Below are 115343 nucleotides of genomic sequence, written 5' to 3' on the forward strand. Positions count from 1 at the left end.
ACCCGGCAGTCTGCGCACCCGACGACGAAACGCAGGGTGGAATGATGACTATATGAGCCAGCTTTTAACCTGCGTCCGCGAAAACTGCCGGATGGCAGTCCTCTAAATTTGATGCGTACGCCCTGTAATGCAGCTCCCCCTTGGGTCTGCGCTCCACCCATCCTGCTGTCACCATTGGGCCGGGCGGTTGCCCTGAGCCAGCAGATACTCGAGGACCGGGCGCAAGTGGTCGGTGCGCGGCTCTTTTCCCTTTCGTTTCTTGAATCGAATTGAACATAATGTCCATTTAAGACAACATATCCTATTCATTTTCAATAATTTATTTTACAAGTTCTTGGCGGTAGCGTTTGACACTAGCGCGGCTGATGCCAGTGAGCGTTACAATCTCCGCTCTAAAGCCGTGGATGCCTTGGCCAGCTTTTCGGCATCGCGCCCGGCCGGCCGGCCCAAGTGCTTGCCCTGCAGCTTGGCCGGCATCGAACTGGCCAAGCTGCAGGGCAAGCACTTGGGCCGGTTGTTCTCGCGCTCATATTGGTTGAAGGCGCTGAATACGCCAATGATCATCTTGCTGGCCGGCGTGCGCGAATCAATGCCTAGGTCAAGCGCGTGGAAGTGCACGCCGCGCCGGTTGAATTCCTCTACCAGTTGAATGGTGTGCACCGTGTTGCGGCCGCGCCTCAGTGTGAGAAGGCTTCGTGTTTGCTTTGTCTGTTTTTTGTTGTTTGGCAGCACCAAATTATCCACACTCTAAAAGCTTTTTTCCTCGCGCGAATCACAACTTGTGTATTTTCTATTTGTAATCTATTTGCTATTTGACAAAGCTGCAATCAACTTACTTTCAAATATATACAACACATAATCATAACCTTTGATAAGCGAACTATAAAGAAAGCAACTGCTAGCGGACCACTGTTTGACAAGCCTGCTAAAGCCCGCTAACCCAACATTTTCACCCTTAAGCCTTGCCTGATGAAATTCCCCCAACCCGTCCTGAAAGTACTGCTACTGGCCGGCGTGGTGCTGGCCGTGGTCAGCTGGAGTTCTAGACCGGTGGCTCCAAAACCGCACAAAGTCCGGCTAGCCCGCCTTGTAATCGATCCCACGCAACTCGCTCACTACAAAGTGTTACTAAGAGAAGGAGTCGAAACGGCCATGCAGAAAGAACCGGGGGTGCTCGCGTTGTACGCCGTGTTTGAAAAAAAGCGACCGAACCACCTGACCATTCTCGAAATGTATGCGGACGAAGCTGCGTATCAGGCACACATGGGTGTTGTTAAACAAATAGGGGAAAACCGCCGACTTAGAGAATCCCTTTACTGGCTCAACAGCTACAATTAGGCTCAGGAGCGAAAGAGAGGTTATCCGGCTGAGCCGAACTTTGAGAAGAAGAGCCCCAACCACGCCCCACGCCCATAAATCAATTGATTTTCCAGCGTACCAGTGCTTGCTTCAACCACTCAGGAGCACCTTCTAGGGGCGGCATTTTTCCGTTGTTCTCCGCCGTTAATCGAACAGCGCGAGCCTCCATTTCAGCTAGGGAAGGAACAGCCCACTGGGTCCGCTCCTGGTCGGTCGTGCTGGCATCGACGTCCCACAACCGGTAGCGGGTTCCATCGGGCACCAGCTGGGTACCATATTTTTGCGGCTGCCCTTGGTACATATGCCACCGGTCCAACGCAGCGGCGGCCAGCCATTTGCCCGCCGGGAGCCCCAATGCTACGCTTTTCAATGCCCACTGGTGCGCAGACCATATCTCCTCTACCGTCTCCCCGTGCTGAAAAATCAAGGCGGCATGGTAGTAATCGTGGGCGGTAGCGACCTGGTGGAGGTCCAGCATTTGTTGCACCTGTTGGCGGCGCGTGTGGTCCCGGCTGCGCAACGCAACGTAGTCGGGGGTGCCGACTTCCGGATGGTTTTCTCGCTCTTGTTGGTCAGCGACAAAAAGCTGATGTAGCTCGTCATTCATCTTGTTCTCTGCTTGGAGGCGTACTATCAAGAAACGACAAGTAGGGCTGGCATAGTACCGCACAAAACGTTCGTTTTCGCTCGTCTTTTCCGATTGGGTTAAGGAGCGTGTAAAACTATCATCCCTCGCTACTCTTACGGCGCATTTGAACCTTATCACTAGCAGTCAAGCTAATTGGCATCCGAGTCGGAGGTTTTCCCCTATTTGTTTAACAACACCCAGCTTTCCGCGACCAAGGTGGTGCAGGCAGGACGTGCATTGCCTCAACGCTACGGATCAGGGGGTACACCAGCTGCTGGCCCCCGCAATTGTGACGAAAGCGTCATAATCTATTCAGCTAAATTCGAACGCTCCGGGAGCAGGAGCATGTCGGTTAGGGACTAGTTCGGCCTTCTGCCCTTAATGAGTCAACCAACTACGACCGCCTGATTTATTTCTTTATAACCAATCGAAAATGCTTGCTTTTTTCGCGGTGCCCCGGCCCCGGGTCCTGGCATTTGGCCTCGGCCTGCTGGTCGGCTGTCAGAATGAGGGCGAGATAAGTGGCCAGTACGTACCGTTAATTCAGGAACCGGGCGTAACGGAATCATTACGCGTAACGGGTAACCATCAGTTTCGTTACCATTACCGGCGAGGCCTCACGGTTTTCAACCACTCCGGAACCTGGGAGCTGGAAACCCGGCAGGGCTACGAGTACTTGGTCCTGCGCTATTGGCAGCAGCCCTACTCCCGCTGTGGGCTGAGCCGGTCTACCATTGCCAGCTTCGAACGGGAGAGCGACCAGTTGTGGCTGATCAAGGATTTACCCGACTGCGCCTGGCAAAAGCAGTTGGATGATTAAGCACGAGCTGTTGCGGGTAGCATGACGCTGAATTTAAATGCCGGCCTGCCTTGGATTGCATGGAGTTATTTAGTTTGCTACGCTTCCTGCTGCCCCGGGCCGGAGAAGTCAGAGCCGGGACTACGTTCTTCAGCACCCTGCTTTTGACGAGTATTGACTATAACCTTTGGGAGGAACCCTTGCCACCTAGTTAAGCATGATAAAAATAACAGCAAAATTGTACTTTACTGTTTATTACGTAATTAAGAATCTGCGCGTGAAGCTTATGCCCGGGAATATGATTGGGGTTTCCAAAGCTATAGATGCCCTTTTTTATCTGTCACTATTACAGATGCTGAATGTGAAATTTTTACTAAAGCATGTGATATATACGGACGCCAGGCATTGTCCAGCGTGCAATGACTTTACCCGGCGAGGCATATTGGTAGTGGCTAGCGTATTCATCCTGCTGTGTAATACGATTATTTTCTGGAATGAGGGAGAAAATCGTGTCCCCCTACAGAATCATAAATCAGCTAACGTGTATGTAGCTTGCTACGCGGTCTTATCCGTCATTCTTTTCTTTGTTTAGCAACGGCCATCGGCAGTAAACCACTTAGTAGGCTCGCACAACAGCTCCTGCGTGCACTGGTTCACTGCACAACCAGTGCGCTTGGGTTACCAGATCTACTAAAAGGGTGCCCTCTTGGAAGGCGCTCTGGTAGATACCGGGAATTAGGTAGAGGTACGACTGCTTATCTGGTGCAGCTCATTCTCTCTACCCGTCTCGTAAGCGTTGGGTTGGAGCATCCCCCTGGGCAACTGTTACGGCAAGACTGGCATCTGCTTTCCAAACGGGGCAATAACTTGGTGCCCTTCTCCTGTTATCCCGTGATTCATCTGCCTTCCCCGCCATCATGAAAGCTGCGCTCTCCTGCCTCTGCCTACTTTTTTATTGCCTGGTTATGCCGGCGCCAAGCCAGGCCCAAACCTTAACCTCGGGCCTGGATTCGCTCCTGCATGGCCCGCAGGGGCTGCAGGCGCGCTACCCAAACCTGGGCTTGAGCGTGGGAGTCGTGCGCGGCAAGGCCGTAGCCTACTATGCCCTGGGTACTACTGAGCGTACCACAGGCGCGCCGATCGACAGCACCACGCTGTTTGAAATCGGCTCCATCACCAAAACATTCACGGCCCTGCTGCTGGCCTGGGAACAGGAAAAAGGTACCCTGCCCGCGCAGGCCCACCTGGAAGCGGCCCTGCCTTCCACCGTCCGGCTGCGGCCGGGCTTGCGGGGCCAGGTAAAGCTGACGGCCCTAACTGCGCATTCCTCCGGCCTGCCCAACCTGAGCAACGACCGCTACATCCAGGCCCTGTTCGACCAGGACCCGGTACAGCCGTTTCATTTGGTGACGCAACCGTACCTCTACCGCGTGCTCCAGGAAACGGACTCGCTGCAGGCTCCCGGCACCTATCACTACAACAATTTCGCCTTTTCGCTGCTGGGCACGCTGCTGGCGCAACGCGCCGGCCTGACCTATGGCCATCTGGTGCAGCAGCGCATCATTCAGCCCCTGGGACTGCGCACGACCGGTCTTACCTACCACACGGCCCGCATCGCGGGCCGCTATACCAGCAAGGGAGAAGCCAAGCCGGCCATTGTCATCAATGCCGTGGCGCCCGCCGGGGGGCTGAAGTCCAATGCGGTGGACTTGGTGCGCTATGTGCAGGCCCAGCTCACCCCTCCCGTCGGCACTCTGGGCCGCGCCATTGTTCGCACCCACCAGCCCGCGTACCAGGATAGCGCCATCACCATGGGCATGGGCTGGGAAATCCAGCAGCGCGCGGGTCACCGGGTCTACCAGAAAGATGGCGACACCTTCGGCAACTCCTCCCTCGTGTGGTTTGATCCCCAGCGGCAGGTGGGCTTCGTTATTCTGTGCAATCACCAGGATGCCAAGCTCGTGGCGGAAATTGGCCGGCAGGTGGAGCAGTTTGTGCGCGGCAACCAGCCGCTATAGGCTTCTTCCCTACCGGTAACACAGCTTGCCAGCTGTCGGACGCGCGTGCCTGTGTACTGCTGGCCACGTACCAGCAGTAACTCGTTGCTGAGTGTCCAATTTCTTCTCCTCTCCATGTATGCGTCGGCCCTTGCTAGTGAGGTTGCCAGCGGATAGCCTGCGGGCGGCCTGGCACCAGAGGGGTCGGCGAAGTACGTCCATGTATACTCAGGTAGTTAGCTAACAACAGAGCGTATCTTGCGCGACAAAGTTTGGTCTAACGTATGTAATAGCTCTATTTTTATGATCCTTTCTACCGCTGCACTTCGTTGCAGCCTGGCTGTAGTTGTCGGTATCCACTGCGCTGGCAGCGCTTTCTGCCAATCGTCTCCCCCCAGCTGGCTTAGCGCCCGGGCAATAGGAGTTGGCTCTTCCTTACAAGGTGGCACCGCCGTGGATGCGGCCGGCAATGTTTATGAAGCGGGCAGTTTTGCAGGCAGTACGACCGTCGCGGGCACTACCCTTACCAGCCAGGGCGACTACGACGCGTACCTAGCCAAGTATACGCCGACGGGCGCGCTGGCCTGGGTGCGCCAGATTGGCGCCGCCGGGCGCGACAACGCCTTGGATGTGGCGCTGGATGCGGCCGGCAATGCCTATGTCACGGGGGGCTTCACCGCTACCATTTCGTTAGGTAATGGCCTAACGTTGAATAGTTCCACCTCGGCCGGCAAGCGGGTATTTGTGGTCCGCTACTCCCCACAGGGTACGCCCGAATGGGCCACCCAAAGTACGCCCGCTAACGGCTCCCTGCTGGATGGCAGCGGTATTGCCACCGATGCGGCCGGCCGGGTGTACGTTACGGGCACCATCAGCGGAGGCATCACCATCGGCACCACCAGCGTTGTCATCACCGGCCCGGAGGGAGGCACCTTTTTGGCCCGGTTGGACAGCGCTACGGGCGCGCTGCAGTCCCTGACCGAAGCATATCACTACACCAACAACGCGGCAGCGCAGGGCGCTTTCTATTCGCCCCGCATGGCGGTAACGCCCAGTGGAGATATTTACGTGGCCAATACCTTTTACCAAAGTCCGGTGCTCGGTGCCGCGACCCTCATCACCCGGGGCAGCCGGGACATAGTGGTGGCCAAGTACAGCTCACAAGGGACGCTGCTCTGGGCCCAGCAGGCCGGCGGCCCGGCCGATGACTTCTGCAGTGATCTGGCCGTTGATGCGGCGGGCAATCTGTACCTGAGTACGCTGTTTGCCGGTACTACCCAGTTTGGGACCAGCACGACCCGAACCAGCGCCGGCGGCACGGATGGGGCCGTGGCCAAATACTCGTCCCAAGGTGCGGTAGAATGGGTGCAGACCGGTGGGGGCAGCGGCACCGATGCCTTCGGCGGCTTGGCCCTGGACGCGGCGGGCAACGCCTACGTAACTGGCTATTTCAGTGCTACCGCCACGTTTGCCAGTGTGTCCCTCCCCAGCACCGGCCTGCGCGACTTGTTTCTCACCTCGTACTCGCCCAGCGGCCAGCTGCGCTGGGTGCAGCAGGCCGGTGGTCCCGCCAATGAGAGCGGCAACTACGTTGGCCTGAATGCCAGCGGTGACGTGTTCGTGCTGGGCTCCTCCACGGGCACGGCGACTTTCGGCCCGCTTACCGTGGCCACGAGCAACGGGGGCGAAGGAATCCTGGCGCGCCTGGGTAGCTCCGTGTTAGCGGCCCAGCCAGCCCGACTGCAGCCCATGAGTTGCTATCCCAATCCCGCCGTCGACGTGGTGCAGGTGCCGGCGCTGGCCGTCGGCACCCGCGTTCAGCTGCTCGACGGCGTGGGCCGCATGGTGCGCGAAATGCCAGTGTCCGCGACAGGAGACGTATCGGTAAAGGGCCTGAGGCCGGGCTGGTATGTCGTGCGGGGCACGGATGGGCAGGGGCGCACGTACGCCAGTCGTCTGGCAGTGGAGTAGCGTCTGAAGTCCGACGGAGTGGTATCCACTACGCGTGTATCGGCTGGCAAGCCCGCAGTGGCCCAGGCTGACTAAGTACCCCGACCAGCCGGGCCAGTATGGTAGGCGGCGGACACGTCGCCCCAGCAGATACGCCCCCGTTTATTGATTTGCTCTTATTCTCTGTTGCTCCTATTTCTTCATGGCTCGATTCTTCTCTACTGGCCTCGTCATCTGCGGCATTCTGGTGTCCTTCCGGGGCCAAGCCCAGGCGCCGGTGCCAGCCGCTGACTCTATCCGCGATGCCGCGCAAGTGCCTGATTTTGCCGCCCGCAACAACGAGATGCTGCGCCGCCACTTCCACCGGCCGGGCAGTTACGGCTGGCCCCTGGAAGCCTGGGCCCGTCGCATCGAAGGCACTGTGTACGTCAGTGCAGTTATCGGCGCGGATGGGAAGGTGCGGGAGGCCCGCGCCCTGAACTACTTGGCGGCGGGCTGCGTCGACACGGCCCTCGCGCTGGTGCGCCGCCTACCCTGGCAGCCCGCCCAACTTCAAGGACAACCGGTAGCGGTCCGCCTGCTGCTGCCGGTGCCCTTTGCGCCCCGGGGCTGGTCGGCCAACGCCGAAGCTATTCGCTACAACAACGAGGCCGCCGAGCGGGTCCGGGCGGAAACCAACCCTACGCTGCCCGCCGGCACCACGGCTCCCCGGTTTCCGGTGCAGGTGCGCCACTTCCGCATGGACCCGTACTTCTCCTCGACCGTTCAACCGGCTGGGGGCCAGTACCACGATGCGTCGGGCCTGATGCGGGTGGGCTTCACGGTGGAAGCTGATGGGCGGACCACGCACCCCCGCGTCCTGGCGGGCGTGTGCCCACCGTGCGACTCCGCCGTGTTGACCGCGCTCCGCCAGCAGCCCCGGTGGGAGCCGGCCCGCCGGGGCAAGCAGGCCATCGCCCAGCCCGTGCGCGTTTACGTCAACTACGGCTCGGCCGACCGCGCGGCCCGCTCCGACCGGCACCTGCCGGCCCCCCCGGCAGATGTACCGCGAACCGCCGAGGACTTACCGCGCTACCCCGGGGGGGCCGCCGCCTTGTATGCCCTGGCCCGGCGTACCTATGCGATCGACGACGACCCGGGCAGGGCCACGATAGCCGTAGCCGGAATCGTGCAGTCCGATGGACGGTTTACCGATGCCCAGGTAGCACCGGGTATGCCCGCCCTCTTTCGCGAGCCAGTGCTGGCGGCGGCCACGGCGATGGCCACTTGGCAGCCTGGCCGGCAAGGGGGACGGGCGGTGCCGGTGTACACCGTCCTGCTCTTCCCTCTGCCCACTACCCGGGAAATGCAGGCCGCCACGACCAAGCAGCGCCAGGCGACCGCCGCTGCCCTGGCTACCCCGGATACCCGGATCTATGAGTACGCGGAACAAATGCCGGCCCTACCCGACGGTGGTACGGACCTGAATGTGGCCGTCCAACGCGCCTTGGTACTGCCCTCCGACGAGCCGGCCGGCATGGCGTCGGTCACGTTTATCGTGTCCGCGACCGGCACCACGCAGGAAGTGCAGGTAACCAAGACCACCAGCCCTACCCTGGGCCAGGCGGCGGTGGCCGCCGTGCGCAGCCTGCCCAGGCTGGTACCCGGCCGCCAGAACGGCCGCCCGGTGGCCGTGCGCTATACGCTCATCGTCCGAGCTCCCCACCCCGCCCCCAACCGGTAGCGTGCTCCGCCGGTCAACAACTTCTTGTTTTAACAGGTAATAGCTAACTGCCGCCCTGCCCGAGGAAGTCGAAAATGGGGATGTATGGGTCGATCTAGTAAGTACCCTTCTCTATTGTTTACCACTCTACATGTATCCTTTCGCTCTTCCTCAACCCGCCAGTTGGCTGACTTTGTTTATTCTGCTCATGACTACGCTGCCAACGACAGCCCAAATAGGTACTGAGCCCGCCAATGCCGGCCGGATGAGCACGCTGGCCGGTATGCCCCCGAACGGTAGCCCCGGTAGCACCGATGGGCCCGCCCTGCAGGCGCGGTTTAACTGGCCCCGGGGATTGGCTCTGGGGGCCGACGGCACCCTTTACGTGGCCGACACGAAGAATGAAACCATCCGTGCCATCAGCCCGGCGGGCCTCGTCCGCACTTTGGCGGGGCAGGCCGGCCGGCCGGGATTTGCGCAGGGCAGCGGACCACAGGCCCGCTTTAACCAGCCCGTGGGGGTGGTCGTGGATGCGACTGGCACGCTGTACGTGGTGGATCAGGGCAACCAGGCGGTGCGCAAGATCACCCCCGACGGCACGGTGAGCACCGTGGTAGGCCACCCAACCAGCCCGGCTTCTTCCATACAGAGCTCTGCTTCCCTGCAGCTGGTCAAGCCAACGGCCATTGCGTGGGGACCGGGCGGCGACCTGTACGTGAGCGATGAAAACCAGGGCAGCATTTATCGCATTAACCCGGCAACGGGGGCGGTACGCACGTGGCTCAGCCGTGAGCAGTACCTGGCCGTGGCCAGCCAGGCACCCCGGTTCCGGGGCATGGAGCTGGTGAGCCTGGTATTCGACCCCACCGGCACGGGCTACGTGGGCGATGGGCAGGGCGTCATCCGCAAAATCTCCCCGCAAGGGGAGCTACGCGACTGGGTGGGCACTGCGGGCGTAGGCGGCTTCGAGGATGGTACTGGCCCCGACGGTCAGCTCGGCAACCCCACCGGCCTGGCCCTGGGCCCGGACGGGACACTCTACGTGGCCGATGAGCGCTTCGCCGTAATCCGGCGGGTGTCGCCGGCCGGGCGGGTAAGCACCCTGGCCGGTCAGGGCGACCAGACCGGCTCCCGGAACGGGCCGGTGGCAACGGCGCGCTTCCTGCTGCCGCGCGGCCTGGCGCGGGCAGCCGACGGCACCCTCTTTGTTGCCGACGAGCTGGGCAGCTGCATTCGGCGGATTTCGCCCCAGGGGCAAGTGAGCACCTGGGCCGGGGCACCCGTACGCCTGGGCGGCGACGATGGGCCCGGCGCCACGGCGCAGTTTCAAGCCCCCGAGGCCGTGGCCGTCGATGCGGGTGGAACGGTGTACGTGGCCGAAGGCGGCGGTATGGCCGTGCGCAAGATTGCCCCCGATGGGGAGGTGAGTACTTTGTACGGGGGGCAGGAGCGCCCCAGCGCCCCGGCCCGGTCTGTGTACCTGCACCATCCTACGGGAGTGGCCGTAGCGCCTTCCGGCATTGTGTATGTCTCGGAGGCCGGCAGTAATGTCATCTACCAGATTTCGCCCCAGGGCAGCATCAGCTTGCTGGCGGGCCGCCCCGGCAGCGACGGGGATGCCGTGGACGGGAAAGCGGCCGAAGCCCGGTTCAGCCACCCCTCCCACTTGGCAGTCGGCCCCGGCGGTACGCTCTACGTACTAGACGAATACAACGCGCTGGTGCGTACCATCAGCCCCCAGGGCCAGGTGAGTACCCTGGTTGGGAAGCTGCCCACCTACATGGGGCCGCGGGATCCGCTACTGGGAACGCCCACGGGCCTGGCCGTCGATGCAGCCGGCACCGTGTACGTGAGTGATGGCCCGGGCCACGTGATTCGCCGCATTACTCCGGCCGGCATGGTGAGCGTCTGGGCGGGGCAGCCCGGGCAGGCGGGCCACGCGGACGGGACGGGCCACAGTGCACGCTTTCAGCAGCCGGCCGGCCTGAGCCTGGACCGCCAAGGCAATCTGTACGTGGCCGACCTGCTTAATAGCACGGTGCGGCGGGTGTCACCTGCCGGGGTGGTCACCACGCTGGTGGGCGAGGCGGGCCAGCCGGGCAGCACGGACGGCCGAGGGGCCGCCGGCCGCTTGAGTCAACCCCGGAGCGTTGCCATCGGACCGGATGGAGCCGTCTACATTGCCGATTCTGGTAACGCAACGATTCGCGTGGTGCGCTGAAGCCGCTACTTGTCTGCTTTTCTGCAGCATCAGGGTTGGGGCGGGCAGCTGCTAACCCGTTGCGCAGCCTTCGGCTATTCCATCGGCCCCGGCACTGCGTGAGTGCCGAGCACTGGCTCTTCCGGAATGACAAGTGGCAAGTGGAGGGAGCGTTGGCTGTTGTCAGCCAGCAACTGGATGTGTACCTTCGAAGTACTCCTCACTTACCTATTTGCCGTATCCAGCGCCTTCATCTTCTATAAGGTAGGCCGGCGCAGTATCGTTTATGCCCTATTGCCAACGTACCCTGCTGCTTATCTTACTCAGCGGCGTATTCATTTCATCACTGCGCCCCTGTGCCCGGGCGCAGGGGCGCAGGCCGGTTAGCTACGAGCAGCGGGTCACGGCCCCAAGCATTCCCTTCCGGCGCGGGGCCGCCTGGGGCCTGATGAGCCCGCAGGGCAAGATAGTGGTTGAGCCCCGCTACCCCAACCCCATCAAGCGTTACTTCCACGCGCCCTACCTCTGGTATACCACCCAGGCGGGCCCGTTGCCCGTAGTCCTGCTCAACGAGCAGGGTCAGGAACTCGGCCACTTTAAAACCTTCACGCAGGCCCCCAATGGGATGGTGCTCGCCACCGGCCAGCGCACCATTACCCTCTTTGACTCCGTAGGCCACCTGTTGCGCGCGACGCCTTATGCCTCCATCCAGGAAGAGTGGCATCAGGGCCTAGCCGTTGTGAAGCTGCCGGACTCGGTGCTGACCACCAAACCAGCAACCGGCTCCTACGCCATTCGGAACTCCGAATACGTGATCCCGGGCCTGCTGGGGCTGGTCGATGCGCAGCTGCGGGAAGTGGTGCCCCCTTCCTTCCACCACATCGGCATGTACTGGCAGGGCTACACGCCCGTCTCCCTGATCGACCGGCGCAAGGGCGCCATCGATCGGGCAGGCCGGGTGACCTGGCTTAGCCGGGCCCACGCCGACACAATTGCCCGCGCGTATTTCGGTGGGTTTTGGGCGGGCTGGTCGAATGAGCGGCAGAGTGCGGCGGCCGTGGACGTGCACGACCAAGTGGTCGTGCCCTTTGGTAAGTACAAAGAGATTACGCGCGGCCAGTCGGACCCCTACATCGCCGTCATGCAGCGCGTCCGGCTGGGGGCGGCGCCCAACGGGAAATGGGTGGAGCGCTGGGGCCTGCTCGATACCACGTTCCGCGAAATTACGCCCCCGCTCTACGAACGGCTCGCGCAACACGGACGCTGGACGGTGGTAGAGGACGCTCCAGTAGGGCCCTATCAGATTCCGCAGCGCGGCGCCCTCTACCAGGGCCGGCTGGTTATTCCGGCGCGTAGCCCGCAGGTATACCCCACTGGGGACCAGCGCTACGCCCTGGCGCTGGAGTCTAGCCGCGACTCGGCCACGCATACGACCGTCTCTCGTTACGTCTGCTACGGGCCGCAGGGCCCTACCGGCATGGCCGTGGTGTCCCTGCAAGCCCCCGTCTACCTGGGGCACGATATCTTCTCCTACCAAAGCTCCTACGAAACCCGGCCTCAGCTGATTCTGGCCAGTGGCCAGAAACCCTTCGATGAGGAGATTACCGGGGTGTCCACGGCCTACGGGGGGCGCTACTACCAGGTGCGCACGGCCACCAAAGCCGGTTTATTGGACACGACCGGCCGCTGGGCCGTACCGCTCAGCGCCGCCTATGACGAGGTGTTGCCCCACCAGCCTGATTCGTTGTTTACGGTCCGAAAGAACAAGCTTGAGGGCCTTGTTACAGCTACGGGCCAGGTAGTAGTGCCACTAGAATACACCTGGGTTACTCACGGGCCGGGCCGCACCTTCGTGGGCAGAAAGCCGGATGGTCAGTTCATGCTGGGCCGCACTGGTCGCGTACGAATGACCCTACCTGATTACAAGGCGCAGGGCAAAAAGGTGTTTAAGCTCGAAATCCTGGCGCCGGGCCTGGCACTGCTGCACTGGCTTCGTGAGCCAGCGACCTTGCCTTCTTCTGCTGGTTCGGCGATGGGCTACGAGCGGGGGGTGCTGCTCGTTAATGAGCAAGGGCGGCAGATTTTGCCGGCCGAGGTAACGCAGGTAGGGCCCGCCAGCAACGGGGTCATCTGGGTGTCCAACGGCTCGGCCTATGCGGTGCTCGACTACCAGGGCAAGCTGCTCACGCCCTTCAAGTATACCAACGTGCAGCCTTTTTCCCAGGGCATTACCCTGGCCACCACCGGGGGGCATGAGGTATGGCTGGACTGCTTCGGGAAGGAATATGCGCAGTAAACAGCCGGTTTTCTCCAGCAGGTGGGTAACCCGAGTTCTTTTTCTGCTGCTCGTAGGGTTACTGGCCTGCAACCGCTCCCAGACGGAAAAGCGCCCCCCCACTACCCGTGCCGCCCGGCTCGGCGCAGCCAGTCCTATCCCCCGCCAGCGCTGCCTTGCCGGCCCGGTTTGTTTCGTTTACTCCGGTCATCGACCGGCGCATTGAGGCTGCATCCGAGCGGGCCCAGCCCATCATCGATTCGTTAGCCCGTTTACAGTCCGACTACGAGGGCGCGCGGTACTGCGACTTTGGGGAAACCTTCCATGAGCTGCTCGGCGCGGATACCGAGCGGGTAGACCAGGTAAGGCCGTACGTGTTCAACCAGTGGAGTCCCTGGCTGACAAATTACTGCCTGCTGCACGCGTTTCTGGCCGACTCCGCCTCCGTTCTGTCGACCACATCCGCGGGAGAGCAGCCGCGCGGGTATCCGCGGCCGGTACACTTGCCCACCCGCAGCGCCCGGAAACTGTATCTGGTCGGGGAGCAGCAGGTAGCGCTGCTGGAATTCCGGCCCGATGGTGCGTTTCGGGGTATGATGCTGGGCCACGCCAATCCGTTCGGGGGCGTCGAACACCAGCTGTATGCCCACGCCGACGCCGAACTGCTGGTGCTCACCACCGTGCACGGTAACATGGGCACCGGTCGCTGCGCCAGCGGCGAATCGGCCACCTACCTGCAGGTGTACGACCTGCTCCACGACCAATGGCTGCTCAACGAGCGGGTGGGGCGCAGCGAAACCATGCTAGGTGGCTGCGAAGACGAAAACGGCGTGGAAGTCGGCAGCCAGGAACTGGACGTAACCCGCAGCTACCGTGTGCGCGACCAGGGACGCACCCTGCATTTGGGCGGCTATACCGTAAGTGGTGACGCCACCGATACCGATACCACGTCGACGGAACTGGCGGAAGGCACCTACCGCCTACGTCAAGGCCGCTACCAGCGCGTGGGCAAGTAAGGGCGACAACTCGCCTATTTGCTCGCTGCTCACAAACCATCTACTAAGCACAAATTCTATGGCCACGATGCCGATGCCCTACGCCCTTCTGCTCCTCGATGAAGGCTCTGCTATCACGCTGGCCGTGGGATTGCTGAAAGCCGTGCCCGTGGTCGTGCTCTACGGCGCTTCTTTCTACTTTCTGCTGCACAACCGGCGCACGTCCGAGCAGAAGCCATTAGGTCTGCTGCTCGCCTTGGTGCTAGCCGCAATAGGGCTGTATAGGTGGCCGGAGCGCATGCTCTATGAGGAGTATAGCTACTCCACCCTCTTCATGGCGTGCCTCTTGTTTCTACCGCTGCTCGTGGCCGCATTTGTGTTTACTTGTGCCGCCCAAGAACGCGAAGAGTAATTGTTCTCTTTTTATAGCGGAGTATAGCGTTCTGTTTTATCAGGAAGAACCCCGGCCAAAAAAAGCCCCGAACTTGCCTTCCGATCACGAATCTCATACCCATTTGCAAAAATGCTGTTGACCCTATTCCTATCAGAAACCACCGCCATTAGTATGGCTTTTTCACTGCTGTTGGTATTGTTTGCCCTGGCTCTGCTGCTTCCCGTCTTTTTCCTCTCGCGGCCGACTGCCTCTGCTACCGCAAAGGTCGTGGCCGTGGCGCTAGCGGTGCTGCCAGCTTGGCTTGGCCACGGGATCAACGCGGATTTTGCCTACATGTCGTATGCCTGGCTGATACCATTCTGCTCGTATCTGCCCCTTGCTGGGGTCTTGTTGAATCTGGCCCGTAGTACTATCAAAGCATAAGACCAAAATCATGGCACCGGGCTGAAACGCACCCAGTAGCCAAGAGAGGTGAACGGTAGGCAGCTCGGTCCGTTATTGTCAGCTTGTAACGGGCGGGCAACCGGGACTGATCAAGTACTTACCCGGCGGCCAACACCTTTCCCCGCGCAACCCGCTACCTAGCTTAGCAACGCCACTTCTTAACGCTTAGCCAACTTCTGCTTCCCTCCGATATCTAAAGCCTGAATTACTGGCTGGTAGTTCTGATTATGTAGATACCCTAACTATCAGGGGTGGGCGTTGCGATGCTAGTACTGGTGGGAATCGTGCGTGGCATGCGCCGCTTCTGGATCCGTAAGGTCCTTATGTGATTACCCCACTTATTAGCAGACTGAGCAATAGAGAATGCCGTGAGTATGGAGCGAAGCTACCATGAATTCGATAACCTTTTCAGCTTACTTGCCCACGCCACGACGTTTCAAACCCTGTGGGTTTCCTTTCTGCTAGCAGTGCCGTGTTTACCAGTACTGCGTGTCTGCTAGGTGGGTAGGCACAGCGTAAAGGCCGGGCAGCCTAGCCCGGCCAGCGCTCTGAGGCAAGGTCCGCCAAATCGTCAATGACTACCTTGCGACTTTGCTGGATAATAGCTATACCTGATGAGTACCTCGTATTGCTACCTTTATCCCACAGCATAATTACTTTTTTATAAGCAGCCTATCGTGCTCTCCGTTTTCGGCTCCCTGTTGCTGTCTTCTACCTCTGCAAGCTGGGTAACCTGGCTCGTGGTACTTCTGTGGTGGATCCTACTGTTAAAACTGATTGTTCCCGCAGTAGCGCTGCTTGTTGGATTGGTTTGGGGTACAATACGTTATCGGATACTCTGGGCATTCATCTGGGTGCCTTACTACATGATTGGAAACGGTATTTATGAAATATCGAAGCACGCTGATTGGAATTCAGAGGCCTTGTTATCACTTTCCGATGAGCCAGGGTTGCTGGTACAGTATGCTCCTTTATTCTTAACAATGCCGTTTTTGATATGCCTACACATATGGCTGTATAAGCGTTTCACTAAAAAACCGAATAGTTCGGCGCACAGGTTTGAGAAGGATGGCACGAGCTAAAGCTTGCTGCGGGAATATGTACTGCGCGACGACTACTCTTCGGTTAAGATGAGGTGTTTTTGCCTTCATGCTAGCACGTAAGGCCATAATGCCCCGTCCCCGTGGGCTGATCATGAGCCCACCGTACCGGCACGGCAAGCTATAAGTAGACTCCGCTCCGGAAATTTTTCTCGCTTACAACCGAAAGCCGGTCTTTCACCTACCGACATGCAGGGAAGGAATAGCATCTAGTCAGTTCAGGGCCTGTGCCACCAGGTAAGTGTCCGCGTTCTGCCCAATAGGGGCCGTGCAATACTTGTAGGATACGTTGCCGGAGGTGAGAAACATCGGACCAAAGTTCTTTTTAACTTCAGTTGCGATGAATGCCTCGGCTTGCGCGAGCCCATTGGCCGGGATATGGGTCATTACGGTCGAGCATTCGCCCTGCTCGAAGAGGTAGCCATATCTTTCATCGGTTTATATCCCCACAGCCTGCGCCGCCACTAGGTCGGCTGGAGCAGTAATCAATAGGCGTATCCCCCATCATGTCTTTACCCCTATCCGGCCGGTATGTTGGCCTGTTGCTGCTGCCGCTGCTGGTGGCCTGTCAGCCTGATAAGCCAACCCAACAACCGTCCGCATCACCAACCGCCCGGCAACTCCCCGCGGAAAAGCCGGCTTCTGCTCCTTTCCGCGGGTGGCGGCGCTACACCGGGCAGGTAGGGTCTTATCCGGTGGTAGTTGAGCTGACCTTCGAGGATACCGCCACGGTCGGCTCCTACTACTATGCGCGCTATGGTGAGCTGGTGCCGTTGCGGGCGCAGCCGCCGGGGCCGGGGCAGGCACTGCGGCTGCGCGAAGGAACCGCTGCAACCAGCAGCGGCACCTGGGAGGCGGTGCAACCCGCCGGCCCGGTGCTCAGCGGCACCTGGCGCAGCCCCGATGGCCGGCGACAACTGCCGTTCTCGCTGCGGGAGGAGTATGCCGGGGCCGTGCGCTACGAGCAGGTCGGGTTCAGCCGCGAAGGCCAACTGCCCGCCGACTCGGCCGTGTGCGGTATTCCGGGCCGTACCGTGAAATTTTCGCTGCAAGGAGTGCAGTTGCTCGATGCCGGGAGCCGCCCCGCCCTCCAACGGATCCAGCAGCAGCTGTTGCCCGTGCCCCCCGCACAGCTGGAAGCCTACGTGGCCCGGCAGGTGGCCGACAACGTGGGCGACTGCACCGAAACCGAGAAATCGGCCTGGGTAAGCTACAATGCCGACCACCTGCTGTCCGTGACTTTCCTGGAAGTGGTGTTTGCCTTCGGTGCCCCGCACCCGACCCACCACTTTACGACTATGACCTTTAACCTGCAAACGGGTAACCGGCTGGGCTTGGCCGATTTGCTGCGCCCCGGCTACGAGCAGCCGCTGCGGCAGCTGCTAACAAAACGGCTATTGGCCGATCCCAGCTACGGCGACTTTTACCGGGGGGAGCAGGCCGAAGGCCAGCAGCGGTGGCTGGACCAGGCCGGCCGGCCGCAACAACTGGTGCCGTTACCGGCAGGGGGGGTGGCGCTGACTCCCGCCGGGCTGGAGTTCACCTGGAACGAATACACCATAGCCCCGTACGTGATGGGCCCGCAATCGGTGGAGCTCAGCTACGCCGACCTGCGCCGGCTGGTTCGGCCCTCGGGGCCGCTGGCAGCGGTAGTTGCGCGGCACAAGTGATAAGAAAAAACCAGCAGGTTGACTGATATCAGTCGTCGTCACACATGTACTCCCCATTCTGATGCCTTAGTAAAAAGCAGAGAACCGTGGGTATCGAGAAGGCAATACCCACATTTACAAAAGCTTGAAGGAGGCCAGAAACTTATCGGCTTCCCGTCTATTGTGCGTGCGTTTGGTGGCCGTCACCATCACCACCACATAAAGCTCCCGGTAGTAGTAAGCCCTGAAGTAAGCTACATTACCCTGGCGGTCTTTCCACAACAGGTCTTCACCTCTGCCCTGATGGGGACCGGAGGCCGGCAGCGCTAACGGGCGAGCATACAGTACTTGTCCATTTTGCCCGTAGACCGCATCCATGCGCCGATCCAAGCGCTCGGCGGCTTCTTGCAGGGAAACTGAAGCCGGGAGTGCCTGCGACCGATCATCAGCCGCTGCATACAGCACCCTATATAGGTCATTAGCTTTTGCGGCGGGCGGCATGTCCAGTGCCGTGCTTCTAATGTAGGCCAGTCCCCAAGGAGTACGACGGGTTTCGGTGGGTAGGATCGCCGGTTCCGCTGGGTAAATTATAGAGTAGACGTCGGGCTGGGTAACAAGCTTGGGCCGGGAAGCCGGCGCGTTGCCACCGCTGGCTATCCAGCCGGAAAGTAACGTAGCCCAGATACTATGTAGCATGATCTAAAGGTAAACATTGAACAGATGCTGGCCCTGGTGTTCCCAGCGTATTGGGTGTTGCTCTTACTAATCATCAGATTATGGATACGTCACCTGGATGTGGAAATTGCCCCCCCTCAGCCGACAAACCAGAGCACCAACGACCCCAGGACGTACAGGCCCACGCCTCGCTGTAGCCAGGCCGCCCGTGGGCCCAGCGGCACCAGCCGGCCGCCCTCGACTTCCGCCACCACCATATTAAAACCAAGCAACACGAGGGCGGCCAATACCAGGAACCCGTCATAATCCGCTAGATGACCCGGCCGGCAGTGGTAGAGCACGGCGCGCAGGTTGCCTACCTGGCAACCGGTCAACACTAAGCCCGCGTCGCCAGCGGCGGTACTACCGAGTTGGTTACCGATGTGGGTGATCCGCCAATTTTTAAGGACGGAAAACACAACGATGTAATACGAGAACTAACGTTTAAACTGCCGGTTAGAAGACATAGGGTCAGTTAGGGGAACCAGAAGAATGCTTCAGCAGGGGGCGGCGCCAAGCAGCCCATCAATTCTGGGCGGAAAGCACCACGACTACGCACAACACGAAGAGCACGCCCCCTGCCACTAGCAGCATAGCCAAGATACCCGGCAGGCTGTTCCAGCGGGGCCAGACTATTAAGCGGGTGGCCAAAGCCAGACCCAGCAAGAGCAGCAGTAGAGCCACCAGAAGCAGGAAGGCCTGCAGCAGCCAGGCACTCGCCGCCGTGGCATCCGACCCGCCTGCGCAGCTGACCAGCGGCCAGCTCCAGCAGAGCAGCCCGAGTAGAATGCGGGGAACAAAGGAAGCTTTCGCAAACATGGCAGCAAGATAGGGCACTGCATATACCCACCCAACACGATGCTGTTCCCGTTATCTTTGCATAACCTTCACCCATAGTTCTTTCTTGTCCATCGTTTCGGAATGTTATGCGCCTAGAAAATCAGCAGGCGACCAGTGTGTGGCGAGTAGCGGGGCTGCTACTGTGCTTATTGGCCGTGGGCATAAGTATAGTGACTGGGGGAGTTGCACTCGTCCCGGCTATGCTCTTGCTGGCGCTGGGGGCGTACTATGCCGGGCGGAACCAGGTGGAGGCCATCGTCCTTTCCGAATACCTGCGCACTGTCTCCGTAACGCATAGTCACGGATTCACTTCCTCCGTGCGAACTTTCCCCGTGCAGCAGCTTACCGCCCGCTACCAGGCAAACGGGGGGTTGCGGAGTGGGAAGTATTACACCTTGGAACTACATTACCAGGGAAACCTGGTGGCTGTTCTGGACCCCAAGGCCGGCTATTACAGCAGGGAAATCGAATTGTTGTATTCCGCCATGCTCGCCCTGCACGCGGCTGGCCAGGAGACAAAAGCGCGTAGCTAACTCCGCCCCTTCGTGGCAGGGACATGCCTCCCGTTGCAGAAGAGGCAGCCGGCGCTTAGTTTCCCCAACCGGGGCCGAACACAGGCACTTTCCCGACTTTCGTATCCCGCCCAACGCGCTCCTTATTTTGGCGCCCCAGCGCGTAGTCCCCGAGGAAGGGGTCGGCCCAGTCGAAATAGTCTACCTGGACTCACCTGCCCGCGTATCTCGGCATAGGTGATCTAGGGCCACGCGCTGGCAAGCCTAACAAGCTTTATCAGTTCATCCTTATGGACTATTATTACTTCGCTTATCCCTCGCTACGTTGTCCATGGTATTGAGCTTACTTCTATCGGAATCTACTTCCATCTCGCTCGCTGGCCTCGTGCTGTTGGCCCCCCCTGGTACTAGCGCTGGGTTACCCGCTCTTCTGGCTAGCACGATCGGAATCGTCCCAAATTGCTAAAATCACGGCCTTGGTTCTAGCCGCGCTCCTCGTGTGGCTAGGCAGCAAATTAAGTGATGACCTGGGAGCAGGGGTCCTGTTGTTTTCAGGTATTCCGTTTGGGTTAGTCGTGTTCAATTTATCGCGCAGCCCAGCCGAAAAGTAGGGGCTGCCCGGGAAGCGAAGCGTGCAAGCCCTTTCGCTGCACACCAGTTCTTGGTCTTTCCTGAACGGACCGGACAAACGGCCCCGAAAATCTGCCATTCGGAGCCGTTTTAGCATGTACCCAAAGCCTCCCGTAAATGGCCGGTTATGGAAGCATCCATTGCGTAGAAGCAAGTCTAAATCACCATCAGTGGCCCCTATGCCTGTTCATCTCTCCCGGAACATTCTGCTACTGCTGATACTCTTCCGGTTGGGTAGCTTTTTCGGCCAAGCGTAGAACTGGGATGCCCTCCCAAAAACGCGGCGCCCGGAAAGAGCTCCCTTCCCTCTCTCTTTCCGTGCGCCGCCAAGGACGAAGATATTTTCCGCGAACCATCCCGAACAGGACATAAGGTAAGCCAAGGGCTGGTTGACCTACTGGATACCATTGGCTACTGGTTGTTGGGCATGGGGTGGCTATTCGCGGCGGGGCTGCTGTATCTGATTATCAAATGGCTGAAAACCAGTTTTTGTTGTGTGGGTTTTCCAGTGGCTGCCCCTTTGTCTGGTCGCGCTGGTCGCGTATTCTCCGCTGCAAGCGTATTGAGCCCGGTTACAGGACCTAGCGGTATTTCAACGGGAATGCCGTCCGTTTCAACCACCCAGCGCGGCTTTCAGGCAGTATCAAATGCGGCGATTGGGCGATGCACTTCCCTACCTCGGCCTGCTCACGGCGATCACCCTGCTCTATATTCCGGCCATCAACCAGGTGGTGAAGGCTCAACGAAACAAGGGCTTCCAAGCAAGTGCATGAAAGATACCTACTAGGTCAAAGGGTCGCCCCAGAACCACGGCCAGGATCCTGAAAACTAACTCTGCGGGCTGCGTGACGTTGCGGAGAATAAAAACACCGTAGCAACGTACCCGCAATAGGCAGATAGGCCCTCCAGCACACCAAGAGGATAGGCGGATTGCGTAACAAAACAGCGTCCGCTAATAAGTCAGCGGACGCTGTTTGTCAGAAGGATTGGCTGGTGACAGCCGGGGAAAGTCGAGATAGTTTCCTTATTGCACGACCACTTCCACCTCGTCCACTACGTGGGTCAAACTGGCGTTCTCTTGAAAGTACAGGGCTTGATTGTCAAAGCTACTGGCATCAAGGGCTGCTACTGCCGTAACCTTGCCATCCAGTAGTAGCTCGCATTTTATAGACTGACCAGCCGTTGGCTTGACGTAATTCGGCCGGTTCACATACTCATACAGCACGTGGAGAAACAGATGCTTCCCTTTCGGGTAGGTGCCGACTTTATATTTCCCGGTGGTGCGGTTCCCCCCCCATAACAGCTTGCCGGATCCGGGGTTCTTGAGGGAGGTTTCGCGCAGCGCGACGATAGGAAGCGAGCCAGGCGAGCCCACCGCCGTAACCTGAGCTTCGACAACTACTGAGTTAGATGGAGTGGGTTGCGGCTGCTCCCTCTTGTCACCACAGCCGGCTAGCAATAAGCTGAAACCAAGCGCTAAAGAGGTAAATCGATTCTTCATGGAAGGGTATAAAATAATGAAGGCGCAAGATAGTAGATCGCAACAAACGGCTCGCAGGCTAAGCATTACAAGCTTTCTGGCTCATTGCTGTTCGTGCCCGAAGCCTAGTAGGGCCAGGGGAGGCATCTGAAACGCCTGATAGATGCACAGGGACGTTCGCGGCACCTTGCTCAACTTTACAAATAGACTCCTTTTTGTATCATTGCGTGGGTATAAATCGCATACTCTTCGTGCTCGCTCTGCCACTAGTGGTGCCGCGGTTTGGGCGTTGTGGCTACGGCTCTCATTGTCGCGATAGCCAGCATCTACACCCCGTCGGCCGACACGGGACCATCTGTCTACTTGTATAGCCTTCTGGTTTTTACGTTTACTTCTATCTATTTGAAACATATTGTATCGCTAGTTGGTGTTTGCCTGTATTTCGCTACCACTGCCTGCGGACAGGAAAAATTGCCTTCCCCCAAAGACTACTCGCAGGTGCTGGCGGGGCGCTACGACGTGCGCGAAGCCAAACGGCTTCTGCAGCAGACCGTCGTCTATCCCCGATGCGTGGAAGAGCAAAAAGCCCAGGGCAAGACGGACCATAGTGTCAGCGTCTTCTCGCTGACGGTTGACAAGGAAGGCCGGGCCGGCCAAGTTGATTTCACGGTCACCAAGCAGATCAGTCGGGCGTGCGCCCCGGAGATTGAGGCCGCCATTCGGGCGGCCGTCCAGCGGTTGCCCCGCTTTCGTCCGGCCCAGGAACATGGCGTGCCCGTATCCATAGAGCTCCGGATGGCGATGGAGTTTCCACCACCGGACCCGGAGGACTATGGAAAGCGAGAGCCCGAGGTGAGGGCTAAATACCCAGGAGGCTACGCTGCGCTGGACAAAGCGCTGGGCTTCCCCAAAACCCCGCTCACGAAGGCCGACTCCGTAAACGTTGTCTATATCCAGCTGAGCGTACGCCCGGATGGGCGGGTGGGGCACACCCGGGTGGCGAGTTTCAGTGAGCCAAAGCCAGAGCCCGGGTATTATCAGGGGATCTATGCGCAAACGATGGTTCGCCGCTTAGCGCCTTTCAAGCCGGCCAAGACGAAGGGCAAGCCGGTCGGGTCTGATTTTATCCTCTGCGTGTACTGTCCCCCGGAGGAAGAACTGGAGGAGCTGGCCTTTCTGGGGCAGTTGCCCGTGGCGCCGGTGCTGCCGCCCCTGCCCCTGGAACTCTTACCCGCCCCCGAAAGCTTCCCGACAGCAGCTAGTGCCCCCAACGACTACACCCTGCGCCCTGGCCCCGCCCCCAGTGCCAGCCGGAGCAATTCCGATGCCCCCCCCACGCTGGACGGCAGCCCTGTGTACGGGTACGTGCAGCAGATGCCTACCCTGGCCCCGCCCTACGAGCAGGCCACGGTGTCCGCCGCCATCTCGGAAACCCTGGTGGTGCCGGACGACGTGCGCCGCGGCAACTTTAACGGGGAGGTGCGGGTCGCGTTTACGGTGGATGCCCAGGGCACCGTGCGCGACCCCAAGATGGTGCGGGGTCTGTGCGGGCCGTGCGATGAGGCCGTGCTGGCCGCCGCGCGCCACCTGAAGTTTGTGCCCGGCCGGCAAAACGGCCAGCCCGTGCCGGTGTTCATGCGCGTGGACGTACCCTTCCATTCCAGCCCATCAGCCCCGGCCAAGGTTAGGTAATTGCCCGGATGGCTGCGGTTGCTCTCGGCCGCTCAACTACTCCGGCCAAGCGCCGATCCACTATTGCCGCTGCTCCTACCACGAGCTTTATGAAGGCCAGTGCTAATTACCTTTCGCCAAACAATGTGCCCGGGGTCGCCGGGGGCCTCTACTTTGTCTTTATACGCAAGGCCATCCTGGCCCGAACAAAGTTTTAAGCAATGGATATCGCAATTATTGGCGGTGGAATAGGCGGGCTGACTACGGCCCTGGCCCTGCACCGGAAGGGGATAAAAAGCACGGTGTACGAAGCCAGCCCGGAGCTAAAACCCGTGGGCGCGGGGATCATTCTGGCCAGCAATGCCACGCAGGTGTTGCAGCGGCTGGGGGTGTTATCCGCCCTGCAGACCGCTGGGCAGCCCCTGACCGAGTTACGGATAACGGATGAGCAGCTACGCCCCCTATCCCGCAGTGATTTGCAAGACATGGAGCAGCGAACCGGGGGCGGGTGCCTGGCCATTCACCGGGCGGAACTGCAACGCATTCTGCTGGAGCACCTACCCAGTGAATGCGTGCAACTCAACCACCAGATGACAGACCTAGAGGTACTTCCGGGGGGAGGAGCGATGCTACATTTTGCCAATGGTCTTGCCCGCCAGGTGGAGGGCATCGTGGCGGCGGATGGCCTGCACTCCCTCGCCCGGAGCTGGGTAGCTCCGGGCAGCGTGGTGCGGGAAGCCCATCAAATCTGCTGGCGGGGCGTGGCCGAGTACCAGCTACCGCCGGAGCAGGCCGGGTGGTTGCAGGAAGCCTGGGGCAGCGGCCGCCGCTTTGGATTCGCCCCGATTTCTCCCGGTAAGGTTTACTGGTATGCCTTACGTGACGGACAAACGCCTCATCAACAGACGCCGGCCGAATTGCAGGCCACCTTTCAGCCGTTTGCCCCTCTCGTGCACGCGCTGCTGGCCCACACCCCCGCCAAGCACATGCTGGTTCATGCCATTAAAGACCATGCCCCGCTGGCTGGCTGGGCCCGGGGACCGGTTTGCCTGCTCGGTGATGCGGCGCACGCGACCACGCCAAACATGGGACAGGGAGCCTGCCAAGCCATCGTGGACGCCTATACCTTGGCGGAGCTGCTGGGCAGGGGCCTGGAGTTGCGCGCTGCCTTTGCCCAGCTCTACGCCCTGCGCCAGGCTACTACGGCGCACGTGACCACGACCAGTTGGCGGGTAGGTAAACTAGCCCACGTACGTAATCCGGTGGGGTGCTACTTGCGCAATACGTTCCTGCGGTTAACCCCCGCAAGAGTAACTCGTCGGCAAAATGAGCGACTGTTTCAGCTGGAAATCGACTTGCCGGATCTAGTGCCATCAGATGAGGTAGCCTAACTGCCACCAGGCCGTAGCCATGCAGTATAGTCCGCTTAAAATTCCTCGCCCGAAGCCTTGTGCGATCTGATAGAATACTTCGTTTCTTTCCGTATGTCCCCCTTCTCGTCTGTGTTCCGTGTGCCTCGCCGTTCTTTCGAACTCCTGTTTTTGGCGGTGCTCTTGCCCGCTGGAGCCTCGGCGGGTCCGGGGAACGCGGCGCGCAATGACGCGGTGTGGGCCGCGGTATTTTGGACTCCGCAACTGCTCTGGGTGGTGCTGTCCGCGGGGCTGCTGGTGGCCGTGCTCGTCGGATTCTGGCGCCGGCGGGCGGTGTGGTGGCTTATGTGGCTGCCGTATGCGATGGTTTTGGCCGCGCTGGGCGTGCTAATCACGGCCTTCAGTACCGGGCGCGGGGAGTACGGCTCCACAGCCCAGGTTATCCAAGACCCCCTGTTTGTGGAAACGGCCACGCCCAGTTTATGGGCCTTGCCGGCGTTGGGCTTGTTGCACACCGTTGTGGTACTGCTGCTGCTGGCCACCCGGTACCGCCAGCCCCCCGAGCCCTGGGATGCATGAGTTGAAGCGAGGCGCCGGTAGGCGGGCCACGCACCGCTCGTTGCTCAGGCTCAAACGTTTACTAAATTCCTCCATTTGGTGAACCACTCGCAGCTGCTTGGCACTAGGTGCCAGTAGGTAACGGCAGCACATGGTGAATTTACGAAACCTGTCTACGATTTAACGTGTACAAAACGCACCAAGGGGATGAGTTGCGTAAATATCCTAGGTTGAGTTATACCCCCACCTCGCAATAGTAGTAGTTTTTGCTCTGCTACGTCAGGTGCTGCCGATATGGTACTTTTCAACTGAGGCCGCTAGGTGCATCCTTACAGAGGCGGCCGCGCTAATCATCTCCTAAATGCCGGAGCAGCAGGAGCAGGAGGCCTAGGAAAAATTGGCCGAACATAATAATCACACCAGCGACGGCGCCAAAAATCGAGCTAAAGACGAAAACAGCAGCCACCGCGACGACGAAGCTTTTGACCACAAAGCCTTCTCTATGTTTTGGCGTGCGCATATAACCGCGGACGGCCAAAGCAAGCAAATACCCAAGCGGATAAAACCACAGAATGAGCAAGAGAAGGGCAAGAGTAAACAGCATGTGCTACCCCGCCAAAGTAAAAGACCAAGTTATCTTAGCGGGAACCTAAGCAAGGTAGGGTATTTACTTACCTAGTGCACAGCCGTAGCAGTGCCTGTTGCCTGACCTAACGGATACGCTACTGGACCACCTGGCGCTGCGCCTGCTGCTCCAGCGGCGGGTTGAGTTCCTACACCAGCCCGTAGAAGCGATTCACGTCTTGCTGCTGGGCTGAGTTCCCCTGTACCCCGCGCTGCTGCCTCGGATAAGGACTGATAAGCCGATAGTAGTAGGCCCTATCGTCCCTACACTTAGTCCTGATAAGCAGGGACCATCAGTACTAACTTTAGCTCAAGCATAAGGCTTTTCTACTACGATGATCATTCACAACACGTATACCAGAAACGCGAGTGATACTGCTAAGACCAAAAACCTAATAACATTCTAAGGGCAGCTATTCTTTGATCACTCACACGTAACGGGGGGGCTTGAATTCTGCCATTTAATGCCAGACCAGAGCCTCAGGATCGCTAGCACTACGCCTATACTTCCCAAAAAGGCCAGAGACCCCGTGATATCACCAAGTAGAAGCAAAGGACGCATTCGCTACGATGTTTAGAGAGTTGGTTTTGCAAGATATGCCGATACATACAGGGCCTTCAGCTCCCTTTTACCCCTGCATTAAACGGGGATAAAAAACGACCCTGAAAAGCCGCCTTTCTGGAGCTGTTGAAGCGGTGGCGATAAGACCCGCTGGGACTACTTCTTCCAGAAAGCCTGGGGAGAAGTCAATACCATGATTGAGCTGGAAACCCACAAAGCCTACTACCGTCGCCGGGTGCACCTAAAGCAGGAGCAGCTACAGAAACGATAAGGCTAGCGCCTTCGCAACTACTGGAATTGCTTTGTCAACCACACCCCTAGATTCCAGAGGCATGCTACGATCAGCAAAAGCAACAGGGGCAACCAAATTATTGCCCCAAACCAGAAGAAAGCCAGCACCACGGCTATTGGCCCGTCCCATTTGAAGACCTCATGTACACCGTAGGACAGGCCTGCTAGCAGCAAAAGGAGAGAAAACAGGACTAATAACACACGCATGAGGATGACCATGCGCCAAGATAGCAAGCCGATGCAGTACCCCATTCCCACCCTGCGCGCCTGCTAATTCAACCCAAGAACAATTTTTTGGTTTTCCGGTCAGGTAGTTAAGCGGCACACGCCTTACGCTGCGCCTGCTTTCGCAGCAGGATGACGTGCACCACCGGTAGAAACGGCACCGCCAGAACGCTACTATTAGCCCCTATGTAATTAACTAGCTGTCGTGGTCGAATTAGAGTTGTGGTTGTTGCAAAACGCTTGAAAGGGCAACGACCGGACGAGTTTACGATTCACGTGCGCGGGGCCGTGGCCGAGAAAGAAGCGAAAGCTATTTCCACGCGCACCAAGGATGCCTTGGCGGCCATGACGGCCCGGGGCTTTCAACTCGGTACGCCGGCCAACCTGACCGACGAGGCTCGAGCCAAGGGCCAGCAGCAACGGCAGCTCAACGCCCAGGCGAGTCTGGCCAACTGCCAAGCGGCCGAGCTGGCGCGGCTCTATCGCCGCCTGCAGTGGGACTACCGCCGCATGGCGGCCCAGCTCACGGCCTCCGGCTACCGTACCCGTCGTGGGTATCACTTCACCGCTGCCGGCGTGCGCCGCCTCGTGCTAAGACCGGAGTCACCGTCCCAGCAGGAGTAAGGGGCGCACAAAGTCCTACCTAGATAGCAATCAGATTCCTGCACTACTCCTGTGGCTATCCTCCTCGCACCTGCTTTACCGTCTTTCATTCGGGGCCTAGTTTTCCGGTGCTAGGCGGTAGCTGGTGCTGCGCCCCCCCGCCCCTTCTTTCATGAGGATCCTTTTGTCCAACAAGTCTGCAATGTCGCGGCCAGCCGTGTCCTGGGAGCACTTGGCCATGCGCGCCCATTTCGAGGTAGTGAGCTTGCCTTCAAAGCCATCAAGCAGCCGTCCCACCAGTCGTCGTTGCCGCTCCGTCAGCGGTGTTAGCCGATGCCGCTCCCAAAACCGGGCCTTGGCTAAGACTTGTGCCAGCGTCTGTTCGGCACTCGACAGCGCTCGACCCAGGCACTGCAGAAACCAGGTGAGCCAGGGCGTCAGATCCAGCCCCCCCCGCTGGCTGTTTTCCAGCAAATCGTAATAGGTCTGCCGCTCGGCCTGAATCTGCGCCGACATGCTGTAGCAGCGCTGGGCCGTACCGTCGGCCCGGGTCAACTGCAGGTCAGCCAGGGCCCGGGCGATGCGCCCGTTGCCATCGTCAAAAGGATGGATGGTAACAAACCAGAAGTGGGCGATCGCCGCTTTCAGCACGGGATCCAACTCCAGCGGCGCATTAAACCAAGCCAGGAACTGCGCCATCTGCGCGTCCATTTCCTCGGCGGGCGGGGCGTTGTAGTGCACCCGCTCCCGGCCCATTGGGCCAGAAACGACCTGCATGGGCCCTAAGCGCCAGGCTCCTACGCGCACCGGATACAAGCCGCTGTAGCCCGTGGGGAACAACGCGTGGTGCCAGCTAAACAGCCGCTCGGCCGTCAGGGGCGCTGTCGCCTGTTGGGTGGCATCCAGCATCAAGGCGACAATGCCTTCCACCCGCCGATCCACCGGCGGCAGGCCGGCTTGTTCCAAGCCCAAGCGATAGGCCAGCGAGGAGCGCACCGACGCGGGGGGCAGCAACTCCCCCTCAATTTCACTGGATTTAAGTACGTCCAACGTCAGCGTTTGCAAGGTAGCCTCCGCTCGTAACTCCAAGCCCAGGCTCTCGAGCCGACCCAACAGGCGTCCCTGCTGGTGGCGAACGGCACCCAGTAAGTTTTCTAGCGCGGACGGCTGCCAGGTAAACTGTGGCCACCCCGATAGTTGATGAATATAAGGCTGTATTCTCCGCATAAGATGCGGTAAATATACACGCTATTCTCCGCACCAAGCGGTGCTAGCCCAAGCAGCTGCATCACTTAAAACGGTAGTACGCCCGCATCCGTCACTGCTAGCAAACGACCGTTCAACGAATGTGACAGCGGTCATGAGGTGGTCTAGGGAGGACGGACAGAAAAAGGAGAGCATCAAAAAGTGTGGGGCAGTAGGGGGGCAACCATTCTCTGGCTTAACTTCGGAGCCCCTCTCTGTCGGTGACCGCCATGCTCCCTCCCGTTACCCCGCCTTCTGTCGGCGATGACCGCCTGGCGGCGGTCTACCAGCTCAAGATTCATCTGCTGGGTATTAGCCCTCAGATTTGCCGGCGCGTACTCGTACGGGGCGATACGACGTTGGCGGAGCTGCATCACGTCTTCCAGGTGGTGATGGGCTGGGAGAATTGGCACCTGCACCGTTTCAAGCTCTGGGGCAAGGAATACGGGATGCCGTACGCCGGCGGCATCTACTTTGCCGACGATGCCCGCCGGGTCCACCTGGGTGATTTCCCGTGGCAAGCCAACGACAAGTTCACCTATACTTACGACTTCGGCGACTACTGGCAGCACCAGGTGCGGGTCGAAAAGGTACTGCCCCCAACAGCGCTGGTCGCCCACCCGGTGTGCGTGAGTGGCCGCCGGGCCTGCCCCCCGGAGGAAGTCGGCGGTCCCCGCGGCTACGACCAGCGCACGCTGGACCAGTTCTCGTGGAGCTACGAAGCCGTGGAGCAGCTGCTGGCCGGCGAAAACATCTTCGCCGACGACGTGCCGACCTGGTTCTGGACTTACCGCCCGGAGCACTTCGACCGGCAGCAAGTCAACGACCGCTTGGCGAAAGTGTATCAACTTAAGGGTAACCCCGATTTTCTGTATTCGCAGGGTGGCTACGACTACTTTTTCGCGGCTGAGCGGCCGTGACATCTGTATTAGGAAAACCAAGTGGTTTTTATGATACAGCCCAGATAGTTTTGCGCCATGCAACAGGCCGTCATTTTCGTGCGCGTCTCCAAAAAGGAGCAGGACTACCAGCGGCAGGTGGAAGACCTGCGCGCTGTGGCCCAGAGTCAGGCCGTCCAGGTCGTGGCCGAGATTGCGGAGAAGATTAGTGGTGCGAAAAGGAATCAGGACCGGGAAGGAATTCAGCAGCTGTTGGCGCTGAGCCGCCGGGGCGCCATTCAGAAAGTATTGGTGAGCGAAGTCTCGCGCCTGGGCCGCTCCACGGTGGAAGTCTTGCAGATTGTTGAGGAACTGACCCAGCTGGGCGTCAGCATCTACGTCCAAAACTTTGGGATCGAAACGCTCAAAAACGGCAAGCGGAATCCGGTTGCGCAATTCCTGTTCACGCTGCTGGCCGAATTTGCCCGCCTGGAGCGCGAGACCCTGCGCGAACGCATTCTCTCCGGCATGGACGAAGCGCGGCGGCAAGGCGTCACGATTGGCCGCCCGGTAGGCGCAACGGAAGACAAAGCTGTCTTTCTGAAAAAGTATGCGGCCGTCGCCCGGCAGCTGCGGGCGGGCCTGAGCGTACGTAACACAGCCAAGCTGTGCGACGTGGCCATCAACACGGTTCGTAAAGTGAAAGCCTTGCTCTAATTCTAACTCCCCAATGCCATGGAATTCAAACTACAACTGGTCGCATGCCTCTCGGAAGGCAACGAGCCCCTGCTCGAAGACGTGTTCACCTGGAGCCGGGAAGACCTGAGCTTAGCCAGCGTGGGCCTGACGCTGGCCGAATCGAAAGAGCTGCTGCAATGCATTCAGCAAACGATGATAGGGCAGCAGATAGCGACGCACCTGCAGCTACATCAGCCCGTCGGCTTACGGAAGAAAGGCAGCTACTCGCTCCAGCTGAAAACCTTGTTCGGCAACGTCACGGTCGACAGCCCGCGCTACTATCGGCCACCCACCGAGGCGGGACCGAAGACCTTCAGCCCCCTCCAGCACCTGTTTCCGCAGCACGTGACGCCGGAGCGGCTGTACCTGGAAACCAAGTGGGCCAGCCTGATTCCCTACCAGAAAACAGCCGATTTGCTCCACGATGTGCTGCCCCTGGGTGCGAAACTATCGGGCACGACCATTCAGCAGCACCTGCACGCCGTGGTCGAGGCGCAGGAACAGCTGCTGCCGCAGGAAGTGGCTCCTTTTCACGGCGTTTGCCAACTCGAGCGCGAGGCCTTGCCGTGCCCGGCCCGCCCGCTGGTGGTCGGCCTCGACGGCGGCTACGTCCGGCACTGGCATAAAAAAGGCTGTTTCGAGGTGATTGCGGGCAAAAGCATTCCCGCCGAAGGGGGCGCCAAATGCTTCGGCTTCGTGCAGGAAGTGGACGCCAAGCCGCGCCGACGTGTTTTTGAGGTGTTGCGCGCGCAGGGCTTACAGGCGAATCAGTCGGTAGAATTCTTCACGGACGGCGCCGCGGTGCTGCGCTCGCTGACCAGCTACCTGAGCGCGGAGTCCACCCACATCCTGGACTGGTTTCACCTGACCATGCGCCTGACGGTGCTGCAGCAGTACGCACTGGGATTTGCTCAGGTCGATGCGGCCGGTGGCAAAGCGTTTCAGGACCGCTTGCACAGCATCAAGTGGCACCTCTGGCACGGCAACGCCGAGCGGGCCTTGGACAAGATACTGGACTTGGACGACCTGCTGGCCGTGCACCAAGACGACACGCTCATGGCCCGTAAATACAGCAAGTTGAAGCCCTTGACCCGACTAATTGCTGATTTTCACACCTACGTGGAGCAGAACAGCGGCTTCATCGTGGACTACTCGGAGCGCCAGCGATACGGCGAACGCGTCTCGACTGGGTTTGTCGAGTCGGCGGTGAACCAGGTGCTGGCCAAGCGCATGGTCAAACGCCAGCAGATGCAGTGGACTAGGAAAGGGGCGCATTTGCTCGTACAGGCCCGCACGAAGGTGCTCAACGAAGAGTGGGAAGACTGTTTCCGGCAGCAGTACCCTGGCTTTCGGCCATTGTCAGCGGAGCCCCTGGCAATGGCTGCTTAAGTAGCCATACAGAAGTAAGCGTATAGTGCGCAATTGGTAGCTTGCGGCATGCGACGACCTGCCACCGAGTTGAGTTCGGAAGAAGTGACGTGTTTGGAAGCGTGCAGTCAGCACGGACCGCACCCGCGCATGCGGCGGCGGGCGCTGGCCGTGCTGGGCCACCACCGGGGCCAGACGTTGCCGCAACTGGCCGCGCTGTTTGCCGTGCGTTACGCGACGGTACACGGGTGGGTGCAGGCCTGGCACCGGGCCGGCCTGGCGGGGCTAGCCGAGGGCCGGCGCGCCGGACGGCCGCCCAAACTGGCCCCGGCGGCGCAAAAAAAATAGTCGCCTGGCTCGGGTCGGCCACCCAGCAGCTACGCCGGCTCGTGCCCCGCGTGGCAGCCGACCTGCAGGTGCGCGTAAGCGTGGGCACGCTGCGCCGGCTGGCGCGGCGGGCGGGCTATAGCTGGAAGCGCACCCGGCGTAGTCTCAAGGCGCGGCGCGACGCGGTGCTGTTCGGTTTTTTTCAGCAGGAGGTCCAGGCCCTGCACGCGCTGGAAGCGGCCGGCGCGCTGCGGGTCGTGTACGTAGACGAGTGCCGCTTCTCACGCCTGGCGCCGGTGCCCTATGCCTGGCAGGTGCGCGGGCAGGCGCCGGTCGCGCTGCCGGCCGAGCGCGGCGGCGGGGGCCACACCGTGCTGGGCTTGTGGCAGGCCAAGGCCCCGGGCCAGCCGCTGACCAGCTACGTGCTGCCCGGCGCGCTGACGGCCGACCTATTCGTGGCCGCGCTGGACGAGTACAGCCAAGCGCTGTCCGGTCCGACCGTGCTCGTGCTCGACAACGCCTCGGTGCACCGCGCCGCCTGCGTGCAGGCCCGCCACGGAGTGTGGGCCGCGCGCGGCTTGCGCTTACAATTCCTGCCTGCCTACTGCCCCGAGCTGAACCTGATCGAAATCCTCTGGCACCGCTGCAAGCACTACTGGCTCACCCCGGACGACTATCGCACCGAGCAAACCCTACGCGACAAGCTCGACTACCTCATGCCCAGAGTCGGAACTGAGTATACGGTTACTTTTAGCTGACCACTTAATCGACGCTTACCGCATTTCCGCTCGGCGCGCCTGCCGAGTCATTGGTTTGCAGCGCGCGAGCTTCGCCTATCAAGCACGTGGACGCGATGATACCGTTTTGCGCCAGCGCTTGCGGGAGTTGGCGCAAGTGCGAGTGCGCTACGGCAGTCAGCGCCTCTATATCCTGCTACGCCGGGAAGGCTGGCTAGACAATCATAAGCGCGTGCATCGTCTTTACTGCTTGGAAGGCTTGAACTTGCGTAGCAAGCGCCCACGGCGCAATCGGGCCGCGGCCCACCGGCTAGAACGTCTCCCACTGGGCCGCCTGCATCAGAGCTGGAGCATGGATTTTGTGGCCGATAACCTCTTCGATGGCCGCAAAATCCGCGCCTTAACGATAGTCGATAATTTTAGTCGCCAGTGCCTGGCCATTCACGTGGGGCAGTCGCTGAAAGGTGAAGATGTCGTGGCCGTGATGCAGCGCTTACAGCAGCAGTTAGGCGTAGTACCTGAGCGCATCCAAGTCGACAATGGCAGCGAGTTTATCAGCAAGGCCCTCGACCGCTGGGCCTACGACCAGCACGTGACGCTGGACTTCTCTCGGCCGGGCAAACCGACCGATAATCCGTACATTGAGTCGTTTAACGGCAGCTTCCGCGATGAATGCCTGAACGTGCATTGGTTTCTATCGCTGACCGATGCGCAAGATAAAATTGAGCAGTGGCGCCAAGAATACAATGGCTTCCGACCGCACAGCTCGCTACAGAATTTAACGCCCGATGAGGTAGTGGCTGCGGCTACTACTGTCGAGCTTCAGAATGCCTGATGCTCCACTTTCAACCGGCCCAGTAAATGGGAGCAGGTCAGTTGCCGAAGCGATACGCAACAGACTGCGTCGCCACCCGCGAACTGGAATGCGCTCGAGAATGCTCCTCATGACTGACATGTATTGACCGGGCCTTGTCACGCCGGTGATGCTCAGCACGAACTGGCCAGCCCGTTTAGCTTTTGTGCCAACCTTTTACCCAAGGCCAAGTTTCGGACGCGGTGCTCGATGCGCCGGGCTCACTTATCATTCAGGAAGCGCGCAACCGGACGTTCTCGATGCAGACCGCGCTGCACGAGCTGCTAAAATAGCCAGCCTACCTACTATATTAAAGCGCCTGTCAGGCTGAGCTGGCGCAGCATTTTTTCGCGTGAGAAATCATATTTCTAACGGAAGATGCTGCGCCAGCTCAACCTGACAGGCGCTTTGAGCTACCAGATATGGACGACGTGCTTAAAACTCCTGCACCGTGGGGCGTAGCACAATTTCGTTGATATCTACCTCGGCGGGCTGCTCGATGGCGAACGCAATGGCCCGGGCCACTGACGACGCTGGAATAGCCTGTTTGTAGAACTCTACCACGCCCTTGGCACTTTCCTCGTGCGAGCTGCCGTGCTGTAGCTCCGACTCTACCGCGCCGGGCTCGATGCTGGTGACGCGAATGCTGCCGCCTACTTCGTGGCGCAGCCCGTCGGATATGGCCCGCACGGCGTATTTGGTGCCGCTGTACACGGTGCCGCCGGGGCTGAACACTTTGATGCCCGCCACCGACGAGATATTGATAAAGTGCCCGGACTTTTGCTGCTCGAACACGGGCAAGGCGGCCGCGATACCGTAGAGCACGCCTTTGATGTTGATGTCAATCATGCTGTTCCACTCGTCCACCTTGGTGGCACTCATGGGCGCAATGGCCATCAGGCCGGCGTTGTTGATGATAACGTCGAGGCGACCAAACGCTTCTACAGCCTTATCAACCAAGGCTTTTACTTCTTCGGCTTTGGTTACGTCGGTTTGCAGAATCTCTACCTTTCCGCCTGCGGCGCGAATATCGGCAGCAATTTTTTCCAGGTTTTCGAGGCGGCGCGCGCCTAGCACTACGGCGGCACCTTTGCTGGCCAAATGGCGAGCCGTAGTTTCGCCCAGCCCGCTGCTAGCGCCCGTGATGACGACTACTTTATTTTCGATATTCTCCATGATGTTCCTCGTTTGGCCTCGCTTTGCTTAAGGTGATGTGGGGAGAACCGGTAGCTACAGCAGTTGTTTCTTGGGTGGTGGTTTAATTTAAGGTGAGAGTGTAGTTATCGATAACGATTTTAATGCGGGCAGTATGGATTGCCAAACTTTTGCTAAAGGAGCAGGATTTGCGCACCAGCATACCGCACCGCTGCCGTAAGGAGCAATTACTAGCTTCGACAATACTGGTTTGCCCTTCGCCTTTCAGATACGGGCAGTGTCGCCAGCGGGGCAGCACGTTTGTATAGGCATTCCAGCGGTCGGTAAAATACCAGCAGTGGCGGCGGTAGCGACGCGGCAAGGCTTGCTACAGCCGCTGCGCCGTTTGAGCACTGCGGTTGCCCAAAACCCACGCCACGATGCGCCGACTGGCGCGTTCGACCGCAAGCAAGAGCCAGACCTTATGCGCTTTACAGCGTTTTTTCTAAAACTTCTTCCGCCGCAGTCGGGGCAGCGGGGGCGAAGCTGCCCGCGCTTTTTTTAGCAGCTTAGCCACCGTCACGCGCGCCACGCCCGTGGCGTGCACAATGCTACGTTGGGAGTTGCGTTCTACGTAACAGTTTTTCCACCTGGGCATATTGGGCGGCTTTGGCGACAGCAGCGGGCGTAAAACGCGCTTGGTAGCCACAGGCTTTACACTGATATTCGGCATGCCCTTGGCTCGGAACATTGCGCCGAATAGGTTCGCTGCCACATTGGGCACATAGATGTTGCGTGTAAACCATAATCCCTCCTACGCTTTTCACCTCTTAATGGGGTTCTTTTGCCAAAAGGGCGGATTTACACGCTAAGCCCGGTTAGCAAAAAGGGTTATAGTACTGCCTGAGAAAGACTGATTCTACGCTGTAGAGCGGGTGCGTGCTGCCTATCAACAAGGAACTCCTTTTTGATAACCTCCGATGCCCGCCAACCCGACCGACCAGCCCACCCGCGTGGCGCTCTATGCCCGCGTCTCCACCCTCAACAAAGGGCAGGCCCCGGAAACGCAGCTGCAGCCGCTGCGCGAGTACGCCCAGCGCCGCGGCTTTGCCGTTGTCGATGAATACGTGGACCAGGCCTCGGGTACCAGCGAGGAATGAACTCAGTACAAACGGATGATGGTGGCGGCCAAGAACCGGTAGCTCGACGCGGTGCTGGTCCGGCGCTACGACCGCTTTGCCCGCTCGACCCAGGCGCTGGTCAACGCGCCGAAGGAATTCCAGAGCCTAGGGGTGGACTTCGTCTCCTACCAGGAAAATATCGACACCACCACGCCCACGGGCGAGTTGGTGTTCCACGTCATGGCCTCGCTGGCCCTGCTTGAGAGCACGCTCATCAGCCAGCGCGTGCGCGCCGGCATGGCCCGGGCCAAAGCCCAGGGCAAACACGTGGCCCGCCCCCCGCTGGCGCAGGTTAGGCAGGAGGCCATTGCGCAGCTTCTGCGCGAAGGCTTATCTATGAATCAAGTCATCAAGCAGTTAGACCTGGCCTATGGCACCGTCTACAATTACGCCCAGAAGCTAAAAAGTGCTTAGCGTGTAGATCCGCCCTTTGGGAAGAAGAACCCCTGTTAGCCATAGACTCGGAGGTTTTACCCTATTTGTTTAACAACACCCCACTTTCAAAGGAAGTGGCTCTTGTCGTTAACGGCAGTAAGTAACTCGGTGAATTAATTAAGCGTCCTGCATAGCAAATGCTTGCATCCGCTTCAAATGCGATTTTTGGACCAAACTTTTAAGACAGGCCACTGTTCCGGCCGGCGGGCATGGATCCTTGTACCAACCGGCTGGAGACAGTGCCTTACACACAATGCTTAGACAATTTATAGCTCGGCCTTAGACTCGGTGTCATATCAGCTTGAATAGTTGCCGGATTTAGTGATCTAACACATCAAAACGTGTCATGTGCGATTTATAGCAGCCGCATTTAATTTAGGAGAGTGTATATGGACTGAAATGTATAGTTCACTTCTTGTAATTTATAATGGCCGCTTATTTGAAAATCGGGAATAAGTAGAGGTAGCACTCTAGAATACGTTACAGCTTTTCGTTGTGCTTGACAAGCCATTGCTCCCCTTCTCGATCTTCTATTCTGAAGCCATCGCGAAAATATACTTGCTGTAAATGTTGTTCGAACGTGTCTGCCTGCTTCTGTCGCTGGGCATAAGGCCCGGGATTTTCGAACATTTCTCGTACCTCGCTTAGACGAAAGGATACTTCCGAGGCAATAGAGGGCGCTGGAGTTTCTACCTTCCTTTTTGTGTTAACGGCTGTCTTTGCCTGCTGGTAATCCGCCAACAGATATTTTTCAATTAAAGCCTTGTAGATAGCACCTGCGGGCTTCTTGATTTTGCCCTTGCGGAACTGACTCGCTACAATGCGTACTACATAGGCAATATAGTCCACCTCGTATTCACCAGATTCCAGTTGCTGGCGGACCACGGCCAAGCTTTTTTCGCCGACCCCTATTTCTGCCAAAGTTTGAGCCCAAGCGGGCACTTCGGCTGAGGGCGATTTTGTAGGCATAACCTTTCCCTCAGCTGGAGCAGCCAGTAGAAATTTTACCTCCGAGACGACTTTGCCTTGCTTCTGCAGCTCGTAAGTGAACGGCATATCCGTCGATTGCATCTCAGTCTGGGCTTTGTCCAAAATGCGGGTGCGCAGGTTATTAAAGCGCGGATACTCTCCCTCCTGCAGATCTAGTAAGAAACGGAGTTGAGCAATTGTAATTGTCCGCTCTTTGAAGGTGGCATACTCTTTCAGCAGCCAATAGATGCGGTAGGAGTAAAAGCTCTTCAGCTTATTGAGCTGCTCAAGTTGCGCAAGAGTGAAGTTACCACTCTCCCGCAACTGTAGTAGATAAGGCATAATCAGGGGGTTAAACGAGGCTACCACCCCTCCCCTATCGCTTTCGTAAGCGGCCTTCGCCATCAAGGGGATAAACTCGAAGTCAGGCTTTTTGCTCCGCTTCCGAGTACCCTGTTGCGTGTCAATCAGCTTTTCAATATACAGCCGCCGGGAGGTAATGTTATTGCACATTTGCTTTACCTCATCATACGCTGAGCCTCCCGTGCGTTCATGAATTATCTCAGCCATCGGTACAAAGTGTTCCCGAAATTGCTCGTCTCCCGGTTCAATACGCGTGAGTAAAGAAATAAACAATCGCATCTCCAGAGGTACAAAACTGAACCTTGCGTTAATGAGCGCATTGTGCTGGGCAACCGTTTTGTCAACAATCGGAACCAAGGGCGATTTTGTAGGCATAAGGAAGGCAGCAAGGCGGTTTTGTAGGCGTCAAAGGGCGATTTTGTAGGCGCTAATCGTCGATTTTGTAGGCATGAAAGGGCGATTTTGTAGGCTTATTCCATTCCATGATACATATAATCAGGCCGTTACGGCTCCTGTAATTACTAATATAGTATAGGTAATCAGCTAGCTTGTTTAGGGCGATTTTGTAGGCATGAAAAGACGGTCGCGGTAAAAGCAAAAAAAAGTAATAAGCGAAAATTTTTGCGGCGCTTTTTATGCTTTTTTATACTGTAACTATTTGAGTTTCTTGCCATTCAGTCGATACTGTTCGTCTTCTGGCAGCGGCCGATCAGCTCCTTCCATCGTGTCTAGAAAAGCACAAAGTGCTGAATCAACTGCTTTCTTCAGCACCAGTCGGTCCCAGTACTCACTTTGCTTTAAGCGAACGTAGGTGCTGCGTCGCAGAAAGCTGCTGAATTTCAACCATTCTTCTTCCGTCGAAGTGGAAGCAGTAGTTTCCGGTTCGGACGAAGCAGCAGGGGTTGGGGCTACCTGCGGTAAGATGCTCCGGTTTACCCCGTATAGGAGCGCGTCATTCGTTAGCGATGGCGCCGAGGCATCCAAGTCATCCCCAAAATTTGGTTTCTTGCTCTGCTTGCTCATACTCGGGCAATGATTTCTTGGGTAAGCGATTCGTAATCAGTGGCGCCATTGCTCTCGGGCGCCCACCGGTAGATGCTCTGCTTCTTTATCTGAGCTTCCGCCAGCGAAACGTTTTCACGAATAGTGGTTTCCATGAGCAGCTTGGCCTCAGAATACTTGGAGTCAATCAGGGCCACAATGTCATGATGAAGCTTTTTACGGTAGCGGCTACTGTACTTGGTAAAGAAAATACCTCCTATAGTCAGATTGGGGTTATAGAGGTCTTTCACCCGCTCGCAGGCTTGCATGAGCTTATTGAGCCCTTCGTACCCAAAGTATTCCGGTTGACACGGAATAAATACCGCGTTACAAGCTACCAGCGCCATGTACGTAAGGGCAGATAATGAAGGCGGGGTATCAATCAGACAGTAGTCATACTGGTCCTGCAGAGGTGCCAACCCCTTCCGCAGGATACTCTCGTAGCCTAATTGCTGGCCAACCATTTTTTCCAGATAGTCCAGATCCGGGGTAGCGGCCACTAAGTGCAAGTGTTCCTCTATCGCCAGGACAACGTCGGTCAACTGAGCTTTTTTCTCTAAAACCAATCCTAGATCCGGATAGCCTGCCGGCAAGCGGAAGGCAAGGGAAAGATTACGCTGGGCGTCGCAATCAATTAAGAGCACGCGGTAGCCGTCACGTGCCAAGGTTTGAGCCACGCTAAGCGTAGACGTAGTCTTTCCGACTCCCCCCTTGTGGTTAGCAAATACAATAATCTTCATGGTGCAGCACACGCTTGATCTGACAGCAATAATAAAGAATTAAAACTTCCTCGACTTCTGTCACCTGCCAAGCTTCCTGAGGAAGTTAAAGAAGTCTGACATGTTTAGCTTCTTAAAGAAGTCTAACATGTTTAGCAAGTCAAAGAAGTTAAAGAATCAAGTGTTCTTAGGCTTCTTAAAATTCCTCAAGAAGTTCAGGAAGTTAATATACTAGACTCAGTCGCTCACCAGATTAAATATTCATCTGTTTTACAGTGGGTTACTAACAGGACCGGGCTGACCTGTTGCTATTGTTGATGAATAACGAAAGAGCCGCTGAACCGTCATAGCAGCATATTTTTTTCCGGCGGCTGTACGAAACATGGCTGCGTTTAAATGCGCTGCGATTTGACGAAACGTCAATCCTTGGGCGCGTAGCAGAACCACGAGGCTGGTTGCCTGTTGATTCTGCGGCGTGCGCTGGCGCTGCTGCCGGCGAGCGGCAGCCCCTTTCAGCCGGGCTTCCTGCGTTAGGTTCTGGGGGCTGCCTAGCTGTTGGCCCCGCGCCTTCTTCGCCTGCAGCGCGTCCTTCGTGCGCTTGCTGATGGTTTCCCGCTCGTGCTGGGCTATCACGGCAAAGATGCCAACCGTGAGCGTATTGGCATCGGGCATGTCGCAGGCAAGAAAGTCGACTCCGGAATCACGCAACGCGAAGATGAAGCCAGCGTTGCGGCTCAGGCGATCCAACTTGGCGATGAGCAACGTGGCGCCTTGCTGCTTAGCAGCCGCCAGTGCGGCCTTGAGCTGGGGCCGGTTGTTCTTCTTGCCGGACTCTACCTCGATGAACTCCTGCAGCAGTCGCCCTCCGGCTGGCACATAGGATTGCACCAGGTACTGCTGTGATTCCAGGCCGAGGCCACTGGCGCCCTGGCGGGCCGTGCTTACCCGGTAGTAGGCAATGTAGGTACGCATGGCTTACTCCGATTCGTCACCATGTAAAGTCTCCATCTCGATCTTATCTAGGCGCTGAATTGGTTCGGGCTTGCCTGCTTCCGCGACGCTAGTGGCTTGCTCAGGTCCGTACAGCGTATGTAATTCACGAGTGGCACTGGTAATGCGGTAAGCGGTCTTGTCCTTGCCTCTTCGCTTATACCGTGCCTGCTTTAGCACATGCGCTGCCTCGTACTCGATGCGGAGCTTCCAGCCCAGCAGCGTATAAGTCGTATCTAGCTGCTGGTGGACAACAACATCCTGGTCCTGAGATTCAGGGAGTTGAGAAGGATCTTCTACCACAGCATCGACGTACCCTTTAAACGCCTTGGATACCCGCGTTTTCATCTGCAAGATATAGCTCAGTTCCGCCGCTGTGTCTATGTCGTCGCCTGTGAGCTTGAACCGTCGAAATCGGATGTTGAACCCCTTCTCCACTACCTGAAGGGTCTGCATGTTCCTCTCTAAGCTTTCTCCTTGTTTGATAAAAGGAAGGCCCCGAGGTGTTTCCTCCTTGCTCCAGATACGCTCTCCATCTTCATACAAAGCGATTCCTTCCCCCCTGCCTAATGACTGTAGAATTCTGGCATGTAGCAGGCCACTATCAACTGAATCAGTATAGCGATGCCGACGAGAAACTGTAGCCGAGTACTTAAAGCCTTTCGCGTGAATGTTCTTCTTGGGTACACGGATCTGAACCTTGTGCAGATCCGTGTACACCAAAAAGTCTACCTGCTCAGGGCTGGAGTAGATGCGTAAGGTGGCATCGCGGATGCAGAGCCCTCCGGTAAACTCAATATCAACTGTTTTCTCAATGGTATGGGAGCGTACAAACACCAATGAGCCCATTTCCAAGCCCAGGTTTACGCCCCCTACCCGCCATTCAAAATCAACCAGTTGGGAAGGACCTATATGATACGCCAGGCCCGACAACCCTTGTTGAAATTGAGTAAGCGATGCGCGCCCGTCCTCGCGAACGGTTAGGGTCACTTGCCCCGCTACCTCTCCCTGTACTCCAGTAAGCTGCGAGATATGATACCCGTTCTCGCTGGTCTTAATCGTTGGGTTAAGCCCGAGATTACGCAGGAACTGCGTCGTTGGCCCCAGTTCAATCCCTCCCTTTTTTAAGGCGGGTACCGCAGTATCCTTCAGGTCCTGCAGCAGGTCGGCAATTAACTGTTCCCCGGTAGATTGAATGTAGGTGACGTTGTGGCGCTTGAGCCAGTCGATGCGGAGCTGACTCAAATTGGGGGAAACTAGGTAGGCCCCGCGCATATTGCCTTTTACCGCATCCAGGATGCGCTCAAATAAGACCAGTACATTCGGGTCTTCCAGGCCGTAGCCAACGAAGAGCAGAGTTTTACTCGCCATAAGCGCCTGGATGGCACCCCACAGCAGGTGGTCGGCCTTGGAGTAAAATGCCCGGTAGTCTTCCTCCGTGATCAGCAGACGGTTCAAGTCCTCCAGGCTGCCATGCACCTTATACAGAGTAGGTTTATTTGGTTCCTGATACGGTATCTGCTCACCGTTGGTAACAATGTGAAGTTTATCCTGGCCGTACGCCTGCTCAAAGAGCGAGTCGTAGTTCGTGGTAACGATATGCTCGAAGAAAGGAATGGTAGCCACCTGCTGATGAGTCTTTAGTGACTTGGGCCGCGCAGAATATACGGCCTTTACCTCTTTGCGCAACTCGTGCAGGCGCCCGTTAAACAGGTTGACGAACAGACTGGCAAAAGCAGGTAGCGGCATGTTAGGATAACCGTCTGCATCCAGCGAGGGGGCATACTCCCGGGCCTGCTGCTGCTGGGCTTTGCTGAGCGTATCAAACAGGTGACGTACCAAGCCGCCGCCCATGGGGTAGCCGGCATACTTTGAAAACCCGGCTCCAGCCCACAGGACAACCTCCCGGTTGCGTATAGTCTTAAATAAGGTTTCCTGATCCATACATACTGGGGGTGTTTGGGGATAGGTATTATTTCTGGTTGTTGTCGTGTACCATAAGGGTGACCTCGCCGACTACCTGGGCCGGGTGGTTGGGATAAGCGTTCAGTTCAGGATTAAGAATGTAGAGGGCATTTACCCACTGATTAATCGAACCGCTCTCCTTGGCCTGGGCGCGCATCTGCTGGGCAATGTTCTGCTGCATGGCAGCGGAATACTCGCGAAAGTGTTTCATGGGGTAGTTTACGTGCTGGTAGGTGAAGGTAGCGGGTTTGTAACAGATCACAAACGGGCGTTTATGATCTGTTACAAGAAGCTTCCGTTGAGTGGACTCGAGTAGACCGAGCCAATTACCAGAGTATTTTTCTAGTGCTGCGCGATGAGCTCATCCACCACTACGGCTTGTTGCGTTGCGTCTCAGTGCACCCGCCCAACTGCTACTCTCGCCGAAGAGAAACGGCTCGTGCTGTACGGCCCCTCTTTGCCGCTGTCAAGTCATCCTCCTCAACGCGCCGTCATCGGCAGGCATAGGAAAATAATCGTGACCGGAAATAGCCTGGTTCTGAAAGGGTACCCCATCCTGCTTTCGCTGCTACTGCTGGGCGCCTGCCAATCAGAGAGTGTCAACAAGTTTGCCATCAAGGCCGAAGTGCTTATGGCGGCTGAGGGAATGACTTTGATAAATGCGGACAGCTTTCCTTACAAGAAAGCCACGCTGATGTTGCGCCAACAAGGTCACACGGCCGGGTACTTAGCCGTCGTGTTAAGTGAACTTGAAGCTCGAACGTGGCCGACTCAAGGAGCTACTTTGCTAGGGAAAAACGTAAGATGAATTACCTATCCCAATAGACAAGGTGCCGTCTGCGTAGCTTACAGAAAATCTAAATGGCCCCTATATGGGGTGCACCCTACCTCTGCTCAACGGGGTCCAGCGCCGCACGCTTGACTCTCCACCTTCCTTCGCAGCTCGTGCTGTCCACACGCTCTAAAAAGGTGGAAACCAATCTCTGTCCTACCGAAAGTCAACGAATAAGCCCCACCGACTGGGGCCGGCGGGGCTTTTTTAGTCAAACTTCTAACGCAGTACTATACAAACGGTCTATCAGAAAGAATGGGTTCAACCATATCCGTTGCGCACGGCCATCTATACGTACGCTGGGTACATTGAGCACATCACTTCTAGTGTTCAGAAGGCTTCTGCTGGCAGTTTAGTTGAAGAGCCTATGCTTCCGGGTCGGGTGGTAAGTGCGCGAGTTGTTGTTGCAGGGCATGCATGCCTTGCTGAATGGCGTGCCGCCCAGCGGCTGAGAGCGTGGGAACGGCGGCCAGTTGCTCAAGGGTCGTTAGCGACTCCAAGATGCGGGCGCGGGACAGGGGGGCAGCGGGCGGATCGGCTTGGCCGGCTGGAAATTTTGGCGTCGCATATTTTGCCTGCTGGTTGATGTGCGCGTTGGCTTGCAGGAATGCGTCGATGATCCGTTTATCGGGAACGTCGATGTAATGCAGCGTGGTTCGCATCGACTTGTGGTTCATCCATTTCATTATATCCAATACGCTCATTTTACCGCTGTTATACAGGCTTGTAATTAGCGTCGTGCGAGCCCGGTGGCTGGTAATCGGGCCATGCGCATCATGCGTGGGAATGCCCGCCTTGCGGCAGAGTAAGGGAATCAAGCAGTGATTAAGGTACGTGCGCCCGATGGTGCCGCCCCGCCGCGTAAACAAAAAGTCGGTTAGCTCCCCGGTTTTCGGGTCCGGCTGGGCTGGGGTGGCCGGCCGCACATGCTGCCACGCAAGCACCGCGTCGCCCACTGCTTGCGGAACTGGTTTCTCAAAGGCTCGTCCGGACTTGTGCCTCGGTACGCGCAGGTAACAGGCCCCAAGCACCTCATCCTGGGGTAACCAAGCTGCGTAGCCGGTGACCTTGGGCTGGCGCCGCACGCAGCCTACTGCTAGCCGTCCGAGCTCGTCGCTTCGCAGGCCGGTCAGCAGCCAGGTAATAGCGATGGCGCGTACCAGTTCGAACGGGTAATGGGCCCGGCGCTCGCAGGTGCTGCCGTCCGGGCGGGTTAAGGGCGCGTAGGCCAGGTCCTGGGCCGTCAGGGTTGCACTGGCCTCCCGCAATTTCATCCAAACGTGGTGTTCCAGGACACGGGGCTTGATGTTGCATTGGTCCCGGATGGCGCGCGGCGCGGCCAGCAGGCGTTGCGGGCTGAACTGCACCGGAAGCCAGCCCCACTCCTGACAATCGGCAAAAAAGCGGCGCAGGCAGCTCAGCAGCTGGGCGCGGGAAGCCGGTTTCATTTCCCGGTCAGCGCGGCTATAGCGCCCGGCATGGGCCGGGTGCAACCACTGGCCCATGCGCATAGTTTTCACGGCCGCAACGAATTGCAAGGCAATGGGCGCTGTCCACTGCTCGGGCGTGGGTGCGCCGGGCTGAGAGGCCGACCACCGGGCAGCTTTGGCCGCGGCCGTTAGGACCAGGTTGCGCACGCTTTCGTTGCAGCTCTCCGTCGAGGCCCACCGCTGCAGAAGTGACAGCCAGGCCTCGGGCATGGAATCCTGCTCGCCTCGACGCCCGACTCGGAGGCGAGGACCGGGAGTTAAGGCCTCGGTCAGGATGCCCAGCCCGTGCAAGGCTTTGGAGAGTAGAATGCAGGCGCGTCGCAGGTAGGGCAAGTCCGCCGCCAGATCGTGGACACGCTGCAGGACAGGAAGCGTGAGGTCGGTCAAATGGGGGCTGCGGGCCAAAAGAAGCGCCTGGCTGAGGCAGGCGGCCAGCACGGGGTTGCTACCGCTATTGGTCCACCCGCCGCGCTGCAGCTCGGTCTGGACGGTGGCCAGCGCAGCCTGTAAGGCACCATGGTCTAACAGCTGGCGGGCGGCAACGGTCACGGGCTGACCGGGAGCAACGAGCGAATAGATGGGTATGCTTTTGAGCAGGTAGGCGCAGCACATCAGGTGTTCCCGGACCCGGGCCGGGGTGGCACCCAGCTGCCGCAGGCCGGGCGCGCGCGCTACCGAGCCCGCTTGTTTGGTTTTACCGATCAGGCTTACCCAAACTGCCTCATCCCAGGCCCATAGCGATGTGCCCCGGTGCTGCATCTGGCTTACCAGTACATCCAGGCAGGCGAGGACACTGGGCTCGCTGGCTTCCTCGTAACCGCAAAAGGCCAGGGCGCAGCGTACCGGCTCCAGTAAACGCGCCAGGTCGGGTCGCGTGCCCTGCCCCGGCGGCAGTGCACTGCCCGGCAGGGGCTGCGCCCGAACGCATTCAAGTAACGCATTCTTTTCGGGGACCAGCAGGGCGGGCTCTTGATTGAATTCCGCCAGGCGGGTGGCCCATACTTCCAATCGGTGGGGAGTGCTCATACTGGCCTTAGCAAAGGGAGGAGTCCTGTTCATCATCCAGGGAGCGCAGGGCGTCAACTACTTTTTTGGCTATCTCAGGCGGGCGTAGATGTAGGTAGCGCATCGTCGTTTGCGGATTCTTGTGGCCGGCAATTTTGGCGATCGCCAAGAGGTCAACCCCTGCCTCCGCCAAATGCGTAAGGCGTAAATGGCGCATGGTATGGGTTCTCAATTGAGGCAAGCCGCTGCGTAGCGCTACGGTGTGCACGATCTTGCTCCAGGACCAAATCGTGATGGGCCGGCCGGTATTGCGCCGGGACTCGGAGACAAAGAGGGGCTCGCGGGGATGGAGCGGGACCGGCCGAATGGCCAGGTAGGCGTCGTACACTAACTGTGTTTCCCGGGAGAAGGGCACGATGCGCTGCAGTTTGTTCTTAGTCGTTTCTCTGCGCACGGTTAGCAACAGGTTTGCGTGATCCAGGTCGCCCACCTGCAGCGAGCAGACTTCTTCCCGGCGTAATGCTCCATCGTAGGCCAGCTTCAGCATCAGCAGGTTGCGCAGGGAAGTTCGTTGCATGCGAGCGGTAATCGCTGCCCACTCCTGTGCATCAGGTATCCAGGCTTCGCATTCCTCCGCCTCATTAGCTCCGGAGCTGTAATAGGGATGAGAGCCGTGGGGGCTGGTGCTTTTGCGAAGCGGGATAGTTGTTCGCTCACCAGAATCCACCAAATATGAATAGTACAGCTTAAGTACCATCAGGTGTTGACGAATGGTGGATTTGGACAGGCCCGTTCGGGTGACATGACCTTTTCGCCAGGTCTTTTTGCCCAGGCTGTTCTGGTACAGCGCGGTGTGCTCCCGCGTTGCAAGCAGGTGGTCCACTGGGTGTTCCTGGCAATGGCGTAAGAAGTCACTTAGTACACGAGCGTATTTGAGTACCGTGTTCTTGACTAATCCTTCATTGGTAACGATTTGCAGCCAACAAGCAACAGTGGGGTGATCTGCGAGCGCAGGAAAGCGAGCATACAACTCTTCCATAAAAAGCGATTTGTGAAGGATTGAACAGACCGCAAAGGTATTAATGCAATATAATCATTTCAAAGTGCAATCATTTCTAATTGCACCGAATTCAGATAGATTACACGGATCAAGTAGTATATGTATATTAATAATACAATTTATAAATTCTGGATAGGGTATTATTTTTTAATAATTTTATTGGATTAGCATAGCTAAAAAGAGTTTTTGAGCTGATTTAGAGCAAAAAAGAACATGCGGTATAATGTAAAGAAGAGTAAGCCTATTTACTCATGAATGCACAATACTTGATAAAGTTACAAATGGTATTTTGCCGCTTTTTGGTCAAATTTTGTCTTGGATGAAAGCCAGGCCAGTTCTAGCTTGTGCTGGAGTTGTAACTACACTGCCTTCTGCTTACTACTCTGTTGACTTAGGTGTAATTCAACTCGCCGCAGCAGCGTGGATGGCTTCTCGTTCAGAGCCTGGGCCAAGTTGAATAGCGTTACTAGAGAAGGAGCCTGCTTACCGTTTTCTAAATGTGAAATATAGGTGCGATTCAAACTGCTGGCATAAGCCAGCTCTTCCTGGGACATACTTAGCTGTTTTCGTGACTGCTGGAGTACTTGGCCGAAAATCTCTGCTATCTCGTCACTCATTTTTTGGTAGCATAAAATAGGGTGAGCTGTACGCCGGACTTGCCAGAAACTGCAACAGGAATGCAAAGTTTAGCGGCAGTAAGCCACCGATCAGGTAGTGGAGGAAAAGTCGAATAACTCCCTCACGTCTATCTGCAAAGTGCGCGCTAAGACGAAGACAGTACTTAAGCTTGTGTTAATGACACCCCGCTCAATCCGACCGATTTGACTGAATTCTATCTCCGCAGCTGCTGCTAAGCTTTCTTGGGTGAACCCCTTAGCCGTCCGCAAGTGGCGCAAGCGAAGCCCAAACTGCTGCAGGCCGTGTTGATCCCGGAGGTATTTCACCCCGCAAAAGAGGCGGCTAAAGCCAGAAAATGTTAGGGCAAATTTGCCCTATTTAAATATTGAGCTACCTTAGTGCCCGGCTTCTACAGGTTGTTTACTTGCTATTGCTTGCATACCTACCTGCTTTCCCTATTACCAGACGTTGCTCTCCACTTTATATAGATCAAGGTTGCTGCCGGTGCTTTCCATACCGAAAATCCACCTTCTTCACTTTGCCACTGCCCCCTTCATGGAAAGCGTACGAAAAATTAGAATCGTTATTGAGGCGGAACTGCGCGAGCGGGTTCCAACCATGCCTTCTTCGTCTGCGACAGATCTTGACCCACTAGAGTATAGCTATGAGCAGGCACTCTTTAGTGCCTTGCGGGCCGATCCTGAGCGCTATGCCGCGTTTATCAAGATACGCGCCATTACTAGCCTGGAAATCCTTGGGTTGCACAACGAGATTTCTAAATTAGCTCAGATCCGGGATAGCTATACGGCCAGTATAAAAACCTTGGAAAGTCTGCTCCCAAGTCTTCCCCAGCCAGCGCAGCAATATCTACAAGAGGCGTTAACGAAGGGGTGGATTATGGATGATGCGGATAGCATATATAACACGATGCAAATTGAGCCGCTAAGTTTGGCAATCGAGTATCCAACCGATCGTTCATAACGAAGTACTACACGCACTATAGGGTTCTACTACCCTACCTAAGTGTTCTGACTGTTCGTACAAGACGCTGCTCTTTACCCTGCTGGTAGGATATGCTGGGTGTAAGCTGGCACCCAAAATTCGTATTGACCCGTTACGTATTCATTGCGTTAGAAGGTAGGTGTGACGGCACCCACTTCTTTAAACCCTGGAGCCCCCAGCCTCCGGGGTTTATTCGTTTATAAGCAACCGAGTTGGCGGGTGGATACCGTGCGTTATCCTTAAGACACATATAACAGCCCCCCTTTTTAGGCCAGAAACGCGTTTTCAGCAGGTAATTTGCCCGGCCAATCGATTCTTTTTTTTGCTCCTGATTTGGAAGTCTAAAGCGAATAGCCGTCTTTTTTCGACACCAACTTTTCCATTCCAGCCATGAGCAACACCTTACTTGAACAAGTCAAAGCCCTGCACCGCCCCTACAATCAGGTCGCTGAAACGCAAGTGGGTATGCCCTCCAAACGCCCCCGGACGCACGACAACTACGCGGCCCAGGAACAGCGCGTGATTGATGAGGCTTTTGAAGTGTCACGGGTGGCCCGGAGCCTGCCTACTGCTGGCACCGAATACGAGGCGCAAGTAGAAAACATCATCGACGGCTGCCGGCAGATTCAATCCAACCCGTATTTGCGGCTTGGCGGCATCGTGTAAATTCAGCCTGCTAGGCCACGTCTGGTTGCTGCTGGTCAGGATGGGGACGCAGTGGCCACTGCGTCCCCATCCTGACCAGCAGTTCCAGCAGTTTAGTCCCAGTTCCTGAGCCACGCTACGCTGAAATTGCTCGTGACTCCGGCTGCTGGGCTTCCAGCAAGCGCTTAGCGAGCAGTTGGCGCATACTCATAAGCGGACAGAAAATTCCTTGGATCTGGACACCAGAAAAAAAGTTTGTGATAATTCTGCATATCCACTCCTTGTAGTATAAAGGGAATAAGACGGCTAAAACGCTCTGCGGCTAAAATGCTTGTTTTTAGAGTATTGCAGTCGCTATCTATGCACAACAAAGTTTATTCCACCGGCTTTTAACCATCATCTGACCATGCAACAACCCACGAGCCCTGAACGCCAGGAAGCCTACTACAAATGGCTCGCCCAGCAGGAAAAAGAAGAAAACGAGGAACGATTCCGGCAGATCAATGAAGGGGACGACCTGGGCGAGGAAACAATTGAATCCATTCTCGGTGACCTATACCCCAACCGGGAACCGGATGAGGAAATCGAAATCGACGACTACGAGTAGTCAGCTGGTGCCTGAGCACCACTGGCACGAAAAACGCCCGAGGCAAATATGGCCTCGGGCGTTTCATTGTCGTCGCGCTCCACTCAGGCCTTCTGGGACAGCAGCTGCAGGGCGTAGGTGCGGTGGGACAGCTCCAGCACGTCCGGATTTATTTTGGCCCCGGCGGCAATGCACACCCCGATGGCCTGCTTGATCATTCCCTCCTCGACGCCACGAAACGAGCGAAAGGGGTTCAAAAAACAACGTGACCGTGGTGGAACCGCGGGTTAACAAAGCGTTCGAAGCCAACAACAGACTGACCACCGCGCGGGATGCTTCCGTGTCGGCCAGCTATCTGAACCTGAAGCTGCAGGAACTCTACGTGGTGCAGGAATTCCAGGAGAAAGTGCAGGGGAAGATTCGGAAGCAGATGCGCGAGAAGGAACTCGCGTAGCGGGAACAGGACGAAGCCCGCCTGAATGCCGTGAAAGAGGAGCGCCACTATGTGGAGGCCCTTCGCAAAGCCCAAAAAGTGTGAAGCTCTACCAGAAACCCTAAACAGCTTTCAAACTAGGCGCTCTTGCAGCCGTGGGGCTGCTGGTCTACCTAAGTAAGAAGGACGATAAGCAAGCCGGAGAGCCAGCGTCCGTGCGTGCACTTTCGCGTCAAACTGGGTAGTTGGATAGCTTATAGCCTGCCAGCAGGTGCAGGTAGCCTAGGCGTGTATCTGGGTAAGTGAACACGACAGAGCGGCCAGCACGGTGCTGGAGAGGCGCTATGCAAACGAAAGCCCCTCGCGTCACTTCCTGAGGATAGCGGGCGAGGGGCTTTACCATGGTGCATACTGTTATGGGGCGTTGAGACCTCGACAAGGCGACTTACTGTAAGTCGCAGGTAGGCCTACTAGTCGCCTTTCTTATGCTTATGCGGTTTCAGATCGGGGTGTTTCGGTCTGTTTTCTTCCGTCACCCGTCTTCTTCTGTCCGGAGTACCATCTTCTTTATTAGGCTTAGGGCCGGGTTTGATAGCCATGGTAATAGGTAGTGGTTAAGGGTAAAACATGTATCTACGTGTTGAAATATACACGCTTATCGGATAAGAGGAAACGATCGTCCAGCCTTTAAATAGCCTTTATTTCCTGCCGGACAGCAAACTGAGTAATTACAGCGACTGCCCAGTTGCCCGGAGCGCGGTAACGTGTGCTATTAGTAAAACTATCACGCCGCAATAGCATTGTATTCAGCTCGTATAGGTACGTTAGCCCGGTGTAAGATCACTGAGAGTGATCAAAGAAGGCTGATAAGCCTCTGACACACGTGGTAGTTTAACTTTCTCTTTTACTTACCCTACATGAAAGTATCTGAAGTGTCGTCCGAATCACTTGTAACCATGGGATTGTTCGCCCTCTACGCGGCCGGTTACCTGATTGTGAATATGTACCTAGCAACTCACAATCTGACAGAAGCAAGTTGGTTGAGCTTTAACTATATCAAAGCGGGCATCAGCTTCTTAGGCTTTACGCTACCTCCCGTGCTAATAGCCTACTATACCACGCACGATCAAGAGCAGGTACCCATACCTATAGTGGATGCTGCGTTTGCTGTACTGGGAGCTCTTGGGTATGGATGCGCTGCGTTCACCATAACGGGGAGCTTCTCGGCAACGGCTGAATCGGTTGCGCCCATGAAAGTAGTGATCATAGCCGTCGCATTTGTTGCAGCCAGTATATTCTTATTTGCGGCGCTTAAACCGGCTGCAGGCACTCCTAATTGGGGCAAAAAGCATGGACTGCCGTGGTTCTACCTACTAGTGGCTGTTGTAATAATATGGGTAGGCGTATATGGCATGAGCTTACTCATCCTGTACTTCATCTCCAGTGGAGTGGTCTGTCAAGTAATAGTTCGGCAGATGCGCCGGATTAGGGAAAAACCTTCGCTCCAGCGAGCAGTGTGGGCTGCTATAGCAGGCATTACTTTTCTCCTAGTAGCGTGCGTGTTATACGGAGTGCTCTTCTATCGCTGGATGCCGTTGCAGTTGGGCGGTGGGCGGCCCTACTTCACCCGCTTTTACCTGCAGGCAGAAGCGCTTGACAAGCTGGTAAAAAGTGGGGCTATTACATCCCCAGCTGTGCTGCAGGCACCTGTCGAGGTGGTGTACATCTCGGAAAAAAATTACTACGTGCTGCTTAATGGCAATGCGGTTGCCTTACCCATCGAGAGCATAACTGGATACGCAGGATCCGACACCCAAAATCTCTGACCAAATTGCTTGATGTCGCAAAAGCAAGCAGTTAAGGCCGTGGTTCAGAAAATTAAATGTTACGGCACCTACCTGGTGCGCATTGAATCCTTCCCATTAAGCCTTGCATTTGTCCTTACGGGCAACTCAACAATTACACTTACATCGCGGTCTGGCAAGATTGCACAGTGACGCGCACTCCGGCCTCAACCGGTATTGACGAGTTGGTCAATATCAGTTAGAGCATAGCTTTTCGTGAGTTTGGTCTGCCTGCGTCGGATTTGTTCCGACGCTCTGCATATTGTTTTAAAAAACCGAGCCACTACTGGTTCGCTTCTCCGGTTTTGTGACCGGCGCCTTCTTACCAAGCAGTGCATGTAGAGCAAGGTAGCGTAATGGGTATAAGGTGCTCCAATTTTCCTCCAGAATTGAGTGTGTGTTTTGCTGCCTCACTCAATTCCTGTGCTTTTGCCTACCCGCTCACCTCATTGCCCGCTTTTCTGCTGCCTGTGTATACTGGTGGCGGTGCTGCTATCTGCAGGAGCCAGCCGGGCGCAGCGTTCCAGTGCAAGCAGGCCCGCGCTTACCTCGCTACTCGCTGCCCCACATAATTTACCCACCAGTCCGCGCCGACTAGCTGATTTCGTGGCTGTGGCCCAGCAGAACAGCCCCCAACTGATTGAGCTGGCCAACCAAGTCAGCCAGAACCGCCTCGACAGCCTGCGCCGCAAGGCCCAGAATGGCATTCTGATAAACGGTACCGGGGCCGCGGTGCTGTACCCCAGCATCCGCAACCGCCAGGGCGAGGCCGTGCTGGGCTACGACCAGGCCATCACCAACGGCGGCAACTACGCGGTCGTGGGCCAAGTGAGCAAACCGGTCTTCAACCGGGCATTGCTAGCCAACGATTATCGTATTCTGGGCAACCAGGGACAGGTGCTGCGCAACAACCGGCAACTAAGCGCCCTGGATTTGCGCCGCACGGTTACGGACCAGTTTCTGACGGCCTATGCCGCCCAATTGCAGCTAGACTTTGCCCGGGGCCTGCTCACCCAGTTGCGCCAGCAGGACCGCCAGCTGCGCCAGCTGGTGGAAGCTGGCATATTCAAGCAAACCCAGTACCTAAGCTTTTATTTGTCGGTGCGCACGCAGGAAGTAACGGTGGATCAGAATCGCCTGGCGTATCGCCGCGAGCTGGGTACGTTGCGGGCGTTAGCCGGAGTAGCCGACACGGCCCTAGTCGCGCTGGAAATACCGACCCCACCTACCCGCCGGCCCCTGGCCGGGCTGTTGGCTCCCGCTCAGCGCCAGTACACGCTGGATAGCCTCCGGAATCTGTTCGACCGGCGGGCCGTGGATACTTACTACTTGCCGCGGGTGAGCGTGGTGGCGGATGCCGGTTTGCAGTCCACCTCTTATCTGCCGCGGGCGCTGAGCCATAGCTTCGGAGCCAGTGGCGGGCTGCTGCTTTCCATTCCGGTTTACGATGGCCACCAGCGCCAGCTGCAATACCAGCGCATCGCCCTGAGCGAGCAAAGCCGGCGGGGCTACCGGCAATTCATCACGGTGCAGCGCCGCCAGCAGTACGAGCAGCTGGAAGGACAGATTCGGGCCGCCGATGCGCTGCTGGTGCGCATTCGCGAGCAGCTGCGCATTGCCCAGACGCTGGTGGGAGCCACGCGCCAGCAGCTGGCCACGGGCGACGTGGTCATTCTCGATTACCTCAACGTCGTGACCAGCTACCGCACGCTCCAGTTCAGTTTGTCTCAGGCGGAAACGGACCGGTTGCGCAGCCTGTACGCCCTCGACTTTCTAGCTGAGCAATAGCCCGTTTTTATATGCCTGTATACTCCCTGCGTTTTCTACTGGCTATCGGAGCCCCTCTGCTGCTGACTGCCTGTCATTCCGGCGACGGAACACCAGGAGCCGTTGCCGGAACCACTAGTGCCCCCCGCGCGCTGGTAACAGTAGGGGCCGTCCGCACCGATACCCTCACCGACGTGCTGCGCCTAAGCGCGATTTCCACCTACCCGGCTAAGGATGTACTCCGAGCCACGGCCACAGGCTACGTATTATCACCTTCACCCGTGCCCGGTCAGGCCGTCAGCGCGGGCCAAACCGTGTTTCGGGTGCAAACCAAGGAGGCGCGGGTGCTGCATCTGGATCAGCTCACCGGCGACCCGCGTCTGCGCTTTTCCGGGATTCTGGCTGTGAAAACCACGCGCGCCGGCGTGCTGGCGACCGTGGACAAGCTGGCCGGCGACTACGTGCAGGACGGCGAGCAGCTAGGCGTGGTGTACGACAAAAGCCGCTTTGGCTTTGTGCTGGATGTGCCGGCGACGCAGCTGCGCTACGTACGCCCCGGCCAGCGCTGCCGCATCCTGCTGCCCGACGGCCGGGTGCTGGCGGGTCAGGTGGCCGAAGTGCTGGCCACGGCCGACCCCACCCTGCAAACCCAGCGCTACACCGTGCGGCCCACCGGCGGAGCGGTGCCGGAACTACCCGAAAACCTGGCCGTGCAGGTGGAGCTGGACCGCACGGCTCCCCGGCCGGTGCCCACCCTGCCCCGTGAGGCCGTGCTCACCGATGAAACCCAGACCCAGTTCTGGGTGATGCGCCTGCTTGATGACTCTACCGCCGTGAAAGTGCCGGTGGTGCGCGGCCCCGAGCAGGACGGCCGGGTGGAAATCAGCCGCCCCCGGTTCAGTCCCCAGGACCGGATTCTGCTTACGGGCAACTACGGCCTCGACGATACGGCAGCCGTGCAGCTTAGCCGGTAGTAATTTCTTGCTCAGCTTATGGAAAATCCGGTTTTTCAGCGGTATAAAGCCCCCATTGCCGTGCTGCTGGCTTTGGTACTCGCCCTGGGTACGCTGGCGTACCGGTGCATCAACGTGGCCTTGTTTCCCGAAGTCACCTTTCCCAAGGTGAAAGTCATTGCCGACAACGGGCTGCAGCCCGTGGACCGGATGATGGTGACGGTGACCAAGCCGTTGGAAAATGCCATGAAGCAGGTGCCGGGCCTCAAGCTGCTGCGGTCCACCACCAGCCGGGGCTCCTGCGAAATCTCGGCCTTTTTCACCTGGAACGTGGACGTGGTGCAAAGCCAGCAGATTGTGGAGTCGCGCCTCAACCAAATTCGGGGCGATTTGCCGGCGGGCACGCAAATCAGCGTCGAGCGCATGAACCCGGCTATTCTGCCGGTGATGGGCTATACGCTGGAAGGGCCGGGGCGCTCGGCGCTGGAGTTGCGCCGCTTGGCGCTGTACACCATCAAGCCGTTTCTCTCCCAGGTGGATGGCGTGTCGGCCGTGCAGGTGCAGGGCGGCCGCACCAAGGAGTTTCAGGTGGAGTTGCTGCCCGATCAGCTAGCCGCCCTGGGGTTGACTCCGGCGACCGTCAGCGCCAGTTTAGGCCAAACCAACTTCGTGCAAAGCAACGGTTACCTGAGCGACTACCGCCGGTTATATCTGACCGTGACCGACGCTACCATCGTTACCAAGAGCGACCTGGAAAACGTGGTGCTGCGCAACGACGGGCGCCGCATAGTGCGCCTCTCGGATGTGGCCACCGTAACGCTGGGCGAACAGCCGGAATACACCCGCGTCAACGCCAACGGCCACGAGGCGGTATTGATTTCGGTGCTGCGTCAGCCCGACGCCAACGTGGTAAAGGTATCTGAAGGCGTGCTGGCCAAGGTGAAGGCGGGGCAGGCGGGCCTGCCCCGCGGCATCACCCTGCAGCCCTACTACGACCAGGCGGATTTCGTGTCGGAGGTGGTCAAGTCGGTGCAGGACTCGCTCTGGATTGGGCTGGCCCTGGCCCTGGTGGTGACGGCCCTGTTTCTGCGCTCCTGGCGGGCTTCTCTCACCATCCTGCTCACCATCCCCATTGCCCTGGCCATGACGCTGGGCGTGCTCTACTTTGGGCTGGGCTACTCCCTAAACATTATGACCCTGGGGGCCGTAGCCGCCGCCATCGGCCTCATGATTGACGACGCCGTAGTCATGGTCGAGCAGCTGCACCGGGTGGGTGAGGACCATCCGGCCGCCAGTCCGGGCGAAGTGGTGGCCCGGTCCGTGAAGCACCTGTTGCCGGCGCTGTTAGGCTCCTCCTTGAGCACCATCGTCATTTTCCTGCCCTTCGCCCTGCTGGGCGGCGTAGCCGGGGCCTACTTCAAAGTGCTAGCCACCACCATGGTCGTCGCTCTGGCCTGCTCGTTCCTGGTGGCGTGGCTGGGCTTGCCGGTACTATATCTACTACTGTCCAACTCGAAAAAAGCGGCACTTTCCAAGACTACCCAGCCCTCCCCCGTGATGGATTCTGCCCACCACGATATTCCGTGGGTGCGGGCCGTCATCCGCCGGCCGGCCTACAGCCTGCTAGGCATCGTGGGGTTGCTGGCCACGCTGTGGATAGTTATTCCACGCCTGGCTACGGGCTTTTTGCCCGAGATGGACGAAGGGGCCATTGTGCTGGACTACAACTCGCCGCCCGGCACCAGCATCGAGGAAACCGACCGGATGCTGCGCCAGGCCGAAAAGCTGATTCTGCGCGTCCCGGAAGTGGCCAGCTATACCCGGCGCACGGGCACACAGATGGGCTTTTTCATCACCGAGCCCAACCGGGGCGACTACCTCATCCGCCTGAAAACACCCCGGAAGCGCACGACCGAAGAAGTAATAAACGACATCCGTCGGCGCGTGGAAGCCACCCAGCCGGCCCTGACTATCGACTTTGGGCAGGTAATTGGCGATATGCTCGGCGACTTGATGAGCACTGTGCAGCCCATTGAAATTAAGATATTCGGCCCCGACGCGGCCACCCGCTACCGGCTTGCCGACCAGGTAGCCACCGTAGTGGAGCATACGCCCGGCACGGCCGACGTCTTTAATGGCATCGTGCGCATGGGGCCCGCCGTGGACGTGCGCCCCAATGCACGGCACCTCGCCCAGTTCGGGCTGACCGGCACCGACTTTCAGGCCCAGCTGCAAACCCAGCTGGCCGGCGTAATAGCCGGCAACGTGCTCGAAGGCGAGCAGCTGCTCAACATCCGCCTGCGCTACCCGCAGGCCACCCAGGCTACGCTGGCGCAGCTGCGGGCCCAGCCGGTGTTCTTGCCCAATGGCCAGCGCCGCCGCCTCGATGAGCTGGCCACGGTGCGCATCAGCGCCGGCGACGCGGAGCTGGAGCGGGAAAACCTGCAAGCCATGACGGCCGTGACGGCCCGCCTCGACGGCCGCGACCTGGGCAGTGCCATGCGCGACATCCAGCAGCAACTGGCCCAGTCAGTGCCCCTGCCGCCGGGCTACTTTATTCAGTATGGAGGTTCCTACGCCGAGCAGCAGCAGTCGTTTCAGGAGCTGCTTACGATTTTGGCCACCGCTTGCCTGCTGGTGTTTGCGGTGGCGCTGTTCCTGTTCAAAGACCTGAAAGCGGCGGGACTAATTCTGCTGGTGGCCATTCTGGGCCCGGCCGGGGGCAGCCTGGCGCTATACTTCACCCACACCCCGCTGAACGTAGGCTCGTACACGGGCCTAATTATGGTGGTGGGCATCATCGGGGAGAATGCCATCTTTACGCTGCAACAGTTTTTCGAGAACCGCGCCGAGGGCAACCCCGTGGCCCAGGCCATCGGCTACGCTATTGCTGCCCGCCTGCGGCCCAAGCTGATGACGGCGCTGGCCGCCATTGCCGCCTTGCTGCCCCTGGCCCTAGGAATCGGGGCAGGCGCTCAACTGCACCAGCCCCTGGCCATTGCCGTTATTGGGGGTCTGCTGCTGGCCCTGCCCCTGCTCTTAGTAGTGCTGCCCAGTCTGTTACGGCTGGCATACGAGGTAAAGCTCTATGCACCCGTAACAAAAACGAGCTAGCGCCCCAAACTGGCCAGAAGAGCTGCTGTGCAGCCCCTAGCCCTTCAGTAGCGTGGATGCGGTGCTCGACGCGGGAAAAGGATAACACCGACTAATGAACGCAATGTCCTGTGCAGACAGCTGGGTGTTATGCGGCGTAGGTGTGGGGGGGACGGTGAATTCCGGGGGGAAACTATAGTGCATAATCGAAAGCGGATCATATCCCGAATTCGTGATGAGAGCCTTTTCCGCTTGTTCAAAGAAATTGGTGTCCACTTTCTGCCGATCCCATCCGTAGGCCTGAAACAGTCGGCTGTAGATCAGAGGCTTGTTCCACTGGATAGCAGCTGCCGGACTCTGATGCTCGTGCACGCACCCCAGGCAATGGCCAAACTCGTGCAGTATCGTAGCCGGGAAAGCGTCCGGACTGGTCGTTTCGTCCGACAGATCAAAATTCATCGTGGCTTTGTTCTGATCGCGTTCCGTCAGAGCATCCGTGCCTACTAAGGACCAGGAGCCGCTGCGGGTAAAGCTAATTCTTACTTCCGCCTGCCCCTGCGCAATAAAGTCAAACGTGATGTTGGCATGGGTTTCCCACGTTTTGGCAATTGTTTCAATTTGACGGTGCACGTGTTCCGGCCCTTCTAAGAATCTGACCCGCAGGACTCTGCCTGCTTTCCACAGGTGCGTTTGCAGAAGAGCCAATTCGTGCAGAATTTCCCCGGTTTCCCTTCTGCCAATGACAGTTTCTTTGCTGAGCAGCAGCTCAGAGTACTCCTTGTTGCCGGCCGCTATTTCCTGCAGCAGGTATCGGGCGGGCTTATGGCCGTAAATCGGCTCGGTTTCCGCATTCATGACATTATCGGCCCGTTCTCGTAGCGCGACATACAGGCCGTATTCCCCTCCGTGGAGACGCGTGGTGCAAAGATTGAGCGGGGTATTTTTCACAGGCGTAAGTAGTGTATGTAAATGAATTCAGCCGCATAAGGCGGCGAAAGCAGCAGGAGGTATAACACCCCGTAAGGAGGGCTCAAAACACTCACCCTGCTAACTTCAAGGCCTTACGCGGGGGAACTAACTTAGCACAATTCAAGGTGAACCGATAAAATGCTAGTTCGCGAATTCTCTAAGTCATTCATCCCTAACGCTTACTGCTTGCACAGTAAATAGGTCTGAAACCTGGATAATTAACTGTCTGCTTTTCGACTATAAAGCAGACAGTGCGCTGGCCGCGAAGCATATGCTCTTTGGTTATAAAGGCCGTGGATTTGTAAGGTCAGCGCGGCGGTTAGGGCGCCAACTGGTGTAGGCAACCAGAATAGCTAGCAGCCCAAACAGGATCAGCGAGGAACCCTGGGTGCCAAAGCCGAGGCCATGTTTAGCTACCGGTTTGGTTAACAAGTCACCGAACGTAGCTCCGAACGGGCGGGTCAACACGAACGCCACCCAAAATAGAAACACGTGCGAGAGGCAGGTGAAATAGTACGCTAGCACGACTAGGGCCAGCAGGGAGCCGATGAGCAGCGCCCCTCCGGCGAACCCTAAGCCGGAGTCGTCAGCCAGATAGTCACCTAAGGCCGTGCCCAGCGTGTTGGAGAATAGAATTGCCGTCCAGTAAAACAGCTCCCCCCGGCGAGTGGTAATCGTACTGACCGAGAGGGTTTTCTCGCTGAGCCGCCATAGCCCCAGTATTACGGCCAGCAGCGTTACCAGCAACGCTGAACCAGTAGCGTAGCCTAAACCCATGGTCCGGTCCATGTAGTCTGACATGGTGGTGCCCGCCGTGCTGGTGGCCAGAATCACGGCCCAATACAGCGCGGGGATGTACCGACTGACAACTAGCTGGGCAGCCAGGACGACCAGGAACACGCCCAGCAGCAATAGGGAGCTAACCCCGTAACCCACGTTCAGGGTTTGCGCCAGCAGGTCCCCGGCCGTTTCGCCCAAGGTGGTGGCACAGATCTTCATCACCCAGAAGAGTAGGGTGACTTCCGGGATTTTCTTCAGCGCGGTCTGCATGAGGCCAGCTAGTTAATGAGCGCGCCAGCTCAGCGTCAGGCCGGATGTGCCACCGCCAAAATAGGCCGGAGCCACGTTCAGGCCTACCAGGCGCGGCTGCCGGCCCCAGCGGTTGCGGTGGGTAAGATAGCCCAGGTGTGCGGAGAGAATACCGAAACCCGCGCCCGCCACCACGTCGCTCTGCCAGTGCTTGTTGTTGATCATGCGCAGGGCCGCTACGCTGGTAGCGATAGTATAAGCACCAATGCCATACCACTGGCTTTTGTCGCGGAACTCCGTGTGCACGATGCTAGCGGCCAAGAACGCCTGGGCCGTATGCCCTGACGGGAAGGAAAGGTTATCAGAACCGTCGGGGCGGGTTTCCCGAGTTAGGTTTTTGACCGCGAATACGGATGCCAGCATGAATAACTCCGACTTGCCGATAACCAGCAGGGTGTTCAGCCGGTCGTCGCGTGACTCTACTCCCGAGAGGGCTACCAATCCCAGCTCGGCATAGGGGGCAAAAATCAAGATGTCGTCCAGCCGCGTACGGTAGGTGGGAAACAGCTTGTGAATGTCGCGGTTGGCTTGCTGATTAGTGTAAAAGCCTCCCCCGTTGAAGGTATAGGCCCCGTAGCCGATAAGCAGCGCGGGCACAATGCTGGCCTTCACCAGTTTGCCCTTGTACCAGGGTTTGGAAGCTGGTGGTGCCGCCGCCGCGGGCACCTCGAATTTGTGCAGTGAGTCCGCGGCCGGCGTGGGCGGATTCTGGGGAATCTGGGCGTAGGCCGGCATGGACAGGCTCAGAACTATCGCCGCGAAAACGGCGCGGCAAGACGATGCAATACGCATATGTTGGTAGCTAGTGTGTAACCATGGCCCGCATCAGCGAGGAAAAGGGTTCTGAAATCGCGCAAACCTAACGGCGGATTCTGGCGGAAATCTGAGTTTTAAAGCTTACTCTGGAGCGGCTGTGGTTGAGCTTTCCTTCGTGCGTAGCTATCTAATCCGCACCCATTAGGTTCGTGCTGATAACAGCAGCTAGCAGAGTCTTGCGGCTTACGTTTCCCGAGTATAAGCAGCGTCCAGGGACACGCAGTGGGGGCAGCGTGCCCGAGTTTCCTCGATTCGGGTGGGCTCGTAGTATTGCCACTCACCTCCAGCCTTCACCTGCTGACCAACGGGACACCCGTCGTTGTCGTGGTAGGGGTAGCGTACTGGCCCCGGAGCTGCGGACCGTAACCCAGTTGCGTGCTGGTTATGCTGGAAAAAAGGCGGAGTCTTGGCCATCGGTATGAAATAGCTGGCGTGTTGGCTGAAGCCAGGTGAAGTATTTATGATCCAGCCACTGACACAGAAAGCGGCATCTGGCACCTTATCCGGGCAACTAGTGAGCAGACGCTGCTACAAGCTCGATAAGATAGAGTGCGACGGCAAAGGTGCCCGCTGATTCTGAAGCAAAACTGACGCCTGCCTGACCGCCGCTATCCGGCTGGAGCGGCGGGGTCCGGCCAACTTCCAGACGCACCTGGACAAGCTGCAGCAGGCTCCTTGGTGGCTAGGCCTCAGTTTTTACTCAGAATCCGATACTAGTCTTGCTTTTGCCGGCTCCCCTGTGAGTTGGTACGGAAAGAGGTTTTACAAGACTGTTCACTATGGATCTCTCTGATCTGACTCACCTCCTGCGCCACTTGCTCCGGCAGCGGCGCCAGGTGGTAGTACTCCTGCTACTAGGCATTATCCTGCCTTGGAGCGCGTTTCTGAAGGCCGCCTCAGAAATCCGGGAGGGGGAAGGCTTCCCTGGCGACCAGGCCTTTCTGCGGTGGCTGCATGCCCATGCTACGCCCCCGCTGGACGCCCTCAACCTGCTGCTGACCCGGGTCGGCGGACCCCAGGTAATGGCCGTTGTGACCCTGCTCATTGCGGGTTTCCTGTTCTGGCGCCGCTCTTACCACCAAGCCTGGTTTTTCTCGTGGGCAGTTGGAGGCGCTATGGTTATCAACCTGCTGGCGAAGGCGCTGTTAGGCCGGGTCCGACCGGCACTCTGGGTATCTCTGGCTCCGGAAACGACGCCTAGCTTTCCCAGCGGCCACGCCATGGGGTCGGCGGCGGTGGTGCTGGCGTTGGGGCTGATACTGGTCCACTCGCCCCGGCGCTGGCTGCTGTGGCTGCCGGGGGCACTGTTTGTGCTGGGGGTGGGCATTTCGCGCATGTACCTGGGCGTACACTATCCTTCCGATGTGCTAGCGGGCTGGATTGCGTCCGTTGGCTGGGTGACGAGTGTATACCTGCTTTTCAACCGGTCCACCCTGCTAAGGTAATTCGGGAGTGAGGGTCGAAATAGTCGGCCAAGTCGCCTTTACACGCCCTTAGTATACAACTCAGTTTAGCGCTGACAAGATATTCTAAGCCCGTTAACCAGTCTGGAAGCTGGCTAACGGGCTTTTTCACTACGGGACCGTTAGTTTCTGGCTTAATAGGGTTTATTCAGAATTGCTTCAGAAACGGTGCCTAACCTTGTGCGTAGTGCTGCTTCACGCATTCTTCATAAATATCTAAAGTACCATTCATATGACAGCAAGATGCTTTTAAAGCAGAGTGCTGGCGGACAGCTGATAAAACAATCCTGTTTTACAACCTCACATGCGGTAGCCATGCGCTCTTCGCTTTGTTGCACTCATAGTTAGTTGCCGTGACTTTTTTCCTTCCGAATCGACTTTCAAATCTTCTGGTCTTTCCCCTCCACCGCCGCGGCGTTTGGCTACTGGCTTTGCCGCTGCTGCTGGCCGGCTGCGTCAGCACCAAGTCAGCGTACACCCGCGACCATGTGGCCCGGCGCCTGCAAGCCCGCGGCGGCTACGAGCTGGGCACGGCCCGCAGCGCCAGCGCCCTGGCCCCGGCGCTGCCTACTCTGCAGGACGGCCTGAGCGAAGACGAGGCCATCCGCCTGGCCCTGACCCGCAACCCCGCTTTCCAGGCCGACCTGAGCACGCTGGCGCTGGCCCAGGCCGATTTACAAGACGCTGGTTTGCTTCCCAATCCCGTGCTGAGCCTGGTGACGGCCCACGGTACCGCCCCGTTCTCCATGGCGCTGAGCCTAGCCTCTGACCTGCTCTGGCAGCGGCTGTCGCGCGTGGGGGCCGCTCAGCTGGAAACCCAGCGCGTAGCCGAAAGCCTCGTCAGTCGCGGCCTGCTGGTTAGCCGCGACGCCCAGGTAAGCTACACGGATATCACGCTGGCCGATGAGCGGCTGCGCATCGCCCGTGAGGCCATTGTGATGCGGGCCGAAGTAGCGCGCATCGTGCGGGCCCGCTACCGCGCAGGCGAGGCCAGCGAGCTGGAAACCGTGGCGCCCAGCGCCGATTCCCTGCGCGCCGTCGACGACTACTACCGGGCCCGCCGCGACAACCGGGTGGCCCGCCTGCGCCTGCTGGCTACGCTGGGCCTGGACTCCGTGAATGCCGATTCCCTGCGGTTCACCGCCGCTCCCGTCTCGGCGACTCTGGTGCCGCCCTTGCCGACGCTGCTCGATTCGGCCTACGCTGCCCGGCCCGACTTGTGGGCAGCGCGGGTGGGCATCGAGGGCATTGGCCAGCGGCTGCGGTGGGAACGGAGTCGGGTGTTTTCGTTCATCGTTTCGCTGGACGCCCGCTTCAACAACCCCAACCCGGTGCACCTGGGGCCGGGCGCAACCATCGGCCTGCCCCTCTTCAACCGCAACCAGGGCCGCATTTCGCGGGTGAAAGCCGAGCTGGAACAAGCCTCCTGGCAGTACCTGACCCTGCGCCAGACCGTGAACCTGGACGTGCGCGAGGCCTACGCCCAGTACGAGCAGGCCACCCAGAGCGTCGCCCTGTGGGAGCGGAGCTACCTGCCCAGCCTCCAGGACGCGCTGCGCCGCTCCACCAATGCCTTTATCAACGGCGACTTCCCTTACGTGCAGGTGGCCGAAACCACCCGCCAGTTGCTCGATGCCCAGCAGCGTGCCGCCGACGCCCGCGCGGACCAGCGCCGCGCCCTGGCCCGGCTGCGCTACGCTGTGGGCGGCCGCTTCTAATTCTTCGATTTCTTCTCTGTATGTACTTCCCCAAGTTTACATTCTCCCTGCTGGCAGCGTCCCGCTGCCTGGCACTGAGTGGCCTGCTCGGTGGCGCAGTTGCCTGCGGCAAAGCTGAAAAGCCCAAAGCCGTCAGCCCTTCCGAGGTTGCAAACCCGGTCAAGGAGTCAGACCTGACCACGGTGACCATTACCGCCGACGCGGAAAAGCGGCTGGGCATTAAAACCGTGGCGGTCAAGACCGACAACGTGCAGGCCACCCGCGAGGTGGGCGGCGAAATCCAGGCCGTACCGGGCCAGGCTGTGACCATCGTGGCCCCGGTGCAGGGCACGCTGCGTGGCGGGGCCGGCCTCACGGCCGGCCAGCGCGTGCGACAGGGGCAAACCCTGTACCAACTGGTGGCACTGCCCGCCGAGCGCGACCTGCTCACGCTGGACCAAGGCACCACCCAGGCCCGCACCCAGCTGCAGGTAGCCCAGGCGCGCCTGCAACGGGCCGAGGCCCTGCTGGCTGACCGCGCGGGCAGCGTGCGCGCCCGCGATGATGCCCGCGCCGACGTGGCCCTGGCCCAGCGGGCCCTGGCCGATGCCCGGGCCCGACAGGGTGCTCTGAACGGCAACACCGGCGGCGGGCAGAGCCTGCCCATCAAAGCACCGTTGAGCGGGGTAGTGCAGCGCGTCACGGTCGCGCCGGGTTCGCTGGTGACGGCCAACACCGTGCTGCTGGAACTGGCCTCCTTGAACAAGGTGTGGGTGCGGGTACCGCTGTTCGTGGGCGACTTGCGCCGCCTGGGCAAGGACCAGGCAGTGACCGTGCGGCCCCTGAACGGCGGCGCGGCCCGGCAAGCGCGGCCGGTGGAAGCGCCCACCATTGGGGGCACGGCGGGCACGGCCACGGCCGATGTGTTCTACGAGATTGACAACACCGACGAGGCCTTTCGCCCCGGCGAGCGGGTGGCCGTGGACGTGACGCTGGGCAACGCGGCCAGCGGCGCCACAAATGGTATGACGGGTGCGGCTACCAGTACGGCGGCGCTGACTGTGCCTACGGCCGCACTACTCTACGACGCCTCGGGCGGGCAGTGGGTGTACGTGCGCACCAAGCCCTTGCAGTACGTCCGCCAGCGAGTGGAGGTGCAACGGGCAGTGGGGGACCAGGTGGTCATCTCGCGGGGCGTGAAAGCCGGCGCCGAAGTCGTGACCGACGGTGCGGCGGAGTTATTCGGAACCGAATTTGGCGGCAGCCACTAAGCGATGAAGTGGATAATAGAATCGGCGCTGCGACTACGGCTGGTGGTAGTCATCCTGTTTGGCGTATTGCTGGCAGCAGGGCTGCAGGTGGTGCGTAACACCCCGTTGGATGTGTTTCCGGAGTTTGCGCCGCCTTACGTGGAAGTGCAGACCGAAGCCCCCGGCCTGAGCACCGCCGAGGTGGAAGCCCTGGTGAGCGTGCCGCTGGAAAACGCCCTGAACGGCACGCCCGAGGTCAAGAAAATCCGCTCCAAATCGGTGCTGGGCCTCTCGTCGGTGGTGCTGTACTTCCCTCAAGGCACCGACATCAACAACGCCCGGCAGGCGGTGCAGGAGCGGCTGGCACGGGTGGCCCCTACCCTGCCCGGCGTAGCCCGGCCTCCGGTGATGCTTTCACCCTTGTCCTCGACGAGCCGGGTGCTGAAAATTGGGGTGTCGTCAGATAGTCTGACCCAGGTGGAGATGACCACGCTGGCCCGCTGGAGCATCCGCCCCCGCCTGATGGCCGTGCCCGGCGTGGCCAACGTAGCCATCTGGGGGCAGCGCGACCGGCAGTTGCAGGTGCTGGTGAACCCCGAGCAGCTGCGCACCCTGGGTCTGACCTTGGCCGAAGTAGAAAAGGCGGCGGCCGACGCTACCGCGCTGGCCGGCGGCGGTTTTATCGATTCGCCCAACCAGCGCCTGGCCGTGTCGCAAAGCTCGGCCATCCAGTCCGCTGCTGACCTAGCCCAGATGCCCGTCACGTTCCGCAACGGCGTGAGCCTGAAGCTGGGCGAAGTGGCGCAGGTGGTCGAGGGCTTTCCCGCCCCCATCGGCGACGCCGTAATTAACGACGGGGCCGGCCTGCTGCTCATCGTGGAAAAGCAGCCGGGAGCCAACACCCTGGCCGTGACCCAGCAGGTGGAAGCCGCGCTAAATGCCATGCGTCCCGGTTTGAAGGGGCTGGAAATCGACTCGACCATCTTCCGGCCGGCGACCTTTATTGAAATGTCGCTCAGCAACCTGAACAAGTCCCTGCTCATCGGCTGCGTACTGGTGGTGCTGGTGCTGCTGTTTTTTCTGTACGAGTGGCGCACGGCCCTCATCAGTGCGCTGGCGTTGCCCACCTCGCTCATCGCGGCGGCGTTAGCGTTACGCTACTCCGGCAAAACCATCGACACGATGGTGCTGGCCGGCCTCATCATTGCCCTGGGCGAAGTCGTGGACGACGCCATTATCGACGTGGAAAACATCATGCGCCGCCTGCGGCTGAATCACGAGGCCGGCTCGCCTAAAACGGCCTTTGCGGTGGTGTACGAGGCCAGCATGGAGGTACGCTCGGCCGTGATTTACGGCTCGGTTATCGTGGCGCTGGTGCTGCTGCCCATTTTCCTGCTGCCGGGCTTGTCGGGGGCGTTTTTCCAGCCGCTGGCCTTTGCCTACGTGCTGGCCATTCTGGCCTCGCTGTTTGTGGCCCTGACCCTGACGCCGGCCCTGGCCCTGATTCTGCTGCCTAAGGCGGCGGAGAAAAAGTCGAAAGATGCGCCGGTGGTGGCCTGGCTCAAACGGCACTACGCCCGCATCTTGCCCACCCTGCTGGCCCGGCCCAAGCGCGTGGCCTGGTCGCTGACGGCAGCCGCGGTTATCTCCATGCTCACGCTGCCGTTTTTCGGCCAGGAGTTTCTGCCCAACTTCAAGGAGTACGATTTTCTCATGCACTGGGTAGAGAAGCCCGGCACCTCGCTGCAGGCCATGTCGCGCATCACGGTGCGGGCCAGCAAGGAGCTGCGCGCCATTCCCGGCGTGCGCAACTTCGGGGCCCACATCGGCCGGGCGGAAGTAGCCGACGAGGTGGTGGGTCCCAACTTTACCGAATTGTGGATTTCCGTCGACCCCAAGGTGGACTATGAGGCCACCGTGGCCAAAATCCAGACGGTGGTCGACGGCTACCCCGGCCTGTACCGCGACCTATTGACCTACCTGCGCGAGCGCATCAAGGAAGTGCTGACCGGTACCTCGGCCACCATCGTGGTGCGCATCTTCGGCCCCGACCTCGACCAGCTTTACACCAAGGCCAAGGAAGTGGGCAGCAAGCTCGAAGGCGTAGAGGGCGTGGTGGACCTCAAAGTGCAGCAGCAGACGCTCGTGCCCCAGATTCAGGTGAAGATGAAGCCCGAAGCCGCGGCCCGATTCGGTCTGAATCCCGGCACGGTGCTGCAGGCCATCAGCACCGTGGTGAAGGGCCGGAAGGTGGGCGAAATCTACCAGGAGCAAAAGATTTTCGACGTAGCCGTGTGGGGCCAGCCAGCCATGCGCGCCGACTTCGGGGCCGTGCGCGAGCTGCTCATCGGCCTGCCTGGTGGCGGGGCCGTGCCCCTACGCGAGGTGGCCGACGTGCGCATCGTGCCCACGCCCAACGAAATTACCCGCGAGGCCTCGTCGCGCCGCATCGACGTAACGCTCAACGTGCGGGGCCGCGACCTGGGCTCGGTGGCCCGCGACGTGCAGGCGCAGGTGGACGGCGTGGCCTTCGGCGCCGGCTACCACCCCGAAATCCTGGGCGAGTACGCCGAGCGACAGGCCTCGCAGAACCGCATGGCCCTGCTGGTCTGCCTCTCGCTCATCGGTATCTTCCTGGTACTCTACACCGACTTCGGCACCGTGCGCCTGGCCGTACTGGGGATTCTGAGCTTATTCTTCGCCGTGTCGGGCTGTTTGCTGGCGGCGTTTCTCACCGGCGGGGTGCTCTCGCTGGGCTCCATCGTGGGGTTTATTACGGTACTGGGCGTGGCGGCCCGCAACAGCATCATGCTCGTGAGCCACTACCGCCATCTGGAAGTGGAGGAAGGCATGCCATTCGGTAAGGAACTGATTATCCGCGGCTCATTGGAGCGGATATCGCCCATTATCATGACGGCCCTGACCTCAGTGCTGGCCCTGCTGCCCATCATCTTGGCCGGCAACGAGCCGGGCTCTGAAATCGAGCACCCCATGTCGGTGGTTATTCTCGGGGGCGTCATCACCTCCACGGTGCTTAACCTGCTGGGCATGCCCGCGCTGTATTGGGCTTTCGGCCGCAAGGCCGGAGCGGAACCAGCGCGGGCAGAACCAGCCGTCGCCTAGCTCCGATGACTGTCGTCTGCCCCACTACGAACCCAAACCCCTCAATCAGGTTGCGCGTCGCTTGGGCCGGAGCCGGGCTGGTGTTGCTGCTCAGCAGCGGCCTGACTCCACATGGCGCCCTTTCGCCTTCGGTGGCGGTAGACCCCAACGCGGTGCGCACGGTGGCCGCCCGACCCATGGACAAGTCGCTGCTGGTGTACCTCGCCGCCGACGATTACCGGCAGATAGCGGTCTCGTTGACCCGAAAGTTTGGCGAAAAGTTTCGGGCGCGGCGCGACCACCTGCCGGCCGTGGCGCGTGCCCCTGATGAGCTTATCTGCCCAGTCAAGCCCGGTCGCATAAAGCATAAATCGGCCAACCTCGCTTAAGTCGGCCGGAAAATCAACTTCTTCCACAATGTCGCGGTCAGCAGGGGTCATCAGTCACTGCCTACGCCAACCTGTCAACAAACTTAAGTATTCAATGATAAGATTCTTGCGCGTTTGCAGGCATCCCTGCTACCGGCTGCTTCTGTGTTTGACCATCGGCTTGCTTACCTCTAGCTGCGGTTCCAAATCGGACAGCGTAAAACAGGCAGCCGAGACTGCGCCCGTATTCAACGTCCCCGACCTGCTGGGCTTGGATATTGACCGCGTGGAAAGCACGTTGGGCCGGCCCAAGTGGGACAGCGTAGCCGCGCATGACGCCTCCGAAAGCGTCCGCCTCTTTCGCCGCGATACACTGCTGCTGCGGGTCGGCTACAGCGCGCGCACCCGAAGAGTGTACAGCTATCTGATTCAATCCGCGCACGCACAAACCCATGATTATCGGCCCCTGCTGCGCCTGGCGAACCTTACCGGCAACGAGCCCGTGCTGGTGGTGGTGCCCGTGCCGTCAAAGAACAATTCTGCCGAATACACCGGAGTTAAAGTGTTTGTAAAAGACGCCGGGAGCCGGTAATGCGGCAGCAGCATACTAGGGGGAAATAGCCGACTACTTCGGGGACAGCGCAATTGATTTGGCAAACGCCTGGGGTAGCGGCACTTTATTTCATAGTCTTTAACTGACTATTTCTTTGCTCATGCAGCCCGACTCCCGCGCCTTTCTTGAAATACGTGCCCACACCGAAACGCACCTGACCAGCTCGGCCATGCTGCAGGACATCGTCATCGGTCTGTCGGATGGCCTGACGGTGCCCTTCGCCCTGGCGGCGGGCCTAAGCGGGGCCGTGGCCTCGTCCAGCCTCGTCATCACGGCGGGCCTGGCCGAAGTGGTGGCCGGCTCCATTGCCATGGGCCTGGGCGGCTACCTGGCCGGCCGCACCGAGGTGGAGCACTACGCCGCCGAACTGCGGCGCGAGCACCAGGAAGTACGGGAAGTGCCCGAGGTGGAGCGCTGCGAAGTTAAGGAGCTGCTGGCTGAAATGGGCCTGAGCCCCTCCACCCAGGAAGTGGCCATGCAGGAGTTGACAGCTGACCCTGAACAGTGGGTGAAGTTCATGATGAAGTACGAACTGGGCTTGGAAGCGCCCAATCCCCGCCAGGCTCCCAAAAGCGCCGTGACCATCGCCGGGGCCTACGCCGTGGGCGGCCTCATTCCGCTCAGTGCCTATTTCCTCACCAGCACGCCCTGGCAGGGCCTGCTTTGGTCGGCCCTTATTACGCTGGTTTGCCTGCTCATCTTCGGCTACTTCAAGAGCCGCATCACCGGCCAGCCGCCGGTGTGGGGGGCCCTCAAGATGGCCAGCACCGGGGCCGCCGCGGCCGGGGCCGCATTTTACGTTGCCCGTCTCTTTGGGAGGTAAGGCGATCCAATACTACCCCCGCCTGAACGCGCCGGCAGCCCGGCGCTTCAGCTTTCCTTCAGATTTACGGACTTATTTCGCCTTCACTATCCCATCAGGGAAGACCTGCTTTTGCCCATTTACCATGAAACTGCTGCTGATTGAAGACGAGGTCTACCTGCGCAATACGCTCGTAGACTACCTGCGGCAGGCGGGATACGTCTGCGAGGTCGCCGGGGACTACCAGCAGGCGCTGGAGAAAATCAAGCTATATCAGTACGATTGTGTGGTGCTGGACTTAACCCTGCCCGACGGCAACGGCTTGAATATTCTTCGCGAACTGAAGGCCGACAGCTCCCGGGCCGGCGTGCTGATTATTTCGGCCCGTGATGCCCTTGATGACCGGCTGACGGGCCTGGACCTGGGCGCCGATGACTACCTGACCAAGCCCTTTCACCTGGCTGAGCTGAACGCGCGGCTCCGGGCCATTATCCGGCGGCGCCAGTTCCAGGGCAGCCACCACATTGCTTTCCGCGACCTGCTGGTGTGGCCCGAGCAAGCCGAGGTGTTTGTGCGGGACCAGCCGCTGGTACTCACCCGTAAGGAATACGATCTGTTGCTGTTTCTGCTCGCCAACCCTAACCGGGTGCTGACCAAAGAATCCATTGCCGAGCACCTATGCGGCGATGCCGTGGACAGTGCTGACTCGTTTGACTTTATTTATACCCACCTGAAAAACCTGCGCAAGAAGCTCCAGGAAAAAGGGGCCGACAACTACATCCGTACCATGTACGGCGTGGGCTATAAACTCAGCACCGAGTGAAGCTGCTCACCAAAACCAACCGCTACTACCTGCTGCTGACCACGGTGCTGTTCATTGTGGCCAGTGCGGTACTCTACTACGGGCTATTCGGCGCCTTGCAGCACGAGGTGGAAGAGCAGTTGTTCAATCGCCGCGTATATTTGGAGCAGCGGGTGCAGAATGGTGTGGGCCTGCCCACCTCCCCCTTTGAGTACCAGATGGCAGTCAGCCACCGACCCCAGCGCATCGGCTACAGCGACACGCTGCTGCTCGACCCACAGGAGCAGGAAATGGTGCCGCACCGCCAGCTTACGTTTCCGTTACGGGTGCGGCAAGAGCTGGTTTGGGTAACGTTGCGCAAGTCACTGGTGGAAACCGAGGACGTACTGGCCGTGGTACTGGGCGTGATGGTGGGCGTGCTGGGGCTACTGCTGCTGGGCGTTATTCTGATTAACCGCTGGCTGGGGCAGTGGCTGTGGAGCCCGTTCCGCAATACGCTACGGGTGCTGCGCGGCTACGGCGTGCAGCAGGACCAGGTGCTGACGTTTCCGCCGACCAACACCGATGAGTTTGCCGAGCTAAACCAGGCCCTGACCCTGATGAGCCAGCGGCTGGTAGCCGACTACGAGGCCGTGCGGGAGTTTACGGCTAATGCCGCCCACGAGACCCAGACCCCCCTGGCCATTATGCAAGCCAAGCTGGAGCAGATGCTGCAGCTGCCGGAACTGGTAAACCCGGAGCTGGCTACGCTGGTGTCGGAGCTGTACGGGGCCACGCTGCGGCTCTCGCGCTTGCACCAGGCCCTCACGCTACTCAGTAAAATCGAGAACCGTCAGTTCGCAGACACCTCTGCGCAACGCCTGGACCGGCTGCTGGAAGAAAAAGTGCTTCAGTTTGAGTCGCTGGCCGATGTACGGCACGTGACGCTACGCACCCACCTCAGCGGCGTGCCAGCCTTGCAGATGCACGCCGGCCTGACCGATTCGCTGGTACACAATCTGCTGCAGAACGCCATTAAGCACAATCACCGCGGGGGCACTATTGATGTGACGCTGACTCCAGCGTACCTGGAAGTGAGCAACACGGGCCCAACGGTGACCGGCGACCCAGCCCGCTTTTTCGAGCGGTTCCGCAAGCACCAAGCTGCTTCCGATTCGCCGGGCCTGGGCTTGTCGATTGTGCAGCAAATCTGCCAGTACTATGGCTTTACCGTGCGCTACCGCTTCGAGCCGACTACCAGCCTGCATACCTTGCGGGTGGACTTCGCACCCAAAAAGGCAGCTTCCACTCCGGATACTCAAGTGTCAGCGGGCTAAGCCAGCGTCAGTTCTGAGGCCGCACGTCAGAATTACTTCAGATTCGATTTATAGACTGCGGGCCAAACCACTCCAGGCTTGGCTTTTCCTCCCTGTATGCTCTCACGGCTCCGCCCACACATTTTACTCTTCCTGTTTGGCCTTGGAGCATTAGCCGCTCTGACCGGATGCGAGTCGGGCAGTGGCCAGCCTATCACGGTGCCAGCAGCAGCGCAAAACGCTTTGCGCCAGAAATTCGGCACGCACCTGGAGCAGCTGCGCTGGCACCCGGACTCAAACCGGCTACACGCCTCTTTTATCTGGAAGACCATCCCCGTAGACGTATGGTTGACCGCGGCCGGCCAGGTGCAGGAAACTCAGCTGGCGATGCTTGGGGAAGACATACCGCCCGGGTTGCAGGATTCGCTGCAGCGCTACTACCGCTCCTACCAGCGCCGGGCGATGCACTTGGTTGAAACGCCGGCCGGCTTCCACTACAACTTGCTGCTCGCCGCGCCCGGTGGCCCCGCGATGCGCTTCCGCTTCCTGGCCGATGGGCACCGGCTCAGCCAACCCGTTAAGGTTTCCAGCTCCCCCCGTTAGGTTATGAGAAAAACAGCTTTTCCCCTTATAAGTGGAGGTGTGCTGGCTTGGTCAGTGGGGGCGGCGCAGGCTCAGCAAACGGCATTAACGCCGGGCTTGCTGGTGCCCGATAGTGCCCACGCTACCTCTTCCGTAATGGTGCAGCGGGTCCGGCCCGCTACCTGGGTCGTACTGCGGGGGCTGGTAGTGCCGGCGGCTTTAATAGCAGCCGGGGCCCTCACGACAGAGCATGTCGAGGTAATCAATTCCGATGAAGCGGTGCGGGAGGAAAGCCGGGAACACCTGCGCTGGGTGCGTACCAACCTCGACGACCAGCTTCGCCACGCGCCCGCCTACACCACGCTGGGCCTGAGTTTGCTGGGGGTGAAGGGCGAGCATAACTCGCTCAACCAGGCCGTGTTATTTGCTCTCACCTACACGCTTAATAACACGATTACCAGCAACCTTAAGCGCATCACCCGCGTGGAGCGCCCCCAGGGCAACAGCTTCGAGTCGTTTCCGAGCCAGCACACCAGCGCGGCGTTTTCGGCGGCCCGGTTTCTGGACAAAGAGTACGGTGCCCAGAGCATCTGGTACCGGGTGGGCGGCTACACTGTGGCCACGGGCGTGGCCGGGCTGCGCGTGGCCAAGGATAACCACTGGCTCTCCGACGTGGTGGCCGGGGCCGGGGTAGGCATGCTGTCCACGGAAATAGTGTACCGGGTGTACCCGCTGCTGCAGCGCGCCACTCGCCGCGTCATCGGCCCAACCAGCCGGTTTGGCCACCACGCCGTGCTGCTGCCCAGCTACGCCAATGGGGCCACGGGGGCGACCTTGGTGATGGTGTTATAATTTTTACGGACAGCGTCGGATTCCAGAATATCGACAGAATCAGGGGGTAGTTTTGGCCATAGATCTTTCAAAACCTCCCCATGAAACACTATCTTGTGTTGGCCGCCTTCGCTCTGGCGCTGGCCGCCCCCGCCCAGGCGCAGCAGCTGAAGGCGACCCAGGTTCCCGCGGCAGTCGTTGCGGCGTTTAAGCAGAAGTTCCCCCAGGTCAAAGAAGTGAAATGGGAAAAGGAAGGTGACAAGTACGAAGCCGGCTTTGAGCAGGGCAACGTGGAAATGTCGGCCTTGCTGAGTGCCAGCGGTGAGCTGCTGGAAACTGAATCGGAAATGGCGCCGTCGCAGCTGCCAGCTGCCGTGCGGGCCAAGCTAGCCAGCTCTTACAAAAGCTATAAAGTCACGGAAGCCGCCAAAATCGTGTCGGCCAGTACGGGGGCTACCACCTACGAGGCCGAGGTGCTGAAAAGCGGCAAGAAGATGGACCTCCTCTTCGACGCCAACGGCCAGGAAGTAAAAAAATAACGTGATTGAAGCCCAAAAATAGTTGGCTTCCATGATAACTTGAGGCCCAGTTCGTCCCTGAAGCAAACGCCTGCTCCGACATCTGATCCCACACGTATTGCAGCACCCATACCAGGAATGCCTGGTTCTAATTCAAGCTGTCAGCATCTGCTGACAGCTTGTTTTTGTTATCTACCTGTCGTTTTTCGCCTTGTTCCCTTTAGCCCGGTCTTATAAATTAGTCTGCTACGCTGTATTTTAGCCTACTAACTGCTTTAACCGTGAAAAAAATCTGTTGCGCTATTACCCTTTCGGCTACGGGGAGTTTTATTGATAACTGGGAAGCTATTGGGCAGGCTGCTGCTGACCAAAGCGAGCGCCCACCAAGCCACCATCAGTTCATTCACGACCATTCGCACTAGTGGTGTAACATGAAAGCTGCTTTGTCCAGACCTCCCAGGCAGCGGAGCAGTTCACTTCGGAGCTTGTTTTCAGCGCGTAGCGCCAGCGTGCTCACAAGTCCATCTAGTAAGTCGAGAATATCGTCCGTTGCCGTCCGTTCCAAGGCGTGCATAAACACAAGCAATGTCGCCAAACGCCGGTCCTCGAGCATCCGGCTTACTCTCTGAGCCCATGATACCTGCGCGTGGCGCACCATGCGTGTCACTCGATCTTCCGGTAAGTCACGTACCAAAATGTCTCCCACGCCTACGGCCCGCAATTGTTCCAGCCGCCAAAAGGCTCCTGCCAGGGCTGGAGCCGACACGCGGGTAGGAGGCGTACGGAGGACTTGCATCGGCGTAAATCGCTCTCCAGGCAACAGAATCAATACATCTTCCAGTGCGGCGCACTGCAGCGTTAAAAGCCGGGCAGCAAGTTGCCGATACACCGTGCGGCTAGTACACTCCCGTACCAGGACAGTCAAGCGGGCCAGCATCGTAGCGCCCGGCTGTACCACGCGGGGCGTTACTAGGTGAGCAGTAGCCAAATTAAATAAAATGCTGTGACGTACCGGGCTGGTTGTCACCTGCGCATACAGCCAGTGGGTAGGGCGAAATGCCTGCTTCGCTTCAATGAGTATGTAACCGAGTTACACCAGCAGTTTGGCCTGCTGATCGTCCCTAGTACTTATACGTTTGCGATGTTCTTCTATTTCGGGCGGTGCAGCACCCAACTGCGCGGGTAGGGTGTCCACGACAACCGTTGGCAAATCGAGTGGGTCGGGTGGAAAGGTAACCAGAAACCGAAGAGTACAGAGTTGCACCACGCAGCCCAGCCGATTACATGGCCGGCGCCGCTGGGCCACGAACGCCAAATCAGCGAACCTCAGGTAAAAGAAGCGGGCTATTTGCTCAGGGCCAGGAGCCACGTAGTAGCATCTGTAGCGGGCGGCTTGCTCGTCACTGAGAAATTCTACGGGCATGCAACAGCTTGTTAAGCAGAGAAAGTACTGATATCATGCTGAATGGGCCATTGCACGTCAGTGAAGAGCAATAGAACTGAATAAAACGCACCGAGTTGCTCCAAGATAAGCCTCCCTTAACTAGGTGGCAATCGGCTATCACAAACTGATATAAAAAACCAGTTCGTAGATAAGCGAGTATGTAAGCTTGCCTAAAAAAATATTTAGGTTTGTCTAAAATACACGTATGCTCTCCTTCTACTGCCTGGTATTCTGTTCACTGCCTGTAGCCTTGTCAGCGCAGAGCCAAGGGGTCGCGCCGGATTCCTTGAATCGTCGCCCCCCCCAGTACTCGCTCTTGCGGCCGGTGCCCCGGGCCCGGCTGCGGCCAATGAGTACGGACCGGCCCGACGCGACGGAAAGCGCCTACTTGGTGGACGCGGGGCATTTTCAGGTGGAAACCGACGTGCTGCGGCTGGGGCGGCAGCGGTTTGGCAGGCAGGACACGCACCAGGAGCTGGGGCTGAACCATGCCAATCTGAAACTAGGTCTGACGCGCACGATGGATGTGCAGCTGGTGGTGGAATCGTACACGGCGCAGACGGAGCGGGGCGAGCATCCGGGGGCACGGGCCGGCTTTGGGGACCTGACGCTGCGGGTGAAGCGCAACCTGTGGGGTAACGACGGGGGCCGCACGGCGCTGGCGCTGATGCCCTTCGTAAAGCTGCCGACGGGTCGGCGCACCGGCAACCACTACTGGGAAGGCGGCGTGGTGGCACCGTTTGCCTGCCAATTACCCCACGATTGGAGCCTGGGCAGCCAGTTGCAAGCTACCTGGGTGCGCGACGAAGCCACGGCGCGTCACTGCCTGGAACTGGCCCCGACCCTGACCGTGGGCCACGACCTGTACAAAACGCTGGGTGGGTTTGTGGAAGTGGCCGGGGCCTGGGACTGGCGGGAAAGAGGCTGGGCCGCGACGCTCAACGGCGGGCCCATCTGGCGGGTGACGGATAACGTGCAGCTGGACTTGGGCCTGAACTACCCGCTGACGAAAGACACAGAAACAACGTACTTTCTGGGGGTAAGTTTTCGGCGTTAGGACGCGGGAATAATGCGTGATTTTGCGTGGACAGCTGCTGGGGTCAGAGAAATTAACACTGAATGCATTCTGTTTGCTGCCGCTGCCCCTGACGTCAGTTCGCTCAGCGAACTCAACACCTGTATACTGCCGGTTACGAAGATTTTAGCCTAGTGGTGTGCCCGGCGAAAAACTGGTTGCTTCAGCTTATTTTATAACCAGCGATTAGGGTCGAAGCCAGCCTCATGCCGTGTTTTTCAGGTCTATTTCCCCAACCTAAACCCATCATGCTGATCTGCTACGCCTGTTAATTACCTGGTAGAGGAATCTATTTGGCGACGAGTACGTATGTTTGCAGCGTTTGCCCCTTTCTTCTATGCGATTTGTCGCGGTCTTTTTTGCGCTCTACCTGCTGGTGCTGGCCTGTCTGCCCTGTGCTGACGGGACGGTGAACCCGTCGGAGCCGGCGCGCGCCCGCGTTACGGCGCAGACTGATGCTGCCGCGCATCACCAGCAGGATTGGTGTACTCCCCTGTGCCAGTGCCACTGCTGCGCTGGTACCGCCTTGCCTGCCGCTACGGCCGTGGTTCTTCCGGCCACCCACCCGGTAGGCGATGCTGCCCGGCCGTTTGCAACGTTGACGAGCCCGGCCCCGCAGCCGCGGGCCTTTGCCGTCTGGCAGCCTCCGCAAGCCTAGTTTCCTGTTTTTTCGGTTCCGTCCGCGGGACCGGGCACGCTGCCGTGCCCGGTCCCGTCGGCGCATACGCACCTTTCTGTGCGCTGTCGAACCCTGCCGTCGTCGAGCCCCGCGGGCTCCGACCGCCCTTTTCTCAGGATTTCTAGTCTTACCCCTCAGCCAGTATGTTCGACCGGCTCATTCACTTTTCCATTCACAACAAGCTCATCATCGGGCTGCTGACCCTGGCTTTGATTGCCTGGGGCAGCTACTCGCTGAGTCGGCTGCCCATTGACGCGGTGCCCGACATTACCAACAACCAGGTTGTGGTCTACACGGTGGCACCCTCGCTATCGGCCGGCGACATCGAGCGGCTGGTGTCCTTTCCCATCGAGCAGAGCGTGGCCACGATTCCGGGGCGCGAAGAAGTACGCTCCTTTTCCCGCTTCGGCCTCTCGGTCGTGACCATCGTCCTGGAAGACGGCATCGACATCTACTGGGCCCGCCAGCAGGTGGCCGAGCGCCTGCGCGAGGCCGAAAGCCAGATTCCGGCCGGCGTGGGCCGGCCGGAACTAGCCCCGGTCAGCACCGGCCTGGGCGAAATCTACCAGTACCTGGTACGGGCCAAGCCCGGCTACGAGAAAAAATACACGGCGCGGGAGCTGCGCACGATTCAGGACTGGATTGTGCGCCGCCAGCTGCTGGGCACGCCCGGCGTGGCCGACGTCAGCTCTTTCGGGGGCCAGCTCAAGCAGTACGAGGTGGCCCTGGACCCGGAGCGGCTCCGTTCCCTGAACGTGACCGTGGACCAGGTGTACCAGGCCGTCAGCCGCAACAACCAGAACACGGGCGGAGCCTACCTGGATCAAAACCCGACGGCCTACTTCATCCGCACCGAGGGCCTGGCCCAAAACGCCCAGGACATCGGCAACATCGTGGTGCGCTCTACCAGCACCGGCTTGCCGGTGCTGGTGCGCGACGTGGCCGAGGTGCGCCTGGGCTCGGCCGTGCGCTACGGGGCCATGACCCGTAACGCGGAGGGCGAGGTCACCGGCGGCATCGTGCTCATGCTCAAAGGCGCCAACGCCAACGAGGTTATCAAGGCCGTCAAGGAGCGCATGGAAACCGTGCGCAAGTCCCTGCCCGAAGGCGTGACCGTGGACGTGTACCTGGACCGCTCGGAACTGGTGGGCCGGGCCATTCATACGGTAACCAAAAACCTGATTGAGGGAGCGCTCATCGTGATTTTTGTGCTGGTGCTGTTCCTAGGCAACCTGCGCGCGGGGCTGGTGGTGGCCTCGGTGATTCCGCTGGCCATGCTCTTTGCCATCAGCCTGATGCGCGTGTTCGGCGTGTCGGGTAACCTGCTCTCGCTCGGGGCTATTGATTTCGGACTGGTAGTGGATGGGGCGGTGATTATCGTGGAGGCCATCGTGCACCGCCTGCACACCCACTCGGGAATTGCCGCCCACCCCGACGGGGCCCACGGCAAGCTAACCCAGGACCAGATGAACGAGGCCACCTACGAGGCAGCCTCCAAAATCCGCGCCTCAGCCGCGTTCGGGGAAATCATCATCCTCATCGTGTACCTGCCCCTGCTGGCCCTGGCCGGCATTGAGGGCAAGATGTTTAAGCCCATGGCCGAGACGGTGGCCTTTGCCATTATCGGGGCTTTTATTCTCTCGCTCACCTACGTGCCCATGATGGCGGCGCTGGGATTAAGCCGCAACACGGAGCACAAGCGCAACTTCTCAGACCGCATGATGAGCTGGCTGGAGGCCCGCTACCGGCCCCTGCTGGAATGGGGTCTGCGCCGCAAAGCCCTGGTGCTGGCTTCGGCCGTGGGGCTGTTCGTCGGGGCCTTGCTCGTGTTCCGCACTCTGGGCGGGGAGTTTATCCCCCAGCTTTCGGAAGGCGACTTCGCCATTGAGATGCGCGTGCTCACGGGCTCGTCGCTAAGCTACACCATCGAAAAAAGCCAGCAGGCCGGGGCCATCCTCAAACAGCAGTTTCCGGAGGTCAAGGAAGTGGTGGCCAAAATTGGCGCGGCCGAAATTCCCACCGACCCCATGCCGGTGGAAGCTGGGGACGTGATGGTAATTCTGGAAAAGGACCAGAGCAAGTGGACTTCGGCCAAGTCCCGCGAGGAGCTGGCCGAGAAAATGGCCCACGCCCTGAGCGTAATTCCGGGCGTCACCTTCGGGTTCCAGCAGCCCATTCAGATGCGCTTCAACGAGCTCATCAGCGGGGCCAAGCAGGACGTGGTGATGAAAATCTACGGCGAAGACCTGCAGCAGCTGGCCGACTACGCCCAGCGGGCCGCGGCCCAGGTGCGGCAGGTGCAGGGAGCCGAAGATGTGTACGTGGAGCAGGTGACGGGCCTGCCCCAGATTGTGGTCCAGCTGGACCGCAACAAGCTGGCCCAGTTCGGTCTGAACGTCGAGGACGTGAACCGCACGGTGCAGACTGCCTTTGCCGGCCAGGCCGCCGGGCAGATATTTGAGCAGGAGCGCCGCTTTGATTTGGTGCTGCGCCTGCGCCCGGACCTGCGCCAGGACATCAACGCCGTGCGCCAGCTCTTCATTGCCACCCCGCGGGGCGAGCAGGTGCCGCTGGAGCAGGTGGCCACCGTGGCCCTGCAGGAGGGTCCGAACCAGGTGCAGCGCGACGACGCCAAGCGCCGCATTACGGTGGCCTTCAACGTGCGCGGGCGCGACGTGGAAAGTGTGGTGGAAGAGCTGCAGGGCAAAGTGGACCAGCGCCTGAAGTTCGCCCCCGGCTACTACGCCACCTACGGCGGGCAGTTCGAGAACCTGCGCGAGGCCTCGCAGCGCCTGAGCGTGGCCGTGCCGGTGGCCCTGACCCTGATTTTTGTGCTGCTCTTCTTCACCTTCGGCTCCCTGAAGCAGTCCGTGCTGATTTTCACGGCCATCCCCTTATCGGCCATTGGCGGGGTGGCGGCTCTGTGGCTGCGGGGCATGCCGTTCAGCATCTCAGCGGGCGTGGGCTTTATTGCCCTGTTCGGCGTGGCCGTGCTCAACGGCATCGTGCTCATCGGCTATTTCAACCAGCTCAAGGACGAGGGCTGGGCCAACCTGCACGAGCGAATTCTGGAAGGCACGCAGGTACGCCTGCGGCCGGTGCTGATGACGGCTACGGTGGCCTCGCTGGGCTTTTTGCCGATGGCCCTGAGCACCTCGGCCGGGGCCGAGGTGCAGCGCCCGCTGGCTACGGTCGTCATCGGCGGGCTGGTCACGGCCACGCTGCTGACGCTGCTGGTGCTGCCGGTGCTCTACGCCCTGTCGGAACGCACCCCGGCAGCCGGGCCGGACCAGCAGCCCGAGGATCCAACCCACCACGGCACCCGGTCGGCACCCCTGCTGGCCGGCGGCGCAGCCGTGCTGTTGCTGACACTGCTGGTGCCCGGCACCGGCCGGGCCCAGCAAGTGCAGCTGACGGCCGGTGGCACGCCCTTCACGGCCCAGCAGGCCGTGACCCAGGCCTTGCAGGCCAACACCACGGTAACGGCTGCCCAGCGCAGTTTGGAGGCCCAGCAGGCCCTGCGGCGCACCGCTACCGACGTGGGCCGCACCACCGTGGGCGTTACCTACGGGCAGTACAATTCCTACCGCAAGGACAACCAATTCAACGTCAGCCAGAGCTTTTCGCTGCCGCGGGTGTACCGCAGCCAGCGCCAATTGCTGGAGGCGCAGGTCGGCGGGCAGCAGCTCACGCTGGCCCAGGTGCAGGCCGAGCTGCGGCGGCAGGTGCGCCTGAATTATGAGCAGGCCGTGTACGCCCGCCACCGGGTGCAGGTGCTGCGCGGGCAGGACAGCCTCTACAGCGAGTTTTTGCGGGCCGCCCAGCTGCGCTTTAAAACCGGGGAAGTAGCCCGCCTGGAGCCGGCCACCGCCCTGGTGCAGCAAGGCGAAACCCGCGCCCTGATTGCCCAGGCCCGCACCGGCTACCAGGTGGCCCAGCGCCAGCTGCAAGCCCTGCTGCAACAAAGCCAGGCGGTGGGCGTGGCCGACAGCCTGCTTCGCCCGCTGGAACCCGTGGTGCTGCCCGCCACCGGTGACACGGCGCGCCTGACCCAGAACCCGGAGCTGCAAGTGCAGCGCCAACTCATCGCCCAGCGCCAGGCGGCCACCCGCACCGAGCAGGCCCTGGGACTACCCAACGTGACGCTGGGCTACTTCAACCAGTCGCTGATTGGCCCCCAGACCATGGGCGGCGTGGGCGGCGCGGAGCGGTACTACGCCGGGTCGGACCGCTTCCAGGGCGTGCAGGCTTCGGTGGGCATTCCCCTCCTGCGCGGGCCGCAGAAGGGTCGGGTGCAGGCCGCCCGCCTGCAGGAGCAGGTGGCCGACGCCGGCTACCAGCGCCTGCGGGCCGAGCTCTCGGGCCGGCTGGACGAGCTAGTGGCCCGGCACGCCGAGCAGCAGCAGCGCCTGGCTTTCTACCAGCAGACGGCCCTGCCCCAGGCCGACGTCATCGTGCGCCTGAGCACGCGGGCCTTCAAGGCCGGTGAAACCGGCTACGCCGAATACCTGCTCAACCTGGAGCGGGCCCTGACCCTGCGCACCGCCTACCTGGACGTGCTGCTGGAACACAACCAGACCGTCATCGAGCTGGACTACCTGCTGGGCAGCACCCCCCAGTAATCATCCCTGACTTTTCTTGCCTCCCCCTTTCATGACAAAATACGCATTGCTGGCCCTGCTGGGCCTGACGCTGGCCGGTTGCGGTCAGGAGAAAACGGATACGGCGGCACCGGAAGCGGCCGGGGCCACCACGGAAACAGCGGCTGGCGGCGCCAAGGCCGCGGGCAACGAAGCCGCCGCCGAAGAAAACGCCACCGAAACCACCCTGTCGGCTGCCGAGCAGCGGGCGGCCGGCATCCGGCTGGGCCGGGTGGAAGACCGGGTGCTCAGCGGCACGCTCAAAGTCAACGGCACGCTCGACGCGCCCCCGGAAAACGCGGTGGCCGTCAGCGCCCTGCTTGGGGGCATCGTGGAGCGGACGACCCTGCTACAGGGCAGCCGCGTGCAGGCCGGGCAGGTGCTGGCGACGGTGCGCAACCCCGAGTTTGTGCAGCTCCAGCAGGATTACCTGGAAACCAGCAGCCAGCTGGAGTTTGCCCGCGCCGAGTACGAGCGCCAGCAGGAGCTCTACCGCCAGGAAGTAGCCCCGCAGAAAAATTTCCAGAGGGCCCGTGCCGAATACCGAGCCATGCAGACCCAGGTGGCGGCGCAAGCCGCCCGCCTGCGCCTGGCGGGCCTGCCGGTGGGCGGCAAGATTACCACGACGGCCCCGGTGCGGGCCCCGCGCGGCGGCTTCCTGAAAACCGTGAATGCCAGCGCCGGGCAAAGCGTGACCTCGACCGACGTGCTGTTTGAAATCGTGGACCCGGCCCACCTGGACGTGGTGCTCACTGTGTTCGAGAAGGACGTGCCGCAGGTGCGCGTGGGCCAGACCGTGCGCTACACCCTGGCCAATGATTCGGCCGGGGCCGAGCACCGGGCGAAGGTGTATGTGATTGGCCGCGCCGTGAGCGAGGACCGCACGGTGCGCGTGTACGCCCACCTGAGCCGGGAAGACGCCAGCCGCCTGCCCGGCACCTACGTGCGGGCCACTATCGAAACCAACTCGGCCACGTTGCCCTCCCTGCCCGACAAGGCCCTGGTGCAGTTTGGGGGAAAGAGCTACGTGTTCGTGGCCGAAGGTCCGGCAGGAAAAAACCAGGAAACGCACTACCGCATGGTGCCCGTGACGGCGGGGGTAAGCGAAAACGGCTACACCGAAGTCCGTCTGCCGCAAGGCACTGCGGCGGCGCAGGTCGTGGTGGAGGGCGCGTACTCGCTGCTGGCCAAGCTCAAAAACGCGGAAGAAGAAGAATAGCCGCGCATTTTCTCCCCTAATCCGGCCGCGTTCCTGTCGCGGCTCTTCGCCCTGCCCATGTTCCATCTGCTCACCGGTTGCCTGCTGTTAAGCCTGCTGCACGCCGCGATTCCCAACCACTGGGCGCCGGTGCTGGCCGTGGCGCGCGCCGAGCGCTGGCCCCTGCGCCGGGCCGTGGGCGTGACGCTGGTAGCCGGCCTGGCCCACGTGCTGAGCACGGTGCTGCTGGGCCTGGGGCTGGGGCTGCTGGGCTGGCGCTTGTCGGCGCAGTTCTCCCACCTGGCCCGCGGGGCGGCCCCGGCCCTGCTCGTGCTCATTGGCGTGCTGTACGCCTTGTCGGGGCCGGGACACGCCCACCCGGACCCGGCCCCGACCCGGCCCCGCGGCCGGGTGGTACTGGGGCTGGCGGCGACCATGTTTCTGGCGCCCTGCCTGGAAATTCAAACGTTTTTTCTGGCCGCCGGCACCCACGGCCCGGCGGCGCTGGCCCTGCTCATGGGGGTGTACCTGCTGGCTTCGGTCTCGGCCATGTGCGCGCTGGTCGCGCTGGCTCACCGGGGGCTGGGTCGCCTGAACCTGGACGGGCTGGCGCACCACGAGCGTCGCCTGACCGGGGCCGTGCTCGTGCTGGTAGGCCTGGCCGGCTTTTTCGTGGACTGGTAGCGGCCCGCCGGCTGCTGTCTTCATTTTTCACCGGATGCATCTTTCCTATGCCTGATCCAACCCCTTCCAATACCGACGAAGAGCTCAACACCGCCAAGCAGGTGCAGCTCGACAACGTGGGCGCCCTGAGCCGGGACCAGCTCACGCCTGAGGCCGCCGCCGCGCCCGAGGGCCACGACGTGCCCGGCCACGACCACGCCACCCACGACCACACGGGCCACCACCATCCCCCCGGCAAACAGGTCGTGGACCTGGCCGGCCAACCGGCCGACGAGCACGCCGGCCACTCCCACGGGGACGGCGACGACCACGACCACGGTCCGGCCGGGGACAACCCCTACCTCTGGCCCGGGGTGAGCCTGGCCCTGCTGCTGGCCGGCATTGCGCTCGACTACTATACGGTGGGCTTTTTTACCGGCTACGTGCGCCTGCTCTGGTACGGGGTGGCCTTCCTGCTGGTGGGCTGGAAAGTCATCCGCTCCGCCGTGCAAAGCATTCCGTCGGGCAACGTGTTCAACGAGTTTCTGCTCATGAGCATCGCCACGCTGGGGGCGTTTGCCATCGGCGAGTACCCGGAAGGGGTGGCCGTGATGCTGTTCTACACAGTCGGCGAATTATTCCAGGACGCGGCCGTGAACCGGGCCAAGCGCAGCATCAAGGCCCTGCTGGAAATCCAGGCCACGGAAGTCACGGTGCTGCGAGGCGGGCAGTCCCTGGTGCTGGATCCCAAACAGGTACAGGTAGGCGATACCATTGAAGTGAAGCCCGGCGAGAAGGTAGCCCTGGATGGGACGCTGACCAAGGGACCGGCTTCCTTCAATACGGCGGCCCTGACGGGGGAATCCGTGCCCCAGACCAAACAAACGGGGGAGCCGGTGCTGGCCGGCATGGTCAACCTGGAAAGCCTGATTCAGGTAGCCGTCACGGCAGGCTACCAGGACACGAAGCTGGCCAAGATCCTGGCCATGGTGCAGGACGCGGTGGGCCGCAAGGCTAAAACCCAGCAGTTCATCACCAAGTTCGCCAAAATCTACACCCCCATCGTAGTGGCGCTGGCCGTGCTGCTGGTGCTGGTGCCCTCCTTCGTGGTAGAGGACTATGTCTTCCGGGACTGGTTGTACCGGGCCCTGGTGTTCCTGGTCATTTCCTGCCCCTGCGCGCTGGTCATCAGCATTCCGCTGGGTTACTTCGGCGGCATCGGCGCGGCCTCCAAAGCGGGCATCCTGTTCAAAGGCTCCAACTTCCTGGATGCCATGCGCGAATTGGATACGGTGGTGATGGACAAAACCGGCACCCTCACGGAGGGGGTGTTTGCCGTGCAGCAGGTGCAGGCGGTGGGACTGGAGAAAGCCCAGCTGCTGCGGCTGCTCGGGGCGCTGGAAACCAAATCGACGCACCCGATTGCCAAAGCCGTCGTGGCCCACGTCGGCGCGGCTACCGCCGGCGTGGCAGTAGAGAACGTGGAGGAAATAGCCGGCCACGGCCTACGGGGCCGGGTGGACGGGCGCGACGTGCTGGCCGGCAACACCAAGTTGCTGCGCAAGTTTAACGTGGCCTACCCGGCCGAAGTAGACCAGGTGGTGGACAGCATCGTGGTGGGGGCCGTGGACGGGCAGTACGCGGGCTACCTGACTGTGGCCGACGCCCCGAAAGAGGACGCGGCCCGCGCCGTGCAGGAGCTGCGCGCCGACGGCATCAGCAAGCTGGTCATGCTCTCGGGCGACAAGGACAGCATCGTGCAGCGCGTCGCCCGGGAGCTGGGCATCGACGAGGCCCACGGCGGCCTGCTGCCCGAGGACAAGGCCCGCTACGTGCAGCAGTACAAAACCGAAGGGCGGAAGCTGGCCTTCGTGGGCGACGGGGTAAACGATGCTCCGGTGGTGGCCCTGGCCGACGTGGGCATTGCCATGGGCGGGCTGGGCTCGGATGCGACCATTGAAACCGCCGACGTGGTTATCCAAACCGACCACCCCAGCAAGATTGCCACCGCCCGGCGCATTGCCCGCGCCACTCACCGCGTGGTGTGGCAGAATATCTGGCTGGCTTTCGTGGTAAAAGGCATCGTGCTGGTGCTGGGCGCGGGCGGCTTGGCGACCATGTGGGAGGCCGTGTTTGCCGACGTGGGCGTGGCCCTGCTGGCTATTTTAAATGCCGTGCGCATTCAGCGCATGGACTATTCCACGCCGGGTACCGGTAACCCGTCGCCTGCTTCTCTCGCTGCCCCACAAGCGCAGCATACCCTGTCAGTGGTTGAGCCCATGCCCCGGGCGCTGCGCCAGGGCCCGCACCACCCTAACGACCAAACGACATGAGCGGGTCCCACGGTATGAGCGGCAGCGCCGCCAGCCGCAACAAGCGGCAACTGACCATTGTCTTCTTTCTAACGCTGACCTACCTGCTGGCGGAAGTAGTGGGCGGGTTCTGGACCGGCAGTCTGGCCCTGCTGGCCGACGCGGGCCACATGCTCACCGACGTGGCCGGCGTGGGGCTGGCCCTGCTGGCCATCCGCTTCGGGGAGAAACCGGCGACGCCGCAGCGCACCTACGGCTACTACCGCTTTGAGATCCTGGCGGCGCTGACCAACGCGGTGGTGCTGATTCTGATTTCGATTTATATTCTCTATGAGGCCTATCTGCGCTTTCGGAACCCGCCCCAGGTGGAAAGTGGGCAGATGCTATGGATCGCAGGTCTCGGACTGGCGGTTAACCTGGCCGGCATGTACTTGCTGCGGCAGGGCAAAGACGAGAGTCTGAACATGAAGGGAGCGTACTTCGAAGTGCTCAGCGACATGCTGACGTCTATCGGGGTAATTGCCGCCGGTATCATTATGCTCACCACCGGCTGGTACTACGCCGACCCGCTGCTCTCGGCCGGCATTGGCCTGTTCATCCTGCCCCGCACCTGGGCCCTGCTCAAGGAGTCGGTGAACGTGCTGCTGGAAGGTACCCCGGCCGATATCAACCTGGAGGAGCTGCGCCAGGGCCTGCTGCAAGTGCCGGGCGTGGCGGCCGTACACGACCTGCACGCCTGGGTGCTGACCTCCGGCGTCAATGCCCTGAGTGCCCACGTCGTGCTGGCCGAGGCCGCCGGGCACGAGGAAGTACTGACCCGCGCCCAGGCGTACGTCACGGGCAAGCATTCCATCCAGCACGCGACCATTCAAGTGGAGCGCGGCGACGTTGCCCGGCACGAAACCCACCTCTAACCTGACTAGCTTCTTCGTTTCTCTCATGACCTCCTACGACGTTCTCATTATCGGCTCCGGCCCCGGCGGCTATATCGCGGCCGTACGCTGCGGGCAGCTGGGCCTGAAAACGGCCATCATCGAAAAGTACCCCACCCTGGGCGGCACCTGCCTCAACGTGGGCTGCATCCCCAGCAAGGCGGTACTCGAATCCACCGAGCTCTACCAGAAAGCCACTCACCAGTTCACGGAGCACGGCATTGATGCCGATAACCTGCGTGCCGACCTGCCCCGCATGATGGAGCGCAAGGACCAGGTGGTGAAGAAAGTGTGCGACGGGGTGGTCTTCCTCATGAAGAAAAACAAGGTGGACGTACTCCACGGCGTAGCCTCGTTCGTGGATGCCACCACCGTGCTGGTAGAGCCCAGCGACGGGGGCAGTGGGGAAAAGCAGCTGCTCACGGCCAAAAACATCATCATTGCCACCGGCTCCAAGCCCAGCACCCTGCCCTTCATCACCCTGGATAAGGAGCGTGTCATCACCAGCACCGAGGCGCTGGCCCTGCGCGAGCTGCCCCAGCACCTGATTATTGTGGGCGGCGGGGTTATCGGCCTGGAGCTGGGCTCAGTGTATGCGCGGCTGGGTAGCAAGGTGTCCGTCGTGGAATACACTGACGCCATCATCCCTACCATGGACCGCACCCTGGGCAAGGAGCTGCTACGCTCCCTCAAGAAGCAGGGTCTGGAGTTCTACCTCTCGCACAAGGTGACGGCCGTGGAGCGGACCGGCGACACGGTGAAGCTCACGGCCCAGGGCGGGCCATCGGCCGAGCTGCAGCTGGAAGGCGACTACTGCCTGGTATCAGTGGGCCGCCGGCCCTACACCGACGGGCTGAACCTGGCCGCGGCCGGCGTGGAGCTGGATGAGAAGGGCCGCGTGAAAGTCAACGAGGACCTGCAGACGACGGTGCCGGGCATCTGGGCCATCGGCGACGTGGTGCGCGGGGCCATGCTGGCCCATAAGGCTTCCGATGAAGGCGTGTACGTGGCTGAGCTCATTGCCGGCCAGGCCCCGGAGGTGAACTACCTGCTTATCCCGGGTGTGGTCTATACCTGGCCCGAAGTAGCTGGTGTGGGCTACACCGAGGAGCAGCTCAAGGAGCAGGGCAAAGCCTATAAGGTGGGTTCCTTTCCGTATTCCGCCTCCGGCCGGGCGCTGGCCGGGGCTGACACCGAAGGGTTGGTGAAGGTGCTCACCGACGCGCAGACCGACGAGATTCTGGGCGTGCACATGATCGGGGCCCGCATTGCCGACATCATTGCCGAGGCCGTGGGCATCATGCACTTCCGGGGCGCGGCCGAAGACGTGGGCCTGATGTCGCATGCCCACCCCACCTACGCCGAAGCCTTCAAGGAAGCCTGCCTGAACGCGGCCGGCATCGGGGCCCTCAATATGTAACCCCGTATGCTACTCGCCTTTCTGCTGGCTGTTACGCCGGACGCGCCCCCTTCCTGGAGTCAGGTGCTGCTGTATTCCCTGGTGCCCGCCGCCATCATGGTCGTGGGGGCCGTTGTGGCCGTGCTGCGCCCGCCGGGCGCGGCCATTCGCAGCGCCATTTTGCACTTCGCCGCCGGGGTGGTGTTTTCCGTGGTGGCCGTCGAGCTGCTGCCCGACATCGTGGCCCGTCACCGTCCGCTGGAGGTTGGCCTGGGCTTCGGGGCGGGGGTAGGGCTGATGCTGGCCTTGCGCTCCTGGACCCGCAAAGCGGCGGAAAAGGAGAAAGCCACGCCACTTCCCTACTTCGCCCCAGGCACCATGTGGGCCTCGCAAACCGAAAAAGCCGCGGACCAGCGCCGGGCGCCGCTGCCCATGGGCCTGCTCACGGGCGTGGCCATCGACATCCTCATCGACGGGCTGCTCTTGGGCATCGGCTTTGCGGCCGGGGCCGAGGAAGGCCTATTGCTGGCCATTGCCCTGACCATTGAGGTGCTGTCGCTGGGGCTGGCTACGGCCGTGGAGTTGCAGCAGGAAGGGCAGCCCAAAGCCCGGACCGTGGGCGTCGTGGCTGCTTTGTCGGGGCTGCTGGTCGTCGGGGCCGGGGTCGGTATCACTGTGCTGCAGGGCGCCTCCGACAACGTCATGGAACTGGTGCTCTCCTTCGGCCTGGCCGCGCTGCTGTTCCTGGTAACGGAAGAGCTGCTGACCGAGGCCCACGAGGAGCCGGAGTCGCCCTGGCTAACCTCCGCATTTTTCCTGGGTTTTCTGGTCTTTCTACTTCTGGGCATGCTCGTGTAGCCGGCCACATTTTCTGACCTACTATGGATTCGCACAAGCTTCTCATCGAACTCACCCTGGTGCCGGCCGGCCGGCACATTGCCTTTTCCAAAGAAATGCTGGAAAAGGTGCACGTCTACCGCCGGGTAGGAACAGAGGGAGACGCCTGGCAGCAAGTGGCTACGAATGCCCGCTCTCCCTTTATCGATACGGAATCCTTTCCGGCCGGCACCACCCTGGAGTACCACGTGCAGCACTTCAATCAGCAGGATGTTTACGAGGGGCACAGCAACATCGTGCGCACCACCCTCAGGTAGCTTCAACCCAAACAACCCGACCCAACAACGCGATGCGCTTCACCGACAAAATATGCCTCGTCACCGGCGGCGGCTCCGGCATCGGCCGGGCGGCCTGCCAGCAGCTGGCCGCTGAAGGCGGCACCGTCGTCGTCCTGGACCGCGACGAAACCACGGCCGAGGAGACTGCGGCCCTCATTGCAGAAGGCGGCGGTCTGGCCCGGGCTATCCAGGTTGATTTAGGCCTAGTGGCCGAGATAGAAGCGGCCATGAGTACCGTAGTAGATGCCTACGGCCGGGTGGACGTGCTGGTCAACAACGCGGCCATGATGACTTTCAAGCCGATTTCGGAATTGGGTGTCGATGAGTGGGACCTGGTCATGGCCGTGAACCTGCGGGCCGTGTTTCTACTCAGCAAACTCTGCCTGCCCCACATGCGGAGCGGGGCCATCGTCAACATCAGCTCGGTGCATGCGCAGGAAACCACGGCCAACGTGATTCCCTACGCGGCCAGCAAAGGGGCCCTGGAGGCTTTCACGCGAGGCATGAGCCAGGAGTACCCGGCCGGCCACGTGCGCACCAACTGCGTGGCCCCGGGGGCCGTGGACACACCCATGCTCTGGAATAACCCCAACGTGAAAAGCGGCAAGGAGAAGATAGAGGGCGAGGTAGGCCACCCCGAAGACATTGCCGGCGCCATCTGCTACCTGGCCTCGGCCGAGGCCCACTACATCAACGGCACCACCCTGGTCGTGGACGGCGGCCGGCTCAGCATCTTGTAACCGCCTCCCCGCACACACTTTTCCATTTCCGCTTAAACTTATCCCCAAGCCCATGAGCGCCTTCATGTTTGCCACCGGCATCGAAAACAGCTACCCCACTATCAAACTGCCGGACGGCACGAGGCAGCGGGTGGACGAGCTGGAGAAAACCGGCCATTACGAGCGCTGGCGCGAAGACTTCGCCCTGGTCAAGGAAATGGGCATTGAGTTCCTGCGCTACGGCCCGCCCTACTACCGGGTGCATACCGGCCCCAGCCAGTATGACTGGGCCTTTACCGACGAGACCTTCGGCGCCCTGCGCGAGTTGGGCATCACGCCCCTGGTGGACTTGCTGCATTTCGGGCTGCCCGACTGGCTGGGCAACTTCCAGAACCCGGCCTTTCCCGAGCACTTCGCCGCCTACGCCGGGGCCTTTGCCGCCCGGTTCCCGGACCTGCAGTTCTACACGCCCATCAACGAAATCTTCGTCACCACCATGTTTTCGGCCCAGTACGGCTGGTGGAACGAGTGCCTGGCCAGCGACCAGGCCTTTGTGACGGCCCTCAAGCACGTGTGCCGGGCCAATGTGCTGGCCATGCAGGCCATCCTGGCCGTGCAGCCGGGAGCCACCTTCATTCAAAGCGAGTCGGCCGAGTACTTCCACCCCGAAACGCCCGCCGCGCGGCCCCTGGCCAACTTTCTCAATCAGAAGCGCTTCCTGAGCCTCGATTTAACCTACGGCTACCCCGTGAGCGTGGCCATGTACGAGTTCCTGCTCAAAAACGGCATGACGGATGCGGAGTACCACTGGTTTGACGACCAGAACATCAAGGCCAAGTGCATCATGGGTACGGACTACTACCGCACCAACGAGCGTATGGTGCGCGAGGACGGCAGCACCTACCCGGCCGGGGACGTGTTCGGCTACTACGTCATTGCCAAGCAGTACTACGACCGCTACCGCATGCCGCTGATGCACACCGAAACCAATTTGTGGGAACCCGACGCCGTGAACTGGCTCTGGCGGCAGTGGGCCAACGCCTACCGCCTCAAGCAGGACGGCATTCCCCTGGTGGGCTTCACCTGGTACTCGCTGCTCGACCAAGTGGACTGGGACACGGCCCTGCGCGAAAACAACGGCCGCGTTAACCCGCTGGGCCTCTACGACCTGGACCGCAAGATACGGCCCGTGGGCCGGGCCTACCAGCGCCTGATTGCTCAGTGGAAAGACGTACTCCGGGACGAGAGCTACGGCGTGCACATCAACTATTAGCCCCCTCTTGCCATGCCTGCTTTCTTAGCACCTTTGCGCCGGGTACGCATCCTGTTGCTGGGGGCCGGGGCCCTGCTGCTGGGCTTTTGCGGTCACCCCCGCAACGAGCAGCACGCGGAACCCGCGCGCCCGGCCGTGGCCCCGGCCGACTCGGGCCACGTAGACGCGCCCGTGGAGCACGCCACCGCCACCGGCATTCTGCAGCGGTTGCAGGAGAGCCTGGACGGCCTCTCGCTGAACGGCCGGGCCGACCATGACTTTGCCCACCTGGCGCTGGAATACACCCACGCCGGCCTGGATCTGGCCAACCTGACGGTAGAGCGGAGCGCTTCCGATTCCCTGCGGGCCCTGGCCCGGCGGGTGCGCCCCGGCCAGGAGCATCTGCTCCCCGAATTGGAAGCCATTGTTTCCCGCCAGCATCATCTTCACACCAATCACCGCCTGGATCCGGCCACGCCGTTTGCCCGCGCCACCGCATTGCTACGCCGCGATTTGGCGCACGCTTGCGCGGCACTTCCTGCTTCCAAGGCAGATTCTGCCGCTCAACTGGCGGCCGCATGGCGCGTGTACCAAACGAGCCTCACCCGTTTGGCACAGCTGCAATTGCGTTACGGGCAGGATTTCCGTCTACGAGAAATAGCCCGCTTGCTAAGCCCGCTGGCTGCCAGCCCTGGGCGGAGGCATCCCTAACATACCAAGTGGCCATTGTTTACTCGGACCTATGCCTGTTTTACGCCTGCTTTCCCCCCGGCACCTGCTGGCCCATCTGCGTCACCTCTCGGCCCGGCAGCGCCTGCTCGTAGCCGCCGGCCTGGGCGGCCTGAGCTGGCTGCTGCTGCTGCCGTTTTCCTTGCAGGCGGCCACGCGCCTGGTGGCCGCCTGGGACGTGTTTTGCTCCGGCATTCTGAGTTTGCTGTGGGCCGCCATGTACCGGGCCGACGCGGCCCATATCCGGCGCGTCGCCACCCGGCAGGATCCCGGCCGGACCTGGACCTTCGTGGCCGTGCTGGCCGGCAGCAGTGCCGCGCTGCTGGCCGTGGTGGTGCTGCTTTCGGGGCTGGCTTCCATGCGCGGGCCCGAAGTGAGCTACCATGTGGGGTTGTCCGCCGGGGCAGTGGTCGGGGCCTGGCTGCTGGTGCACACCGTGTTTGCTCTGCGCTACGCCCACGCCTACTTCAGCGAAAACCTCGCGACCGACCCACCGGATACGCTGGGGGGACTGGAGTTTCCCGGGGAGCCCCCCACCTCGTACTGGGACTTTGCCTACTTCGCCTGCATCGTGGGCATGACCGCCCAGACCGCCGACGTGGCCGTGTCCTCGGCCCGTCTGCGGCGGCTGGTGATGCTGCACGGCCTGTTGGCCTTTGCTTTCAATACCAGCATCGTGGCGCTGGCCATCAACCTGCTGGCCGGACTGCTCTGAGGCGGCGGGCCGTCCAGTTCTCCGGCCAGTGGCTTGCTCACGGCCTGATGATCCTTCGTTGTTTTACCCCGCTGTTACCGCATGTATATCCGTAAGCACATTCACTGGCGTGTTATCTGGGCCTATTCCTGGAAAGACGTGCTGATTTTTCTTGGCTACGATACCCTGCTGGCCGTATTGCACGGGCCGCTGCAGGTACGCTGGCTGGACATTCCCTGGCAGCTCATCAGCATCCTCGGCGTGGCCGTCTCCTTTTACGTGGGCTTCAAGAACAGCAGCTCCTATAATCGGTTTTCCGAGGCCCGCCAGCTGTGGGGCGGTATCGTGAACCGCAGCCGCAGCTGGGCGATGCTGGTACTGGGCAATACCGACCCATTGGGGCCGGCCCTGACGCCGGCGCAAGTGGCCGCACAGCAGCGGCTGATCTACCGGCACCTGGCCTGGGTGAATGCCCTGCGCCTGCACCTGCGCCGCCAGCCTGAGCGGTGGGAGGCGGAGGTGGCCCCTTTCCTGGGCCCGGACGAGTCCGTGTACTTGCGGGCAGTAGCCAATCGGCCGGCCCAGTTGTTACTGCGGCAGACCCATGACTTGCGCCAGGCAGCCGGTCTCTACACCGAGTTGCAGCAGCGCACCCTTACCGAAGACCTGCGGGAGCTCACCAATCTGCAGGGTGGCTGCGAGCGCATCAAAAACACACCGTTTCCCCGGCAGTATGCCTTTTCCAGCGCTGCGTTCGTCTGGCTCTTTATTGCCCTGCTGCCCCTGGGCTTGCTGGCCGAGTTCGAGAAGCTGGGCCACGGGCAGTACTGGATGACGATTCCGTTCTCGGTGCTGGTGTCCTGGGTGTTTGTGACCATGGAATTGGTGGGCCACATCAGTGAGGACCCGTTTGAGAATCGCATGAACGACGTGCCCATGACGGCGCTCTGCCGCACCATCGAGATTGACCTGCGCCAGATGCTGGGCGAGCAGCAGGTGCCCGCGCCCGTACAGCCCGTGGAGGATGTACTGCTGTAACCTGACTGGCCGCCTACCCTGCGGGGCGGGGTGGCGGCGGGCCGCAGGTGGACCCTTGTTGAGCGCGGCCTGGCTAAGCGCGGCTCTGCTGCAGCCCTCCCCCGCCGCCGCCCAAGTGCCCCGATCAAAGAACGAGGACGTCCCCAGTCTGGCCGACTCCAGTCGTCACGCCGCTCGGTTGCCGGTGCTGGCCGGCAGCGTGGCGGTGGTCTATCCCGCGGGGCTGTACCTGCTGGGGCGTAGCTGGTACACCGGGGAGCGGGTTCCGCTGCATTGGTTTAACGACTGGCCCGAATGGAAGCAGCTAGACAAAGCCGGCCACTTCTGGACCGCGTTTCACGAAAGCCGCGCCGCGGTTGACCTGCTGGGCTGGGCCGGGGTGGCCGAGCGCCGCTCCCGCTGGTACGGGAGCTTTGTAGGATTTCTGCTGCAAAGCCCGATTGAGCTGCTGGACGGCCGCTCTCCCGCCTACGGCGCCTCGCCCGGCGACCTGGCGGCCAACCTGGCCGGATCGGTGGGCCTGCTGACCCAGCAGCTGGCCTGGGGCCAGGTGCGGCTGATGCCCAAGGTATCGTTTCACCGCAGCCCCTACGCCGCGCAGCGCCCCGACGTGCTGGGGCGTACCCTGCCCGAGCGCTTGCTCAAGGACTACAACGGCCAAACCTACTGGGTGTGTGCCGACGTGGGCGCGTGGCTGCCGGCCGGCAGCCGCTGGCCACGCTGGCTCCAGCCGGCAGTCGGCTATGGGGCCGACCAATTGCTCTACAACGACCCGGCCCGCAACCAGGCGGCCGGACTGCGCGCCTACCGCCAGTACTACCTGTCGGTGGACGTGGACCTGCGTCGGGTGCCCACACGCTCCCAGGTGCTACGGCGCGTGTTCTACGTAGCCAGCCTCGTGCACCTGCCCGCCCCGGCGTTAGAATGGAACGCCCGGCGGGGCTGGCATGGCCATGGCCTCTATTACTAACGCTGTCCGGGCGGCTTCGCGCCCTTTCCGGGTGTTCTCCTACCTCCGGTTTCCCTCCTTATTTACTGGCCGGGGCGCTGCTCATTTTTAGCTCGTATGGCATGAAGACGTATCTGCCCTTTAATCGGTTCATCGGCCTGGCCGGTCTGGCAGCCGCACTGTTGCTGCCCGGCTGTGGCAATCTGGGCTCGCATAGCCTGACCCTCCGCTTGCAGGTTGCCTTCGACAGCACGGCCATCCGGATCCATAACCCCACCCGCGCAACGTACTACCACGCGCAAGTGGAAGTAAATGATGCCTTTGCGGCCGCATTAGGCACCCTTGCCCCGGGCGCCCACCGGCGGCTTTCCTTGGACAGCCTGCGCACCGACCAGGGCCAAGGGTTGTCAAGGGAAGTGCAGCTGGAGCGGCTTACGCTCTACGCCCAGGACAGCGTCGGCAACTATGATGCGCTTATCCTGGATCCCGTTCCTGCCGGCCGATGAAGTCCGGCGTAGGAGTCAGCGTTTTATACCGGGGCAGAACGCCAGAAACTCGTAGCGGTCCAGCAGCACCGCGCGGCAGGGCAGCTACGAGTAAGCGGCCCGCCACGGCCAAACGACCTGTGGCTTTGCGGGGTTCGTGCTCAGCCCCAGCGACGGCAGCTCGTTGCAGACGGCGTCTTTGCTGCTGTGCGCCAGGGGAACTACGCCCGCTCTCATTATGGTTAGGCGGGTATGTGTGCGCATCATACCCCGACTCGAAAACTGCTCCGACTAGGCCTCTACGCGGCGGTCGGCGCCTGGATCCTCTACTCCCAAGCCGGCGGTTTCTAGCCCGGCGCATGGGGCCGTTTTTGGGAATGCGCTACGCAGGAACCGGGTGCACAACGCACCTAGCATAGGCCAACGGTGCCGCTACCTTGTGTATCTTCCGGGGTTGTCCCCTGCACTGTATGCTCCCTGTTCGTCTTTGCTGGCCCGCTGTCGGCGTGGCCGTCTGCCCGCTGACGCCAGCGCCCGTCGCGGGGCAGGTGCTGCATTCCCCTGTTGTGCCTGATTCCGTGGGCCGGCGCCTGGAGGTAGAGCCCCGGCCGTCGCCGCTCCGGCGCGCGGCGCAGTGGGCCGGGCGGCCGGCCACCTGGCGCGTGCTGGTACCAGGGCTGTTGGTGGGGGTCGGCCGCCCGGCCCACCACACGCTGGAGCTCAAGACCGATTGGGCGGTGCGCGAGGAACTCGGTGAGCACGTGCCGGCCGTGCGCACCACCCTGGACGACCAGTTGCGCCACGTGCCGGCCGCCGCGGCCCTGGGGCTCAGCCTGGCCGGCGTGCGGGGCGAGCACAGCACGGTGAACCAGGCGTTGCTGTTTGCCCTGACCTACACCATCAACAATACGCTCACCAGCAACCTCAAGCGCCTGACGCGGGTAGAGCGCCCCTACGGCGGCGGCGATTACAGCTCGTTCCCGAGTCAGCACGCCAGCGCGGCGTATTCGGCCGCCTGGCTGTTGGACCGCGAGTACGGGACGCGCAGCGGCTGGTACCGCGTAGGCGGCTACACCGTGGCCACCAGCGTCGCGGCCCTGCGCCTGATCAACGGCAAGCACTGGCTGTCGGACGTCGTCACGGGGGCGGGAATAATGAGTTTCATGTGCGAGGGATTGTTGTCGTTAACTAATCGGGTGTGTTAACCTGCGCGAGTATACCGCCATCCGATGGGCCGGCAGGCAATTCACTAGCAGATCGCTTTTGCCCACCGAATCAGCCAAAAAGCCGTAAAACAGCCCAACAGAATGCTGAAAGTGCAGGTGATAGCCCAGTGAAACAGGCGCTGTTTCGCGTAAGCAATGCAGGCATTGGTGTGAATCTGCTGGGTCAGCAACGCCTGGCTTTCGGTCATAGGCAGGGACAGGCCGGTCACACGCGCCAGCTCGGCCTGCAGGCTCGTTACGCTCAGGGCGCTGATGTAGCCAAAGTACAGGGCATTGGGCACGAGCAGCCGCTGGCCGCGGTGCCAAGGCGTTACCAGGCTGGCCCATTTAGTCATGGCAAACAGGGAAGTGAGTACGGCCAGTACAAGACCCGGAATTAGCCAATACGGAATCAGCAGCAGCAAAGAAGGGTTACCAATGGAAGACAAGCTCTGCACGAGGCCAATGATAGCGGCTCCGTTCAGGGCAATGAGCGCGGTGTGTTTGGCTTCCAGAAACCGCAGCCACTCGTTGACCGTGGTGAGCAGAAATTTCAGGTTCTCGTCCATTTAGTATAAATCGATTACCTGCGTGAAAGCTACTCCTTTCAGCTGGACCGGGCGAGGGGCGCGGGCCAGCCACCACCGGTCCAAAACCGAGAGGCCCGCGCGGCGGTGTAGGTCATAGCCTCCGTTGACGTAATAGGAAATTTCCTTGTCCACGCCTTCGCCCTCGAGCCGAAACAGCTCGGTCATGGGCTGGCCGATAGCATAGAATTCGTCCACCGTGGTCTTGCTGTTGTGGTAGTAGAGGAGCTTGCCGTAGTGCAGCGCGATTTTTACGGAATAAGGACTGCTGTGGCGAGCTCGCCCAATCTTTCCCGCACACTGCTCAGCTGCCTGCAGCCACTGATACGCGCTGTGACCCGGAGTAAAGGGCTTGCCAAAAACGGCGATAATCCCATCGCCGATAATCTTTTCGACTTCTCCGTCAAACTCATAAATAATGGGCAGCACCTGAGCGTAGTAAGCATCCAAGATGGTGGCAATCTGGGCGGCTGACATCGTCGCAGTTTTCGTGGAAAAACTGGTGATATCAATGAAGAGCATCGCCAACTCTACGTTCGGATTCGTCACCAGCTGTCGGACAGTGGGTGAAACGGCCTGTAACTCAGAAAAGGCCCGCACATTTTGCACGCCATAGCGATTAAGCGACTCGAGAATGACCCGTCCTTCCTGGCGCATAGCAGACTTGGTAGAGGGGGCAAAGTTTTGGCGTAACTCAGCGGAAAGAGCAAAATTGGGCATAGTATAAAGTGTAGTGCGCAGCCATACATAGGAGGCTAGGCCGATCAATTTTGAAGGAGAATAAGTTTTAGAATGGCGGGCGGGTATCAGGCCTACCCCTCCGAAGAAAGCAGGTAACAGGCATGCTGGCCAATGCGAAAGGGGTCCAGATGCTTGAACTGGTCGTCGCCCAGTCGCTTGATTTGTTCCTCCGTCACCCAGCGCAGCTCGCCCGAGGCGGGCAGCTGCAAATGGCGCAACTCGTGCTCCTGAGCCGCAGTTAACTTTAACTCGAACACCTGGTAAACCATCAGTTCTGTGGCCTGGGTGTGAGGTGAATACGTGAGGGGCCGCCAGACGGTGTACAGGTAGCGGGGGTCGATGGTGGCGAAAGCTTTTGACAGATAGCCAGGCTCCACTAACTCTTCCTGAAACTCGCGTTGCTGCGTAGTCTCCCGGTCTTTCTCGGACACAAACCAGTTGAGAAAGGGAATCAGGTTTTTGCCTAGCACCCGGACCCGTAGGTCGTCACGGCTGTGGATGTCGATGGGCATGATTTCATCTTCCCGCACATCCCACTTGGTAAACTGATCGCGCACCGCCTGCGAGTCGTGCTTATAAACACCTCCCACCGGCTGGTATTGGTTGATGCGCCGGCCTTTAACCAGCAGGTAACGCCCATCAATTCTGATGCGAAACAGATAGGAAATCGATACCCGTACGTGCGTAGAAGCCAACTGACGCTTGCTGGTGTAGAGCAGCTTCATCCGTTTCCAAAAGCTGGGACCACGCTTTTCCCGCTCGGATTCAAACAATTTAGGAGCTAACCACGCACCGCTTTTCAAGAGCGGCACTAGTACCTGAAGAAACGTCATAGGGGGCAAGGCGGAGTTAATCGTACGCTACTTAATAGCCGGACTAGGCTGCATGTGCTGCAAGGTGCTTTTAAGAATAGCTGCCGTCAGCGGTTGGGTTGGATAGGCCTGTGCGATGGCTTCGGGTAAGAAGCGAAGGCGCAAATCCGAGAAGGAATAGCCCAGACCCTGATTTTTCTCCGGACCGGTTAGGTGTACCAGCTCTTCCATTTCCTTGCTGGTTAGCTTCACTCCTTGGAGTTCCTTTTGCAGCAGTTCCCGGCGCTCGTCCTCGGACGGGCGATCAAAGGTCATAATAACCGCGGCCCGCCGCACGATGGCCTCATCCAGGAAGTGCAGCCGGTTGGTGGAGAGCATCACCACGGCCCGCCCCTTGAGGCTGCGCAGGTCGTCAATTTTCTGAATCAGCGTATTGACGGCTGCTTTCTCTTCCTGGTGCATCTGACTGGTCGAGCGAGTAGTAGCAATGGCATCGGCCTCGTCAATGAGCAGGAAGGCAATGCCCTCTTTCGATTCTTTTTTCAAGCGGTCAAAGGCCTCGTTTACTAGTTGGGCCATCTGCCCGTGCAGTCCCTCGCCCCGCACCCGGGTGCTGAGCTTAATGAAGTAGCCGTCGCGCTTGAGTTCGCGGGCAATCTGGTCGGCAATGGCCTCGGCCGAGGCCGTCTTGCCGGTGCCCGCGTCACCTTCCAAAATTACCAGCGGGTAGCGGTCAGTCAAGGAGGAGAGAATGGGCAGCGCGGCCCCATGATGCAGCTGGCTCCAGCTACGCAACCCATCCGGGTCCAGCAGCAGGCGCAGGTTGAAGTGGATGCGTTCGAAGCGCTTGGTAAAGCCAATAAGCGACGCGGCCCGCTGCTGGATCTCGCGGCTGGGTATTTCGGTAACGTTGTCGAAAATAGTAGTCGCCATTACTGGAAGTTTTCTTTGTTGAGTTCGTAGCCCTTGCTGGCGTAGCCCTGCGCCGACGAGCGCTGCAGGTGCGAGTAGGACGTGTCGATGCTGGACACGCCCCAGTTTATATTCATTTTCTCCTGCAGGGCCTGCTTTTTCGTGGCGTCCAGCCCTTGCCAGGTTGCGTTAGGGCAAATGACCAGGTTCAGCGAACTGCCTGCTACGTCCGGCCAGTCGTTCCCACCGGCCCGGTCGCCGCTCAGAGCGCTACCCGCTTCATTGACTGTGTAGCGAGCGGCCTGTAGCACTTTACCCAGGGAATTGGTCAGCACAATATCTACCCGGTCCAAGTAGTATCCTTCGGCCCAGGTCAGCACATCCTGACAATATTCTTCTACCTGGGTCTGGGTGAGTTTGCCGGTGCGCCGGGCAATCATGCGCAAGTCAGCTTCGAAATTGCCGAAGGTTTTGCGGACGTCAGTTACCGTGTAGGTGGCGGTTTGCGTGGTCGTATACATGGAGGCAGTTAGTTTTCTTCTATCGTGAAGCTGGGGCCGAATAACTCGGTCCACTCCTCCGTGGTAGCTCCCAGTGTCGGGCAGGACTGCGCGATGTTCAGCCCGTCAAAAGCCGTATCGGCCGCCTTGACCACGGCGGCCCAGGCATCGTTGTCCATCTTACTGGCGGCGTTGTTTTCGTTGTTGGTGGGATCCGCAATGAAAACCGGGTTGGTAAAGCGCGGCACGCTGTTGATGGCAGAAGGGAAAGTGATAACCGGGAAGTTGCGGCCGCTTACGAACTGAAAGAAGCGAATCAGGCCTTCTTCGATATTGGTTTCAGCCCCGTAGGTATCGTCCAGATAGGCCGCGATCAACTCAATGGTAAATGAGGTGAGGCCCGGCTTTAGGCCCTGGCGGTTGCGCCACCATTTCAGAGCCCGCACGATGGAAGTGTACGAGGCGTTTTGCTTGCGGGCCTTTAGGTTGGCATCGAGTTGCTTGTCGATGCTGGTGATGAAACGCCCGCCCCCACCCCGCTCCGGCTGCCAGACGTAGGTGCTGGGCGTGTCCGGCACCACCGGCACGATGTCGACTTCCAGTCCAGTCCCCACGAATTTGATTTTGATGGCCTTGGTCTTGCCTTCGGCTTCCACGTCACCCTCATCCTTGGTAGGGTAAATTTCGCGTAGGTACTGAGCCACGTAGTCGTGCAGCTTGTCCACATCGCTTTTCAGCGTGTCGTCGCCGTCCACAAATAGTACCAGGTCAACGTCCACTGGGTGCTCGCCCTTGGGACGCAGCACGGTGTGCTTTTTCCAGGAGCCGGCAATCACGAAGCGGGTAACTTTCATGCCGGTGCTGGTGTCGTCCTTGATTTTGGCTTTAAGCCGGTCCCGCAGGTTTTCAATCTGGTCCCGGTACTTGCCCATGTCGTCGCGATGGAGCTTGATGCGGTTAATGAAATGGCCCAGTTGGGCGTTGTCGAGCTTCATAGGCGGAATAAGAAGTAAAGCAGGCGGTTAGTGATAGAAAAGCAAGTTGGTAAGCTACTCCGTAGTTGGCTCGGGTGCCGGGCCGCCACTGGTGTTGCGCAGATTCAGGTTGACCTCGTTGCGCAGCTGGATGTTGTTATGCTGGAAGTTGTTGAGTGTCAGGCTGCGGGTTACGGAGCTATACACGTCGTGACGCTGCAGGGGATCGCGGATGGTCACAATGAGGCAGAACTCCTGGGAGAGCACCTCGCCGTCGGCCGCGGCGGCCGCTTCCGCCGCGTGCGAAAACAGGCCCTTGAGCTCGAGGTACCACTTCTTGGGCGCCGTCAGCCCGCGTACCCGGTGCGCCTCGGTCATTTCCTGCAGGTTGATGGCGAATTTCTTAATCGGGTGGTACTTGCCCAAGTCGTCGCGCAGTTGCCGCTCGGCCGTGAACGGGTGGTCGATGTAGCGCTGGAACTTGGCGGCGTAGTTGCTGGAGAGCAGCAGATTGTAGGGATTAAGCTTGCCGATGGGGTTGGAGATGGTACGCTTGGTCGTGTCGCGCAGGCGAATCCGGTCGTAGGTGCCGAAGGACACGTCAATGTTGGACTGGCAGTACTCGGCGCCCTGGTTGCCGTCCAGGCGCGGGTCGGTGACCAAGGTGACCGTAACCTCCCCGTAGAACTGGCCCTCGTCGTTGAGTAAGACGTCGGGAAACGGAAAGTCGAGGATCTCAATGTAGCCCCCGCGCACGATGTTGTCCTGCAGGATCAGCGTGCTTTCGTGGGGCGAATTGAAAATGATGTCGTCCACGGAGCTCGGCAACCCGAAGCCCAGTTCGCGCAACCGGTCGCTCGGACTCAGGCTCAGGCCCGGGTGGTATTTAGCCGAGTGAATGGCCAGGGCTTTCAGCAGCAGGGGGTTGAAGTCGCCGGCCACGCGGTGCGAGAGGCCGGCCATCAGCGCCGACACCCGGGGGGGTGGAAAAACTCGTGCCGGCTTGCTGCACCACCCCCCCGGTGAGGGAAAAGGAGTTGACGCCGGTCAGTTTCATGCGCCCGCCGGCCGTGACGCCACCATTCCCCCCGTAGTGCACCAGTTCGGGCTTGATGAGCTTGTTGGGGCCAAACCCCGAGCGCGAGAAGGGCGAGGCGTGGCCTTCGGGCACCAGGTCGTCCGGCCCCTGGCTGTGCGCTACACTGCCCACCACTAAGGAGCGCACGGAATCGGCCGAAATAGGAATGCGCCGCTTGGGGGCAGCTGAAACGAAGTTGGTGCAGTTGCCCGCCGATTTGCAGATCAGGGCCCCCGTGCGCTGCTGCAGCTCGTCCAGTGACTTGCCGAAGTCCGAGAAGTCCCGGGCGCTGCATTCCATCGTGCCCCCGCCGGACAGGTTCCACAGCAGCACGTCGGGGTGGGCCAACACCGCGTTCTGGATGTTTTCCAGCAACTCATCCTCGTCAATTTCCAGCCCCGGCCGCGGAAACACGGTGGCATCGAGCAGCTTAAACTCGCCAACCCCCACCCAGCTGCGCTGCTCCAGCTCGTCGCCGTATAGCAGCACGCCGGCCACAAAAGTGCCGTGGGAGCGGTCAACTTCTGGTTCGCGATAAGCGCTATAGCGCCGCGCGTCCAGCCACGGGGCCAGGTGGGGAATAGGAGCAATGCCCGAATCCAGTACGCCGACCGTCAGGTAGTCCTGACCTGCCACCGGGGTTTTCACCGGCAGCTCCAGGCCGCTGCTCAGCTCGTCGAGCGTGATACGGTAAGCCGGCATGGGGTCGATCGAGTACAGCGCCTCAAACTCCTGCACCGTCACGAGGGTATCGGGCCGGACATGCTCCAGCTTGAAAACGGTCAACCCGGAAGTGTAGCGCGTCTTGCGGTAGGCAACCTGGCCCTCGCGCAGGGTCTGCTCAAAGGCACTTTCCACCTGGGCATTCATTTGCCGATCCTGGTAATTCACCAGCTTGACTTTTAGCGGCGTGGAGGTATCCTGGGGTAAATCAATGCGCGGCTGAAATGGTCGAATCTCGTCAATGGCGGATAAACCGATGGAGAAAGCCAGCGGGCGCTCCAGGTTATGGTCGATGAAGGCCACGTGCTCCGGCGAGTCCACTTTGACCAGGAAGTCCAGGTCTTCAGACAGCCCGATGAAGTTGTATTCTTCCTTGCGGTTAAAAATTTTACCTACCTCACCCCGGTGCGACTTGGCCATCGCATCTTCCCGCACTGTTACCTGCACCACGGCCGGAATAAAGCTGCGCTCGGGTCGCCGCGCAGCGATGGATTGGGCCGTAGCGCCCAATGATTGCCGAAACTCGGTAGCCCGGGCTTCCAGCACGTCTTCGGGCAATAACCAGCTGGGTTGGGGGCCGCCGCCCCCAGCTTCGGTTTTGCGCTCGTCCTGGGTGCCGCGCTTGCTAAACAGCTTAATGGGAAGATTCTTGGGTTCCATAACTAGCCTTTCGGATTAAAATAGTTGCGCACCTGGCGCAGGGAAATGTCGAGTAAGTCCGCAATAGCGGCCTGTGACACCCCATGGGCACTCAAAAAGCCGAGCAGGGCTTCCTGAGAGGCTGCTTCATGGTGCTTGTAGTAGTAGAATTGCAACAGCAGGTGTTCGTACTCCAGCTTTGACTTTTTGGCCAGCACGTTCTGGGCAATGGCATTCTGACAGATGGACTTGATGTCGGCCGGGCTGTTGCCCTGTAGCAGTTCGGCCAGGGCCTCCCCTTTTTTGCTGTCCAGGTCAAACCCCAACTCCACGGATTTTAGAAATAGCTGAAGCAGGCGCTGAATGTCGGCTGGCTGGGGCAGGGACACGTCGATGATGCTGTTAAACCGGCGCCAAATGGCCTTATCCAGTAGCTCCTGATGGTTGGTAGCTGCAATCAGGATGTTGGATTCCACAAACTCATCAATGTTTTGCAGCAAGCTGTTGACCACCCGCTTCAGTTCCCCGAGTTCATGTTGGTCGTCCCGGGCCTTGGCGATGGCATCAAACTCATCCAAAAACAGGATACAGGGCTGGCGACTGGCGAATTCGAAAATTTTGCGGATGTTTTTGGCCGTATTACCCAGCAGCGAGGAAACCAGCGAGTCGAGCCGAGCCACCACCAGCGGGAGCTGCATTTGCTGGGCGATGTAATGGGCAATGGTGGTCTTGCCACCGCCGGGGGGGCCGTAGAGTAAAAGAGAAGCCTGCGGAGCTACGCCCGCAGCCTGGAGTTCAGAACGATGCTGCAATCGATTCACAAAGCCGTCGAGCTTGTGACGCAGGTTATCAGAAAGAATAACTGGCAGCTCCAACCCTGGTTGGGGCATCACCAGGTCGGCAATGTTCATGCGGGTCTCCTGATCGACCGGAGCGGTCAGAAGCTGGTCGAGGTACACGGGCTGGGCCTGCTTGCTGTGCAAGGCGCGCAGAATGCGGTCGGCCGCTTTCGTGTCGCCGGCCTTGCGGAGGTTTTCAGCCAGCAGCATAGCGTAACTAAGCACCTTCTGCGAATCCTTGTTAAGGCCGCCTTCAATGATTTTTATGATTTCTGTAAACATGAGTGCTTTTTACGTACTCAAATATACGTAAATCGTTTCCAAAATATCTAAATACGTTTCTAAAAATACGAAATATGTTTCTGGTAGTACTCTGCGCCATGAAAAAGGCCCATGGTAGCCCGCTCACAGCATAACCCGTGTTGCTCGGGGTGTCCCTACCTACGACAATCTGTTGCCTGACCGGCTGGCAGGCGAAGAGCACTGTTTGCAGGCCTATCTATCGGGTAATGGTCAATTATGGCTCATCCGTGAGAGGAGTGCAGTGCTTAGTCACCGCCTTTCCTGTTCGTGTATACTTCTCAGTTTAGCCGAATGACTTTTCTAAACCATCAGGCTGCCATGAGGCAGTTCAGGACCTGGAAATTATGCAAGTAAATCGGCCACACGATGCACGGGCAAAGTGCGTAAGCTCACCTAGCCCTTCCCACCGAATAGCCGACTCTGTGTTGCCTTTCCTGCCCGGAAGGGATAGCAGCGATCTGTTTACGACCTGGGTATTTTAAGCCCGGTAAGGACATTCTGAAGCACAAGCGTCCCCATATAGGCATCGTAGCAAGCTGGGTAACGACATTGGACGCCCCGCTCAAAACGGATGATTCCATCTTTAACTATGCTGCTTCGATGGCGTCGAGCCACGAGGCCGCCCGCAGGGTGCTTGCTCGGGATAAGCTTGCTTACTCGTCCCCAACACGTTTCCTTGCTTCTCTTGCCTGTTTTCAGCTTTATTCGCTATAGCACCGCCGGCCTGATATTGGCACTTGCTGGCTGCCGGTCATCCGCTCTGCCCCCCAAGTTTGCGGCTACTACCGGGTACCGCTCCCCGCGGCCGGTACAGCGCTTTGACACGACGAAATCCCTCTTAGCTCCTACACTGCCCTCTGCGCCGCAGAAGTGGGTACAGCCTGAAGTTCAGCCTGCGACCACAAACACTTCGGTCTACCCCCCTCCGAAAAAAAGGGAGCAGCCGACTCGGCTGGGTAGCTTTCAGCCCAAGCCAACGATTAAGGACACGGTAGGTGGCACCACTCAGCCGTTGGTTTCGCGTAGGCCCCGGGAGTATGCCTCCCCCAAGTTCTTCAGCGTCCAAACGTTGGTGCATTATGGGCTGCACTTTCTTTTTCCGGCTGTGTTGGCGCTTATTTTCTTTCCCGCGGTGTGGCAAACCGCCTACCTGATCATGCTTGCCACCATGATCATGGACCTGGACCATCTGCTGGCCAAGCCTATCTTCGACCCCTTGCGCTGCAGCATCGGGTATCACCCGCTCCACTCTTTTTATGCCATCCCGGTGTATACGCTGCTGCTCCTGCTACCAGTCACGCAAATTGCCGCCGTAGGCCTGCTGTTCCACCTATTCACGGATATGGTGGATTGCTTGTGGAACTTCAGCCACTGCCGCGCGTGCTACCTCAACTCCCGTATTTATGCCTTGCGCAGCTGGGTAAAGCGGCTCCTAGCCCGTGAGAGGGGTAAGTGAATAGGCAGAGAGGAAGCCTGATGCATTCCCAAAAGTCTTCTAACAAGCTTGATCCGAGCCCTGCCCTACTTTGTGGCAACGACCATGATGATGGCTTGGGACCTCATGCCGGCCGCTTTCGTAGCGCTAGGCGCCGGCTTTGGCTTTGGATAATGAGAAGTACCGGGCGGGCGGCGGCGTCCCCACTACTGTACTGGCGAGGCTTGTAGGCAGAGGATGCGACGCAGTCGCGCTTTCCCCCGGCCATACGCACGGATCTGGTGCTGCCGTTTGCCTAAGCTACCCATTCATCCGGGCCATGTAGCGCGCCCCGCAGTGCCCGAGGCCTTCCCGGGCGAAAGATTACCCCTCATGGCTGGAAATTATGTAAGTAACCGGGGTGATTAGTGTTATTTATAATCTTTCTAAACAAATATACCTTTGTGCCACTATTCCACCTGAAGTCTCCTAATGAGCTGTTCTTTTTACCCGACCATGGCTGGCCTACTGACCAGCTTTGCTTTTTCTATTATTTCCCAGCCCGGGTTGGCCCAGCGGCTGCCGGCGCCCGACACTACGCATCACCAGAAGCTGAGCGAGGTCACCGTTACCGGCACGGCTCCCCATTTCGCCGCTCCCGTTGAGGGCACCACGCTCACGGCCGGCCGCCGCAACGAGCTTATCAGGCCGCGCGACGTGAATGCCAACCTGGCTCAGAACAATGTGCGGCAGGTGCTGGCCCGCGTTCCCGGCCTGATGGTGTGGGAAAACGACGGATCCGGTCAGCAAATTAACATTGCCACCCGGGGCCTGAGCCCTAATCGTAGCTGGGAGTTCAACACCCGGCAGAACGGCTACGACATGAGCGCCGACGCCTTTGGCTACCCCGAGGCCTATTACAATCCACCGATGGAAGCGGTGGAGCGCATTCAGCTGCTGCGCGGCGGGGCCGGCCTGCAGTTTGGACCCCAGTTTGGTGGTCTGCTCAACTACGAGCTCAAACGTGGTCCCCAGGATAAAAAGGTGGAGGTGGAAACCAGCAATACAGCTGGCTCCAACGGCCTGTTCAACTCCTACAACGCCGTAGGTGGCACGGTAGGCAAAGTGAACTACTATGCATATTACCGCCACCGACAGGGCGACGGCTGGCGTCCCTTTAATCAGTTCACCGTCGACGATGTGCATGCCAACGTACACGTGGCCTTGACCAAGCGTTTGACGCTGGGCGCGGAAGTCAGCTATTTGACCGATAAACTCCAGCAGCCGGGCGGCCTGACCGATGCGCAGTTTGCTCAGGATAGCCGCCAAAGTACCCGCGCCCGCAACTGGCTGAGCACTCCCTGGCTGATTCCGGCGCTGACGCTGGACTACCAGGCCGGCGAGCGGACCCGCCTGAGCGTGAAAACCTTTGGCCTGGTGGCCTCCCGCAACAGCGTAGGCTTCGTGGCTGGTCTACCCGCGCCCGACACGGTAAACCGCCGCACCCGGCAGTTCGCCGCCCGCCAGGTGGACCGCGACGACTACCGCAACCTTGGCGCCGAGCTGCGGCTGACGCAGGAGGTCCGTTTCCTGGGCCGCACCCACACGCTGGCCTCGGGCCTGCGGGCCTACCGCGCCACCACCTCCCGTCGCCAGCGTGGTACGGGCACCACCGGGTCGGACTTCGACCTGACATTAACCGGTAATGGGCGCTTCACCAACGAGTTTGATTTCACGACTACCAATGCCGCAGCGTTTGCCGAGTTACTGCTCCGCGCCGGTACGCGGCTGAGCGTTACCCCTGGGCTGCGCTATGATTACCTGCGCAATACCGGCAGCGGCTACTTGGGCCGGGCGGCCGATGGGACGAAAAACCGCCTTGCTGACCAGGCCAGCCGCCGCAACGTGCTGCTCTACGGTCTGGGCACCGAATTCCAGCTGTCGCCCACGACCAATCTGTACGCCAACTATTCCCGCGCCTTCCGTCCCGTGCTGTTCGGTGACCTGGTGCCACCAGCTACCTCGGATGTCATCGACCCCAACCTGCAGGATGCCCGCGGCTATACGGCGGAGGTGGGCTACCGCGGCAGCTTCCGGACCTGGCTGCGTTTCGACGTAGGCTACTTCTTCCTTAACTACGAGGACCGTATCGGTGTCATCCGTCGTCCCGTACCCGGTGGCACGACTGGCCAGACCCAGCAGTTTCGAACCAACCTGGGCCGTACCCAGACCCACGGCTTGGAAGCCTATGCCGAGTTGGACCTACTTCACTCGCTGACCAGCAACGTCAACCTGCCCCACCTGGATCTATTCGCCGCGCTCAGCCTGCTGGACGCCCGCTACGGGAACCTGCCCGTGACCACGCTCACGGGTACGGGCACCAGCACCCAAATCGTGGAAACCAACCTGAAGGGCAACTACGTGGAGAATGCCCCGCGTCAGACCCTGCGCACGGGTCTGACTTTCGCCCACAAGGGCGTGTCCGTTACTGGGCAGTTCAGCCACGTCGCCAAAGTGTATGCGGATGCCAGCAACACGGAGACTGCCCCGGCAACTGCCCAGACCGGCGTCATCCCGGCTTACCAGGTCGCCGACCTTTCCGCTACCTGGAAGCTGGGCCGCGACAGCCGCTACCGGCTGAGTGGGGGCGTGAATAACGTGTTCGACGCGCGCTACTTTACCCGGCGCTCGGGTGGCTACCCTGGCCCCGGCATCCTGCCCGCCGACGGCCGCACCTGGTTTGCGGGGCTGGGCCTCACGCTTTAAACAGCGTCCTACCAATTACGCGAAAGGGGGTGCTCCGTTGAGTACCCCCTTTTCTGTGTGGGTCAAAGCCGTGAATAGTTGGCAGCCCGGTATATTTACCTACCGCATTCCGGCTTGTTCTACCACCTATTCCTGTATGGCAAAACATTACTTTCTACACGCCTTCTTCTGTTTCATTTGCCTGCCCGGGCTGGCCCAGCGGCCCAAGCCGGCAGCTGTCAACTTACCGCCGGCCGACACCGTGTATTTTGACCGTGACTGGGAGCGCACCGAGACCCTGGAAGAGGTTTCCTATGCTCGGATTGCCCGCCATGATGCTGCCGGCAAAACGGTGGGCACCGTGCGCGACTACTTCTATCCTTCCTGGAAAAAACAGTGGGAAGGAAAAATGGCCAGTGAAGCCCCGGACAAGCCCACCGGGCTGTGCTGCGGCTGGCACGAAAACGGCCAGATGAGTTTTCGCGGAACGTACGTGAATGGCGTACAACAAGCTGATTTTCGCAGCTGGCATGAGGACGGCCGCGAAATCAAGTGTACATCCGTGCTGCAGGACGCGCTGCCCTTAAGCACGGCTTCCCTCCACTGCAGCAACTGCATGCACACCAGCCGGAAAGTATTCACGGTAGACCTGCCGGTCGGCACGGTCGGCATTATCTATAAGCTGGACGTGCGCGACGAAGGCCAGCCTCCTATTTCCTGGTCAACGGCGCTGGCGGTGGCAGCCGTGGCCAGCAGTGGGGGAACTGCGGCCCCCACCCTGCTGAGCACCGCGGCCACGGCCCTGACCAAGCAAGGCAACAATGCTCCGCCCACGGTGAGCACCAAATGTCACTGGTACATTACCCCCGACGAGCGCGCGGCCCAGCAGTTTCTCGCTACCAAGGGCACCATTACCCGGGACAAAGTGTGCTTTCGGGCAGCAGAAAATACCCCCCAGGAAACCCGCCCCCTTGCGCTGCCGGCCGGTACCCGCCGTCTCTACGTGTGCGTGAACAATGACAACTATACCACCGATGCTACTGCTACGCTCAGCGTAACGGCACTGCTACAATCCTGTCAGTAATGCTGTCCACCCCTTGCCTGCGTTCAGGGGGCAAGGGGAGCCAGCACCGTTTTTTCCTTACTCGACAGACTGCCGTGCGGCCCCGGCCGGTCCACGTAGTGTTGAGTTACCTGCTCACCACTCCGAGCAGATAGTTGCAGTGCATCGAGGCGGGGTGCCAACTGCTGCCAACCATTGGTTATCTCTGCCCTTGATACGTTGGCCCCCCTGGCAGCCAGTCTACACACTACATTTTCAAGCTGGTTGATCTTCATATAGGGAAGGGTCAATAGTAAAAACAATACGCGAAAAAAGAAGCTTGCTATAGAGCTACTCGCGTTACGCTCCCTTCCCGGTTGCCTAAGGATAAACTATGCAACAAATTCCGGGGATGGTGTATCCGATATCAGGCCTACCTGCCTGCCTGCTCTAGTTGCCACCGCAGGTAGACCGGCTTACAAGCCCTGGCCGCAACAGCCTACGCACCCGAAGCCGGACCGGTGAACCGGTTTGACTTGGCAAGCTTCCCTCGGTTGTCAATCTTCTAACTTTAAACACCTTTTAGCAGGTGGAGTAGCTACAGTCCGTAGGGATATGGGCCTTACTGTCAGGCGCAAGGAGAAAGCAGGGTGTAGTACGGGCGGCTAGTAAAGTATGCCGTGTTCAGCTTGCACGGGCGCGGGCACCTGCTGTTCGCCCAGCATCTGGCGCAAATCAATCTCGATGCTGCGGCAGAGCGCCGTCATGGGCACGTCGTTCATGCGGTTCTCAAACGGGTCCTCGCTGATGTGGCCCACCAGCTCAATGGTGATGAACACCCAGGATACCAGCACGGAGAACGGCACGGTCAGCCAGTAGTGGCCATGACCCAGCTTCTCGAATTCGGCCAGCAAGCCCAGGGGCAGTAGGGCAATAAAGAGCCACACGAACACCAGACTGGAAAAAGCATACTGCCGGGGAAACGGCGTATTCTTGATGCGCTCACAGCCGCCCTGCAGGTTGGTCATCTCGCGTAGCTCTTCACACAGAGTACGCAGCTGCAACTCACTGAACAGCCCTTCGGCCTCGCGCAGGGCCTGCGTTTGCCGCAGCAGCAGCTGAGCGGGTGGATTGGCCAGCTGTTGCAGCTGCGTGGCCTCGGCCGGGTCGAGCAGGGGTGCCACCTCCGCCTGCCAGCGCTCAGGCTGACGACGCAGGTGCAGGCGTAGCGCATTGACCCAGGCCAGCTGCCGGTACACCAGTTGTCGCTGAAACGCCAGCTGCGCTAGGGTGGTCGTCACCAGGTTGGCCGGCTGGGTATGGCCCAGCACCAGCATCGTCCAGCTGCGACTGCGGTTGACAATCCCGCCCCACAGCTGGCGGGCTTCGGAAAAGCGACTATATGAGCTGCTGTTCTTGAAGCCCACGTAGAACGACACGGCCACGCCCACGATGCTGACCAGCTGCCAGGGCACGTCCAGCCAATGCCAGTGCAGCGGGCCGTAGAGCACGGCCAAGAGCAGATCGTAAGTCAGGAAAAGGAACACGTCCTTCCAGGAATGGCGCCAGATAACGCGCCAATGAATGTGCTTGCGAATATACATAATGGGGTAAATCAGCCGCGCCAGGATAGACCACTCAAGTAGCGGCTCAGGAGGCAGCGGGCAAAGCAACGCTCTTGAGGGGCCCTCTGCTAGTAATGAAAGGTCAGACCGGCGCCCCAGCCATACTGGTTATCGTAGTTGGTGCTCAGCGAGGCGTACTTGCTGACCATGTAGCGGAAGCCGAGCGTAAACTCCCGGTCCGTGTTGCCCCGGATGTCCATGAATACATTGTTACTCAGGGGCAAATCCCGGCGCTCGAGTTGCAGACGCACCTGACCAGTCAGATCAGAGCGTAACTCCGCGCGCACAAGGAGGGGGAGCAGATAATATACGCCGAGTTCGGTTTGCCGGCGGAAATTGATGTTGTTGTCTCGAGGACGGCCTTTTTCCAGGGCCGACCCACGTAACGTCTTGTTGTCCCGAAAATCATAGCCCACGAAGGCCGCCCAGAATTGCCGCTTATCGAGGTAGCGCAGCAAGTGGGTTTCGGTTTCGTAGTTTCCCTGGTAGTTGACCCGGCCCTCGAATTCCAGCGCGTTGCGGTTATTGGAAAGATTGCCTTCCAGGAAGGCCCCCTGAGAGTGGACCGATAAATCGAGCCAGGGGTAGACCGCATTGTCCTCGCGCTTAAGCATCTTGTAATTTCCCTTCGCGTACTCGTTCTGGGGGCTGGCGTCGTAGCTGATGATGCGGGCCATGCCGGCCATCATGTGGTAGAGGATGTGGCAGTGGAAAAACCAGTCCTGGTACTCGTTGGCCTCAAATTCGATGGTCACCGTGCCCATGGCCGGGATGTCGAAGGTGTGCTTCATGGGCGAGTAAGCGCCCTGGGCGTTGACCAGGCGGAAGAAGTGCCCGTGCAGGTGCAGCGGGTGGCGCATCATGGTCAGGTTGGTGAAGGTCATGCGCACGTTCTCACCCCGGCGAATGGGAATTTTGTCGGCTTCCGACAGGGTTTTGTTGTCGAACGACCAAATGTAGCGCAGCATGTTGCCGGTGAGCGTAAGCTTGATGTCGCGCCACTGCCGGGTAGAATCCAGGGTGGTCGGATTCAGGGCCCGCAGCTGGTTGTAGTTAAAGTCGCCGCCCGCGCTCCCCATGCTCATGCCAGCCATTCCACCGCCCATGTCCATGCCGGCCATGCTGCCGCCTTTGTCCTGCATGGTGCCCATGCTTTTACCGCTCTTTTCCTGCATGTTCATGGGCCGATTTTGGGGAGAGGGGGCCGTGCTGGCGGGCATGGTGCCGTTTTTCATATCCATCCCTTTCATAGAGGGGTCCGCGGGCTGCGTGGACTGCCGGCCGGCCGGCATATTCATGCCTTTCATCTCCCCACTGCCCCCTTTCATATCCATGCCCTTCATGCCGCCGTTAGGGTCCATCTGGCCGTTGCCGCCCATGTCCACACCGGTCATATTACCCATGCTGCCCATTTCCCGCATCATCTGGAAGTAGTTAATGCGCGGCAAATCGGGCGCTTTCATCGGCTCGCCGGCTCCAAAGAAGCTGGACGAGTAGCCCGTGATGTCGTTGGCGGTGGCCCGCAGTTCGGCCGCGCCCGCGGGTGGAATGGTCACCAGCAGGTCGTAGGTTTCGGCCGTGGCAATTTCAAGCTTGCTGACGGGGAAAGGCTCCACGTTGATGCCATCGGCGGCGATGACCTGCATGGGGCCGCCGGCATACTGCAGGTAGAAGTAGGAGGAGGCGCTGCCGTTAATGACGCGCAGGCGCACCACTTCCCCGGGCTTGGCGTCAGGGTAGTAGCTCTGCTCGCGGCCATTGGTGAGGAACTTGTTATAGTAGATGTCGGTGAGGTCCATGGCCGGCATGCGGCCCCACTCCTGCCGGACTTTGTCCTTGAAATAGCCGGCCGCAACAGCCTCGCCGTAGCTTTGCGTGGCGCCTTTCTGCACGGCAAACCACTCGCCGGCCCGCTTGAGGTAGCGCAGCACTTCCTTGGGTGGGTGGTCGGTCCAGTCGGAGAGCAGGAGCACGTACTCCTTGAGCTCGTACTTCACCTGCTTGGGCTGAATGACGATGGAGCCGTACAGCCCGTTCTGCTCCTGCAGCATGGTATGGGAGTGGTACCAATAGGTGCCGCTCTGGATCAGCGGAAACGTGAAGGTGTGCATGCCGCCCGGCTCAATGGGGGCCGTGTTAAGGTAGGGCACCCCGTCCTGGTCGTTAGGCAGCAGCAGCCCATGCCAGTGAATGCTGGTTTCCACGCTCATCTGGTTGTGTACCCGGATGATAGCCGTGTCGCCCTCAGTGAAGCGCAGCGTGGGGGCCGGAATCTGCCCGTTGATGGCAATAGCCAGGCGGGTTTTGCCGGTGTAGCTTACCTCCCGCTCATCCACGTACAGGTCATATTCGACCCGGTGGCCGGCGTGGCCCGTGCGGGGCGCCACCACGTGGCCCCGCAGGTCCTGATCCGGGGGCGGGGTGGCCGGGCCATTGGCGGCCTTGCTTTTGGGCATGGCCTGGTGCTGGGGCGTTTGGGCGGCCAGGGAAAGCGAACCAAGCAGAAAGAGTAGAAGGGCAAATAATCTCATCGGGTCGCTACTGGTTAGCATGCTTGGGTTTGTTACGGGCGGGGTTGTTGTCCTCGAAGCGGAACTTGTCCAGGGGGTTGGTGGGCATGCGCATGCCCGGCATCGGGCCCATGGCGGGCATGGGCTGGCCTTTTTCCATACCGGGCATATCGCTCATGTTGTCCATTGGCGGCGTGGCTTGCTTGGGCTGCTTTGAACCCGGCGCCTTCATGCCCGGCATATCGGCCATAGTGCCCATGCCCGCCATGCCGGATGGGGCTTTGGCTGGCTTTTTGGCACCTGATTTCGGCGGGCTCATGCCGGGCATATTCTCCATCCCGGGCATATCGTTCATGGGTTTCTGCCGGGCCGGGCGGCTCCTATCCATGCCCGCGGGCATGGGCTGAGTCATCTTTTCAGCGGGCATGCGCATGCCCGGCATGTCCGGCATGGTGCTGTTAGCGGGGGCTGGCGGACCAGCCGGCTGGCGGCCGGGCATAGCCCTGTTGTCCATCGCGCCCGGGGCCGTGCGGCTGTCCTTGCTGGTGGAGGCGGGCCCGTTCATATCCATGCCGGGCATATCAGCAGAACCCGGGGCCGCGAGTGGGTTGGGTGAAGCGGGAGCCTGGTTCGCGTTGTGGTCGTTGCCCCCTGCCGCCTCGTTGTGCGTATCGGCCTCCATCTCCATAGCGGGCATGGCTTCCCCGCCCCCATGGCCGTGGCTTTTATCGAGCAGGCGGCCCTGCGGCCCCACGCCCTCGACGTACACCAGCTGCGCCCCACGGTGCCCAGCCACCGACAATACCCCGGCCGTGGCTATGGCCAACACCAGCACCAGGATTTCGTAGGCCCGCCGCTGAATCTTGAAAAACGTGCCGACACCGGTCAGCAGCAAGGTAATGCCGGAAAGCCACAGGGTGTAGCCCGCGAACTTTTCGTGGGCTTCAAAAACGGCGGCGGCCCGGGGTGCCAGACCCATGGGCATGGCATGAAACACGGTGCTGGCGGCCAGAGCTCCCAGAAAGCCGCCGGCCATCACGGCCATGGTAATCCACTTCACCGGTGGCCAGTCCTTGTACACGTTCAGCGCCTGCAGGCCCGCGCTGAGCAGCAGCAGGACAATAGGTAGATGCACCACCAGGGGGTGCAGGTTGGGAAAATCTGAGAACATAGAGGCAGGCAAAGAATTGAACAGCAGAAAACCGCCGAAAGAGCGGAGCCCTTTCCGGATTCCCGGCGCCGCAACATTTTCCGGTAGTGCAGCGCCGCTT

General features: G+C 59.9%; 104 protein-coding genes and 2 pseudogenes. 66 read left to right on the forward strand and 40 right to left on the reverse strand.

Features of this window, described 5'->3' with window-relative positions; genetic code table 11:
* Nucleotides 1-378 precede the first annotated feature (378 nt).
* Nucleotides 379-744: a recombinase family protein gene (locus tag EU557_RS23285; protein ID WP_135532892.1), complete on the reverse strand. Its 366-nt coding sequence runs from the start codon at nt 742-744 to the stop codon at nt 379-381.
* A 225-nt stretch (nt 745-969) separates the two neighbouring features.
* Between EU557_RS23285 and EU557_RS23290 the strand changes: the two genes are divergently transcribed.
* On the forward strand, nt 970-1338 hold the full coding sequence (locus EU557_RS23290) for a putative quinol monooxygenase (protein WP_135532893.1): 369 nt from the start codon (nt 970-972) through the stop codon (nt 1336-1338).
* 79 nt (nt 1339-1417) lie between these two features.
* Here EU557_RS23290 and EU557_RS23295 read toward each other — a convergent pair whose 3' ends face one another.
* Complete coding sequence (locus tag EU557_RS23295; RefSeq protein WP_210116120.1) at nt 1418-1966, reverse strand: hypothetical protein; 549 nt, start codon at nt 1964-1966, stop codon at nt 1418-1420.
* A gap of 454 nt (nt 1967-2420) precedes the next feature.
* Between EU557_RS23295 and EU557_RS23300 the strand changes: the two genes are divergently transcribed.
* The 10 genes from EU557_RS23300 to EU557_RS23345 all read left to right on the forward strand — a co-directional run bounded on the left by EU557_RS23300 (nt 2421) and on the right by EU557_RS23345 (nt 17513).
* The gene (locus EU557_RS23300; RefSeq protein WP_135532895.1) at nt 2421-2807 is read left to right on the forward strand and encodes a hypothetical protein; all 387 of its coding nucleotides are present in this window, start codon (nt 2421-2423) and stop codon (nt 2805-2807) included.
* A gap of 944 nt (nt 2808-3751) precedes the next feature.
* Entirely contained in the window at nt 3752-4804 is a 1053-nt protein-coding gene (locus EU557_RS23305; RefSeq protein ID WP_167855330.1) for a serine hydrolase domain-containing protein, read from the forward strand.
* Nucleotides 4805-5086: 282 nt separating this feature from the next.
* Nucleotides 5087-6754: an SBBP repeat-containing protein gene (locus tag EU557_RS23310; RefSeq protein ID WP_135532897.1), complete on the forward strand. Its 1668-nt coding sequence runs from the start codon at nt 5087-5089 to the stop codon at nt 6752-6754.
* Nucleotides 6755-6935: 181 nt separating this feature from the next.
* A complete protein-coding gene (locus tag EU557_RS23315; RefSeq protein ID WP_135532898.1) occupies nt 6936-8456 on the forward strand; it encodes an energy transducer TonB in 1521 nt (506 codons plus the stop codon).
* Between the two features lie 187 nt (nt 8457-8643).
* A complete protein-coding gene (locus EU557_RS23320) occupies nt 8644-10656 on the forward strand; it encodes an NHL domain-containing protein (protein ID WP_167855331.1) in 2013 nt (670 codons plus the stop codon).
* Between the two features lie 265 nt (nt 10657-10921).
* Complete coding sequence (locus EU557_RS23325; protein ID WP_135532900.1) at nt 10922-12931, forward strand: WG repeat-containing protein; 2010 nt, start codon at nt 10922-10924, stop codon at nt 12929-12931.
* A gap of 107 nt (nt 12932-13038) precedes the next feature.
* Nucleotides 13039-13926 (forward strand): hypothetical protein, encoded by an 888-nt coding sequence (locus EU557_RS23330; protein WP_135532901.1) that lies wholly within the window; start codon nt 13039-13041, stop codon nt 13924-13926.
* Nucleotides 13927-13984: 58 nt separating this feature from the next.
* Nucleotides 13985-14317: a hypothetical protein gene (locus tag EU557_RS23335; protein WP_135532902.1), complete on the forward strand. Its 333-nt coding sequence runs from the start codon at nt 13985-13987 to the stop codon at nt 14315-14317.
* A 153-nt stretch (nt 14318-14470) separates the two neighbouring features.
* Entirely contained in the window at nt 14471-14722 is a 252-nt protein-coding gene (locus EU557_RS23340) for a hypothetical protein (RefSeq protein WP_167855332.1), read from the forward strand.
* Between the two features lie 1627 nt (nt 14723-16349).
* Nucleotides 16350-17513, forward strand: a complete 1164-nt coding sequence (locus tag EU557_RS23345; protein WP_135532904.1) for an RsiV family protein — start codon at nt 16350-16352, stop codon at nt 17511-17513.
* Nucleotides 17514-17627: 114 nt separating this feature from the next.
* On the opposite strand, the gene EU557_RS23350 is transcribed toward EU557_RS23345, so the two are convergent.
* The 3 genes from EU557_RS23350 to EU557_RS23360 all read right to left on the reverse strand — a co-directional run bounded on the left by EU557_RS23350 (nt 17628) and on the right by EU557_RS23360 (nt 19025).
* Entirely contained in the window at nt 17628-18188 is a 561-nt protein-coding gene (locus EU557_RS23350) for a hypothetical protein (RefSeq protein WP_135532905.1), read from the reverse strand.
* 116 nt (nt 18189-18304) lie between these two features.
* Nucleotides 18305-18625, reverse strand: coding sequence for a hypothetical protein (locus tag EU557_RS23355; protein ID WP_135532906.1), 321 nt, complete (start codon nt 18623-18625; stop codon nt 18305-18307).
* Nucleotides 18626-18731: 106 nt separating this feature from the next.
* On the reverse strand, nt 18732-19025 hold the full coding sequence (locus tag EU557_RS23360) for a hypothetical protein (RefSeq protein WP_135532908.1): 294 nt from the start codon (nt 19023-19025) through the stop codon (nt 18732-18734).
* Between the two features lie 107 nt (nt 19026-19132).
* On the opposite strand from EU557_RS23360, the gene EU557_RS23365 reads away from it, so the two are divergent.
* A complete protein-coding gene (locus EU557_RS23365; protein WP_135532909.1) occupies nt 19133-19579 on the forward strand; it encodes a hypothetical protein in 447 nt (148 codons plus the stop codon).
* Between the two features lie 1633 nt (nt 19580-21212).
* On the opposite strand, the gene EU557_RS23370 is transcribed toward EU557_RS23365, so the two are convergent.
* Nucleotides 21213-21689: a hypothetical protein gene (locus EU557_RS23370; RefSeq protein WP_135532910.1), complete on the reverse strand. Its 477-nt coding sequence runs from the start codon at nt 21687-21689 to the stop codon at nt 21213-21215.
* A gap of 381 nt (nt 21690-22070) precedes the next feature.
* On the opposite strand from EU557_RS23370, the gene EU557_RS23375 reads away from it, so the two are divergent.
* From EU557_RS23375 to EU557_RS23385, 3 genes are all read left to right on the forward strand, one after another.
* Nucleotides 22071-23360, forward strand: a complete 1290-nt coding sequence (locus EU557_RS23375) for an energy transducer TonB (protein WP_135532911.1) — start codon at nt 22071-22073, stop codon at nt 23358-23360.
* Nucleotides 23361-23560: 200 nt separating this feature from the next.
* Nucleotides 23561-24730, forward strand: a complete 1170-nt coding sequence (locus EU557_RS23380; RefSeq protein WP_135532912.1) for an FAD-dependent monooxygenase — start codon at nt 23561-23563, stop codon at nt 24728-24730.
* Between the two features lie 120 nt (nt 24731-24850).
* A complete protein-coding gene (locus EU557_RS23385; protein ID WP_135532913.1) occupies nt 24851-25288 on the forward strand; it encodes a hypothetical protein in 438 nt (145 codons plus the stop codon).
* A gap of 325 nt (nt 25289-25613) precedes the next feature.
* Here EU557_RS23385 and EU557_RS23390 read toward each other — a convergent pair whose 3' ends face one another.
* Nucleotides 25614-25871, reverse strand: coding sequence for a hypothetical protein (locus EU557_RS23390; protein WP_135532914.1), 258 nt, complete (start codon nt 25869-25871; stop codon nt 25614-25616).
* Between the two features lie 1338 nt (nt 25872-27209).
* Between EU557_RS23390 and EU557_RS23395 the strand changes: the two genes are divergently transcribed.
* Nucleotides 27210-27593, forward strand: coding sequence for a resolvase (locus EU557_RS23395; protein WP_135532915.1), 384 nt, complete (start codon nt 27210-27212; stop codon nt 27591-27593).
* A 96-nt stretch (nt 27594-27689) separates the two neighbouring features.
* Here EU557_RS23395 and EU557_RS23400 read toward each other — a convergent pair whose 3' ends face one another.
* Nucleotides 27690-28799 carry a Fic family protein gene (locus tag EU557_RS23400; protein WP_135532917.1) on the reverse strand — a complete coding sequence of 370 codons (1110 nt, stop codon included), beginning with the start codon at nt 28797-28799 and terminating at the stop codon, nt 27690-27692.
* A 248-nt stretch (nt 28800-29047) separates the two neighbouring features.
* On the opposite strand from EU557_RS23400, the gene EU557_RS23405 reads away from it, so the two are divergent.
* The 7 genes and pseudogenes from EU557_RS23405 (at nt 29048) to EU557_RS26000 (ending at nt 34011) form a co-directional block, all read left to right on the forward strand.
* Entirely contained in the window at nt 29048-29737 is a 690-nt protein-coding gene (locus EU557_RS23405) for a plasmid pRiA4b ORF-3 family protein (RefSeq protein WP_135532918.1), read from the forward strand.
* A 78-nt stretch (nt 29738-29815) separates the two neighbouring features.
* Nucleotides 29816-30412 carry a recombinase family protein gene (locus EU557_RS23410; RefSeq protein WP_167855333.1) on the forward strand — a complete coding sequence of 199 codons (597 nt, stop codon included), beginning with the start codon at nt 29816-29818 and terminating at the stop codon, nt 30410-30412.
* An 18-nt stretch (nt 30413-30430) separates the two neighbouring features.
* The gene (locus tag EU557_RS23415) at nt 30431-31822 is read left to right on the forward strand and encodes an ISKra4 family transposase (protein WP_135532920.1); all 1392 of its coding nucleotides are present in this window, start codon (nt 30431-30433) and stop codon (nt 31820-31822) included.
* A gap of 48 nt (nt 31823-31870) precedes the next feature.
* Nucleotides 31871-32149, forward strand: a complete 279-nt coding sequence (locus EU557_RS26160; protein ID WP_089334549.1) for a helix-turn-helix domain-containing protein — start codon at nt 31871-31873, stop codon at nt 32147-32149.
* The gene (locus EU557_RS23425) at nt 32050-32886 is read left to right on the forward strand and encodes an IS630 family transposase (RefSeq protein WP_125433834.1); all 837 of its coding nucleotides are present in this window, start codon (nt 32050-32052) and stop codon (nt 32884-32886) included. Before EU557_RS26160 ends, EU557_RS23425 begins: the two co-directional genes overlap by 100 nt.
* A pseudogene (locus tag EU557_RS23430) lies at nt 32885-33700 on the forward strand (IS3 family transposase); the annotation flags it as partial. The gene EU557_RS23425 and the pseudogene EU557_RS23430, both read left to right, overlap by 2 nt.
* Before the next feature lie 182 nt (nt 33701-33882).
* Nucleotides 33883-34011, forward strand: a complete 129-nt coding sequence (locus EU557_RS26000; protein ID WP_281062615.1) for a hypothetical protein — start codon at nt 33883-33885, stop codon at nt 34009-34011.
* 142 nt (nt 34012-34153) lie between these two features.
* Here EU557_RS26000 and EU557_RS23440 read toward each other — a convergent pair whose 3' ends face one another.
* The 3 genes from EU557_RS23440 to EU557_RS25610 all read right to left on the reverse strand — a co-directional run bounded on the left by EU557_RS23440 (nt 34154) and on the right by EU557_RS25610 (nt 35510).
* Entirely contained in the window at nt 34154-34894 is a 741-nt protein-coding gene (locus EU557_RS23440; protein WP_089334418.1) for an SDR family oxidoreductase, read from the reverse strand.
* Between the two features lie 82 nt (nt 34895-34976).
* Nucleotides 34977-35171, reverse strand: a complete 195-nt coding sequence (locus tag EU557_RS26165; protein WP_425351977.1) for an IS1 family transposase — start codon at nt 35169-35171, stop codon at nt 34977-34979.
* A gap of 186 nt (nt 35172-35357) precedes the next feature.
* Nucleotides 35358-35510, reverse strand: a complete 153-nt coding sequence (locus EU557_RS25610) for a hypothetical protein (protein WP_167855335.1) — start codon at nt 35508-35510, stop codon at nt 35358-35360.
* 322 nt (nt 35511-35832) lie between these two features.
* Here EU557_RS25610 and EU557_RS23455 point away from each other — a divergent pair.
* Nucleotides 35833-36447: pseudogene (locus tag EU557_RS23455) on the forward strand (recombinase family protein).
* Between the two features lie 501 nt (nt 36448-36948).
* Here EU557_RS23455 and EU557_RS23460 read toward each other — a convergent pair.
* The 10 genes from EU557_RS23460 to EU557_RS23505 form a co-directional block, all read right to left on the reverse strand.
* Nucleotides 36949-38175 carry a replication initiation protein gene (locus EU557_RS23460; protein WP_135437037.1) on the reverse strand — a complete coding sequence of 409 codons (1227 nt, stop codon included), beginning with the start codon at nt 38173-38175 and terminating at the stop codon, nt 36949-36951.
* Between the two features lie 279 nt (nt 38176-38454).
* Complete coding sequence (locus EU557_RS23465) at nt 38455-38823, reverse strand: hypothetical protein (RefSeq protein ID WP_125433395.1); 369 nt, start codon at nt 38821-38823, stop codon at nt 38455-38457.
* On the reverse strand, nt 38820-39581 hold the full coding sequence (locus EU557_RS23470; protein ID WP_044019208.1) for a ParA family protein: 762 nt from the start codon (nt 39579-39581) through the stop codon (nt 38820-38822). The genes EU557_RS23465 and EU557_RS23470 overlap by 4 nt, the downstream gene beginning before the upstream one ends.
* A gap of 249 nt (nt 39582-39830) precedes the next feature.
* Nucleotides 39831-40532, reverse strand: coding sequence for a recombinase family protein (locus EU557_RS23475; RefSeq protein ID WP_044019207.1), 702 nt, complete (start codon nt 40530-40532; stop codon nt 39831-39833).
* A gap of 3 nt (nt 40533-40535) precedes the next feature.
* Nucleotides 40536-42494 carry an SIR2 family NAD-dependent protein deacylase gene (locus tag EU557_RS23480; protein WP_135532926.1) on the reverse strand — a complete coding sequence of 653 codons (1959 nt, stop codon included), beginning with the start codon at nt 42492-42494 and terminating at the stop codon, nt 40536-40538.
* 28 nt (nt 42495-42522) lie between these two features.
* Nucleotides 42523-42726, reverse strand: coding sequence for a hypothetical protein (locus EU557_RS23485; protein ID WP_135532927.1), 204 nt, complete (start codon nt 42724-42726; stop codon nt 42523-42525).
* 986 nt (nt 42727-43712) lie between these two features.
* Nucleotides 43713-45863 (reverse strand): tyrosine-type recombinase/integrase, encoded by a 2151-nt coding sequence (locus EU557_RS23490; RefSeq protein ID WP_167855336.1) that lies wholly within the window; start codon nt 45861-45863, stop codon nt 43713-43715.
* A 7-nt stretch (nt 45864-45870) separates the two neighbouring features.
* The gene (locus EU557_RS23495) at nt 45871-46881 is read right to left on the reverse strand and encodes a tyrosine-type recombinase/integrase (protein WP_135532930.1); all 1011 of its coding nucleotides are present in this window, start codon (nt 46879-46881) and stop codon (nt 45871-45873) included.
* A 380-nt stretch (nt 46882-47261) separates the two neighbouring features.
* Complete coding sequence (locus EU557_RS23500) at nt 47262-47519, reverse strand: helix-turn-helix domain-containing protein (protein WP_125433390.1); 258 nt, start codon at nt 47517-47519, stop codon at nt 47262-47264.
* Between the two features lie 90 nt (nt 47520-47609).
* Nucleotides 47610-47846 carry a helix-turn-helix domain-containing protein gene (locus EU557_RS23505; protein ID WP_125433389.1) on the reverse strand — a complete coding sequence of 79 codons (237 nt, stop codon included), beginning with the start codon at nt 47844-47846 and terminating at the stop codon, nt 47610-47612.
* 142 nt (nt 47847-47988) lie between these two features.
* Here EU557_RS23505 and EU557_RS23510 point away from each other — a divergent pair, with 142 nt between their 5' ends.
* From EU557_RS23510 to EU557_RS23520, 3 genes are all read left to right on the forward strand, one after another.
* Nucleotides 47989-48501: a hypothetical protein gene (locus tag EU557_RS23510; protein ID WP_125433388.1), complete on the forward strand. Its 513-nt coding sequence runs from the start codon at nt 47989-47991 to the stop codon at nt 48499-48501.
* Between the two features lie 411 nt (nt 48502-48912).
* Nucleotides 48913-49188: a hypothetical protein gene (locus EU557_RS23515; protein ID WP_135532932.1), complete on the forward strand. Its 276-nt coding sequence runs from the start codon at nt 48913-48915 to the stop codon at nt 49186-49188.
* Between the two features lie 385 nt (nt 49189-49573).
* Nucleotides 49574-49774 carry a hypothetical protein gene (locus EU557_RS23520; protein ID WP_125433386.1) on the forward strand — a complete coding sequence of 67 codons (201 nt, stop codon included), beginning with the start codon at nt 49574-49576 and terminating at the stop codon, nt 49772-49774.
* 83 nt (nt 49775-49857) lie between these two features.
* Here the strand turns inward: EU557_RS23520 and EU557_RS25615 are convergent, their stop codons facing one another.
* Nucleotides 49858-50010, reverse strand: coding sequence for a hypothetical protein (locus tag EU557_RS25615; RefSeq protein WP_167855337.1), 153 nt, complete (start codon nt 50008-50010; stop codon nt 49858-49860).
* Nucleotides 50011-50027: 17 nt separating this feature from the next.
* Between EU557_RS25615 and EU557_RS23525 the strand changes: the two genes are divergently transcribed.
* The 5 genes from EU557_RS23525 (at nt 50028) to EU557_RS23545 (ending at nt 57864) form a co-directional block, all read left to right on the forward strand.
* Nucleotides 50028-50207, forward strand: coding sequence for an SNIPE associated domain-containing protein (locus tag EU557_RS23525; RefSeq protein ID WP_167855338.1), 180 nt, complete (start codon nt 50028-50030; stop codon nt 50205-50207).
* An 896-nt stretch (nt 50208-51103) separates the two neighbouring features.
* Nucleotides 51104-52012, forward strand: coding sequence for a hypothetical protein (locus EU557_RS23530; protein WP_135532933.1), 909 nt, complete (start codon nt 51104-51106; stop codon nt 52010-52012).
* A gap of 630 nt (nt 52013-52642) precedes the next feature.
* The gene (locus EU557_RS23535) at nt 52643-53818 is read left to right on the forward strand and encodes a TolC family protein (protein WP_167855339.1); all 1176 of its coding nucleotides are present in this window, start codon (nt 52643-52645) and stop codon (nt 53816-53818) included.
* A gap of 11 nt (nt 53819-53829) precedes the next feature.
* Entirely contained in the window at nt 53830-54771 is a 942-nt protein-coding gene (locus EU557_RS23540; RefSeq protein ID WP_135437050.1) for an efflux RND transporter periplasmic adaptor subunit, read from the forward strand.
* 18 nt (nt 54772-54789) lie between these two features.
* The gene (locus tag EU557_RS23545) at nt 54790-57864 is read left to right on the forward strand and encodes an efflux RND transporter permease subunit (protein WP_135532935.1); all 3075 of its coding nucleotides are present in this window, start codon (nt 54790-54792) and stop codon (nt 57862-57864) included.
* Nucleotides 57865-57900: 36 nt separating this feature from the next.
* Here EU557_RS23545 and EU557_RS23550 read toward each other — a convergent pair whose 3' ends face one another.
* From EU557_RS23550 to EU557_RS23565, 4 genes are all read right to left on the reverse strand, one after another.
* Complete coding sequence (locus tag EU557_RS23550; RefSeq protein WP_135532937.1) at nt 57901-58791, reverse strand: zinc metalloprotease; 891 nt, start codon at nt 58789-58791, stop codon at nt 57901-57903.
* Nucleotides 58792-59094: 303 nt separating this feature from the next.
* Nucleotides 59095-59862 (reverse strand): COG4705 family protein, encoded by a 768-nt coding sequence (locus tag EU557_RS23555; RefSeq protein ID WP_210116121.1) that lies wholly within the window; start codon nt 59860-59862, stop codon nt 59095-59097.
* A gap of 12 nt (nt 59863-59874) precedes the next feature.
* Nucleotides 59875-60693, reverse strand: coding sequence for a phosphatase PAP2 family protein (locus EU557_RS23560; protein ID WP_081910978.1), 819 nt, complete (start codon nt 60691-60693; stop codon nt 59875-59877).
* 207 nt (nt 60694-60900) lie between these two features.
* A complete protein-coding gene (locus EU557_RS23565; RefSeq protein ID WP_135437053.1) occupies nt 60901-61131 on the reverse strand; it encodes a hypothetical protein in 231 nt (76 codons plus the stop codon).
* Between the two features lie 365 nt (nt 61132-61496).
* Here EU557_RS23565 and EU557_RS23570 point away from each other — a divergent pair, with 365 nt between their 5' ends.
* The 13 genes from EU557_RS23570 (at nt 61497) to EU557_RS25620 (ending at nt 74462) form a co-directional block, all read left to right on the forward strand.
* Complete coding sequence (locus EU557_RS23570) at nt 61497-62162, forward strand: phosphatase PAP2 family protein (RefSeq protein ID WP_135532938.1); 666 nt, start codon at nt 61497-61499, stop codon at nt 62160-62162.
* A 371-nt stretch (nt 62163-62533) separates the two neighbouring features.
* Nucleotides 62534-63898 (forward strand): TolC family protein, encoded by a 1365-nt coding sequence (locus EU557_RS23575; protein WP_135437054.1) that lies wholly within the window; start codon nt 62534-62536, stop codon nt 63896-63898.
* A 20-nt stretch (nt 63899-63918) separates the two neighbouring features.
* Nucleotides 63919-65148, forward strand: coding sequence for an efflux RND transporter periplasmic adaptor subunit (locus EU557_RS23580; protein ID WP_135437055.1), 1230 nt, complete (start codon nt 63919-63921; stop codon nt 65146-65148).
* Between the two features lie 3 nt (nt 65149-65151).
* Nucleotides 65152-68250, forward strand: a complete 3099-nt coding sequence (locus EU557_RS23585) for an efflux RND transporter permease subunit (RefSeq protein WP_044019285.1) — start codon at nt 65152-65154, stop codon at nt 68248-68250.
* A 50-nt stretch (nt 68251-68300) separates the two neighbouring features.
* Entirely contained in the window at nt 68301-68618 is a 318-nt protein-coding gene (locus tag EU557_RS23590) for a hypothetical protein (protein WP_135532940.1), read from the forward strand.
* 160 nt (nt 68619-68778) lie between these two features.
* Nucleotides 68779-69189 (forward strand): hypothetical protein, encoded by a 411-nt coding sequence (locus tag EU557_RS23595; RefSeq protein ID WP_135532941.1) that lies wholly within the window; start codon nt 68779-68781, stop codon nt 69187-69189.
* Between the two features lie 121 nt (nt 69190-69310).
* Complete coding sequence (locus EU557_RS23600) at nt 69311-70033, forward strand: VIT1/CCC1 transporter family protein (protein ID WP_135437057.1); 723 nt, start codon at nt 69311-69313, stop codon at nt 70031-70033.
* A gap of 124 nt (nt 70034-70157) precedes the next feature.
* Complete coding sequence (locus EU557_RS23605; protein ID WP_044019281.1) at nt 70158-70835, forward strand: response regulator transcription factor; 678 nt, start codon at nt 70158-70160, stop codon at nt 70833-70835.
* Complete coding sequence (locus tag EU557_RS23610) at nt 70832-72130, forward strand: sensor histidine kinase (protein ID WP_044019280.1); 1299 nt, start codon at nt 70832-70834, stop codon at nt 72128-72130. The genes EU557_RS23605 and EU557_RS23610 overlap by 4 nt, the downstream gene beginning before the upstream one ends.
* 96 nt (nt 72131-72226) lie before the next feature.
* Nucleotides 72227-72712: a hypothetical protein gene (locus tag EU557_RS23615; protein WP_044019279.1), complete on the forward strand. Its 486-nt coding sequence runs from the start codon at nt 72227-72229 to the stop codon at nt 72710-72712.
* Between the two features lie 3 nt (nt 72713-72715).
* Entirely contained in the window at nt 72716-73543 is an 828-nt protein-coding gene (locus tag EU557_RS23620; protein ID WP_081910976.1) for a phosphatase PAP2 family protein, read from the forward strand.
* A gap of 80 nt (nt 73544-73623) precedes the next feature.
* The gene (locus tag EU557_RS23625; protein WP_044019278.1) at nt 73624-74061 is read left to right on the forward strand and encodes a PepSY-like domain-containing protein; all 438 of its coding nucleotides are present in this window, start codon (nt 73624-73626) and stop codon (nt 74059-74061) included.
* A 260-nt stretch (nt 74062-74321) separates the two neighbouring features.
* Nucleotides 74322-74462 (forward strand): hypothetical protein, encoded by a 141-nt coding sequence (locus EU557_RS25620; protein ID WP_167855340.1) that lies wholly within the window; start codon nt 74322-74324, stop codon nt 74460-74462.
* On the opposite strand, the gene EU557_RS23630 is transcribed toward EU557_RS25620, so the two are convergent.
* On the reverse strand, nt 74459-75028 hold the full coding sequence (locus EU557_RS23630) for a hypothetical protein (protein ID WP_135437058.1): 570 nt from the start codon (nt 75026-75028) through the stop codon (nt 74459-74461). The genes EU557_RS25620 and EU557_RS23630 overlap by 4 nt on opposite strands.
* Nucleotides 75029-75130: 102 nt before the next feature.
* Complete coding sequence (locus EU557_RS26170; protein ID WP_044019274.1) at nt 75131-75463, reverse strand: DUF4158 domain-containing protein; 333 nt, start codon at nt 75461-75463, stop codon at nt 75131-75133.
* A gap of 307 nt (nt 75464-75770) precedes the next feature.
* Between EU557_RS26170 and EU557_RS23640 the strand changes: the two genes are divergently transcribed.
* The 18 genes from EU557_RS23640 to EU557_RS23725 all read left to right on the forward strand — a co-directional run bounded on the left by EU557_RS23640 (nt 75771) and on the right by EU557_RS23725 (nt 96628).
* Complete coding sequence (locus tag EU557_RS23640) at nt 75771-76541, forward strand: transporter (RefSeq protein WP_167855341.1); 771 nt, start codon at nt 75771-75773, stop codon at nt 76539-76541.
* Nucleotides 76542-76896: 355 nt separating this feature from the next.
* Nucleotides 76897-77217, forward strand: a complete 321-nt coding sequence (locus tag EU557_RS23645) for a DUF6660 family protein (protein ID WP_135437060.1) — start codon at nt 76897-76899, stop codon at nt 77215-77217.
* A 164-nt stretch (nt 77218-77381) separates the two neighbouring features.
* Nucleotides 77382-81860, forward strand: a complete 4479-nt coding sequence (locus tag EU557_RS23650) for a CusA/CzcA family heavy metal efflux RND transporter (RefSeq protein WP_135436985.1) — start codon at nt 77382-77384, stop codon at nt 81858-81860.
* Between the two features lie 31 nt (nt 81861-81891).
* Nucleotides 81892-83097, forward strand: a complete 1206-nt coding sequence (locus EU557_RS23655; protein ID WP_125433377.1) for an efflux RND transporter periplasmic adaptor subunit — start codon at nt 81892-81894, stop codon at nt 83095-83097.
* Nucleotides 83098-83154: 57 nt separating this feature from the next.
* Nucleotides 83155-83760, forward strand: a complete 606-nt coding sequence (locus EU557_RS23660; RefSeq protein WP_044019269.1) for a hypothetical protein — start codon at nt 83155-83157, stop codon at nt 83758-83760.
* 47 nt (nt 83761-83807) lie between these two features.
* On the forward strand, nt 83808-86072 hold the full coding sequence (locus EU557_RS23665; protein WP_081910975.1) for a heavy metal translocating P-type ATPase: 2265 nt from the start codon (nt 83808-83810) through the stop codon (nt 86070-86072).
* The gene (locus EU557_RS23670; protein ID WP_044019267.1) at nt 86069-86965 is read left to right on the forward strand and encodes a cation diffusion facilitator family transporter; all 897 of its coding nucleotides are present in this window, start codon (nt 86069-86071) and stop codon (nt 86963-86965) included. Before EU557_RS23665 ends, EU557_RS23670 begins: the two co-directional genes overlap by 4 nt.
* A 25-nt stretch (nt 86966-86990) precedes the next feature.
* Complete coding sequence (gene lpdA / locus EU557_RS23675) at nt 86991-88403, forward strand: dihydrolipoyl dehydrogenase (protein WP_044019265.1); 1413 nt, start codon at nt 86991-86993, stop codon at nt 88401-88403.
* 96 nt (nt 88404-88499) lie between these two features.
* Nucleotides 88500-89240, forward strand: coding sequence for a ZIP family metal transporter (locus EU557_RS23680; protein ID WP_135533000.1), 741 nt, complete (start codon nt 88500-88502; stop codon nt 89238-89240).
* A gap of 23 nt (nt 89241-89263) precedes the next feature.
* Nucleotides 89264-89536: a hypothetical protein gene (locus EU557_RS23685; RefSeq protein WP_044019263.1), complete on the forward strand. Its 273-nt coding sequence runs from the start codon at nt 89264-89266 to the stop codon at nt 89534-89536.
* A 32-nt stretch (nt 89537-89568) separates the two neighbouring features.
* Nucleotides 89569-90297, forward strand: coding sequence for an SDR family NAD(P)-dependent oxidoreductase (locus EU557_RS23690; protein ID WP_135532945.1), 729 nt, complete (start codon nt 89569-89571; stop codon nt 90295-90297).
* A 52-nt stretch (nt 90298-90349) separates the two neighbouring features.
* Entirely contained in the window at nt 90350-91549 is a 1200-nt protein-coding gene (locus tag EU557_RS23695; RefSeq protein WP_044019260.1) for a family 1 glycosylhydrolase, read from the forward strand.
* 12 nt (nt 91550-91561) lie between these two features.
* On the forward strand, nt 91562-92239 hold the full coding sequence (locus tag EU557_RS23700) for a hypothetical protein (RefSeq protein ID WP_135436990.1): 678 nt from the start codon (nt 91562-91564) through the stop codon (nt 92237-92239).
* 31 nt (nt 92240-92270) lie between these two features.
* Complete coding sequence (locus tag EU557_RS23705) at nt 92271-92972, forward strand: DUF1345 domain-containing protein (RefSeq protein ID WP_052381929.1); 702 nt, start codon at nt 92271-92273, stop codon at nt 92970-92972.
* A gap of 81 nt (nt 92973-93053) precedes the next feature.
* A complete protein-coding gene (locus tag EU557_RS23710) occupies nt 93054-93989 on the forward strand; it encodes a bestrophin family protein (protein WP_044019258.1) in 936 nt (311 codons plus the stop codon).
* The gene (locus EU557_RS23715; RefSeq protein ID WP_135532947.1) at nt 93976-94959 is read left to right on the forward strand and encodes a YfiM family lipoprotein; all 984 of its coding nucleotides are present in this window, start codon (nt 93976-93978) and stop codon (nt 94957-94959) included. Before EU557_RS23710 ends, EU557_RS23715 begins: the two co-directional genes overlap by 14 nt.
* 101 nt (nt 94960-95060) lie before the next feature.
* Entirely contained in the window at nt 95061-95444 is a 384-nt protein-coding gene (locus tag EU557_RS23720; protein WP_044019257.1) for a hypothetical protein, read from the forward strand.
* A gap of 449 nt (nt 95445-95893) precedes the next feature.
* Entirely contained in the window at nt 95894-96628 is a 735-nt protein-coding gene (locus tag EU557_RS23725; protein ID WP_135532949.1) for a phosphatase PAP2 family protein, read from the forward strand.
* Between the two features lie 44 nt (nt 96629-96672).
* Here the strand turns inward: EU557_RS23725 and EU557_RS23730 are convergent, their stop codons facing one another.
* The 9 genes from EU557_RS23730 to EU557_RS23770 all read right to left on the reverse strand — a co-directional run bounded on the left by EU557_RS23730 (nt 96673) and on the right by EU557_RS23770 (nt 104715).
* On the reverse strand, nt 96673-97197 hold the full coding sequence (locus EU557_RS23730; RefSeq protein WP_135436994.1) for a Pycsar system effector family protein: 525 nt from the start codon (nt 97195-97197) through the stop codon (nt 96673-96675).
* Entirely contained in the window at nt 97198-97935 is a 738-nt protein-coding gene (locus tag EU557_RS23735) for an adenylate/guanylate cyclase domain-containing protein (protein WP_135436995.1), read from the reverse strand. It abuts the gene before it with no gap.
* Nucleotides 97936-98027: 92 nt separating this feature from the next.
* The gene (locus EU557_RS23740) at nt 98028-98789 is read right to left on the reverse strand and encodes an SMODS-associated NUDIX domain-containing protein (RefSeq protein ID WP_135436996.1); all 762 of its coding nucleotides are present in this window, start codon (nt 98787-98789) and stop codon (nt 98028-98030) included.
* Between the two features lie 27 nt (nt 98790-98816).
* A complete protein-coding gene (locus EU557_RS23745; protein WP_135436997.1) occupies nt 98817-99701 on the reverse strand; it encodes an AAA family ATPase in 885 nt (294 codons plus the stop codon).
* Nucleotides 99701-100201 (reverse strand): HORMA-1 domain-containing protein, encoded by a 501-nt coding sequence (locus EU557_RS23750; protein WP_135436998.1) that lies wholly within the window; start codon nt 100199-100201, stop codon nt 99701-99703. Before EU557_RS23750 ends, EU557_RS23745 begins: the two co-directional genes overlap by 1 nt.
* Nucleotides 100202-100209: 8 nt before the next feature.
* The gene (locus EU557_RS23755; protein WP_135436999.1) at nt 100210-101175 is read right to left on the reverse strand and encodes a CBASS oligonucleotide cyclase; all 966 of its coding nucleotides are present in this window, start codon (nt 101173-101175) and stop codon (nt 100210-100212) included.
* Between the two features lie 54 nt (nt 101176-101229).
* Complete coding sequence (locus EU557_RS23760; protein WP_135532951.1) at nt 101230-102129, reverse strand: hypothetical protein; 900 nt, start codon at nt 102127-102129, stop codon at nt 101230-101232.
* Nucleotides 102041-103615 (reverse strand): S8 family peptidase, encoded by a 1575-nt coding sequence (locus EU557_RS23765; protein ID WP_135532953.1) that lies wholly within the window; start codon nt 103613-103615, stop codon nt 102041-102043. Before EU557_RS23765 ends, EU557_RS23760 begins: the two co-directional genes overlap by 89 nt.
* A 2-nt stretch (nt 103616-103617) precedes the next feature.
* Nucleotides 103618-104715: an AAA family ATPase gene (locus EU557_RS23770; RefSeq protein WP_135437001.1), complete on the reverse strand. Its 1098-nt coding sequence runs from the start codon at nt 104713-104715 to the stop codon at nt 103618-103620.
* A 1093-nt stretch (nt 104716-105808) separates the two neighbouring features.
* Here EU557_RS23770 and EU557_RS23775 point away from each other — a divergent pair.
* From EU557_RS23775 to EU557_RS23785, 3 genes are all read left to right on the forward strand, one after another.
* Entirely contained in the window at nt 105809-106192 is a 384-nt protein-coding gene (locus tag EU557_RS23775) for a DUF6122 family protein (protein ID WP_281062617.1), read from the forward strand.
* 450 nt (nt 106193-106642) lie between these two features.
* Entirely contained in the window at nt 106643-108916 is a 2274-nt protein-coding gene (locus tag EU557_RS23780; protein WP_135532955.1) for a TonB-dependent receptor family protein, read from the forward strand.
* Between the two features lie 136 nt (nt 108917-109052).
* Nucleotides 109053-109979, forward strand: a complete 927-nt coding sequence (locus EU557_RS23785; RefSeq protein WP_135532957.1) for a toxin-antitoxin system YwqK family antitoxin — start codon at nt 109053-109055, stop codon at nt 109977-109979.
* A 623-nt stretch (nt 109980-110602) separates the two neighbouring features.
* Here the strand turns inward: EU557_RS23785 and EU557_RS23790 are convergent.
* From EU557_RS23790 to EU557_RS23800, 3 genes are all read right to left on the reverse strand, one after another.
* A complete protein-coding gene (locus EU557_RS23790) occupies nt 110603-111541 on the reverse strand; it encodes a bestrophin family protein (RefSeq protein WP_135532959.1) in 939 nt (312 codons plus the stop codon).
* An 89-nt stretch (nt 111542-111630) separates the two neighbouring features.
* Nucleotides 111631-114093 carry a multicopper oxidase domain-containing protein gene (locus EU557_RS23795; RefSeq protein WP_135532961.1) on the reverse strand — a complete coding sequence of 821 codons (2463 nt, stop codon included), beginning with the start codon at nt 114091-114093 and terminating at the stop codon, nt 111631-111633.
* Nucleotides 114094-114100: 7 nt separating this feature from the next.
* Entirely contained in the window at nt 114101-115243 is a 1143-nt protein-coding gene (locus tag EU557_RS23800; RefSeq protein WP_135532962.1) for a DUF2231 domain-containing protein, read from the reverse strand.
* Between the last annotated feature and the right edge of the window lie 100 nt (nt 115244-115343).

Source organism: Hymenobacter wooponensis, from assembly GCF_004745865.1.
Lineage (GTDB): Bacteria > Bacteroidota > Bacteroidia > Cytophagales > Hymenobacteraceae > Hymenobacter > Hymenobacter wooponensis.

Bases quoted from the DNA above. Each gene is read 5' to 3' on its own strand.
- EU557_RS23380 (WP_135532912.1), top strand. From the start codon at position 23,561: ATGGATATCGCAATTATTGGCGGTGGAATAGGCGGGCTGACTACGGCC.
- EU557_RS23625 (WP_044019278.1), top strand. From the start codon at position 73,624: ATGAAACACTATCTTGTGTTGGCCGCCTTCGCTCTGGCGCTGGCCGCC.
- EU557_RS23350 (WP_135532905.1), bottom strand. From the start codon at position 18,188: ATGCTACATAGTATCTGGGCTACGTTACTTTCCGGCTGGATAGCCAGC.
- EU557_RS23735 (WP_135436995.1), bottom strand. From the start codon at position 97,935: ATGCCCAATTTTGCTCTTTCCGCTGAGTTACGCCAAAACTTTGCCCCC.
- EU557_RS23310 (WP_135532897.1), top strand. From the start codon at position 5,087: ATGATCCTTTCTACCGCTGCACTTCGTTGCAGCCTGGCTGTAGTTGTC.
- EU557_RS23655 (WP_125433377.1), top strand. From the start codon at position 81,892: ATGACAAAATACGCATTGCTGGCCCTGCTGGGCCTGACGCTGGCCGGT.
- EU557_RS23715 (WP_135532947.1), top strand. From the start codon at position 93,976: ATGTACTGCTGTAACCTGACTGGCCGCCTACCCTGCGGGGCGGGGTGG.
- EU557_RS23745 (WP_135436997.1), bottom strand. From the start codon at position 99,701: ATGGCGACTACTATTTTCGACAACGTTACCGAAATACCCAGCCGCGAG.
- EU557_RS23770 (WP_135437001.1), bottom strand. From the start codon at position 104,715: ATGTTTACAGAAATCATAAAAATCATTGAAGGCGGCCTTAACAAGGAT.
- EU557_RS23545 (WP_135532935.1), top strand. From the start codon at position 54,790: ATGGAAAATCCGGTTTTTCAGCGGTATAAAGCCCCCATTGCCGTGCTG.
- EU557_RS23685 (WP_044019263.1), top strand. From the start codon at position 89,264: ATGGATTCGCACAAGCTTCTCATCGAACTCACCCTGGTGCCGGCCGGC.
- EU557_RS23700 (WP_135436990.1), top strand. From the start codon at position 91,562: ATGCCTGCTTTCTTAGCACCTTTGCGCCGGGTACGCATCCTGTTGCTG.
- EU557_RS23790 (WP_135532959.1), bottom strand. From the start codon at position 111,541: ATGTATATTCGCAAGCACATTCATTGGCGCGTTATCTGGCGCCATTCC.
- EU557_RS23800 (WP_135532962.1), bottom strand. From the start codon at position 115,243: ATGTTCTCAGATTTTCCCAACCTGCACCCCCTGGTGGTGCATCTACCT.
- EU557_RS23390 (WP_135532914.1), bottom strand. From the start codon at position 25,871: ATGCTGTTTACTCTTGCCCTTCTCTTGCTCATTCTGTGGTTTTATCCG.
- EU557_RS23400 (WP_135532917.1), bottom strand. From the start codon at position 28,799: ATGCGGAGAATACAGCCTTATATTCATCAACTATCGGGGTGGCCACAG.
- EU557_RS23415 (WP_135532920.1), top strand. From the start codon at position 30,431: ATGGAATTCAAACTACAACTGGTCGCATGCCTCTCGGAAGGCAACGAG.
- EU557_RS23690 (WP_135532945.1), top strand. From the start codon at position 89,569: ATGCGCTTCACCGACAAAATATGCCTCGTCACCGGCGGCGGCTCCGGC.
- EU557_RS23585 (WP_044019285.1), top strand. From the start codon at position 65,152: ATGAAGTGGATAATAGAATCGGCGCTGCGACTACGGCTGGTGGTAGTC.
- EU557_RS23480 (WP_135532926.1), bottom strand. From the start codon at position 42,494: ATGGATCAGGAAACCTTATTTAAGACTATACGCAACCGGGAGGTTGTC.
- EU557_RS23680 (WP_135533000.1), top strand. From the start codon at position 88,500: ATGGTCGTGGGGGCCGTTGTGGCCGTGCTGCGCCCGCCGGGCGCGGCC.
- EU557_RS23325 (WP_135532900.1), top strand. From the start codon at position 10,922: ATGCCCTATTGCCAACGTACCCTGCTGCTTATCTTACTCAGCGGCGTA.
- EU557_RS23370 (WP_135532910.1), bottom strand. From the start codon at position 21,689: ATGAAGAATCGATTTACCTCTTTAGCGCTTGGTTTCAGCTTATTGCTA.
- EU557_RS23705 (WP_052381929.1), top strand. From the start codon at position 92,271: ATGCCTGTTTTACGCCTGCTTTCCCCCCGGCACCTGCTGGCCCATCTG.
- EU557_RS23755 (WP_135436999.1), bottom strand. From the start codon at position 101,175: ATGAAGCTCGACAACGCCCAACTGGGCCATTTCATTAACCGCATCAAG.
- EU557_RS26170 (WP_044019274.1), bottom strand. From the start codon at position 75,463: ATGCCCGTAGAATTTCTCAGTGACGAGCAAGCCGCCCGCTACAGATGC.
- EU557_RS23605 (WP_044019281.1), top strand. From the start codon at position 70,158: ATGAAACTGCTGCTGATTGAAGACGAGGTCTACCTGCGCAATACGCTC.
- EU557_RS23520 (WP_125433386.1), top strand. From the start codon at position 49,574: ATGCAACAACCCACGAGCCCTGAACGCCAGGAAGCCTACTACAAATGG.
- EU557_RS23530 (WP_135532933.1), top strand. From the start codon at position 51,104: ATGAAAGTATCTGAAGTGTCGTCCGAATCACTTGTAACCATGGGATTG.
- EU557_RS23485 (WP_135532927.1), bottom strand. From the start codon at position 42,726: ATGAAACACTTTCGCGAGTATTCCGCTGCCATGCAGCAGAACATTGCC.
- EU557_RS23650 (WP_135436985.1), top strand. From the start codon at position 77,382: ATGTTCGACCGGCTCATTCACTTTTCCATTCACAACAAGCTCATCATC.
- EU557_RS23300 (WP_135532895.1), top strand. From the start codon at position 2,421: ATGCTTGCTTTTTTCGCGGTGCCCCGGCCCCGGGTCCTGGCATTTGGC.
- EU557_RS23320 (WP_167855331.1), top strand. From the start codon at position 8,644: ATGACTACGCTGCCAACGACAGCCCAAATAGGTACTGAGCCCGCCAAT.
- EU557_RS23340 (WP_167855332.1), top strand. From the start codon at position 14,471: ATGGCTTTTTCACTGCTGTTGGTATTGTTTGCCCTGGCTCTGCTGCTT.
- EU557_RS23440 (WP_089334418.1), bottom strand. From the start codon at position 34,894: ATGGAGAATATCGAAAATAAAGTAGTCGTCATCACGGGCGCTAGCAGC.
- EU557_RS23470 (WP_044019208.1), bottom strand. From the start codon at position 39,581: ATGAAGATTATTGTATTTGCTAACCACAAGGGGGGAGTCGGAAAGACT.
- EU557_RS23365 (WP_135532909.1), top strand. From the start codon at position 19,133: ATGCGCCTAGAAAATCAGCAGGCGACCAGTGTGTGGCGAGTAGCGGGG.
- EU557_RS23295 (WP_210116120.1), bottom strand. From the start codon at position 1,966: ATGAATGACGAGCTACATCAGCTTTTTGTCGCTGACCAACAAGAGCGA.
- EU557_RS23540 (WP_135437050.1), top strand. From the start codon at position 53,830: ATGCCTGTATACTCCCTGCGTTTTCTACTGGCTATCGGAGCCCCTCTG.
- EU557_RS23305 (WP_167855330.1), top strand. From the start codon at position 3,752: ATGCCGGCGCCAAGCCAGGCCCAAACCTTAACCTCGGGCCTGGATTCG.
- EU557_RS23730 (WP_135436994.1), bottom strand. From the start codon at position 97,197: ATGGACGAGAACCTGAAATTTCTGCTCACCACGGTCAACGAGTGGCTG.
- EU557_RS23720 (WP_044019257.1), top strand. From the start codon at position 95,061: ATGAAGACGTATCTGCCCTTTAATCGGTTCATCGGCCTGGCCGGTCTG.
- EU557_RS23290 (WP_135532893.1), top strand. From the start codon at position 970: ATGAAATTCCCCCAACCCGTCCTGAAAGTACTGCTACTGGCCGGCGTG.
- EU557_RS23315 (WP_135532898.1), top strand. From the start codon at position 6,936: ATGGCTCGATTCTTCTCTACTGGCCTCGTCATCTGCGGCATTCTGGTG.
- EU557_RS23570 (WP_135532938.1), top strand. From the start codon at position 61,497: ATGGATCTCTCTGATCTGACTCACCTCCTGCGCCACTTGCTCCGGCAG.
- EU557_RS23565 (WP_135437053.1), bottom strand. From the start codon at position 61,131: ATGGCCAAGACTCCGCCTTTTTTCCAGCATAACCAGCACGCAACTGGG.
- EU557_RS23740 (WP_135436996.1), bottom strand. From the start codon at position 98,789: ATGACGTTTCTTCAGGTACTAGTGCCGCTCTTGAAAAGCGGTGCGTGG.
- EU557_RS23695 (WP_044019260.1), top strand. From the start codon at position 90,350: ATGAGCGCCTTCATGTTTGCCACCGGCATCGAAAACAGCTACCCCACT.
- EU557_RS23645 (WP_135437060.1), top strand. From the start codon at position 76,897: ATGCGATTTGTCGCGGTCTTTTTTGCGCTCTACCTGCTGGTGCTGGCC.
- EU557_RS23515 (WP_135532932.1), top strand. From the start codon at position 48,913: ATGAGCAACACCTTACTTGAACAAGTCAAAGCCCTGCACCGCCCCTAC.
- EU557_RS23670 (WP_044019267.1), top strand. From the start codon at position 86,069: ATGAGCGGGTCCCACGGTATGAGCGGCAGCGCCGCCAGCCGCAACAAG.
- EU557_RS23795 (WP_135532961.1), bottom strand. From the start codon at position 114,093: ATGAGATTATTTGCCCTTCTACTCTTTCTGCTTGGTTCGCTTTCCCTG.
- EU557_RS23460 (WP_135437037.1), bottom strand. From the start codon at position 38,175: ATGCCTACAAAATCGCCCTTGGTTCCGATTGTTGACAAAACGGTTGCC.
- EU557_RS23620 (WP_081910976.1), top strand. From the start codon at position 72,716: ATGAGAAAAACAGCTTTTCCCCTTATAAGTGGAGGTGTGCTGGCTTGG.
- EU557_RS23750 (WP_135436998.1), bottom strand. From the start codon at position 100,201: ATGTATACGACCACGCAAACCGCCACCTACACGGTAACTGACGTCCGC.
- lpdA (WP_044019265.1), top strand. From the start codon at position 86,991: ATGACCTCCTACGACGTTCTCATTATCGGCTCCGGCCCCGGCGGCTAT.
- EU557_RS23560 (WP_081910978.1), bottom strand. From the start codon at position 60,693: ATGCGTATTGCATCGTCTTGCCGCGCCGTTTTCGCGGCGATAGTTCTG.
- EU557_RS23600 (WP_135437057.1), top strand. From the start codon at position 69,311: ATGCAGCCCGACTCCCGCGCCTTTCTTGAAATACGTGCCCACACCGAA.
- EU557_RS23765 (WP_135532953.1), bottom strand. From the start codon at position 103,615: ATGGAACCCAAGAATCTTCCCATTAAGCTGTTTAGCAAGCGCGGCACC.
- EU557_RS23780 (WP_135532955.1), top strand. From the start codon at position 106,643: ATGAGCTGTTCTTTTTACCCGACCATGGCTGGCCTACTGACCAGCTTT.
- EU557_RS23345 (WP_135532904.1), top strand. From the start codon at position 16,350: ATGTCTTTACCCCTATCCGGCCGGTATGTTGGCCTGTTGCTGCTGCCG.
- EU557_RS23660 (WP_044019269.1), top strand. From the start codon at position 83,155: ATGTTCCATCTGCTCACCGGTTGCCTGCTGTTAAGCCTGCTGCACGCC.
- EU557_RS23490 (WP_167855336.1), bottom strand. From the start codon at position 45,863: ATGAGCACTCCCCACCGATTGGAAGTATGGGCCACCCGCCTGGCGGAA.
- EU557_RS25610 (WP_167855335.1), bottom strand. From the start codon at position 35,510: ATGCCCAGGTGGAAAAACTGTTACGTAGAACGCAACTCCCAACGTAGC.
- EU557_RS23710 (WP_044019258.1), top strand. From the start codon at position 93,054: ATGTATATCCGTAAGCACATTCACTGGCGTGTTATCTGGGCCTATTCC.
- EU557_RS23555 (WP_210116121.1), bottom strand. From the start codon at position 59,862: ATGCAGACCGCGCTGAAGAAAATCCCGGAAGTCACCCTACTCTTCTGG.
- EU557_RS23360 (WP_135532908.1), bottom strand. From the start codon at position 19,025: ATGTTTGCGAAAGCTTCCTTTGTTCCCCGCATTCTACTCGGGCTGCTC.
- EU557_RS23335 (WP_135532902.1), top strand. From the start codon at position 13,985: ATGGCCACGATGCCGATGCCCTACGCCCTTCTGCTCCTCGATGAAGGC.
- EU557_RS26160 (WP_089334549.1), top strand. From the start codon at position 31,871: ATGCGACGACCTGCCACCGAGTTGAGTTCGGAAGAAGTGACGTGTTTG.
- EU557_RS23475 (WP_044019207.1), bottom strand. From the start codon at position 40,532: ATGCGTACCTACATTGCCTACTACCGGGTAAGCACGGCCCGCCAGGGC.
- EU557_RS23725 (WP_135532949.1), top strand. From the start codon at position 95,894: ATGCTCCCTGTTCGTCTTTGCTGGCCCGCTGTCGGCGTGGCCGTCTGC.
- EU557_RS23500 (WP_125433390.1), bottom strand. From the start codon at position 47,519: ATGAGTGACGAGATAGCAGAGATTTTCGGCCAAGTACTCCAGCAGTCA.
- EU557_RS23495 (WP_135532930.1), bottom strand. From the start codon at position 46,881: ATGGAAGAGTTGTATGCTCGCTTTCCTGCGCTCGCAGATCACCCCACT.
- EU557_RS23615 (WP_044019279.1), top strand. From the start codon at position 72,227: ATGCTCTCACGGCTCCGCCCACACATTTTACTCTTCCTGTTTGGCCTT.
- EU557_RS23465 (WP_125433395.1), bottom strand. From the start codon at position 38,823: ATGAGCAAGCAGAGCAAGAAACCAAATTTTGGGGATGACTTGGATGCC.
- EU557_RS23665 (WP_081910975.1), top strand. From the start codon at position 83,808: ATGCCTGATCCAACCCCTTCCAATACCGACGAAGAGCTCAACACCGCC.
- EU557_RS23405 (WP_135532918.1), top strand. From the start codon at position 29,048: ATGCTCCCTCCCGTTACCCCGCCTTCTGTCGGCGATGACCGCCTGGCG.
- EU557_RS23785 (WP_135532957.1), top strand. From the start codon at position 109,053: ATGGCAAAACATTACTTTCTACACGCCTTCTTCTGTTTCATTTGCCTG.
- EU557_RS23580 (WP_135437055.1), top strand. From the start codon at position 63,919: ATGTACTTCCCCAAGTTTACATTCTCCCTGCTGGCAGCGTCCCGCTGC.